General features: G+C 65.3%; 117 protein-coding genes and 1 pseudogene (1 of these 118 running past the window's edge). 63 read left to right on the forward strand and 55 right to left on the reverse strand.

What is annotated here, in order from left to right:
- Nucleotides 1–298: pseudogene (locus EGD98_RS00005) on the reverse strand (hypothetical protein); the annotation flags it as partial.
- Nucleotides 299–599: 301 nt separating this feature from the next.
- The gene (locus tag EGD98_RS00010) at nt 600–1,778 is read right to left on the reverse strand and encodes a glycosyltransferase family 4 protein (RefSeq protein WP_220586295.1); all 1,179 of its coding nucleotides are present in this window, start codon (nt 1,776–1,778) and stop codon (nt 600–602) included.
- A 26-nt stretch (nt 1,779–1,804) separates the two neighbouring features.
- On the opposite strand from EGD98_RS00010, the gene EGD98_RS00015 reads away from it, so the two are divergent.
- The 3 genes from EGD98_RS00015 (at nt 1,805) to EGD98_RS00025 (ending at nt 6,755) form a co-directional block, all read left to right on the forward strand.
- A complete protein-coding gene (locus tag EGD98_RS00015) occupies nt 1,805–4,072 on the forward strand; it encodes a DUF2206 domain-containing protein (protein ID WP_220586296.1) in 2,268 nt (755 codons plus the stop codon).
- A gap of 225 nt (nt 4,073–4,297) precedes the next feature.
- A complete protein-coding gene (locus EGD98_RS00020) occupies nt 4,298–5,728 on the forward strand; it encodes an oligosaccharide flippase family protein (RefSeq protein ID WP_220586297.1) in 1,431 nt (476 codons plus the stop codon).
- Nucleotides 5,729–5,942: 214 nt separating this feature from the next.
- Nucleotides 5,943–6,755, forward strand: a complete 813-nt coding sequence (locus tag EGD98_RS00025; protein ID WP_483867028.1) for a DUF7982 domain-containing protein — start codon at nt 5,943–5,945, stop codon at nt 6,753–6,755.
- Between the two features lie 16 nt (nt 6,756–6,771).
- Here the strand turns inward: EGD98_RS00025 and EGD98_RS21380 are convergent, their stop codons facing one another.
- On the reverse strand, nt 6,772–7,038 hold the full coding sequence (locus EGD98_RS21380) for a DUF8044 family membrane protein (protein WP_483867029.1): 267 nt from the start codon (nt 7,036–7,038) through the stop codon (nt 6,772–6,774).
- A 722-nt stretch (nt 7,039–7,760) separates the two neighbouring features.
- Between EGD98_RS21380 and EGD98_RS00030 the strand changes: the two genes are divergently transcribed.
- The 3 genes from EGD98_RS00030 to EGD98_RS00040 are packed head-to-tail and all read left to right on the forward strand — an operon-like array spanning nt 7,761 to nt 10,573.
- Complete coding sequence (locus tag EGD98_RS00030; protein WP_220586299.1) at nt 7,761–8,324, forward strand: hypothetical protein; 564 nt, start codon at nt 7,761–7,763, stop codon at nt 8,322–8,324.
- 46 nt (nt 8,325–8,370) lie between these two features.
- Nucleotides 8,371–8,892 carry a gluconate 2-dehydrogenase subunit 3 family protein gene (locus EGD98_RS00035; protein ID WP_220586300.1) on the forward strand — a complete coding sequence of 174 codons (522 nt, stop codon included), beginning with the start codon at nt 8,371–8,373 and terminating at the stop codon, nt 8,890–8,892.
- Nucleotides 8,885–10,573 (forward strand): GMC family oxidoreductase, encoded by a 1,689-nt coding sequence (locus EGD98_RS00040; RefSeq protein WP_220586301.1) that lies wholly within the window; start codon nt 8,885–8,887, stop codon nt 10,571–10,573. The genes EGD98_RS00035 and EGD98_RS00040 overlap by 8 nt, the downstream gene beginning before the upstream one ends.
- 1 nt (nt 10,574) lies before the next feature.
- Here the strand turns inward: EGD98_RS00040 and EGD98_RS00045 are convergent, their stop codons facing one another.
- On the reverse strand, nt 10,575–10,844 hold the full coding sequence (locus EGD98_RS00045) for a hypothetical protein (RefSeq protein WP_220586302.1): 270 nt from the start codon (nt 10,842–10,844) through the stop codon (nt 10,575–10,577).
- A gap of 211 nt (nt 10,845–11,055) precedes the next feature.
- Nucleotides 11,056–12,243 (reverse strand): glycosyltransferase family 4 protein, encoded by a 1,188-nt coding sequence (locus EGD98_RS00050; RefSeq protein ID WP_220586303.1) that lies wholly within the window; start codon nt 12,241–12,243, stop codon nt 11,056–11,058.
- A 129-nt stretch (nt 12,244–12,372) separates the two neighbouring features.
- Here EGD98_RS00050 and EGD98_RS00055 point away from each other — a divergent pair, with 129 nt between their 5' ends.
- The 5 genes from EGD98_RS00055 to EGD98_RS00075 all read left to right on the forward strand — a co-directional run bounded on the left by EGD98_RS00055 (nt 12,373) and on the right by EGD98_RS00075 (nt 18,953).
- Complete coding sequence (locus tag EGD98_RS00055) at nt 12,373–14,175, forward strand: ABC transporter ATP-binding protein (RefSeq protein WP_220586304.1); 1,803 nt, start codon at nt 12,373–12,375, stop codon at nt 14,173–14,175.
- Between the two features lie 515 nt (nt 14,176–14,690).
- A complete protein-coding gene (locus EGD98_RS00060) occupies nt 14,691–15,608 on the forward strand; it encodes a hypothetical protein (protein WP_220586305.1) in 918 nt (305 codons plus the stop codon).
- Nucleotides 15,609–15,694: 86 nt separating this feature from the next.
- Nucleotides 15,695–16,042: a DUF5658 family protein gene (locus EGD98_RS00065; protein ID WP_220586306.1), complete on the forward strand. Its 348-nt coding sequence runs from the start codon at nt 15,695–15,697 to the stop codon at nt 16,040–16,042.
- 1,050 nt (nt 16,043–17,092) lie between these two features.
- Nucleotides 17,093–18,577: a homing endonuclease associated repeat-containing protein gene (locus EGD98_RS00070; RefSeq protein WP_220586307.1), complete on the forward strand. Its 1,485-nt coding sequence runs from the start codon at nt 17,093–17,095 to the stop codon at nt 18,575–18,577.
- Nucleotides 18,578–18,764: 187 nt separating this feature from the next.
- Nucleotides 18,765–18,953, forward strand: a complete 189-nt coding sequence (locus EGD98_RS00075; RefSeq protein WP_220586308.1) for a hypothetical protein — start codon at nt 18,765–18,767, stop codon at nt 18,951–18,953.
- Between the two features lie 81 nt (nt 18,954–19,034).
- Here the strand turns inward: EGD98_RS00075 and EGD98_RS00080 are convergent, their stop codons facing one another.
- Nucleotides 19,035–19,574, reverse strand: a complete 540-nt coding sequence (locus EGD98_RS00080; protein WP_220586309.1) for a metal-dependent hydrolase — start codon at nt 19,572–19,574, stop codon at nt 19,035–19,037.
- Between the two features lie 211 nt (nt 19,575–19,785).
- On the opposite strand from EGD98_RS00080, the gene EGD98_RS00085 reads away from it, so the two are divergent.
- A complete protein-coding gene (locus tag EGD98_RS00085; protein ID WP_220586310.1) occupies nt 19,786–20,736 on the forward strand; it encodes an NAD-dependent epimerase/dehydratase family protein in 951 nt (316 codons plus the stop codon).
- Here EGD98_RS00085 and EGD98_RS00090 read toward each other — a convergent pair.
- Nucleotides 20,725–21,411 carry a class I SAM-dependent methyltransferase gene (locus EGD98_RS00090; RefSeq protein ID WP_220586311.1) on the reverse strand — a complete coding sequence of 229 codons (687 nt, stop codon included), beginning with the start codon at nt 21,409–21,411 and terminating at the stop codon, nt 20,725–20,727. The two genes, EGD98_RS00085 and EGD98_RS00090, sit on opposite strands and share 12 nt — an antisense overlap.
- Nucleotides 21,412–21,466: 55 nt before the next feature.
- Between EGD98_RS00090 and EGD98_RS00095 the strand changes: the two genes are divergently transcribed.
- On the forward strand, nt 21,467–22,051 hold the full coding sequence (locus EGD98_RS00095) for a cupin domain-containing protein (protein ID WP_220586312.1): 585 nt from the start codon (nt 21,467–21,469) through the stop codon (nt 22,049–22,051).
- A gap of 46 nt (nt 22,052–22,097) precedes the next feature.
- On the opposite strand, the gene EGD98_RS00100 is transcribed toward EGD98_RS00095, so the two are convergent.
- Together EGD98_RS00100 and EGD98_RS00105 are read right to left on the reverse strand one after the other, a co-directional pair.
- Nucleotides 22,098–23,339 carry an HAD family hydrolase gene (locus EGD98_RS00100; RefSeq protein ID WP_220586313.1) on the reverse strand — a complete coding sequence of 414 codons (1,242 nt, stop codon included), beginning with the start codon at nt 23,337–23,339 and terminating at the stop codon, nt 22,098–22,100.
- 57 nt (nt 23,340–23,396) lie between these two features.
- Nucleotides 23,397–23,555, reverse strand: a complete 159-nt coding sequence (locus tag EGD98_RS00105) for a hypothetical protein (protein ID WP_220588062.1) — start codon at nt 23,553–23,555, stop codon at nt 23,397–23,399.
- 108 nt (nt 23,556–23,663) lie between these two features.
- Between EGD98_RS00105 and mutL the strand changes: the two genes are divergently transcribed.
- The 5 genes from mutL to ygfZ all read left to right on the forward strand — a co-directional run bounded on the left by mutL (nt 23,664) and on the right by ygfZ (nt 30,567).
- Nucleotides 23,664–25,742: a DNA mismatch repair endonuclease MutL gene (gene mutL, locus EGD98_RS00110; protein WP_220588007.1), complete on the forward strand. Its 2,079-nt coding sequence runs from the start codon at nt 23,664–23,666 to the stop codon at nt 25,740–25,742.
- A 220-nt stretch (nt 25,743–25,962) separates the two neighbouring features.
- Complete coding sequence (locus EGD98_RS00115) at nt 25,963–27,153, forward strand: glycosyltransferase family 2 protein (protein WP_220586314.1); 1,191 nt, start codon at nt 25,963–25,965, stop codon at nt 27,151–27,153.
- Nucleotides 27,154–27,206: 53 nt separating this feature from the next.
- Nucleotides 27,207–28,148 carry a carbohydrate kinase family protein gene (locus tag EGD98_RS00120; RefSeq protein WP_220586315.1) on the forward strand — a complete coding sequence of 314 codons (942 nt, stop codon included), beginning with the start codon at nt 27,207–27,209 and terminating at the stop codon, nt 28,146–28,148.
- Between the two features lie 54 nt (nt 28,149–28,202).
- Nucleotides 28,203–29,435, forward strand: a complete 1,233-nt coding sequence (locus EGD98_RS00125; RefSeq protein WP_220586316.1) for a carboxypeptidase-like regulatory domain-containing protein — start codon at nt 28,203–28,205, stop codon at nt 29,433–29,435.
- Between the two features lie 46 nt (nt 29,436–29,481).
- The gene (ygfZ, locus tag EGD98_RS00130; protein ID WP_220586317.1) at nt 29,482–30,567 is read left to right on the forward strand and encodes a CAF17-like 4Fe-4S cluster assembly/insertion protein YgfZ; all 1,086 of its coding nucleotides are present in this window, start codon (nt 29,482–29,484) and stop codon (nt 30,565–30,567) included.
- Here ygfZ and EGD98_RS00135 read toward each other — a convergent pair.
- Together EGD98_RS00135 and EGD98_RS00140 are read right to left on the reverse strand one after the other, a co-directional pair.
- Nucleotides 30,558–30,965, reverse strand: coding sequence for a hypothetical protein (locus EGD98_RS00135; RefSeq protein ID WP_220586318.1), 408 nt, complete (start codon nt 30,963–30,965; stop codon nt 30,558–30,560). The genes ygfZ and EGD98_RS00135 overlap by 10 nt on opposite strands.
- A gap of 44 nt (nt 30,966–31,009) precedes the next feature.
- Nucleotides 31,010–31,237, reverse strand: a complete 228-nt coding sequence (locus EGD98_RS00140) for a DUF7860 family protein (protein WP_220586319.1) — start codon at nt 31,235–31,237, stop codon at nt 31,010–31,012.
- Nucleotides 31,238–31,318: 81 nt separating this feature from the next.
- On the opposite strand from EGD98_RS00140, the gene EGD98_RS00145 reads away from it, so the two are divergent.
- Both EGD98_RS00145 and EGD98_RS00150 read left to right on the forward strand, forming a co-directional pair.
- On the forward strand, nt 31,319–31,552 hold the full coding sequence (locus EGD98_RS00145; protein WP_220586320.1) for a DUF8151 family protein: 234 nt from the start codon (nt 31,319–31,321) through the stop codon (nt 31,550–31,552).
- Between the two features lie 68 nt (nt 31,553–31,620).
- The gene (locus EGD98_RS00150) at nt 31,621–32,898 is read left to right on the forward strand and encodes an outer membrane protein assembly factor BamB family protein (RefSeq protein ID WP_220586321.1); all 1,278 of its coding nucleotides are present in this window, start codon (nt 31,621–31,623) and stop codon (nt 32,896–32,898) included.
- 30 nt (nt 32,899–32,928) lie between these two features.
- Here EGD98_RS00150 and EGD98_RS00155 read toward each other — a convergent pair whose 3' ends face one another.
- The 4 genes from EGD98_RS00155 to EGD98_RS00170 are packed head-to-tail and all read right to left on the reverse strand — an operon-like array spanning nt 32,929 to nt 35,348.
- Nucleotides 32,929–34,014 (reverse strand): geranylgeranyl reductase family protein, encoded by a 1,086-nt coding sequence (locus EGD98_RS00155; RefSeq protein WP_220586322.1) that lies wholly within the window; start codon nt 34,012–34,014, stop codon nt 32,929–32,931.
- Between the two features lie 50 nt (nt 34,015–34,064).
- Complete coding sequence (locus tag EGD98_RS00160) at nt 34,065–34,481, reverse strand: DUF5518 domain-containing protein (protein ID WP_220586323.1); 417 nt, start codon at nt 34,479–34,481, stop codon at nt 34,065–34,067.
- Between the two features lie 3 nt (nt 34,482–34,484).
- A complete protein-coding gene (locus EGD98_RS00165) occupies nt 34,485–34,919 on the reverse strand; it encodes a DUF5518 domain-containing protein (protein ID WP_220586324.1) in 435 nt (144 codons plus the stop codon).
- 3 nt (nt 34,920–34,922) lie between these two features.
- Entirely contained in the window at nt 34,923–35,348 is a 426-nt protein-coding gene (locus tag EGD98_RS00170) for a DUF5518 domain-containing protein (protein ID WP_220586325.1), read from the reverse strand.
- 83 nt (nt 35,349–35,431) lie between these two features.
- Between EGD98_RS00170 and EGD98_RS00175 the strand changes: the two genes are divergently transcribed.
- On the forward strand, nt 35,432–35,818 hold the full coding sequence (locus EGD98_RS00175) for a hypothetical protein (RefSeq protein WP_220586326.1): 387 nt from the start codon (nt 35,432–35,434) through the stop codon (nt 35,816–35,818).
- On the opposite strand, the gene EGD98_RS00180 is transcribed toward EGD98_RS00175, so the two are convergent.
- From EGD98_RS00180 to uvrA, 7 genes are all read right to left on the reverse strand, one after another.
- A complete protein-coding gene (locus EGD98_RS00180; RefSeq protein ID WP_220586327.1) occupies nt 35,815–36,306 on the reverse strand; it encodes a DUF7519 family protein in 492 nt (163 codons plus the stop codon). The two genes, EGD98_RS00175 and EGD98_RS00180, sit on opposite strands and share 4 nt — an antisense overlap.
- Nucleotides 36,293–38,191 (reverse strand): DUF58 domain-containing protein, encoded by a 1,899-nt coding sequence (locus tag EGD98_RS00185; protein WP_220586328.1) that lies wholly within the window; start codon nt 38,189–38,191, stop codon nt 36,293–36,295. Before EGD98_RS00185 ends, EGD98_RS00180 begins: the two co-directional genes overlap by 14 nt.
- Nucleotides 38,188–38,841, reverse strand: a complete 654-nt coding sequence (locus EGD98_RS00190; protein WP_220586329.1) for a DUF4129 domain-containing protein — start codon at nt 38,839–38,841, stop codon at nt 38,188–38,190. The genes EGD98_RS00185 and EGD98_RS00190 overlap by 4 nt, the downstream gene beginning before the upstream one ends.
- 57 nt (nt 38,842–38,898) lie before the next feature.
- Nucleotides 38,899–39,879, reverse strand: a complete 981-nt coding sequence (locus tag EGD98_RS00195) for an AAA family ATPase (RefSeq protein ID WP_220586330.1) — start codon at nt 39,877–39,879, stop codon at nt 38,899–38,901.
- A 72-nt stretch (nt 39,880–39,951) separates the two neighbouring features.
- Nucleotides 39,952–40,974: a WD40/YVTN/BNR-like repeat-containing protein gene (locus EGD98_RS00200; RefSeq protein ID WP_220586331.1), complete on the reverse strand. Its 1,023-nt coding sequence runs from the start codon at nt 40,972–40,974 to the stop codon at nt 39,952–39,954.
- Nucleotides 40,975–41,062: 88 nt separating this feature from the next.
- A complete protein-coding gene (locus EGD98_RS00205) occupies nt 41,063–41,854 on the reverse strand; it encodes a hypothetical protein (RefSeq protein ID WP_220586332.1) in 792 nt (263 codons plus the stop codon).
- Between the two features lie 131 nt (nt 41,855–41,985).
- Nucleotides 41,986–44,952 (reverse strand): excinuclease ABC subunit UvrA, encoded by a 2,967-nt coding sequence (gene uvrA, locus EGD98_RS00210; RefSeq protein WP_220586333.1) that lies wholly within the window; start codon nt 44,950–44,952, stop codon nt 41,986–41,988.
- A gap of 141 nt (nt 44,953–45,093) precedes the next feature.
- Between uvrA and EGD98_RS00215 the strand changes: the two genes are divergently transcribed.
- A complete protein-coding gene (locus tag EGD98_RS00215) occupies nt 45,094–45,678 on the forward strand; it encodes an LURP-one-related/scramblase family protein (RefSeq protein ID WP_220586334.1) in 585 nt (194 codons plus the stop codon).
- Here the strand turns inward: EGD98_RS00215 and EGD98_RS00220 are convergent.
- Nucleotides 45,675–46,565 carry a hypothetical protein gene (locus tag EGD98_RS00220; protein WP_220586335.1) on the reverse strand — a complete coding sequence of 297 codons (891 nt, stop codon included), beginning with the start codon at nt 46,563–46,565 and terminating at the stop codon, nt 45,675–45,677. The genes EGD98_RS00215 and EGD98_RS00220 overlap by 4 nt on opposite strands.
- Before the next feature lie 116 nt (nt 46,566–46,681).
- On the opposite strand from EGD98_RS00220, the gene EGD98_RS00225 reads away from it, so the two are divergent.
- Nucleotides 46,682–48,043: an LVIVD repeat-containing protein gene (locus EGD98_RS00225; protein ID WP_220586336.1), complete on the forward strand. Its 1,362-nt coding sequence runs from the start codon at nt 46,682–46,684 to the stop codon at nt 48,041–48,043.
- Here EGD98_RS00225 and EGD98_RS00230 read toward each other — a convergent pair whose 3' ends face one another.
- The 3 genes from EGD98_RS00230 to EGD98_RS00240 all read right to left on the reverse strand — a co-directional run bounded on the left by EGD98_RS00230 (nt 48,044) and on the right by EGD98_RS00240 (nt 50,152).
- Complete coding sequence (locus tag EGD98_RS00230) at nt 48,044–49,444, reverse strand: ribonuclease FAU-1 family protein (protein WP_220586337.1); 1,401 nt, start codon at nt 49,442–49,444, stop codon at nt 48,044–48,046.
- A complete protein-coding gene (locus tag EGD98_RS00235; protein ID WP_220586338.1) occupies nt 49,441–49,815 on the reverse strand; it encodes a DUF7532 family protein in 375 nt (124 codons plus the stop codon). Before EGD98_RS00235 ends, EGD98_RS00230 begins: the two co-directional genes overlap by 4 nt.
- A gap of 181 nt (nt 49,816–49,996) precedes the next feature.
- Complete coding sequence (locus EGD98_RS00240) at nt 49,997–50,152, reverse strand: preprotein translocase subunit Sec61beta (RefSeq protein WP_220586339.1); 156 nt, start codon at nt 50,150–50,152, stop codon at nt 49,997–49,999.
- Nucleotides 50,153–50,256: 104 nt separating this feature from the next.
- Here EGD98_RS00240 and EGD98_RS00245 point away from each other — a divergent pair, with 104 nt between their 5' ends.
- Nucleotides 50,257–50,523 carry a thioredoxin family protein gene (locus EGD98_RS00245; RefSeq protein ID WP_220586340.1) on the forward strand — a complete coding sequence of 89 codons (267 nt, stop codon included), beginning with the start codon at nt 50,257–50,259 and terminating at the stop codon, nt 50,521–50,523.
- Between the two features lie 308 nt (nt 50,524–50,831).
- Here EGD98_RS00245 and fer read toward each other — a convergent pair whose 3' ends face one another.
- From fer to EGD98_RS00265, 4 genes are all read right to left on the reverse strand, one after another.
- The gene (gene fer, locus EGD98_RS00250) at nt 50,832–51,515 is read right to left on the reverse strand and encodes a ferredoxin Fer (RefSeq protein WP_220586341.1); all 684 of its coding nucleotides are present in this window, start codon (nt 51,513–51,515) and stop codon (nt 50,832–50,834) included.
- Nucleotides 51,516–51,927: 412 nt separating this feature from the next.
- Nucleotides 51,928–52,593 (reverse strand): NADPH-dependent F420 reductase, encoded by a 666-nt coding sequence (npdG, locus tag EGD98_RS00255; RefSeq protein ID WP_220586342.1) that lies wholly within the window; start codon nt 52,591–52,593, stop codon nt 51,928–51,930.
- 332 nt (nt 52,594–52,925) lie between these two features.
- Nucleotides 52,926–53,786, reverse strand: coding sequence for a TIGR01548 family HAD-type hydrolase (locus EGD98_RS00260; protein ID WP_220586343.1), 861 nt, complete (start codon nt 53,784–53,786; stop codon nt 52,926–52,928).
- 34 nt (nt 53,787–53,820) lie between these two features.
- On the reverse strand, nt 53,821–54,213 hold the full coding sequence (locus tag EGD98_RS00265) for a UPF0146 family protein (RefSeq protein WP_328761449.1): 393 nt from the start codon (nt 54,211–54,213) through the stop codon (nt 53,821–53,823).
- A 51-nt stretch (nt 54,214–54,264) separates the two neighbouring features.
- On the opposite strand from EGD98_RS00265, the gene EGD98_RS00270 reads away from it, so the two are divergent.
- On the forward strand, nt 54,265–54,786 hold the full coding sequence (locus EGD98_RS00270) for an archaemetzincin family Zn-dependent metalloprotease (RefSeq protein ID WP_220586345.1): 522 nt from the start codon (nt 54,265–54,267) through the stop codon (nt 54,784–54,786).
- Between the two features lie 72 nt (nt 54,787–54,858).
- Entirely contained in the window at nt 54,859–55,074 is a 216-nt protein-coding gene (locus EGD98_RS00275; RefSeq protein ID WP_220586346.1) for a hypothetical protein, read from the forward strand.
- Between the two features lie 58 nt (nt 55,075–55,132).
- Here the strand turns inward: EGD98_RS00275 and EGD98_RS00280 are convergent, their stop codons facing one another.
- From EGD98_RS00280 to EGD98_RS00290, 3 genes are all read right to left on the reverse strand, one after another.
- Nucleotides 55,133–55,510, reverse strand: coding sequence for a hypothetical protein (locus tag EGD98_RS00280; protein ID WP_220586347.1), 378 nt, complete (start codon nt 55,508–55,510; stop codon nt 55,133–55,135).
- A gap of 253 nt (nt 55,511–55,763) precedes the next feature.
- The gene (locus EGD98_RS00285) at nt 55,764–57,602 is read right to left on the reverse strand and encodes a ribosome biogenesis/translation initiation ATPase RLI (protein ID WP_220586348.1); all 1,839 of its coding nucleotides are present in this window, start codon (nt 57,600–57,602) and stop codon (nt 55,764–55,766) included.
- Nucleotide 57,603: 1 nt separating this feature from the next.
- Nucleotides 57,604–57,900, reverse strand: a complete 297-nt coding sequence (locus EGD98_RS00290) for an EMC6-like membrane protein (protein ID WP_220586349.1) — start codon at nt 57,898–57,900, stop codon at nt 57,604–57,606.
- A gap of 118 nt (nt 57,901–58,018) precedes the next feature.
- On the opposite strand from EGD98_RS00290, the gene EGD98_RS00295 reads away from it, so the two are divergent.
- Nucleotides 58,019–58,285, forward strand: a complete 267-nt coding sequence (locus tag EGD98_RS00295) for a MarR family transcriptional regulator (protein ID WP_220586350.1) — start codon at nt 58,019–58,021, stop codon at nt 58,283–58,285.
- 124 nt (nt 58,286–58,409) lie between these two features.
- Here EGD98_RS00295 and EGD98_RS00300 read toward each other — a convergent pair whose 3' ends face one another.
- The 6 genes from EGD98_RS00300 to EGD98_RS00325 all read right to left on the reverse strand — a co-directional run bounded on the left by EGD98_RS00300 (nt 58,410) and on the right by EGD98_RS00325 (nt 63,969).
- Nucleotides 58,410–58,577, reverse strand: a complete 168-nt coding sequence (locus EGD98_RS00300; RefSeq protein ID WP_220586351.1) for a hypothetical protein — start codon at nt 58,575–58,577, stop codon at nt 58,410–58,412.
- A 138-nt stretch (nt 58,578–58,715) separates the two neighbouring features.
- Complete coding sequence (locus EGD98_RS00305) at nt 58,716–59,042, reverse strand: DUF7521 family protein (protein ID WP_220586352.1); 327 nt, start codon at nt 59,040–59,042, stop codon at nt 58,716–58,718.
- On the reverse strand, nt 59,042–59,407 hold the full coding sequence (locus EGD98_RS00310; RefSeq protein WP_236039209.1) for a winged helix-turn-helix domain-containing protein: 366 nt from the start codon (nt 59,405–59,407) through the stop codon (nt 59,042–59,044). Before EGD98_RS00310 ends, EGD98_RS00305 begins: the two co-directional genes overlap by 1 nt.
- 94 nt (nt 59,408–59,501) lie before the next feature.
- On the reverse strand, nt 59,502–60,785 hold the full coding sequence (locus tag EGD98_RS00315) for a hypothetical protein (protein ID WP_220586354.1): 1,284 nt from the start codon (nt 60,783–60,785) through the stop codon (nt 59,502–59,504).
- A 676-nt stretch (nt 60,786–61,461) separates the two neighbouring features.
- Entirely contained in the window at nt 61,462–63,339 is a 1,878-nt protein-coding gene (locus EGD98_RS00320; protein ID WP_220586355.1) for a PINc/VapC family ATPase, read from the reverse strand.
- Between the two features lie 138 nt (nt 63,340–63,477).
- Nucleotides 63,478–63,969 (reverse strand): hypothetical protein, encoded by a 492-nt coding sequence (locus EGD98_RS00325; RefSeq protein WP_220586356.1) that lies wholly within the window; start codon nt 63,967–63,969, stop codon nt 63,478–63,480.
- A gap of 230 nt (nt 63,970–64,199) precedes the next feature.
- Here EGD98_RS00325 and EGD98_RS00330 point away from each other — a divergent pair, with 230 nt between their 5' ends.
- The 5 genes from EGD98_RS00330 to EGD98_RS00350 all read left to right on the forward strand — a co-directional run bounded on the left by EGD98_RS00330 (nt 64,200) and on the right by EGD98_RS00350 (nt 69,749).
- Nucleotides 64,200–64,658 carry a histidine kinase gene (locus tag EGD98_RS00330; protein ID WP_220586357.1) on the forward strand — a complete coding sequence of 153 codons (459 nt, stop codon included), beginning with the start codon at nt 64,200–64,202 and terminating at the stop codon, nt 64,656–64,658.
- Nucleotides 64,659–64,694: 36 nt separating this feature from the next.
- Nucleotides 64,695–65,786 (forward strand): M20 family metallopeptidase, encoded by a 1,092-nt coding sequence (locus EGD98_RS00335; protein WP_220586358.1) that lies wholly within the window; start codon nt 64,695–64,697, stop codon nt 65,784–65,786.
- 63 nt (nt 65,787–65,849) lie between these two features.
- The gene (locus EGD98_RS00340) at nt 65,850–67,124 is read left to right on the forward strand and encodes an endonuclease/exonuclease/phosphatase family protein (RefSeq protein WP_220586359.1); all 1,275 of its coding nucleotides are present in this window, start codon (nt 65,850–65,852) and stop codon (nt 67,122–67,124) included.
- Nucleotides 67,125–67,180: 56 nt separating this feature from the next.
- Complete coding sequence (locus EGD98_RS00345; RefSeq protein WP_220586360.1) at nt 67,181–68,680, forward strand: carboxypeptidase M32; 1,500 nt, start codon at nt 67,181–67,183, stop codon at nt 68,678–68,680.
- 82 nt (nt 68,681–68,762) lie between these two features.
- Entirely contained in the window at nt 68,763–69,749 is a 987-nt protein-coding gene (locus EGD98_RS00350; RefSeq protein WP_220586361.1) for a methyl-accepting chemotaxis protein, read from the forward strand.
- 33 nt (nt 69,750–69,782) lie between these two features.
- Here the strand turns inward: EGD98_RS00350 and EGD98_RS00355 are convergent, their stop codons facing one another.
- Nucleotides 69,783–70,334, reverse strand: coding sequence for a DUF3592 domain-containing protein (locus tag EGD98_RS00355; RefSeq protein ID WP_220586362.1), 552 nt, complete (start codon nt 70,332–70,334; stop codon nt 69,783–69,785).
- 150 nt (nt 70,335–70,484) lie between these two features.
- On the opposite strand from EGD98_RS00355, the gene ubaA reads away from it, so the two are divergent.
- Complete coding sequence (ubaA, locus tag EGD98_RS00360; protein ID WP_220586363.1) at nt 70,485–71,291, forward strand: SAMP-activating enzyme E1; 807 nt, start codon at nt 70,485–70,487, stop codon at nt 71,289–71,291.
- 75 nt (nt 71,292–71,366) lie between these two features.
- Nucleotides 71,367–71,732 carry a DUF5658 family protein gene (locus tag EGD98_RS00365; RefSeq protein ID WP_220586364.1) on the forward strand — a complete coding sequence of 122 codons (366 nt, stop codon included), beginning with the start codon at nt 71,367–71,369 and terminating at the stop codon, nt 71,730–71,732.
- Nucleotides 71,733–71,741: 9 nt separating this feature from the next.
- Here the strand turns inward: EGD98_RS00365 and EGD98_RS00370 are convergent, their stop codons facing one another.
- On the reverse strand, nt 71,742–72,653 hold the full coding sequence (locus EGD98_RS00370) for a cobalamin-binding protein (protein WP_220586365.1): 912 nt from the start codon (nt 72,651–72,653) through the stop codon (nt 71,742–71,744).
- Between the two features lie 90 nt (nt 72,654–72,743).
- Here EGD98_RS00370 and EGD98_RS00375 point away from each other — a divergent pair, with 90 nt between their 5' ends.
- The 4 genes from EGD98_RS00375 (at nt 72,744) to EGD98_RS00390 (ending at nt 75,466) form a co-directional block, all read left to right on the forward strand.
- Complete coding sequence (locus tag EGD98_RS00375) at nt 72,744–73,226, forward strand: RNA-binding protein (protein ID WP_220586366.1); 483 nt, start codon at nt 72,744–72,746, stop codon at nt 73,224–73,226.
- Between the two features lie 90 nt (nt 73,227–73,316).
- The gene (locus EGD98_RS00380; RefSeq protein WP_220586367.1) at nt 73,317–73,676 is read left to right on the forward strand and encodes a cell division protein SepF; all 360 of its coding nucleotides are present in this window, start codon (nt 73,317–73,319) and stop codon (nt 73,674–73,676) included.
- Between the two features lie 81 nt (nt 73,677–73,757).
- Nucleotides 73,758–74,702 (forward strand): ABC transporter ATP-binding protein, encoded by a 945-nt coding sequence (locus tag EGD98_RS00385; RefSeq protein ID WP_220586368.1) that lies wholly within the window; start codon nt 73,758–73,760, stop codon nt 74,700–74,702.
- Nucleotides 74,699–75,466, forward strand: a complete 768-nt coding sequence (locus EGD98_RS00390; protein WP_220586369.1) for an ABC transporter permease — start codon at nt 74,699–74,701, stop codon at nt 75,464–75,466. Before EGD98_RS00385 ends, EGD98_RS00390 begins: the two co-directional genes overlap by 4 nt.
- Before the next feature lie 356 nt (nt 75,467–75,822).
- Here the strand turns inward: EGD98_RS00390 and EGD98_RS00395 are convergent, their stop codons facing one another.
- Both EGD98_RS00395 and EGD98_RS00400 read right to left on the reverse strand, forming a co-directional pair.
- Nucleotides 75,823–76,215 (reverse strand): DUF5611 family protein, encoded by a 393-nt coding sequence (locus EGD98_RS00395; protein ID WP_220586370.1) that lies wholly within the window; start codon nt 76,213–76,215, stop codon nt 75,823–75,825.
- Nucleotides 76,216–76,253: 38 nt separating this feature from the next.
- Entirely contained in the window at nt 76,254–77,102 is an 849-nt protein-coding gene (locus tag EGD98_RS00400; RefSeq protein ID WP_220586371.1) for a DUF7093 family protein, read from the reverse strand.
- 143 nt (nt 77,103–77,245) lie between these two features.
- Between EGD98_RS00400 and EGD98_RS00405 the strand changes: the two genes are divergently transcribed.
- The 3 genes from EGD98_RS00405 to EGD98_RS00415 all read left to right on the forward strand — a co-directional run bounded on the left by EGD98_RS00405 (nt 77,246) and on the right by EGD98_RS00415 (nt 80,020).
- Entirely contained in the window at nt 77,246–78,364 is a 1,119-nt protein-coding gene (locus EGD98_RS00405; RefSeq protein ID WP_220586372.1) for a PKD domain-containing protein, read from the forward strand.
- A 95-nt stretch (nt 78,365–78,459) separates the two neighbouring features.
- Complete coding sequence (locus EGD98_RS00410) at nt 78,460–79,587, forward strand: hypothetical protein (protein ID WP_220586373.1); 1,128 nt, start codon at nt 78,460–78,462, stop codon at nt 79,585–79,587.
- 139 nt (nt 79,588–79,726) lie between these two features.
- The gene (locus tag EGD98_RS00415; RefSeq protein ID WP_220586374.1) at nt 79,727–80,020 is read left to right on the forward strand and encodes a DUF6432 family protein; all 294 of its coding nucleotides are present in this window, start codon (nt 79,727–79,729) and stop codon (nt 80,018–80,020) included.
- On the opposite strand, the gene EGD98_RS00420 is transcribed toward EGD98_RS00415, so the two are convergent.
- Nucleotides 80,017–81,186 carry an MBL fold metallo-hydrolase gene (locus EGD98_RS00420; RefSeq protein WP_220586375.1) on the reverse strand — a complete coding sequence of 390 codons (1,170 nt, stop codon included), beginning with the start codon at nt 81,184–81,186 and terminating at the stop codon, nt 80,017–80,019. The two genes, EGD98_RS00415 and EGD98_RS00420, sit on opposite strands and share 4 nt — an antisense overlap.
- Before the next feature lie 71 nt (nt 81,187–81,257).
- On the opposite strand from EGD98_RS00420, the gene EGD98_RS00425 reads away from it, so the two are divergent.
- Nucleotides 81,258–81,866: a transcription antitermination protein gene (locus EGD98_RS00425; protein WP_220586376.1), complete on the forward strand. Its 609-nt coding sequence runs from the start codon at nt 81,258–81,260 to the stop codon at nt 81,864–81,866.
- Nucleotides 81,867–81,950: 84 nt separating this feature from the next.
- On the opposite strand, the gene EGD98_RS00430 is transcribed toward EGD98_RS00425, so the two are convergent.
- Together EGD98_RS00430 and EGD98_RS00435 are read right to left on the reverse strand one after the other, a co-directional pair.
- Nucleotides 81,951–83,555, reverse strand: a complete 1,605-nt coding sequence (locus EGD98_RS00430) for a hypothetical protein (protein WP_220586377.1) — start codon at nt 83,553–83,555, stop codon at nt 81,951–81,953.
- Nucleotides 83,552–84,292 (reverse strand): ABC transporter ATP-binding protein, encoded by a 741-nt coding sequence (locus tag EGD98_RS00435; protein ID WP_220586378.1) that lies wholly within the window; start codon nt 84,290–84,292, stop codon nt 83,552–83,554. Before EGD98_RS00435 ends, EGD98_RS00430 begins: the two co-directional genes overlap by 4 nt.
- Nucleotides 84,293–84,372: 80 nt before the next feature.
- Here EGD98_RS00435 and EGD98_RS00440 point away from each other — a divergent pair, with 80 nt between their 5' ends.
- Nucleotides 84,373–84,717: a winged helix-turn-helix transcriptional regulator gene (locus EGD98_RS00440; protein ID WP_220586379.1), complete on the forward strand. Its 345-nt coding sequence runs from the start codon at nt 84,373–84,375 to the stop codon at nt 84,715–84,717.
- An 87-nt stretch (nt 84,718–84,804) separates the two neighbouring features.
- Here EGD98_RS00440 and EGD98_RS00445 read toward each other — a convergent pair whose 3' ends face one another.
- The gene (locus EGD98_RS00445; protein WP_220586380.1) at nt 84,805–86,118 is read right to left on the reverse strand and encodes an RNB domain-containing ribonuclease; all 1,314 of its coding nucleotides are present in this window, start codon (nt 86,116–86,118) and stop codon (nt 84,805–84,807) included.
- A 153-nt stretch (nt 86,119–86,271) separates the two neighbouring features.
- On the opposite strand from EGD98_RS00445, the gene EGD98_RS00450 reads away from it, so the two are divergent.
- Nucleotides 86,272–86,850, forward strand: coding sequence for a hypothetical protein (locus EGD98_RS00450; RefSeq protein WP_220586381.1), 579 nt, complete (start codon nt 86,272–86,274; stop codon nt 86,848–86,850).
- An 85-nt stretch (nt 86,851–86,935) separates the two neighbouring features.
- Here the strand turns inward: EGD98_RS00450 and EGD98_RS00455 are convergent, their stop codons facing one another.
- Entirely contained in the window at nt 86,936–87,241 is a 306-nt protein-coding gene (locus EGD98_RS00455; protein ID WP_220586382.1) for a CGCGG family putative rSAM-modified RiPP protein, read from the reverse strand.
- A 52-nt stretch (nt 87,242–87,293) separates the two neighbouring features.
- The gene (locus EGD98_RS00460) at nt 87,294–87,704 is read right to left on the reverse strand and encodes an SRPBCC family protein (protein WP_220586383.1); all 411 of its coding nucleotides are present in this window, start codon (nt 87,702–87,704) and stop codon (nt 87,294–87,296) included.
- A 107-nt stretch (nt 87,705–87,811) separates the two neighbouring features.
- On the opposite strand from EGD98_RS00460, the gene EGD98_RS00465 reads away from it, so the two are divergent.
- Nucleotides 87,812–88,462, forward strand: a complete 651-nt coding sequence (locus EGD98_RS00465) for a helix-turn-helix domain-containing protein (RefSeq protein WP_220586384.1) — start codon at nt 87,812–87,814, stop codon at nt 88,460–88,462.
- A 52-nt stretch (nt 88,463–88,514) separates the two neighbouring features.
- Entirely contained in the window at nt 88,515–88,736 is a 222-nt protein-coding gene (locus EGD98_RS00470) for a DUF2249 domain-containing protein (RefSeq protein ID WP_220586385.1), read from the forward strand.
- Here the strand turns inward: EGD98_RS00470 and EGD98_RS00475 are convergent.
- Nucleotides 88,733–89,263: a DUF7998 family protein gene (locus EGD98_RS00475; RefSeq protein WP_220586386.1), complete on the reverse strand. Its 531-nt coding sequence runs from the start codon at nt 89,261–89,263 to the stop codon at nt 88,733–88,735. The two genes, EGD98_RS00470 and EGD98_RS00475, sit on opposite strands and share 4 nt — an antisense overlap.
- Nucleotides 89,264–89,340: 77 nt before the next feature.
- Between EGD98_RS00475 and EGD98_RS00480 the strand changes: the two genes are divergently transcribed.
- The 3 genes from EGD98_RS00480 to EGD98_RS00490 are packed head-to-tail and all read left to right on the forward strand — an operon-like array spanning nt 89,341 to nt 90,293.
- Nucleotides 89,341–89,715 (forward strand): cupin domain-containing protein, encoded by a 375-nt coding sequence (locus EGD98_RS00480; protein ID WP_220586387.1) that lies wholly within the window; start codon nt 89,341–89,343, stop codon nt 89,713–89,715.
- 54 nt (nt 89,716–89,769) lie between these two features.
- A complete protein-coding gene (locus EGD98_RS00485; RefSeq protein WP_220586388.1) occupies nt 89,770–90,003 on the forward strand; it encodes a DUF2249 domain-containing protein in 234 nt (77 codons plus the stop codon).
- A gap of 2 nt (nt 90,004–90,005) precedes the next feature.
- A complete protein-coding gene (locus EGD98_RS00490; protein WP_220586389.1) occupies nt 90,006–90,293 on the forward strand; it encodes a cupin domain-containing protein in 288 nt (95 codons plus the stop codon).
- Here EGD98_RS00490 and EGD98_RS00495 read toward each other — a convergent pair.
- The 3 genes from EGD98_RS00495 to EGD98_RS00505 form a co-directional block, all read right to left on the reverse strand.
- Nucleotides 90,290–90,544: a hypothetical protein gene (locus EGD98_RS00495; RefSeq protein WP_220586390.1), complete on the reverse strand. Its 255-nt coding sequence runs from the start codon at nt 90,542–90,544 to the stop codon at nt 90,290–90,292. The genes EGD98_RS00490 and EGD98_RS00495 overlap by 4 nt on opposite strands.
- Entirely contained in the window at nt 90,541–90,810 is a 270-nt protein-coding gene (locus EGD98_RS00500) for a DUF2249 domain-containing protein (RefSeq protein ID WP_220586391.1), read from the reverse strand. Before EGD98_RS00500 ends, EGD98_RS00495 begins: the two co-directional genes overlap by 4 nt.
- A gap of 90 nt (nt 90,811–90,900) precedes the next feature.
- Entirely contained in the window at nt 90,901–91,557 is a 657-nt protein-coding gene (locus EGD98_RS00505) for a helix-turn-helix domain-containing protein (RefSeq protein WP_220586392.1), read from the reverse strand.
- 339 nt (nt 91,558–91,896) lie between these two features.
- Here EGD98_RS00505 and EGD98_RS00510 point away from each other — a divergent pair, with 339 nt between their 5' ends.
- The 11 genes from EGD98_RS00510 to EGD98_RS00560 are packed head-to-tail and all read left to right on the forward strand — an operon-like array spanning nt 91,897 to nt 103,125.
- Entirely contained in the window at nt 91,897–92,481 is a 585-nt protein-coding gene (locus EGD98_RS00510; RefSeq protein WP_220586393.1) for a hypothetical protein, read from the forward strand.
- A gap of 2 nt (nt 92,482–92,483) precedes the next feature.
- Entirely contained in the window at nt 92,484–93,128 is a 645-nt protein-coding gene (locus EGD98_RS00515; RefSeq protein WP_220586394.1) for a QcrA and Rieske domain-containing protein, read from the forward strand.
- Complete coding sequence (locus tag EGD98_RS00520) at nt 93,128–94,504, forward strand: cytochrome b (protein WP_220586395.1); 1,377 nt, start codon at nt 93,128–93,130, stop codon at nt 94,502–94,504. The genes EGD98_RS00515 and EGD98_RS00520 overlap by 1 nt, the downstream gene beginning before the upstream one ends.
- On the forward strand, nt 94,497–94,679 hold the full coding sequence (locus EGD98_RS00525; RefSeq protein ID WP_220586396.1) for a DUF8120 family protein: 183 nt from the start codon (nt 94,497–94,499) through the stop codon (nt 94,677–94,679). Before EGD98_RS00520 ends, EGD98_RS00525 begins: the two co-directional genes overlap by 8 nt.
- On the forward strand, nt 94,672–97,590 hold the full coding sequence (gene narG, locus EGD98_RS00530) for a nitrate reductase subunit alpha (protein WP_220586397.1): 2,919 nt from the start codon (nt 94,672–94,674) through the stop codon (nt 97,588–97,590). The genes EGD98_RS00525 and narG overlap by 8 nt, the downstream gene beginning before the upstream one ends.
- A complete protein-coding gene (narH, locus tag EGD98_RS00535) occupies nt 97,587–98,663 on the forward strand; it encodes a nitrate reductase subunit beta (protein WP_220586398.1) in 1,077 nt (358 codons plus the stop codon). The genes narG and narH overlap by 4 nt, the downstream gene beginning before the upstream one ends.
- Nucleotides 98,664–98,704: 41 nt before the next feature.
- On the forward strand, nt 98,705–99,544 hold the full coding sequence (locus tag EGD98_RS00540) for an ethylbenzene dehydrogenase-related protein (protein ID WP_220586399.1): 840 nt from the start codon (nt 98,705–98,707) through the stop codon (nt 99,542–99,544).
- Nucleotides 99,544–100,218: a molecular chaperone TorD family protein gene (locus EGD98_RS00545; protein WP_220586400.1), complete on the forward strand. Its 675-nt coding sequence runs from the start codon at nt 99,544–99,546 to the stop codon at nt 100,216–100,218. The genes EGD98_RS00540 and EGD98_RS00545 overlap by 1 nt, the downstream gene beginning before the upstream one ends.
- Nucleotides 100,215–101,039, forward strand: coding sequence for a DUF8068 family protein (locus EGD98_RS00550; protein WP_220586401.1), 825 nt, complete (start codon nt 100,215–100,217; stop codon nt 101,037–101,039). Before EGD98_RS00545 ends, EGD98_RS00550 begins: the two co-directional genes overlap by 4 nt.
- Complete coding sequence (locus EGD98_RS00555; RefSeq protein WP_220586402.1) at nt 101,036–101,887, forward strand: HEAT repeat domain-containing protein; 852 nt, start codon at nt 101,036–101,038, stop codon at nt 101,885–101,887. The genes EGD98_RS00550 and EGD98_RS00555 overlap by 4 nt, the downstream gene beginning before the upstream one ends.
- A 2-nt stretch (nt 101,888–101,889) precedes the next feature.
- Complete coding sequence (locus EGD98_RS00560) at nt 101,890–103,125, forward strand: P-loop NTPase (RefSeq protein ID WP_236039210.1); 1,236 nt, start codon at nt 101,890–101,892, stop codon at nt 103,123–103,125.
- Nucleotides 103,126–103,135: 10 nt separating this feature from the next.
- On the opposite strand, the gene EGD98_RS00565 is transcribed toward EGD98_RS00560, so the two are convergent.
- Nucleotides 103,136–104,218 (reverse strand): radical SAM protein, encoded by a 1,083-nt coding sequence (locus EGD98_RS00565; RefSeq protein ID WP_220586404.1) that lies wholly within the window; start codon nt 104,216–104,218, stop codon nt 103,136–103,138.
- Between the two features lie 181 nt (nt 104,219–104,399).
- On the opposite strand from EGD98_RS00565, the gene EGD98_RS00570 reads away from it, so the two are divergent.
- Complete coding sequence (locus tag EGD98_RS00570; RefSeq protein WP_220586405.1) at nt 104,400–105,767, forward strand: hypothetical protein; 1,368 nt, start codon at nt 104,400–104,402, stop codon at nt 105,765–105,767.
- Between the two features lie 120 nt (nt 105,768–105,887).
- The gene (gene nirK, locus EGD98_RS00575) at nt 105,888–106,976 is read left to right on the forward strand and encodes a copper-containing nitrite reductase (RefSeq protein WP_220586406.1); all 1,089 of its coding nucleotides are present in this window, start codon (nt 105,888–105,890) and stop codon (nt 106,974–106,976) included.
- Between the two features lie 282 nt (nt 106,977–107,258).
- On the opposite strand, the gene EGD98_RS00580 is transcribed toward nirK, so the two are convergent.
- Nucleotides 107,259–107,531, reverse strand: a complete 273-nt coding sequence (locus tag EGD98_RS00580; RefSeq protein WP_220586407.1) for a DUF7562 family protein — start codon at nt 107,529–107,531, stop codon at nt 107,259–107,261.
- 257 nt (nt 107,532–107,788) lie between these two features.
- Between EGD98_RS00580 and EGD98_RS00585 the strand changes: the two genes are divergently transcribed.
- A protein-coding gene (locus EGD98_RS00585) for a bacterio-opsin activator domain-containing protein (protein WP_220586408.1) crosses the window boundary here: on the forward strand, nt 107,789–109,049 show its 5' portion. It continues 317 nt past the right edge of the window; 1,261 of the gene's 1,578 nt are visible here — the first part of the coding sequence; the start codon lies at nt 107,789–107,791; its stop codon lies off the right edge, out of view.

A 109,049-nucleotide genomic window follows, 5' to 3' on the forward strand; every position in this document is an offset into this window, starting at 1 on the left:
CGGCGTAGCTGCCGTCAGCGTCTTGGAAACAGACGATACTCGGAGTCTTTGCGCCGGCCGGTAGCGAGAGGGGTTGCCAGTTGCTGCCGTCACCGATGTATGTCCGGCCAGTGTCGGTCGCCAAGAACTTCGCGTTCGTCTCGGGGGTGTACGCCGTTCGGTTCGCTTCGGTGTCCCTGACCTCGACGTCGTTGTCGATCTGTCTGAAGTTGTCGTTCAGGGGCTTGTGCCAATCTGTCGACCCCTCTTGGGGGATACTGTAGCCGTGATTCGAGTCAGTGTTGTCGTTTGTTGCCATAATTACACGCTCTTTGTCTGCTAACCGTCACAGTTCACCGGGAACCAATATCGGATTTGATTTTTTGAGACTCGCCTTCCGGCAGAAGTCGCTAGTTAGTCTATCTGCCGGACGACCGATATGCTGAAATATCGCACAGGGAAGCGTTTTGAGTTCAATTCTGTGGGTCACTGGATTGCATATTGGATAATATCTCCAGCCGTATTGAATGCACAGCTCTAGTTATCAATATTGGTATTTGGAACTGATATATCAGGCTGTATCATGGACTACTCTGCTATCTCACTGGGCTACTATCTCGTTACGATTGCATCGTCAGAGTCTCCGCGAACGTCGCGCGAAGCTGGGCCGAGAGAGATTCCCAGGTGTAGTTTTCAGCAGCCGATCGTTGGCCGTTTGTCCCTAGCCGTCGTCGGAGCGACTCGTCCGAACCCAAGCGGTCAATTGCGCCGAAAAAGTCGGCTTTCTCCGCAAGCAGCAGATCTTCGCCGGCCTCCAACTCGAATCCCCGTGACCCGAACGGTGTCGAAACCACCGGTAGTTCCGCGGCAAAGTAATCCAGGAGTTTCACGTTCGAGCCGCCGCCGCTGAATATCGGATTCAGTGCAATATCAGCCATCGCTAGCGCTGCCTGGAGATCTTCGACGTAGCCCGTCGTGTGCACGTTCTCCTGCTCGGTTTCGATGCTGTCGCCGGAGTCACCGAGAATCAGGAGGTGGTATTCCTCGTCCAGCTTCGACCAGTTCTCGGCGAGCCAGTCGGCGGCTTCGACGTTGGGACCGTAATCTGAGCCCAGGAAGGTCGCGACGACTCCATCGTCTGGGATATCGTACTTGGCTCGTGGGGCTGGTGTAGTCGTCCCCGTAATGCGCTCACCAGCAATACCGTTCGGGATGACCGCCGTCGCGGACGCGTCTTTCGAAAACTGATCACAGTCGCGCTCGGTCGTACAGACAACGAGATCCGACTTTCGGGCTGCTGCTTCCTCTACGCGCCGATACCGGTTCCCGAAGGACTTACTGAGCCAGCCGTCGTTAGTTGAGAGGTACCGTTCGTACTCGATGTTGTGGCTGGAGTACACCGTCGGTGTCGACGTGTTCTCCGCCAGGAAAACCGCGATGTGTGGACTGTCAGCCATCACGACGTCGGCCTCGTTCACCTGTTCGACAATCCTGTCGCCCACCCACGACTTGAGCGTTGCTGGCCACGCGAAAACGGGACAGCCCAAGTGTCCCACTATTTTCGGGATGTCGTGCAAGATACTGTAATGCCGCTTCTCGACTAAAGCAGGGGTTAGCTCCACCTCCTCTTCTAGCAGCTCCCCCTCCTCGTGATACGTCGCCAGTATCCCTGAACAGCAGTAGCGGTGGACGAAGTCGTCGCTCTCAGTAAACGACAGCATCAACCCGTGCGTTCGCTGATACCCCCCCGTATCCGGTGGATAAGCCCGATTTCCGGCCGTCACCTGGAGAACATTCATTACCGACGTATACACCGAGAATTTATATGGCTCTTCCGGAAGGGGGAGAAGCGAAAACAATATACTTTGAAGCCGATATTAATCAAAAAGTGTTAGCACAGCTTTCGAAAGTTTCGCGGCCCCGAACGGTTCTTTACTACTCTTTCGGAGTGATCGCTCTCGCTACTATCGGCTCGCTGAGTGACGTCCCAATCGGCGCTCCGCTCGTCGCTCTCTGTGTGCTCGCAACGGGAAGTTTTCTGCTCGAACATATGGATCTCTCGCCGGTCGAACGGTTGATTCTCGTTCCAGCGGTCGGGATTTCGTTACTGGCTGCCTCGTCGTTGTTGATTCCGCTCCTTTCGGGCCTGGGACTTCTTGCAGCACCGATCCATCAACCGCTGGTCGTTGCGACTGCGGTATCCCTTCCGACGATCGCCGCAATAATGTATTGGGCCTCGCAACCGAATCCGACAGTACCAACTGTCGACATCTCATCCCGGCTGCTAATTCCGTCGCTGCCAGTCCTCCTCGGTGGCGGGGGCGCACTGATTCAACAACAGTACGGACTGGTATCACAGAACTTCGTCGTCATGGGGCTGCTGGTCGTCTGTGGACCCCTGCTGGTCTATTGGGCCCAGACAGATTTCGAAACGGCTGTGGCGCTTTTTGGCCTGGCGACGGGTGTCCTGCTCTCGCACACACTGGTGACCGGGTACGCCGTGGGCATCGACGTGCAGATGAGCTTGAACACTATCGATTACGTTACCGATGTCGGGAGTTGGTCAGTGCAGGACGTGTTCTTCAAACGGGGTGCCAGCGCCGTCGGTCTGAGTGAGCTGGTTGGGTACATAGGATCGGAGCGGGCCCACACCGGGCTGCCAGTGATCGTCGGCATACCCATTCTTTTCGAGACGGTCGGAAACGTCGCCCCCGATGCTGTCTTCGATATCGTCTACGTGGCCGTGTTCGGACTGACTCCAGCGGCAGTGTTCCGTATCGGACGCCAGCGACTCTCGAGAAAAGAAGCGTTCGCCGCAGGCGTGCTCGTCATCGCGTACTACAGGTTCTTCCACACGTCCCCGGCGAAACAGCACATGGCGCAGTTCTTCATGGCAGCCCTGCTGGTCGGATGGGTGGCAAACATCAGGTCGTCACACCGGAACGCCATTGCGGCAATCGTTGCCATCGGGATTGTCTTTTCACATTACACAGTTACGTTCCTGTTCCTCGGGTTCATCATCTTGACATATGTATTAAAGAAGTGGTACGCGGAGCCCGACTCGCTCTCGGCAGTGTCGGCTCTCTTCGTATCGTACTTCTATGCTGTCGTCATCATCTGGTACGGGATTTTCACCGGCGGGAAAAAGCCTCTCGCGGCGTTATCGGCTATCCTCGCTTCAATCGAGTCAGTACTGACCAGTGGGTCTGCCCAGTCCCGGACGGGCGCGAGTGTTGCGGCCCAGCAGACGGTCATCGTCGATCAGATTAATCTGGGCCTGCACGGCATGCTCTTTGGCGCTATCTTCCTGGGCGTACTAGTACTCCTGTTTCATGGGGTGACGACACGGGAGCCGATGTTCTCTGTGGATATCGACCCGCTCGCGCTGTGCTTTTTCAGCATTCTCGGACTCTCGATGGTTGTCAGCGGGTACCTCGGTATCGACAGAGCACTCGATATCAGCCTCATCGTCCTCGCCCCTGTAGCTGTACTCGGGGTTCGCTATACCCTCGATAGTGTCGGGTCACGGCTCTCGATGCCTGGGCTCCCCTCTCACACGCACAAAATAGCTATCGTGTTCGTGATGCTGTTTTTCTTGTTTTCATCAGGGCTGGCGTACGAGGCAGCCGGAGACCCGGCCTCGAGCGCCATAAATCTCCACGAGAACCCCAATTCGGTCGTCTACACCGACGAAGAGTATCGGGCTGCACAGTGGGTTGTCGACAACAGGAACAACTCGACGATCTATACGGGGACCTTCGGGAGTACTGCGTTCCATCGAGTTAGCGGGGCGTCGCTGCCGTATCTCCAGCACTATAAGAACTTTAGCGGCCAGGTCGAGATTCCGTGGAACGAGAGCGGCTATATCTTCGTCCGTAAGGCCGCCATCGTACCGCAGACTTCTGAGCCCGTACCGCGCTACGAGCTGGGTTCAGAGGAGTACCAGTATCTGCGAGAACGGTCCGTTCCGGCGTATGAGAACTCGGCAGTCATCATCCTTCGAATCCCGGCGGGGAACACCGAACGCGTATCGAACACCTCACGGGCCCGGGTGACACCCACCGATGGCGCAACCTCGACTGAACCATCGTGAATATGTGGCTCTCAGCAACGCCGCTGTCCCGATACTGGTCGAACGGCTCGTAATCGCCGTTAGTGTCGCTGGCTGGTGAGTCAGCTCGGGTGACAAGGGGTGCTCATCCTCGAATGCTGTATTTTTATCTCGAACACCGGACTCAAATTCCAATCATTATTTGTACAGACATTTCCTTGTTATTATAACGCAGAAGATTGTACGAAGCATCGAGAAGTCCTTAGAATGGGCGACCAAGATAGTTCAATTTCGTCCGATTCTGTCAAATTAGCCGGTGCAAAGGGGCTCAACGCGGCCCTGGTTTTTGGGGGGACTGCGCTGTTTACGCGTCTCATCGGGGCCGATGAGCTGGGGATTTACTTCCTCTTCGAACGGCTACTTGCCCTCTTCGTTATCTTCAGTAATTTCGGGCTTTCGGGCGCTCTGGAGAAACGTCTCTCCGAGGGTACCGACCGGGGCGAGTACCTCGCGACGACTGCGGTACTGAAACTCGGATTGCTCGTCGTCCTGGGAGTCATCATCCTCGCATCGCAGGCACAAATCAACAGCTATCTCGGGGCGGATATCGCGATACTTCTACTAGTAGCACTGACCGTCCGTGAAGCCGGACAGTTGTTCCTCCGTACCCTCCGGGGAGAGCAACGGGTAGGAGAGACATCGTACCTACTTGCAATACGCCAGATAGGGTGGGTCGGTATCGGAGCGTCGTTATCGTTGGTCGGGCTGGGACACCTCGCTCCGTTGTATGGGTTCTTGGCAGGCCTGACCGGGATCCTCGTCCTCGGGTACGTGATGGTCGACACGGAGTTCGGCCGCCCGTCGATGAGCCACGCGAAATCGCTATTCAGTTTCTCGAAATATGATTTCGTGTCCTCGTCTATCGGGTGGGAGGTGTACAATAGTCTGGACACGCTACTGATTGGGCTCTTTTTGACGAAGACTGCGGTGACGCACTACGAGATTGCATGGCGGGTCTCTACTGTTGTGATGATCGTCACCGCCTCCATCTCGAAGGTGGTTTTCCCCTCGTTTAGCAAGTTCGTGGCCAACGGTGAACACCAGCGTGTCGCCGACATCACTCAGTGGTCGATCAGTGCCGGGCTTCTGGTGAGCATCCCCGCTCTGGCGGGGGTCGCCGTCGTGGGTGAGTCGCTGTTACGGTTCGGTTTCGGTCCGGAGACCACCGCGGCATCGTTCGTGCTGTTGATCCTCGTTGCCGACAAAATAAGCCACGCCGTCCAGGAGGTACTCGCACAGGTCGTCCGCGCCTTCGACCGCCCGGACATCTGTGCGGGTGTCACCGGGGCCTCAATACTGGTAAATGCAGGGGCGAATTACTATCTCATTCCGAGATACGGCATTCTCGGTGCTGGAATCGGAACGACGGGAAGCTTCGCTGCGGGGACGCTCCTGTATGTGGTGGCGGCGCGTCGATTCGTAACTATCAGGTTCCCGTGGCGGACGATAGGATGGCAAGTGTTCTCTGCGACCGTCATGTGGGGCACTTTGGTGGGCCTGAAAGGCATCTACGGGATTAACTCACTGCTCGATACGGCACTGTACATTCTCCTGGGAGTTATCGTATACGGCGGACTTGCCGTGGCTCACAAGGACACACGAGCTCTCGTCAGAAACCCGTCGCCGGGAGGGACCTGACGGTCACTTTGCATGGATATCGTCTCCCATATTCGGGCGTCTCTGGATACTCTCCTGTGGATACCAGCTTCAGCGGTCATAGACCAGTAATTTCAATGTGGGGAGGCAGGAGATAACATTCAATGCTCGATAAGATACTGGCTGGGGGTCTGACTGTCTCTGCTCTTACGGTATCACTAGCCATCACCGAGCGTTCCTGTGGGGGAAACAGTTGATGACCTCCAAAGAGGGAGCGCCGGATACTGAGCGGGATGGCGAATCGTCTACAGCTAGCGGATCGACGGCCGCTACGAACAGTTATTCCAAACACCGGTCACAGAAATACACAGGGATGGGGCTCCTGCTCATCCTCGCAGCAGTTCTATTTGCCATGGCGACGAGTCTTCCGACCTTTCGTCAGACCCTGGTAACTCTGGGTGTGGTGGGGATTTTCGGCTCGATACTGCTTTACGTCGTCACACCAGAGCGGTTTCTGCCGGCAGACGTCACCCGTGCTGTTGAGTCAGTCAGGAATCAGAACGTCGGTTGGATAGTGGAGAAGCTCAGCACCAGTCAGCAGCCGAGATACGTCCCCACAGCAGACGGTATCAAGTTGTTCTTCCCCGAGTTTGCAGGGGACGAGACGCCCGACATAGCGGAAGTCGAGACCGGTACCGAGCCCAGTGACTCCGTCTCGGGCATCGTCCTCAAGCCGTCTGGTGACCCCTTCTTGCAGCTAGTGCTGGCCGAGGCCGGTAGGCTGCCCCGAAGCAACGCGGAGGCCGTAGACTCGCTATCGACCGCGTTAGTCGACCGGTTCGGCCTAGCCGAGGCGGCCACAGTTGAGAGCATCGACGACGACCACGTGACTATCGAGGTTAGCGGCAGCATCTTCGATCAAAAAGATAACCTCGACCATCCAATTGTGTCACTGTTCGCGACGGGGCTTGCACACAGCTCCGGAACTGAGGTACGCCCTACAGTGACTACAACCGATACCGACGATCTCCTTATCACGCTCCGAATAGGTGCATTTCGGGACCCGTAGTCGGGTGCCGGCTAACTTAGACCGGGACAGTCAAAAATAGGTACCAGCCCGTGATGCCGGTGAGCACCATCAGTCCGAAAATGGCCAATCGACGAACCCGTCTAATCCAAACCGCGCCAGGCAAGTCTGGTGTGGTAAGTATCACCAACAGGAGGAATTCGAAGACAGCAGCTGCGGTAAACAACCCGTAAGAAAACGAGTTCAGCTCCGAGATTACGGCGGCTGGGAGAGCGAGAGCGCCGACGACAAGCGCGACGAATCGGATACGAGCATTGAATGTCATGTGGTGTTGGAGAAAAGTTCTACCTGCGACACTGGTCGAAAACCGAACCCTAGGTAATAAATTTATCTCGATGCAATCATAAATGCACTTCAATTGGACTTATTCGGCAGACGACTGGTTCTGGAAACAACACTGGGTGCGATGTTCTAGTAGCTGAGTTTGGCCAACGGGGTCTCAGCAGGTGTGACCGCAGCCCGGTCCAAAGATGGGGTGGCTCTGCTGAATCGGAGCGGACGCGCACAAACTCGACCGAGTATGATTTCCACTTGCTCTGGACGAACCCGGACCCCTGCGATTGTCACGCTGTGGCGGGGTTTTATACCGGTTCCGAACCAACCCGTGGCTGAGACCACCAATGCTATCGCCGGCATGACATTCGGGCTCCTTGAGGTCCTTCTGTATCGTGGGACACTGGGGAGGATTATAACGATATAATACGGGCTATACTTGTAACCGGGCGAGCGACAGGTTAATTAACCTCCCCAAATATACTTAAATGACCTTGAATGTGCAGCAATTTTTCACTTAAACGATGTACCGACCCGCCCCACAGGCAGGACATAGCGATAGGTGGGATCACTGCGGGGGTCATCGTTGCCGAGACACTCTTTCGGTGGTTACTGGCCCCGTTTACGTGGGGGGCTAGCTTTCTGGGGCTTGCGATACTTTTCGCTACAATCTTGGTAGGCATACGCGCTCGGTGGGGTGTGGCAGTGGGTGGCATGGCCAGTGGCACGATTTTCAGCAGTTTCGACATGGGTGTCGTTCTGGCACTGGCCGGGTTTACCGCGACGTCCGTCTGTGCATGGGTCTGGGTGGATCCGAAGCGGCGCTCGCTGGCCTGGCTGGGACATTCCCTGGGAGTTGCACTGCTCACTGTTATGGCGCTTGCAGCGATGGGGGGACTGGTCGCCGATGTTCTCTCACTCGCACCGTTCGATGTCGCATACGCTCAGTTCCTCACGGCGCTTCTCGTGCCGACCCTCGCCGGCGTTCCGTTCGCCTGGGCTGTCTTTGAGTGTTTTTCGAGCGTTCGAAAACGAGTAACCCTGCCAAAGCGTATGCGTCGACGTGTGGCCGCTATCGTCGTGGTATGGGGCGGTGTCGGTTACGTGACCAGCTTCATTTTCGAATCGTTCGCACTGATACCGAACTACATTGTTGACCAGAAGTTGGGCGGAACTGCCGCGACGCTTATCCAGACGCTGTCTTGGGGCAAAATCGCAACGATAATGGTGGGAATGACCGCTATAACTGCACTCGCAGTTGTCGGGAAGCGAGCATGATATTCACAAACAGTTGTATACGAGAAACGGTGACGGGGGAAAATCGATGGAACTGACGAGACGTGACGCGCTGATCGCATTGGGGGGTCTCGGACTTCCTTTGACTGCGTGGCTCGAAGATTCTGAGCCGACTGCGACCGAACTAACTTCCGAGGATATCGAGACCCTCCTCGCGCTCAGCGAGACACTGTACCCGTCAGATGTGACGGTGAATTCCGACTTTATCGAGACGTTTGTCGCTGGGCAACATCAACTCGATTCCGACCACACCTCCGGCATCGTCTCGGCGCTCACTGGCGTGCGGCGTGCGAGCAGTCGCCAGACGGGCCGTCGCCCGACCGAGCTCGACCCGTCGGAACGCGGTGATCTGCTCCGCTCGATGGGGGCTGCCAGGGCGTATCCGGACCCAGACGGGACGTCAGTTCAGCAGATACGGTATTACGTCATCAACAATCTCCTCTATGCCCTCTACACGACGCCGAAAGGTGGAGAGCTGGTCGGGAACCCGAATCCCCCAGGGTATCCGGGCGGAACGACGGCCTATCAGGCGGTGTCGACTGATGAGTGAGTCGGACAGAACACCGGCCGCAGAACCGGATGTCTGTATCGTCGGCTCGGGTCCGGCGGGCTCGCTGATCGCGTACAAACTGGCCGAGCACGGTCACGATGTCGTCGTCCTCGAGGCCGGAGAGACGTTCGAGTTCGCGACACGGACGGAACGAATGGAGCGGGCCCTCCGACCGACACATCACCGGACGACGGTATGGGATCTCGACCAGGCGCGAGACGCCTACACTGTCAGCGGCCCCGTCAGCTACCCGGCCAACAGACTGCGTGCGAAGGGCGTTGGCGGGTCGACGCTCCACTGGGGTGGTCGGGTCGCTCGGTTCACCGAGAAAGACTTCGAGATGCAGACACGCTACGGGTACGGCAGAGACTGGCCGGTCGATTACGAGGATATCAGACCGTACTACGCGGCAGCCGAGGCGGCATTCGGTGTCGCCGGTGCCGAAGACAACCCCTTCGGCCCACCACGTGAGCAGGAGTATCCGATGGACGCGTTCCCGAGAAGCCACTCCGATTCGCTGTTCGCCGAGGCCTGTTCGACTCTTGATATCGAAGTGCATTCGGTCCCGAACGCGCGCAACTCGGAAAGCTACGATGGACGGAGCCAATGTGTCGGGTACGGTACCTGCTCGCCGGTATGTCCATCGGGTGCGAAGTACGACGCCAGCGTCCACGCAAAGAAAGCCATCGAACAGGGTGCGACCCTCATCGATCGGGCGGTGGTCCAGCGGCTCGAACACGATGCCAGCGGCGACCGAATTACCGGAGCCGTGTACGAGACACCAGATGGCACGACATATACCCAGTCAGCCGACGAGTTCGTGCTTGCTGCAGGTGGAATCGAGAACCCACGGCTCCTTCTCCTCTCGGAGTCACCGCAACATCCCGGGGGGCTGGCAAACTCCAGTGGTGCTGTGGGAAAGTATCTGATGGAGCATCCGTACGTCGGTGTTGCGGGCAGGCTCGACCGGAAGACGGCGCAGAACCGCATCGGCTTCGGGACGATGGAATCGTACCAGTTCTACGAACCGGGGACGGTCGGCCCGGGTTCGTTCAAGATCGAGTTCAGTAACCAAGGGGGGCCGAAACCTGTCGAACTGGCCCTCAAGCAGCGCGAACCGCTCGTAAACCTGCAGAAAACAGCGCAGAACATCGGCATAGACCCGCTCGTGGAACTCGGGAAAGACACCGAGCCCATAGTCTGGGGCGACGAACTTCGCGACCTGATCGCCGATGCGACCGGGGACCGGTTCACGGTCGTCGCCGAAATCGAAGTGCTACCGAACGAACGCAACCAGGTCACGCTGGACACCAGTGAAACTGATGCGTTCGGAAACCCCGTGCCGAACATCGAGTGGGGTCATTTCACCGACTACGCCGAAGAGACGATGGACGCCGCCAAAGACATCCTGGGGAACATCGTGGACGAATTACCGGGAACGGTCCGCGATCGAGAGGTGTTCGAGCTGCGTCAGGGGGCCGGACACAGCGCCGGGACGACGCGAATGGGCACTGATCCGTCCGCGAGCGTGGTTGACGAGAACCTCAGAGCACACGACGTAGAAAATCTCTCTATTGCCGGTTCGAGTCCGTTCGTGACAATGGGGGCCTCCCAGCCGACGCTGACTATCGGCGCGACCTCGTTGCGCCTCGCCGAGTATCTCCACGACTCGGTACTCTGAGTCACCTGTATCCCAGGGCCTGCAGCTGGCCTTCGAAGAGTCGACAGGTATCGGGGTGACGCTCTCTTTTCCAGTCGGTAGGTAACACGGCGCGCAGGACGTCGATGTCCATATCCAGACCGAACTCTTCGCCCGAATCGGCGATGTGAGCGGGTAGTGTGACGTCGTCCTGTTCCGGCCGTATCAGCTTCCCGTCGTCGAGGGAGCCGCCTTTCCTTCGGCGCCGTAGCGCGCCCCCTCCAGCGGACCGGCCGGCTGACAAGCACCTCATAGCGCGTCCGTACGTGGGCCCCGAGCGGATAGCTCGACCGGTCACCCGCGCAGAGCCACATCGGTTTGAAACAATGGAGTCCCAACAGCACTGCGACTCGCCGAAGACCTATACACTCCAGATGTGTTACTACTCCGACAGGTAACGGTGCGGTCGGAAAACTGTCGCCACCCGGTTGCCGCCACGACGCGGCCTGTCTCTCGAAGGGCTCTCAGCTCACGGCGGCGTGAAGTTGTGATTCAAGCACCGGTCCAAGTGCCTCGTAACTGTAATTACGGCAGACCCACTCCTGCGCTCTCTTTCCGAGATCGCCCGCGAGCTCCGGATCAGTGTGGAGTTTGCGTATCTGTGCCGCCAACATCGACGAATCTGTGGCGGGATACACCAGGCCGGTACTTCCGTCCTGTACGAGTTCGCCGATACCGCCTCTGTCACTACCTATCACTGGAGTCCCACATTGCATGGCTTCGAGCACGACCATTCCGAACGCTTCCATCCAGATTGACGGGACGATCACTGCCCGTGCGTGAGTGAAAAGTTCGTGCTTTTTCTCTTCTGACACGTATCCGAGAAACTCGACCGATTCTGGACACTGTTGTTCGGCCTGTTCGATTAGCTGCTCTTCGAGCGGCCCCGTCCCCGCGATGCGTATATCGATGTCGTTGCTGTCTGCGGCTATCTCTACAGCTGCTTGTATCAGTTTTTCGACTCCTTTTTCCTCCGCCAGTCGACCGAGAAACACAAAGTAACCGTCGTCTGCAGTATTTCCATCGGTATTCTCGGACGGTTGTGGGTTGGGGACCCGCGATGCATCATATCCGAAGTCATTCAGGTAATCGGTCAGAGTCTGGCCCGGTGCGATGTGTTTGTCGATCAGCCGCCGCTCCATCGACCGCTGTACCCTTTGTTGGGGAAGATAGTAGCCCACGACGACGGGGAGTGTGCGACAGCCGTGTTGCCAGCATTTCGCGCCCACACCGCACTCACAGACCTCGAGCGTATCCTGCTTGACACCCCACGCTGACGGACACACGGTAGAGTAATCGTGGTGGGTCTTTATGCTTGGATACCCACGTGTGGCGAGTGCAATAGTAGCCGGGTACTTCTGGGATTTGTGTATGTGTACGACATCGGGGTCAAAATCACCTATTTCTGTTCGTAATCGACTGTAAATTTTCGGCTCGATCGTGAGGCCGGCAACTTCCCGTACCACCCGCGAATCTGACTCGGGGATCGTCGTATCGGTAAACGAGTCCCCGGATTCGACTGTCCCGAGTCCGATCGATCTGACGGTATACCCCTGGTTGGAAAGGTACGTCATCTCCTCTTGCATCACATACTCGACACCCCCGACAATCTCCGCCGAATCGTTTATCAATAGAACGTTGAGCCCCCTCACGCTTGTATATTCATGACTGTATTTTTATAATGGTATTCCTTTTACCCCGGATCCATCGGTTCTATCTATTCGAGTGGTTTTATATTACTGTACGACTTGGGGGAAAATACTCGGCCCCGGTGAGATACCGTGGTAGACAAGGCCAACGACATTCCGATCAGAACCCAACTTCGGTCGTTGCTCCCGGTAGCGACGTACCGACCGGTACTGACAGTTGCCGTGGTAGCAACAAGTCTGCTCGCCGCGCTGTTGGAGGGAGTCGGTATTGGATTCCTTCTCCCGATTATCGAAATAACGCAATCGAACGGTGACCCGTCCGGCCCAGTCAGGGCGCTGGCAACAGCCTACGCCGTGCTTGGAGTCCCGTTCGAGTTGGGTTACATCGTCGCCGGAGTCGCCCTGGTAATCGGGGTTCGCTATCTGATGTCGTTTCTTTCCGGGTGGCTCACAGCTATCCTCCGGATGACGTATATTCGCTCACTCCGGACGGAGGCCTTCGAATACTCACTCTCTGCCCGCCTCGAATACATCGACCAGACTGGGTCAGACGAGATACTCAACGCCCTCATCACGCAGACTACACACGCTAGCGAGGCGATTCATCGTATCGTGCTCCTGGTCAAGGGTCTGCTTATTAGTGCCGCCTACCTGTCGATTGCGCTGTACGTGGCTCCGTATCTCATGATTGGCACTGGACTCGTACTTGGGGCGTTCATGCTGTGTGTCAGGTATCTCTTCGAGTCCGGATACAGTGTCGGGAGCCGCGTCGCCGATGCCAACGAGCGCCTGCAGGAGAGCATCCAATCCAGCATCCAGGGCATCAGAGAGGTGAGAATATTGGGGAGTGAGGGCCAGCAGCTGTCGAGATACAGGGCCGGCGTGAACAAGTATACCGCCGCGATGATAGACAGGAGGCGAAACCAGGAGGCAATTCGAAGTCTGAACTACTTCGTGACGGCGGTATTCGTGTTTCTGCTACTCTACGTGGGCATCGAATTTCGAGATATCTCTCTCGGTGGGCTGGGGGTCTTCCTGTTCGCGATGTTCCGGCTTGGGCCGAAGTTGAGTCACATGAACACGCTGCTCTACGAACTCGAAACCGACCTACCGCACCTGGTCAGAACACAGGAGTTTGTCGCAGAGCTCGCCGCGAATCAGGAATCGAACGAGGGGACTAAACCGGTTTCGGCCGTCGACACTGTTACTTTCGAGAACGTGAGCTTCCAGTACCACGACGACGAACCGCCGGTGCTTGAGGACATCTCATTTTCGTTTGAACGAGGCGATGTCGTTGCTTTTGCCGGCCCGTCGGGTGCGGGCAAGTCGACGATAATCTCGCTGGTAGCCCGTCTGTATGAGCCGACAGAAGGCAGAATAGCCGCAGATGGCACGTCTATTTCTGCTTTCAGCCTGGATGAATGGCGGGACCGAGTCGCTATCGTCCAACAGGACCCGTATATATTCAACGATACACTGCACTACAACGTCGCTGTGGGTAACCTCTATGCGAGCCCGGAAACCGTTGCGCGCGCCTGCGAAATCGCACAGGTCACGGAGTTTGTCGACGACTTACAGGACGGGTACGAGACAGTCCTTGGCGACGATGGTGTCCGACTGTCCGGGGGACAACAACAGCGGGTCGCGATCGCCCGAGCTCTCGTCGAAGACGCCGATATCCTGTTGTTCGACGAGGCGACGAGCGATCTCGACAGTGCGCTCGAACAGCGAATTTACCAGAACCTCACTCGGGTCGAGGACGAGTACGCCGTCGTTACCGTCACTCACCGACTGTCGACGGTGACCGATGTGGCCCAGATCAATATCCTCGACGATGGAACCATCGTCGAATCCGGAACTCACGAAGAGTTACTCGATGAAGCCGGCAAGTACGCCGGTCTGCTCGACGCTCAGCGTGCTCCGACCGCGAGGTAGATATGCAGGGGTACTCCACGGAGCTCGATGAGTTCCATACGCGGTTCCTCGAGTTGGAGAATGACTTACATCTGTTCGAGCTCACGGTCGACGGGATACCAGTATGGGAACGTCTCCGTGAGGGGATTAAAATACAACTCCTGGCCGAAACTAATCTGACCGGAGAAGTCCATCCGGACACAGTCTCCCTGAACGACTCGCTTCGGGCGAGTTACTTATTATGTCGCAATTTCGCCCGGCGGAACCCGTTTTTGGCTCCCTCAGGGAAACTACTCTTCTTCGGTCACCCTCGCCGGCAGCAGCGAGCGGGACAGTGGTGGGATATATACTGTGACCCGCTCAATCAGGCGGTCGGGCTTGAGACGATACATCTCGAACCAGCTTGGAAGAAAACACATTTCACTCCGACCCCAACGCCGAATCTACGGTATACTGACCTCTTCGAGTTCTCCGGGGAGTTGAACGATCACCTGAAGCTGAGTCGGCCGAACGTACCGTCGGAAACCAAGCAACGAATGGAAACAGCCCAAGAGCGTTTCGAAGCGACGTTCGATGTCACGGTTTCCCTGACAGAACGGCTGTTCTCGATGCTGCGGAGTCGCATTGTCAAGAAACCGCTATACGACCGCCTCCTGGCTCGCCTTGACCCACAGTTAGTCGCCATCGTCGCCCACTCCGGCCGAGAGACGTTTATCGAGGCCTGCCACGACGCGGATATCCCGGTCGCTGAACTGCAACACGGACAGATCAGCCCGTACTCGTACCAGCACGCGTTCCCCGGCGACCGGACGAAAGAAGCCTATCCGGACTATCTACTCACGTTCGGTGAGTTCTGGGAGACGGCAGCCTCGCTTCCGCTCGAATCGGACCGAATTCAAGCCGTCGGATACCCGTACCTCGAACAGGAACTCCTAGAGCGCCGACCGCTCGAACAGGGCCAGCAGGTGGTGTTCATCTCGACACCGGAAGCCGGGCCAGTGCTCTCCGAGATAGCCGCCGACCTGAGCGCCCGACCGGACATCCCGTACCAGTTCGTATACAAGCTCCATCCGGACGAGTTCGGCAGCTGGGAAACTGACTATCAATGGCTCGCGGACGCGCCGTTGTCCGTCGTCGGGCAGGATGGTCCCTCGCTGTACGATCTCTTCGCCGAATCGTCCGTTCAGGTCGGTGTCGGATCGACCGCACTCTACGAGGGGCTCGCGTTCGAGCTAGCGACCTATCTGGTCCGGGAACCGACCATCGAGTGGCTGGCTCCTGTCATCGAGGCGGGCGAGGCCACAGTCGTCGAGAGCGCGGACGACCTCGCCGAGCAACTCGCCGCCCCGGACCATCGCCCGGTCGAGCGCGAGAAGTACTTCCGACCCGGCGCGGTCGAGACCGCCGTCTCGGTCCTCGAGGAACTCGCCGAGACCGGAACAGTTCGTGAGTGAGAGGGCCCTATCAGTCCACACCAGACCGGTTACAGGTCAGACATATCGGCCTAAAACTACTTGCATCTCTCCGCCTCCCTGATGGTATGACTGACTCGCCAGTCGCCAGTGCCCTGGACGGATTCGTCGAGATGACGGAGTGGCTCTGGTGGCTCGCCCTCGGGTTCTACGGCATCGGCGACCTGCTGACTACATCCGTGACTGTATTCGTCACACCGCTGGCAGAGGGCAACCCAGCCGTCGACGCGATTATCTCGAGCTACGGATTCGGTGGTTTCGTCGCGCTCAAGATTCTGACCCTGGTCGTTGGCTACGTTACCTTCCGTCTCGTCGACACCCCGCACGGCGTGGGCGTTCCACTTGCCTTTGCAGTTGTCGGTGTGGGCCTCACGACCTGGAATCTGGCCGTCATCAGTTACACGATGACCGCCTGAGGGGCCCCATTGCACAACTACCACTGAGAGACGATATACTGCTGATTTACCACTCTCTTCAATTATCACTGCTGATATCTGGGCCGTAATATTTTGGCTCGCTTACCGGAACTTTCCATTGTTGACCGCTAACGTAACTGTCTCACTGTGGGGCCAAACCAGCCAGCGTCCAGGGCAATCGCCCGGCGGTGGTGGAGACAGTGGAGACGATGCAGGGCGTCACTCGGGTCGGCACAGTCTGTGTCACGTGATCCGACCACCGGTCTTCGAACTATGACAGATGAGAATCCCGACTCCGACGGCGCGGAGACGACGGCCGAGACACCACTCGATCGCCGGACAGTACTCAAAATAGGAGCTGTGTTCGGTGGCTGGGTCGCTGTCGCGGCCGGGACGGGCGGATTTCTCTTCGGGCGGGACGAGCCGGACCCACCATCACAACAGTTCGGATACGGTGGAACACCGGTCTCTACTGGGACCGAAAGCACGCCGACAGCGACAGATACCACGCCCACCGGAACCGAATTCACGCCCTCGACACCCACTCTCGACCAGCCCAGACAGACACCGTCAGCGCCGGACGAATCGACTTCTACACAGTCCTCTGGGACGGAAGGGACGACGTCTGGTAGTGGCGGTGGTGGAAGCGAACCCGGAGAGACTGAGCGAGGCACTGATACGGAGACAACTGAGAGCGAAAATGACCCCGAAACGACCACGTCATCTGAAACCACCGGCGAGACCGGTACGGTGACGCCAACACCGACTGATACGGAAACGGCGACATCCACGGAGATGTCGACAGATTCCGGTTCTGGACTCGGGACGCAGGGGTACGGGGAGCACGGCTACGGTGGCGTCGTTAAGGAAGGCCAAACATGAATTGTAAACTACTTCTCTGAAATAGTTGGATAATAGTACCCGCTCAATAAAATAAGTTAAATGGACGGACACAATTTAACAGGATAGTTGGGCGCAGAACGGCGTTCGACACTCGTTTGTCACATGAGTAACAGGGATACAAAAGCCGGTGAGGATTCGAGTGGAGAGATGACACTCGAGGAGTGGATGCGACAGAAAGAGTCCCTGGAAAGCGACCGTACCGCAAGCGAGAAGCAGAGGCAGTCGGAGGATAGACCGGCTGTCTATACCGTCTCTGAAGCACTCATGTCCTCGTTCGACCGCATCTGCGAGGGTCTACCGCTGACCGTCGGCCAGACGAGCCACTCCGGCCTCCAGGCAGAGTATATCGGTGTCATCAGGCGGGTCGACGAGTCCCTCGACAGGGTCATTACGGCGGCAGATATCGAGCGGGAGACGCAGTACAACATCGCGCACATCACCGAGACGTTCGGGGGCTGGCACGCGGCGCTCGAGGCGGCCGGTATCGAGATTGAGTCACAGGTCCGCCTGGAGATTGCCCGTCTCTATCGGGAACTCGGTCATCCGCCATCACCAGCTGAGATGAACGAACACGGCTATCTCAGTTCGACGATGGTTGCGAACACGTTCGATTCCTACGACCAGGCGGTCGAACAGGTCGTCTCCACGTCGGACCCGACCCCGTACCGGGACGGTCTCGCGAGTCACACCGCTCGAATCGTTCCGGCCGGGACGCTACTTGCTGACTACACCGACCGGCTCCCGGCCCCTGCCGCCGTCACCGAACGTACCGGGACCGCACTACGACGGACACGTGATTCGAGTACACGGGTGATAGAGACGGTCGCGACCCGTGTCAGCGAGATCGACTCTCCGTCAGCACTCTCCGGCGCCGCGTTGCTACCGGATGCACCGACGCGGTCGGTCCAGACCGTGCTCCCGGATACGGGCGAGTCGTTCGGCCGCCTCCGTGAGACGGCAACGGACGTCAGTCAGGAGCGACGGGACTTCCTCAAATATGCGGGGCTCTCGGTCACCATCGCGGCGGGCACCAGTTCCAGTGACGTGCTGTTCGGTTCGGACAGCGACCCGGAGTACGCCCTGTCGTTTGGCTACGGTGGTATCCCGCTCGGGTCGAGCGGCCAATCCGACGGTGACAGTCAAGCGGGCGCCCCGGCGCCACAGCCGACCACGACCGCGGAACAGACCCAGACCCCGGCCGACACGCAGACGCCGGTCACGGAACGGACTCCGACGCCGACTGCAACGACGACTCCCACGCCCGACGATTCGACCGCCGGCGATAACTCTACGGGCTCAGACAGCGGGACAACCTCCGGTACGAGCGACACAGATACCACAACTGATTCGGACACTTCGACATCGTCCGGGTCAACTGACTCGGGTTCAGGAAGCGGGGGCGACACGGGTGACTCGGATTCAGGAAGCGGGGGCGACACGGGTGACTCGGGTTCAGGAAGCGGGGGCGACACGGGTGACTCTGATTCAGGAAGCGGTGACGACACGGGCGACTCTGATTCAGGAAGCGGTGACGACACGACCAGCACCGAACCGAACCGATATAACGCGGATTTCAACACTGCCGAACAGGGGTACGGTGAGCAGGGATACGGCGGTGCCACGTCGGCCTGAGTGGTGTCGTTCGTCCGACGGTCCCGAGTCGACCGCTACGGAATCATAAAACTCTCACTTACCAGTCAGTCCGCTGCTCAGAAGATGGCCATATCAGTCACTGCCCAGCGCGGAATCGGCCCGTGTAAAATCTCACTTCTGATAATTCACGAGATAGATATTTATGATGACAGTGGGTATATATGATATGAACTCCGATGACTCGCTGCTCGTGGCTCTCGGAAATATCGCTGTCATCCTTGTCCTCGGTGTTATCTACGTGATTTTGCTCGCCCTCGGAACTGCCTTCGAGCATGCTAAATCTCTGCTGTCTCGGTCGGCGACGACGGCGTCCAACGCCGTGAGTCGGGTGTTCGCACGGAACCGCTCCGCATAACGCCGTTCCGGCGGTACAGGAACTGTATCGTAGCGTCCATACATAGCGTACCTCGGTCGTCGCCAGTGACAGGTCACTGACTCACAGCGGTGGCGACGGCAAATCAGCTCGCTTCGTTCCGGACCGCCACAGAATATCCCCGACAATATAGCACATCACCAGCGAGAACATTACAAGTGGCACGAGCAACGAGGACAGGTCACCCGAGAAGTGGGCGGCGAAAGACGGGGTATGGTCTGGATTCGCTTCCAGCAGGGGCCAGAACAAATTGGGAAAGAAATAGTAGTCCGTTCCCTGCGTGAGAATCGGATAGAAATCACCGACCAGATGGGAGAGATAGGCGAGGCTGAACACCGCCGCTGGGCGACCCCTGCCACGACGTAGTGCCAGCAGATACCCGAGACAGAGGAGTGGCCCGCTCAGCACGATCGAGTGTGCCAGCATCCGCCCGCTTGGGATGATGCCGAACGTCCACGCCAGCGGCTTGTCGATGAGGTCGGGTAACTGCGTCGCCAACACCACGTACAGCATCGCGTATCCCGTCGGTGGCCGCCGATACCGAACGAGCGTGTAGCCAATGAGTGGAATGAGGGCAAAGGCCAGATGTTCTGGGGGCCGCATCTATATTCGCTTCGGGAAGGCAGAATAAAAGCGTACGCAAGTCGAGCGCAGCTGTTCGGGTTCGAGATTGAAAACCGCATGAACGGAAACGGATACAGCGAACTGGCTTTCGGTTCGATACCAAAACGGGACAGTCTACTCACGTGGTCAGGGCCCCGCACAGACGGCGTATATCAGCATCCTTTTTACACAACCGTTCCCGACGTATTATATGGACCTGCAGAACAAGCGACTCCTCATCACCGGCGGTGCCGGCCTCATCGGGTCGGCCCTCGCATCGCAGCTGGCCGGGGACAACGAGATACGCATCGTAGACGACCTTTCGAACGGAATCCCCGACTCGGTTCCGGAGAGCGTCGACCTCGTCGAGGGCGACATCACCGACGAAGCGGTCGTCGCCGATGTCGTGACCGAGGATCTGGACGCCGTCTTCCATCTCGCCGCGGACAAGTACGTCAACACCGACCGCCCGCGCGAACAGATGGAGGTCAACGAGACGATGACGTACAACCTCCTCGAACGGATGGACGAGGTCGGCGTCGACAACATCCTCTTTACCTCCTCCTCGACGGTGTACGGTGAAGCGCCGCGGCCGACGCCGGAGGACTACGCTCCGCTCGAGCCAATTAGCGTCTACGGCGTCACCAAACTCGCCGAAGAGGGGCTGCTATCGGTGTACGCGCACAGTCACGATTTCACGGTGTGGAACTTCCGGTTTGCCAATATCGTCGGCCCACGATACGGGGCCGGTGTCATCCCGGATTTCGTCTACAAGCTCCAGGAGGACCCGGAATCACTGACGATTCTCGGCGACGGCCGCCAGGAGAAGTCGTACATGCACGTCGACGAGTGCGTCGACGCGATGTGTCACGTGATAGAGCACGCCCAGGGCAGCATGAACACGTTCAACCTCGGGACGCGGACGACGACGTCGGTGACGCGAATCGCCGACATCGTCGCCGACGAGATGGGTATCGACCCCGAGTACGAGTACACCGGTGGTGACAGGGGCTGGACCGGCGACGTCCCGAAGATGCGTCTCTCCATCGAGAAACTGGCCGGACTCGGGTGGGAACCGTCGCTGTCGAGCGACGAAGCGGTCCGACAGGGTGTTCGCGACGTGCTCGACGAACCGCAGAACGAACCGCACCTATCTGTCTGAAACCGCGGCAGTCGTCGACGGGGCGGTCCGGCCGGCGACCGGTTCTGGGCTCGCCCGACCGCGGGCGAACTCCCGTATCGGATAGTGGCCCGCGGTGTGGGTCTCTGCCTCTGTGAGTGCCAGCGCGGGATGGTCGCTCACCCGGGGCAGGAACTCCCGATTCAGATGGCAGTTGCCGCCGGCACGGCGCCACAGCGGGGTCAGGAGGTCCTGTGACCGGCCGACGAGGCCGGGCGAGCGGACGTGCTCGAAGAACCGGAACTCCCCGTCGGGAGCCAGGACGCGAGCTATTTCCGCGAGCGCGCCGTCGATATCGTGAATCGAACAGAACACGCAACTGGCGAGCACCGCGTCAGCGCTGTCGTCCGCGAACGGGAGCTGCTCGGCCCGCGCCGCGACCACGTCGCCGTCGAACGCGACGTCGCGTAGTCGCCGGGCCAGCTGCTCGCGCATCCCGGGGTCCGGCTCCACTGCGCAGTACTCCGCCACGCCTGCGGACTCCCGCTCCAGATACGGGAGCATCGTCCCGGTTCCGGCGCCGATTTCGACCACCGTCCCCGAGACCTCCCTCGCCAGGTACTCCCGGTGGGCCGGCGCCTGCCGGTGCTCGAAGTAGACGTTGATGTAGTCGTATAGCCTGGCTATCCAGGGGTGGAACCGGGCTGAGTTCCCCATTCGTGACCACGTGGCCGTGCCAGCCACTAAATACTGCGCGGCTCACCGTCCGCCTATGACATCGTGGTCCGCCGTGGCCCGTTCGGGCGACAGCGTCGAGTGTCGGCCAGCCGGACAGACGATCCGGTTTCTGGAGACAGGCGAGGAGACGGACGGTGAGTACGTCCGCGTCGAGATAACCTTAGAGCCCCGCTCGACGCGGAGCCACGCGGTCAAACACGTCCATCCGAAACAGACCGAGACCATCGCCGTCCAGTCGGGGGCGATGGCAATCGAGAAGAACGGCAACCGCGCGACGCTGTACCCCGGCGAGGACGTGACGTTCGAACCCGGCGACGCGCACGCGTTCTGGAACGCCGGCGACGAGGCACTCACTATCGAGGTCACGCTATCGCCGGCGATGCAGACCGACCTGTTCATGCGCTTTGCCTTCGGCCTCTCGCAGGTCGGGAAGACCACGCGCTCGGGGATTCCGCTCAACCCGCTCCGCCTGGGCCTCCTCATGGACGCCTTCGAGGGACATCTCTACCTCGCCGGCCTCCCGATTCCGATACAGCGCTTCGGCGCTACGGTGCTTGCGCCGCTGGCTCGGGCCGCGGGCTACTCGCTCGACCTCGACGAGGGGTACTCGCGAGGGTGACACGGGGCGAGGGTCTGACGACTCCCCCGCGATGATGTCGTGTCAGTTACGCTGCCTCGACCCCTGCCAGGAGCTCCATCCCGTAGACTATCTTGAGGACGGAGCTGGCCTCGCCGGCCGTATACACCAGCTCGTCACGGTCGTTGACGTGGTCGAGCACGCCCTGGGAGGCGTGTTCCGGAGCCGCGGCGATGCCGCTGTCGGTGTCGGCGAGCCACTCCATCACTCGCAGGTCGCTCTTGGAGTCGCCCATCGAAAGCGCGAAGGGGTCCTCGATGCCAAGCACGTCCAGTGCCGCCCTGACACCGGTTGGTTTGTCCAGTTCGAGACTGACCAGTTCGGCGGCGTCGCCCTCGTAGTACCCCACGTCGATGCGTTCTAAGGCGTCGGTGTACCGGGAGGGCGCCCCGTCGAGGTCGGCGTCGTACGCGAGGTCGCCGTCGTCGAACACCGCCGCGATTTCGGGGTCTTTCGCGAAATAGGTGCGAGCGAGCAGTTCGGGCTCGGCCACGTCGGTGTCGACGGCGCCGGCCAGCGCCTCGCCGACGAGTCCACAGAAGTAGCGGACGGCCTCGTCGATGACCGTGACGGCGTCGTCGCTGCCGACCTCGGCGTTGGGTTTGATGGTGACGTTGAACTCGTTGCCCTGCAGGTGACAGCCCCGCCGGACGCTGTCCGGGGCGTCCGAGAGAACGCGGCCCCGAACGTCGTCGAACGTCTCGACGATGACCGGATCCAGCCCCTCGTACAGCAGCCGCTTGGTGTCGGCGCCGTGGTTCGGCGTGAACGCGGCGTTGCCCGTCTCGTAGACGACGCTCAGCGCGCCTGAGGAGACCACGTCGTTGCCCAGCCCCTGTATCATGAACCCCTTGACGTTCTCTAAGGTCTGGCCGGTACAGACGACGATAGGAACCCCGCGCTCGTGGAACTCCGTCAGCAGGTGGAGCGTCGACCGGGGAATCTCGTTGTCGGTGTCGCCGGCCGACCGAAGCGTCTCGTCGACGTCCAGCACGAGGACGTTCACCGTCCGGTCGTACTTCGCGTAGAGGTCCAGCGCGGTAAAGGCCTCCTCACGTGTCAGGTGGGCGGCGATTTCGGCGTAGGGGTCGGGGAACTGCTCGGCGATGGCCGCCTTCCGCTCGTCTAACTCCGTCCGGGCGCGCTCCCACTGTTCCAGTCCGACAGTCGACCGCAGCGCCGGAAAGAGGTCGACGAGTTCCTGATAGGCCCGTACCGTCTCCGTGTCCACCGTCTCGTACAGTCGGTAGAGGCGGTCGTACTGTTCCATTGGTCAGACGACCGCGCGCCGGTACTTCAGTGTACGGTTGGAAAAAAGGATGCGGCGTCAGTCACCGCCCGAGCCGTCGGTCAACACCGAAACCTCCTCACCCTCTTCGTTGAGGAACTCCGGCAGTTCTTCCTCGTCGTCGGCTTCGGCTGTCTCCTCGCGCTCCATCGTCCATTCGGGAATCTCACCGGGGATGTCGCCTCTGTGGTGACACATATTGGCTCACCGTTCTCCCCTACGGCCCTCAGTATGTTAACTGTTGACACTACCGGGCCGCGCTGGGACAGTCTCAAGTCGACCGGCCCGCTAACCGGGCACAAGAGCATGGGGGAGACGCCAGGAGATATCCAGCAACTCGACGAGCGAACCGTCGAGCGTATCGCCGCCGGCGAGGTCGTCGAGCGGCCGGCCTCTGTCGTGAAGGAACTGGTCGAGAACGCCATCGACGCCGACGCCGGGAGGGTCACGGTCAGCGTCGCGGACGGCGGCCGCGAGGGGATTCGCGTCACCGACGACGGCGTCGGGATGGACCGCGAGGCCGTCGAGCGCGCCGTCGAGCAACACACCACCTCCAAGATTCGTGATATCGAGGACCTGGAGGGCGGCGTCGGGACGCTTGGCTTTCGCGGTGAGGCGCTGCACGCCATCGGCGCGGTGTCCAGACTGACTATCACCACGCGCCCGCGCGGGGGCGAGGCGGGGACCGAACTCGTCGTCGAGGGCGGCGAGGTCACCGCCGTGAGTCCGGCCGGCTGTCCCGAAGGGACGACCATCGAAATCGAGGACCTGTTCTACAACGTCCCCGCCCGCCGGAAGTACCTCAAGCAGGCCTCGACGGAGTTCGCCCACGTCAACACCATCGTCACGAGCTACGCGCTGGCGAACCCAGGCGTCGCCGTCTCGCTCGAACACGACGGTCGGGAGACGTTCGCCACGACTGGTCAGGGGGACCTGCGCGAGACCGTGATGTCCGTCTATGGGCGGGAAGTCGCTGAGAGCATGATACGAGTAGACGGCGAGGACCTCCCGGACGGCCCGCTTTCCGGCGTCACCGGGCTGGTCTCTCACCCTGAAACCACTCGGGCGGGGCGAGAGTACCTCTCGACGTACGTCAACGGCCGCTACGTCCGGGCCAAGACCGCCCACGACGCCGTCGTCGACGCCTACGGCACCCAGATTGCGCCGGACCGCTACCCCTTCGCCGTCCTGTTCATGGACGTGCCCGCCGGCGACGTCGACGTGAACGTCCACCCCCGGAAGATGGAGGTCCGCTTTGTCGACGACGAGGGCGTCCACGAGCAGGTCCGCACCGCCGTCGAGGACGCACTCATGGAGGAGGGGCTGCTCCGTTCGACGGCCCCGCGGGGCCGGTCCCAGCCCGAGCAGACCGAGATTACGCCCGAGCGGACGACCGATTCGAGTACGAGTAACGACGAGCGCGACCACGCGACCGGACGCGACGCGCCGGTGGACGGGATGCCGTCCGAGTCCACGCCCGACGAGCGCCCGGCAGAAGCCGCTGAGACGGCGTCGACGTCCGCGGCGTCTGCCGACTCGACCGTGACCGCCGACACCACGGTTTCGAGTCGAACTGCCGACGAGTCGACCGGGGCCTCCGAGACGAATTTCGGCGGCCAGTCCACGTCGACGGATTCGACGGCGAGTGAGACAGCGTCATCCGCGTCGGCGTCGCCCGCGAGCGAATCTACCGCGCCGACCGACCCGGACCGCAAGTTTGCCGGCGGCCACGACCAGACCCACCTGGGCGATGCTCCCGAGACGCGCCACGACACGCTGCCCGCGATGCGGATACTCGGCCAGCTACACGACACCTACGTCGTCGCCGAAACCGACGACGGGCTCGTCCTGATAGACCAGCACGCAGCCGACGAGCGGGTCAACTACGAGCGCCTCAAGGCGGAGTTCGAAGGCGAGACGACGACCCAGGCGCTGGCCGAGCCGGTCGAACTGGAGCTTACAGCCAGAGAAGCTGCCGTCTTCGCCGACCGCAGCGACGCGCTTGCGAGCCTGGGCTTTCACACCGCCCGGACCGGCGAGCGAACCGTCGAGGTGCGAACGCTGCCGGGCGTCATCGCCGACGCCGCCGGTCCGGACATCGTCCGCGACGTGTTGAGTGCCTTCGTCGGCGGGGAGAGCGAGGCCGCCACGACGGTCGAAGCGGCCGCCGACGAACTGCTGGGTGACCTGGCCTGCTACCCCTCGGTCACCGGCAACACCTCGCTGACGGAGGGGTCGGTCCGGGACTTGCTCGCGGCGCTTGACGACTGTGACAACCCCTACGCCTGTCCCCACGGCCGGCCGACCGTCATCGAGGTCGATTTCGACGAACTGGAGGACCGGTTCGAGCGGGACTACCCTGGACATTCGGGCCGGCGGGACTGAGCGGCGTCGGAGACGCCACGAAAGCAAGCTTTCTGTCGCGCGACCGGTCGACCCGGCCCCGAAGCCGGATTGCTCCCCCACCGCGGTAGCGGACCTGCGTTCGCTCCGTTAAGTCGATTCAAACGGCGTTAAATGGGCCGAAAACGGGCCCAAACCGGGCCCAAGACGGTGTGAGCGTCGGCCCGCATGAAGTGGGTGGACACCCCGGGTACCAGGTACGATGAAGACCGAACGACTGAGTCTGACCGGGGTCGGCGCGGTGTTCCTGCTCACAGCGGTGGCGACAGTGCTTCCGTCGCTGGCTCCCGCGGGCGTCGACTGGGGACAGCTGTTCGACTACCTGCTGTGGGGAACCACGGTGCTGTTCACCGGGACCGCACTCGTCTGGGTCGTCCTGACCTACGTCGTCGGGCGGGGCTACGAGGAACCAGCGCCGGTCCACGGCGGCGACGACATCCAGGTCCGTATCCTGACCGTCGACGCCGCCGCGGTCGTCCAGCAGACCGTCGACTCGCTGCCCACCGAACTCGACGACGTCCACGTTATCGCGGAGGCAGATATCGACGTGGCCGGCGCGACGGTCCACGTCGTCCCCGATGGGTTCGACTGCGACGCGGTCCGGAAGGGCCGAGCCATCGAGTGGGCCCGACAGACGCTCGGGTGTGACCGCGAGTACGTGCTCTACCTGGACGAGGACAGCATCGTCGATTCCTTCGACGGGCTGCCCGACGCCGATATCGTCCAGTTGCGCGAACAGCCCCGCCGAACCGGGTCGGTGTGGACCTATCTGGCCGACGTCTATCGGATGGGTGTCCAGGTCGAACAGCGCGCCTTTGCCCGCCTCTCTATCCCGCTGTTCGCGTGGGGTGGCGGTATCGCCGTCCGAAGCGACCTCGAGGACGAGGTCACCTGGGACCGTGAGACCCTCGTCGAGGACACTGCCTTCGTCTGGGCAGCCGCAAAGCAGTTCGACATCGACTTCGAACTGGCGACGGCGACCTGCCGGAACGAGGCCCCGCCGTCGCTGACCGAGATTCTCCAGCAGCGCCGCCGCTGGGCGGCCGGCAACGTCGAAGCGTCGACGGACCTCCCGCTGGGGTACCAGCTGTTGACCCGCGTGCGAAACTACGCGTGGGCGCTCTCGCCGGTGGTGACGCTGGTGGTTGTCCCGCTGTCGGTGCTGGGCGTCGGCGTCGGTGGCAGCGGCCTCTTTGCGCTCACCTCACTGCTGCTCGGGGCGCTGACGCTGTTCTGGTATCTCCGCGGCGTGTGCTACTACGGCCGCGAGAAGCGTCTGTGGGCCGTTGCGGTGCCGCTGGCCCCGCTCATCACCGTCGTCCATTCGATGGGGACCGTCGTCGGCATCCTCGCGCCGCCCACGGAGTTTCGCGTCACCGAGAAGGTCGGCTGAACGAGTCCCACACAGCCGGATGAACTAAACCCCTGTCTGTCAATGGGTGGAATATGTCTATCGTTTCGTTCGGTGATACGGCGCTTCGCTTCGCAACGCGGGAGGGCGAACGGTTCGAGACTGCCCGCGAGGTGGGGCTCCACGTCGACGGGATATCCAGCAACGCGGCGGCCGTCGCCAGCCGGCTGGGCGCCGAGGCTGTCTGGCTCTCGAAGCTCGCCGACACGCCGCTGGGGCGCCGTGCCGTCGCCGAGCTCCACGAACACGGACTCGAGACAGAGGTGACCTGGACTGGCCCCGAGGACGGCCGGCACGGGCTGAAGTTCCACGAGAGCGGCACCCCGCCCCGCGAGCCGCGCCTCTTCCAGGACCGGGCCGACACCGCACTGGCGACCGTGTCACCGGGCGACTTCCCGGTCGGTCGCGTCCAGGAGGCCGACGCGGTCTTCACGACGGGGTCGATGGCGGCGCTGTCCGACGGGGCCGCCGAGACCGCCGGCGCCCTGCTGCGTTCGGCCCCCGGACTGCGGGCGATGGACCTGGATTTCTATCCCGGTATCTGGGGCGCAGAGACGGCCCACGACACCCTCGCGGACCTCTTCGACCCGGTCGAACTGCTGTTCGCCAGGGAGGAGGGGGCCCAGGCTGTCTTCGACCGGACGGGGTCACCCCGCGAACTGGTCCACACCATCGCCAGCGACTACGATTTCTCTCACGTCATCCTCACCCGGAGCGAGTACGGCGTCGTCGGCTACCACGACGGCGTCCTCCACGAACAGGACGCCTTCGAGACCGAGGGGGCCAACAGCGCCGGCCAGCACGCCGCGCTGGTCGGTGCCGTCCTCCAGCAGCTCACCGACGGGGCCTCTACCGACACTGCGCTGTCCCACGGGGCAGCGGCCGCGGCACTGGCACGGACGATGACCGGGCCACTCCCCCCCATCGAACCGGCCGACGTCGAGGCGCTCGTCCAGTCGGCGTCGGGCGGTCGGTAACCCTTCGGCTAGAAGGACCATACTGTTAAGGGTGTTCGTTGTTACCACTCGAATATGGGTTCGACACGTCTTTCAGTCGGTCTCTGTATCGTGATGCTCGCCGGGGTGGTCGCTGTGCTCCCGGCGGCCGTCACTGCACAGCAGGGCCCGGTGGTCATCACCGCGACCATCGTCGACCAGGATGGCCAGTCAGTCGGTGGCGGCGTCGAGGTGACGGCAACCTGGGACGGCGGCTCGACAAACGAGACGACGCTGTCCGACGGGCGGATTCGATTCGAAGCTCCCCGCGGTGCAGACGTCTCGGTGCGCGTCAACGACGACCAGTATATACGAAACAACGCGTATGTCATCAGCAACGCGACCGAGCAGTCGGTCGAAGTGCCCGTTTCCGAGTCGGGCACCGCGACGGTAACGGTGCGTAACACGGCCAACGAGACCGTCGAGGACGCCCGCGTCCTGCTGTATCGGGGCTCGGACGGGTTCGTCACCGACCAGCGGACCGGCGCCGACGGGACCGTCACGACGCCGGCTGTCGAGCAAGGGGACTACCGCCTCGACATCTACAAGGACGGCTACTTCAACAACCGGACGCGCGTCACTGTCGGGGACCAGACCGACATCGACCGCACCATCGAACAGGGTGAGGTGTTGCTCACCGTCGAGGTGGTCGACGACTACTTCGAACCCCCCGAATCGCTCAACAGTTCCGTTCGAATCTCGAACGTCGCCACGCTCCAGACCACTGGCGGTGACGCGGCGACCACGGTCCCGGTCAACACCGACTACGATATCGTCGTGACCAAGGACGGATACGACCGGACCACACAGACCATCAGCGTCAAGCAAAGCGACATCACCGAGACTATCTCCATCAACCGCACGGATACCCTCTCCATCTCGACGCGGGACCGGGTACTCCTGGGTAATCCGATAACCCTGGCGGTCACCGACGAGTACGGCGACGCCGTCTCCGGCGCGACGGTGTCACAGGACGGCCAGCAGGTCGGCACGACCGACGACGACGGCGAGTTCGAAACCGACACCGAGTCGGCCGGGCCGGTGAACTTCACCGTCGACGACGGTGAGGCCCAGGAGGAGGTCACCGTCGAGGTCGTCGAAGCCCCGGAGGAACTGACCGGGACGCCGATTTCCACGTCCACCCCGACACCTACTGCCACCGGCAGTGAACCGACCGAGACCTCCGGCGGACTCGGTCCCGGCTTCACGCCCGTGACGGTCGCTGCCGCGCTCGCCCTGCTCTCGCTGGTCGCCTACCGGCGCCGCTAGCTGCGAGAGCGGGACGTTTTTTGCCGCGAGGCTCCCATCCGTTCGCATGACTGTTATCGAGGGCGTCCACGCCGACCACGGCGCGACCTTCCGCGAGGTCGGCGGTCGCCGCGTCGTCGCCCACTACGGTCGGCCCGAGCGGACCCACCGGGCGGTCCGCAACGTCGTCGGCGTCTGCGAGTTCGGCTACGGCGTCCTCGTCGTGACGGGCGAGGACCGCGTCGACTACGTCGACAACGCCGTCTCGAACCGCGTGCCTGACACCGACGGCGAGGGAACCTACGCGCTCTTGCTCGACCCGCAGGGCCGCGTCGAGACGGACATGTACGTCTACAACGCCGGCGAGCGACTGCTCGTCTTCACCCCGCCACAGGAGGCCGCGGCTCTGGCCGAGGACTGGCAGGAAAAGACCTTCATCCAGGACGTCGACATTCGCCTCGCGACGGACGAGTTCGCGGTCTTCGGCGTCCACGGGCCGAAGGCGACCGAGAAAATCGCGAGTGTGCTCCACCAGGCGTCCTCGCCCGAGCCCGCCCTCTCCTTTAACCGGGGCGAACTCGGTGACGCCGGCGTCTCGGTCATCCGGACCGACAACCTCGCCGGCGAGGAGAGCTACGACGTGGTGTGTGGCGCCGACGACGCCGAGCGCGTCTTCGACACCCTCGTCAACCGCGGGCTCAACGCCGTCCCCTTCGGCTATCGCACGTGGGAAACGCTCACGCTGGAAGCCGGCTCGCCGCTCTTTGAGACGGAAATCGACGGCGCGCTGCCGAACGACCTCGGCCTGCGGACGGCCCTGGACTTCGAGAAAGGCTGTTACGTCGGCCAGGAGGTCGTCTCCCGCGTCGAGAACCAGGGGTATCCCGGCTCGCGGCTCGTCGGGCTGACCGTCGACGCCGTGCCCGACCCCGGGGCGGCCGTCTCCGTTGGCGACGAGCACGTCGGCGAGGTCACCCGCGCCGTCGAGAGCCCAACCGTCTCCGGTCCCATCGCGATGGCGAAACTGGACTGGGACTACCCCGACGGCGACCTCACGGTCAGTGTCGACGGCGAGGACGTCCCGGCCGAGCGCCGCGAGCTTCCGTTCGTCGACGGGTCGGCCGTCTCGGCGCGGTTGCCTACCTACGAATAGCCGATACTGTCGCCCTCTTCACCGTCCGTCGTCTCTCTTGCACCGAAGAACCCCTCGACGGCCACGAGTGCGGTGTACGCGGAGAAAGCCGCGAGACACATCCCGCCGAACTGCGTGAGCGCGGTCAGCGGGGCGCCGACGATGTCGTACTGCAGCGGCGCGACGATGAGCCACAGTCCCAGGACGGTTGCCATCATGCCCGCCGCGAAGCTCGGGACACCGCGCTCGCGGATGGTCAGGAAGTTCTTGCCGGCGAAGACGGCTCCGACCACGGCCGAGAGCGTCACGCTCCCGCGGATACCCGGTTGCGCGTTCAGCGCGAGGGGGGCGACGAAGGCGACCACACAGCCAAGCAGTGCGACGACGGCCGAGGCGACGGTGAAACGGGAGGCGTCCATACACTTCGGTAGCACTGCACACGGTAAACACGTTCGGCGGCCGCTCACTCGACGAGCGGGAGGACGATGCCGAAGACGAGCGGCGAGAACAGCGCCAGCAGGATGCCGATTGCCTCCATATCGACCAGCAGTGTGTTCACCAGTGCAGGGAGTGACCCGAGGAGCGCGTGGCCGCCGACCTCACCGACGACGCCGACCGCAAAGAGCGCGACGCCGAGCAGAAAGCCGCGTTTCGCGAGCGCTGCGTGGTCCATGCCGCGGTACTGACTCATGTGCGTGCCCAGACGGGGGTCGATGAAACCGGTTACGCTTCGAGCGGAAGGCCTATATCGACCGTTCAGCTATGGTCTCCGATGAACGGCTTTGGCTCACTCGCTGAACTGCTTTCGGTACTGCTCAGAGCGCTCGCGGCCGGCCTCCTGACGGCCGTCGGCGTCCTCACGGAGACCGCTGGCATCGGGAACCTGCTCGCCGGTCCGTCGGTGTTCGGTCTCTGGGAAGTCGCCATGGGCGCACTGCTGCTGTACGTCGGCATCTATATGCTGGGCTACAGAGAGGTGTGGCTCGGGCTGCGAAGCGCAGCCTGAGACCTTCTAAACGGCATTTCTCACCATCCAACCAGCAGCTTTTTTGTCTACCAATAGTAGCTTAACTCATGTCAGATGTACGGAGAAGAGAGCTCCTGGGAATTCTAGCGACGGGCGCGGCGGGCGCTATCGCAGGCTGTGGCGGTGGGACAGGGGGCGAAAACACCCCGACGGCCGACGTCACTGAGGAGGCGTCACCCAGCTCGGAGGCGGAAAGCAGTGGGGCCCTCGACGTAGATACCGACGTGGGGCTAGATTCGTGGCCGATGCTCGGCGCGAACAGCGCACATACCGGCACGGGGCCCGACCAGATGGGGCCGACGGAGGCAGTCACCAAGCGCTGGTCGGCTACCGCCGAGGGGTACAGTTCCTCGGCGCCTGCGGTGGTCAATGGTGTGCTGTATATGGGCAGTGGCGGGACGGATAATGAAGGCGGCACGGCCTCCGCGTTTTCAGCGACAGATGGGAGGAAGCTCTGGCAGTTCGAGACCGAACGGCCGATATATTCGTCGCCAGTCGTCGACGACGGGACCGTCTATATCGGCACGGGATGGGCCGACAAACCGGGGAAGGTGTACGCGCTCTCGGCCACTGCTGGCACCGAAGCGTGGTCCTCAGCGGTCGAGGGGGTATTCTACGGTTCACTGGCCGTTCAAGACGGCACCGTCTACGCAAGGAGCAACGATGACACACTCTACGCGCTCAACGCCGCCGAAGGGAGCGAACAGTGGACATTCGACGGCATCGTTTCCTCGCCGACAGTCGCCGACGGGACGGTATATGCCAGCAGTGCCAGCGGGGGCGTCGTCGCAGTCGGCGCCGCCGATGGGAGCGAGCAGTGGCGATTCGATAGCGGTGGCAATGTCGCTGCGTCACCGGCTGTCGCCGACGGAACGGTTTACTGCGGAAATGGTGAAGGGGTCTACGCTATCGATGCGGACGAAGGGACGCGACAGTGGCGCTTCGAGGACCTAACCATGGTCACTGGGACACCAACAGTTCGGAGCGGGCGGGTGCTCGTTGGTGCACGGGTGGCTAGCAGTTCGGATGAGAGTGGCGACACCTATCTGTTCTCGCTCGATGCTGCCGATGGCAGCGAGCAGTGGCGGTTCGAGGGAAGTGACACATTCGTCGCGTCCGCCACAGTAACTGAAGACACCGTTTACGCCCCAGCTTACTCCAGAGATGTCTACGGTATCGCTGTCGACGACGGGAGCCAACGCTGGAGCACGACGGTCGCAAACGAGTATGCCAATATAGCCGCCTCGCCAGCGGTCGCCGACGGCACTGTCTACGTCGGAACAGAGAAAGGAGGTATCTATGCACTCTGGGAGTCCTCGGAGTAAGCTGGCCTGCCCACGAACTGTCCCGTCGAGTCAGGACCGCCCGAGTAGCGCTTTCAGCTGCTCACGCGAAAAGAGCGTCGAGGGGCGGTCCATGTGGACGCCGATTTCACCTTCGAACGCCTTCATCCCGGCTTTTTGCACCGTTTTCGGCACCGAGTAGCCCGCCCGCACGGCGTGGCCCAGGCGGATGTCGCCACGGAGGTCGTCGCGCCAGGCCCGCTCGTAATCGCCCAGCGTCGCGGGGTCGTCGGGGTCGATCTCGCGAGCGGCGTGGTCCGCCGCGGTCATGCCATAGAGGATGCCGCCGCCGGTGAACGGTTTGGTCTGGGCGGCGGCGTCACCGATGAGAAAGGACCGGGAGCCAGTGACACGTTTCGGCGGGCCGATGGGGATGAGGCCCGAACAGCGCCGGGTCACGTCGGCGTCGTAGCCGGAGACGAAGTCCTCGAAGCGCTCGCGGGCGTCGTCGCCCGGCGGCACGGCCAGCCCGTACTCGACCCCGGCCTCGCCCCGCGGGATGCGCCAGGCGAAGAATTTCGGGACGGTCAGATGGACGTCGACGAAGTCCTGGTGGTCGGGCGTCTCGTCGAAGCCAAGCACACCGTGGAGCAGTTCGTCGGGTTCGGGCAGGCCGAGTTCCCGGCGGACGCGGCTCTTGGGGCCGTCACAGCCCGCGACCAGCTTCCCGCGGTGGGTCTCGACCGCGCCGTCGGGGCCGCGGGCGTCGACGGTGACGTGGTCTCGGTGTTCCGCGACCGAGACCACGGTGTGGTGTTCCCGAAGGTCGGCGCCGGCGTCGCGGGCCAGCTCCGCGAGGTGTCTGTCCAGCCCGACCCGGTCGATGACGTTCGAGATGACCTCGTCCTTGTAGAAGGGGTGGTCGTCGCTGCCGGGGCCGCCGGTGTGAAAGCGCGCCCCGGATATCTCGTTCTGGAACAGCTCCTCGCGGGCGTCCTCGGTGTACTCCCAGAGGTCGGTGCTGACGTGGCCCGAACACGCCAGTGGCTCGCCCACCTCGCCCTGCTCGAAGACGAGCACGTCCAGTCCGGACTCGGCGGCCCGGCGGGCGTACCGCGAGCCGGCCGGGCCGGCCCCGACGACGACGACATCGTGCATATCCAGTGCGTGGATGTCTGAGGCCAAATACCTTCTCGATTCGAGTGGGTTCAGTCCGCGGGGTAGCCCCCGCGCTCGGCCAGCCAGCCGCCGAGTCGCGCGGCGAAGGCGCCGATGAACCCGCCGACGGCCAGCAGCACTGCCGTCGTCACCGCTGCGACGCCCAGCGCAATCACCCGTCCCCCGGCGTCCGCTCCGTTGGCGGTCCTGAGCGGTTCGGTCGCGACCAGCAGTGCCGGGAGCCAGCCGATGAGCCCGGCACGGAATCCCACGGGACCGCTCGGCGAGCCGATGCGTCCGGCGAGGTAGCCGGCCACCAGCCCGCCGAGGGCGGCGCCCGTGACCGAGAGCACACCCCCCGATAGCCAGGCGCTGACGGCGGCGACGGCCAGCGCACAGACCCCGCCGAGGACGCTGTACGGTCCCGTTTCGGGGTCCGGTCTCAGGATGGCGACAGCCCGGGACATGGATTAGCTCGCCTCGACGGGTTGTTCCGGGTGTCCGTTCACTTCGGCCAGCCAGCCACCGAGCCGACCACCGACTGCCCCGCTCAGGCCCCCGAGCAAGATGATGATAGGCGTCAGAAGCGCAACGAGCGCCCCGACGCCGAGCGGGTCCGCGCGGAGGTCGCCGCTGAACACGAACACGTCGAGCAGCGTCCACAGGCCCGGGACGGCACCGACCTCGCCGGCGTCGAAGCCGGCCCCACTGCCGGACTCGCCGCGGCACATGGCGACGTAGCCGGCCACCAGCCCGGCGCCAAACACCGGCCAGAACGGCAGCCACGTGAGTTCGCCGGGCTGGACGTAGCTGTAGACGACGAGCGGTATCGAGGCCAGGCCGACGAGGCGGGCCTGTCGCCGCGTCACGGGGTCGCTGCTACGCCGCGGGAGTATCGAGCCCATGGGTCAGGAGCCCACGGCAGACTGGGGGTGGTCGCCCCGCTCGGCCAGCCAGCCGCCGATGCGGGCCCCAATCATCCCGGAAAGCGCGCCGCCGACGAGGCTCACCCCCGCCAAAACGAGGAGGACGAACACCTGGGCGACCGTCATCCAGCCCGGCTGGTGGAACCCGCTGATAGACCGTCCGGCGTCGGCGAGGACCCACAGCGTCACCGGGACGGCCGCGACGATACCGGCGCGGAGTCCGACCGGCGTGGCGTCCAGTCCGCTCGTCTTCGCCAGGTAGCCCGCGAGAACTGTGAACACGACGATACCGGAGAACTCGATGTCGCTCCCTGACTGGACGTAGTGCCAGATGGCTCCGGGGGCGGCGGGGAGCCCGGCCAGCAGGGCGTATCGCCAGGTTGGGGAGGGCTTCGTGTGGAGGGACATACCGGCTGATTGTGACTGCCGGTTGATAATATTTCTCGACGGGAGCCCGCATCGCTTTGACCGCTCGCGTCCAACGGCCGGCCATGCCAGAGTACCAGCCCGGCGTCTGCAACATCGGCGCCGAGCAGCGCCGCGCCCGGCGGCTGTCGGGCATCGGGTCGTTCGGTCTCGCCGCCGCAATCGTCCTCGCGGTCGCACTCGACGTGCTCCCGGCGACGACGCTGTGGGCGACCGCCCCGTTCGTCTTCGGCGGCTGGGTCGGGCTCGTCCAGGACTACTACGGCTTCTGCGTGGCCTTCGGCGCGTTAGCCCGCTACGACCTCTCGGGGTCGGGCGGAACGACGGGCGCGGTGGCCGAGGCCGAGGCCGTCGCCGCGGACCGCAAGCGGGCGCTGCAGATTCTGGGCGTGGCGGCGGTCCTGGCGGTCGTGACGACCGCCCCTATCGTCCTGCTCGGCGGGGCGGTCTAGCGCCACAGCGCGACCGTGAAGGCGACGACGGCGACCAGCAGCAGGGCGAGCGCGAGCGGCGACTCCCCGCCGGTCACCGTCCGCTGGAGGAGGTAGCCGACGGCGCCGCCGGCGACCAGTGCGGTCACCGTCGAGACGGTTCGCACGAGCTCGACCCGTAGCGTCGCCCCGCCGCCCATCTGGCGAGCCAGTTCGACGGCGTGGCGCGAACTCGTCCACGCCAGTAGCGCCGGGACCGACGCGGCCAGCAGCCACCCCGTCGAGCGGCCGTCGATGCCCGCCAGGACGACCGCGGTGAACAGGGTCCCGGCGCCAAGCGCAAGCGCGCCCTCCCGTCGCCACGCCAGCCCGACCGCGAGCAGAGCCCCGCCCAGCAGCGCCACACCCAGGGGTATCGGCGCGGTGACCAGCAGGGCCGCGACCGTCGCGGCCGAGACGCCGGTGACACCGAGGCTGAACCGGGGCAGGGACCGCTCAGTGCTTGACACGGCGGACCACCCCCTCGATGCCGTCGGCCGGGTCCCAGTCGGTCACCGGAACGCCGGCCCCCTGGAGCGTCGACAGGCGCCGCCAGCGGTCGAGGCGGCCGAACGCCCCCGCGACCGTCTCGGCGTCCGTACAGTCCGGACTCACGACGGTGACGCTGTGGCCTGCCGCGTCGAGCCGGCGGGCGATGGCGGCGCTCTCGTCGTCACACAGCGGCGAGACGAACAGGACCTGCACGTCGGGCTCTAGACGGGCGGTCAGCGCCCTGACGGCGTCCGACGCCGTCGCGCCATTGGCGGGTGCCAGCCACGGGACGGTCTCGTCGCCGGCGAGGACCTCCCGAACCGCCTCCCGCTGGGCCGGGCCGGTCCCGATTGGGGTCCAGCCCTCGCCGGGCGGAACGGTGCCGACGCCGACCGGGACGCCCTCGGCGAGCAACCCGCTCGCGAGGGTGAACGCGGCGACGGCGCCGTAGCGGGGCGCGGGCACGCCACCGGGTTTCGCGACGTAGGCCGCCGGCCGGGTGTCGACGACGACGGCCACCTTCGAGAGCCGGGGCTCCCGGAACTCGACGGTGGCGAGCTCGCCGGTCTTTGCCCGATGGTGCCAGTCGATGCGGGCCGGTGGGTCGCCCGTGCGGTACTCCCGCAGGGCGTCGAACTCGACGCCGGAGCCGCTCTCCGTCCCGACCTGCTGGCCGGGATTCACCGTGACCTGTGGCCGGGGCGGCTCGGTCGCCGTCGTCGGCGGACCGAAGCCACAGACGAGCTCGGTCGGCCCGTCGGCCCCCTCGACGGTCGTCACCGTCTCCGTCGCACCGACGGGGTCGCCGACGACGACCACGCCGGGCTCGAAGGTGTGGCGGCCGTCGACTGCTTCGACGGTGTACTCGGCCGTCGTCGCTTTGCCGGGTCGGAGTGCCGTCGCCACTCTGGGGCTCCCCTCGACGACGGTGAGACCCGGCGGGACGCCGTCGACGAGCCGGATGTCGGGCAGCGTCCGGTCGCCGGTGTTTCTGACCGTGACGGTGACCGTCACCGCGTCGCCGGGTGAGGCCCGCTCGGTCGACAGCGACCGGGTGAGCGCCACGTCCGCCGTCGGCGACCAGACGCGCGCGACGCCGACGAGAGCGATGCCCAGCGCCGCCGTCAGGACGACGGCGGGCTCCCCGAAGCCGACGCCGACCGCGCTGACGGCCAGCGCCCCCGCAGTTATCGCCGCCGTCAGTCCCGTCGACCGCCGCCGTGGAAACTCGCCACTCGGCCAGTAGTCGTCGATGGGCGTGACCGCTCGCTCCGGCCGCTCTTCCGGGTCCGGCACCGGGCCGCCGACACGGGCGGAAAGCGCGGCCACGACGTGCCGGCCCCGCCGGGCGAAGGGGAGGTCGGGGCGACCCCAGGGGAGATACGCCCGCCGCGGGACGGGCGGGCGATACCCCTCGGTGAAGAAGGCGGCCGCCGCCACATCGTCGGTCCACGTCCCGTCGGACAGCTGCTGACGGGCCGTTTCGGGGTCCCAACCGTCGGTCCGCCCGAGCGCGTCGACCGCCACGCCTTCGAGCACTGCCCGGAGCCGCTCCCGGCCGGTCTCCTCGTCCGCGTCGAGTTTGCGACGGCCGGCCAGTCCCACGTCGTCGAGCAGTCCGTCGAACGCCGCGCCCGCACTACGGTAGGTCGGGCGTCGTTCGGGTGTCGGCAGGTCGCGCGGTTCCCCGTCGGCAAGCAGCGCCCGCACGGCCAGACCGACGGCGACGAGCCCGACGGCGACGGTCAGCACGACGGCCGCAATCGTCGGGACCGCCGCCCCGGCGAGGCCCGGGACGGCGATAAGCAGGATACCACCAGCGCCGGCGAGCAGGCCAACCGCGACGACGCGACGGTCGGTCACGGCTCACCCTCCAGGGGCAGGGACAGCTCGGTCGCGAGCGCTCTGGCGCGGCGTTCGCGCTCACCCGTCGGCGCGGCGTCACCGTACCGTATCGCACAGAAGCTGTCGGTCAGCTCCGCGACGGTCTCGGCCCCGTAGCCGGTCGCGACCGCCGCCTCGGCCACCTCGGCGGGCGTCTGGCCGGCCGGGTCGAGCGGGACCGCCCGACAGAGCGCCGCCCAGGCGCGATACACGTCGTTGGTGGCCGGCACGTCCGCGCCCAGCGTGGCACGGTCGGCGGCGGGAGCCGTCGGCTCCGGTGTCGCCGGTTCGTCGTCGGTGTCGTCGTCCTCGCCCCGTGTCAGGCCGTAGAGGGCGGCGACGCTCCCGACCAGAAACAGCGCGAGCCCGGCGACGACCTGCCAGAGCGGCGGGCCGGTCGCCGCGCCGCTCGCCGGCGTCGCTGTCAGTTCCGTGGGTGTCCGCGTGTCACCGATCTCGGTTCCGGTACGGTTACCACTGGGGACGCCGGGCGACCCGTTTGTATCCGCCGTCGGCGTCGTGTCGGACTCGATAGCCGGCTCCGTGGAGACGGTATCCAGCGACGAGGCCACGGTCGCGAGCGCGAACACCGCGAGGACGGCCAGCGCGAGCGGGATGACTCGCTCCACGGTCACACCTCCAGCCGGCGGTCCCTGGCCGGCGGGCACAGCGTCGTCATCGTCCGCTCACCCCTCGGCCGGTGCCTCGTGCTCCTCGGCCGACACCGTGGGGACCGGGACGGCGTCGAGCACGTCGGCGAGGATGTCCTCGCTGGCGGCGCCGTCGACGGTCGCGTCCGTCGTCCGGACGAGCCGGTGGGCCAGGACTGGCTCGGCCACTGTCGTCACGTCGACCGGCCGGACGTACGCCCGGCCCTCGACGACCGCCCGGGCGCGGGCCGCCTCCAGCAGCCGCTGGCTCCCGCGGGGGGAGACGCCAACCTCGACGCGGGCGTCGTCGCGGGTCCGCCCGACGATGTCGACGATGTAGCCCAGGACGTCGTCGTCGACGGTGACGGTCTCGGGGACGGCCTGCAGGGCGCGGACGCCCTCGGGGTCGAGCGCGGTGTCGGCCGACGGCGTGGCGCTCTTCCGCTCGGTCCGGGACCGCAACAGGCCCTGCTCGTCGGCGGCGTCGGGGTACCCCATCGCGGTCTTGACCAGGAAGCGGTCTTTCTGGGCCGCCGGTAGCGGGAACACGCCCTCGCTCTCGACGGGATTCTGGGTCGCCACGACGACGAACGGCTCGGGCAGGTCGTGGGTCTCGCCGTCGACGGTGACCTGCCCCTCGGCCATCGCCTCCAGCAGCGCGGCCTGGGTCTTCGGCGGCGCCCGGTTTATCTCGTCGGCCAGCACGAAGTTGGCGAAGACGGGGCCCTCGGTGAACTCGAAGCGCTCCTCGGCCTCCCGGTAGATGTGGGTGCCGGTGATATCGGCCGGCAGCAGGTCCGGCGTGAACTGGATACGGGAAAAGGAGAGGCCGAGCGCGTCGGCGAAACTCCGGGCCGTGAGTGTCTTGCCGGTGCCGGGGACGTCCTCGATGAGGACGTGTCCCTCGGCGAGGACGGCTGTCAGTACTGTCTCGAGGAAGGTATCGTCGGCGACGACGGCGTCGGCGACGGTCTGGAGGACCGCGTCGCACTCAGCGCGCGCTTGGGGGACGTCCATAGCATCGCTTTCTGCATGGCCATGTGTGAAATAAATGACGACTATTCGCAATCCCTGCGAACGACCGAAGCGCTAGACGACCGCCAGCCCGCGGGGAACCTGGTCGTGGGCCTCGGCCCAGGACCCGACCTGGTGCCACGTCGCCCCGTCGGCCGAGCGAAAGAGCCCGTGGTTCGAAAGCGCCGCGACCCCGTCGCCGTCGGTCGCGAGTACGGCTCGCGCGAGTCCGTCCGGCTCGGGCAGCCCGTCCATCGCCCGCTCCCACTGCTGGCCCGTCGTCCGGTAGACGTAGCTCTCGCCGCTCGTCGAGTGGGCCGACCGCGCGCCCCGGGCCGCCGAGACGACGACGATGTCGGGGTCCTCGGGGTGGACCGCCACGCTCCAGACGTATCGGTGGTCCAGCCCGTCTTGCGGGGCTCGCGGCTGGCCGCCGCTCGCGTCGTTCGTCGAGCGGGGCTCGACGCTATTCCACGTCTCGCCGCGGTCCGTCGACAGCGCGTAGCCGTCGCCCGCGGCGGCGTAGACGCGGTCGGGGGCGTCGGGGTGCGTGGCGATGGTGTGGGTGTCGTAGCGGCCCCCCTCGGGGTGGTCTATCCAGGTCTCGCCGCCGTCCGGGCTCCGGACGAAGGCACCGGCCTCGATGGCGACGTACAGCTGGTCGGGGTCGTCCGGTGCGACCGCTATCCACCGGACGTGATGCGTGTGGGGCCGGGGCGGGAACGACCAGCGCGAGGCCGAGTCGAGCTCGGTGAGCCCCTCGCGCTCGCTCCAGTTGGACCCGCCGTCGGTCGAGCGGTAGACGGCGCTCGGTTCGGTACCGGCCCAGACGACGTCGGGGTCGTGTGGGCTGACGGTGACGCTGGTGACGCGGTCGGCACTTTGCCCGCCGTTCGCGCTCGGGTCCAGCACGCGTTCCCAGCTCTCGCCCCCGTCGATGCTGCGCTGGAGCCCCGTCTCGGCGGTGCCGACGAGGACGCGAGAGGGGGCGCGCCCGTCGGCCGCGACACACTCGATGTCGTGTCCGCGGAGCCGTTCGGACCACTCGCCGTCACCGACGAGCAGGCGGTCCGAGAGGGCGGCGTAGTAGGTGGGCATGGTCCAGGGTAGGGGCTCGCAGAACAGAAGTGTGTCGTCGCGTGCACGGGAATCACTTGTTCCCGGCGGATAGCTGGCGCGTCTTCGCTCACTCGTCCGGCAGCCGTTCCAGTGCAGCCACCATCGTCTCCTCGGCGTCTGGGAACGACCAGCGCGCGCCGGTGAGCGGCTCCCGGGCGCGCTCGTCGGGATACTCGGCGAGGACTTCGGCGGTCGGACGTGCGAGTTCCGCTTCGTACAACAGCAGACTCCTGTAACACTCCGACGCGAGGTCGTCGTCGTCGCGCGTCGTCAGGTCACGGACGAACGGTTTCAGCGCGCCGGTCTGCAGGACGTACTCGCCAAGCGGGTCGTGGAAACACTGGTCTGCGTGGCGAGCGAACGTCTCGATCTGCTCTGCATCCACCGCCGGTTCGTAGCGGTCCTGGCTTCCGTCCTCGCGGTGGAGTCGCAACCGCTGTGTCGCGTCGTCAATGCCGACCGACAGTCCGAGGCAGTGACTGACGTTCGCCGTCTCGTCGTCCTTACAGGCCCAGTCCCGGTACGACCGCGCCGCCGAGAGCAGTTCCGCACAGACCGTCTCTTTGCTGACGATGGTGGTGGCTTTCATTTTCGGCTTGAACGTGCCGACGAGTTCTACGTGAACGGAACTCCGGTCGCGCGGTCGGGTCTCCATCCGGACCTGCCAGGCCCCGACTCTGAGCCACCACGCCGGCTCGTCGGCGAACAACGCGGGCAGTTCGAAGAGGGCTCTGACGATATCCCCGTGTGGCGGTGAGACCGTCTGGCAGTAGGTGACCGGGTCGCTCTCCGACCCGTCGCTCTCGACAGTGACGGTTAACTCCCGCTCCTCGTCGAACGTTACCGATAGCCCACTCACGGCAGACTCTATGGACGAGTGTCGCTGCTGGACTAAACCGATACTGCATCGGTGGTGACGGTCGACTGGCGCTCGCAACGCGATAGCCGAAGGCGGTCTCGGCGCCAGTGCCCGACTCTCGACGACGCCGACTAGTCGTCGTCGGCAGCGGGCTTGGCCAGGTCCCGTTCCGAGCGGGGCCCCTCCATCTCCACGTCGGGTAGGTGGTCGCGCAGGTATCGCCCGGTGTAGGACTCCTCGGTCCGGGCCACGTCCTCCGGCGTGCCCTCGGCGACGAGGTCGCCGCCGCCCTCGCCGCCCTCCGGCCCGAGGTCGACAACGTGGTCGGCGTTTTTCACCAGGTCGAGTTCGTGCTCGATGACGACCACGGTGTTGCCGTCGTCGGTCAGCCGATGCAACACGTCGATGAGCTTGCGCTCGTCTTCGGGGTGGAGCCCGGTCGTGGGCTCGTCCAGCAGATACAGCGTCTCACCGGAGTCTTTCTTGCCCAGCTCCTCGGCGAGTTTCACCCGCTGGGCCTCGCCACCGGAGAGGGTGGTCGAGGGCTGGCCCAGCCGCATGTAGTCCAGGCCGACGTCCTTGAGTAACTGTAGCCGTCGGCGAATCCCCGAGTGGCTCTCGAAGAAGTCGTAGGCCTCCTCGACGCTCATCTCCAGCACGTCGGCGATGGTCTTGCCCTTGTAGGTCACGTCGAGGGTCTCGTCGTTGTAGCGGGCCCCGTCACACTCCTCGCAGGGGACCTGCACGTCCGAGAGGAAGTTCATGTCTATCGTTACCGTGCCCTGCCCGCCACAGGCCTCACACCGGCCGCCCTTGACGTTGAAGGAGAACCGCCCCTTCTCGTAGCCCCGTTGCTTCGAGAGGCTGGTCTCGGCGAACAGCTCGCGGATGTGGTCGAAGACGTTGGTGTAGGTCGCCGGGTTCGAGCGGGGCGTGCGGCCGATGGGCGACTGGTCGATGAGTCGCACCGTCTCGATGTTCTCGATACCGTCGATGTCGTCGTGTTCGCCGGGGTTGACGTCCGTGTCGTTCATCCGTCGCACGAGCCCCTTGTAGAGGATGTCGTGCATCAGGGTGGACTTCCCGGAGCCCGAGACGCCGGTGATGGCGGTGAACGTGCCAAGCGGGAACTCGACGTCGAGGTCGCGCAGGTTGTGCTGGCGGGCGCCCCGCACGGTGAGGTGGTCGCCGTCGCCGTCGCGGCGCTTCTTGGGGACCGGAATCGAGCGCTCGCCCGAGAGATACTTGCCCGTCACCGACTCCTCGGTCTCCATCAGCGCCTCCTGTGGGCCGTTGACGACGACCTCGCCGCCTCGCTTGCCTGGGCCGGGACCCATGTCGATGACCTGGTCGGCCCGCCGCATCGTCTCGGTGTCGTGCTCGACGACGATGAGCGTGTTCCCGAGGTCACGAAGCTCTTCGAGGGTGTTCAGTAGTTTGTCGTTGTCCCGCTGGTGGAGCCCGATGGAGGGCTCGTCCAGCACGTACAGCACGCCGACGAGCCCGGAGCCGATTTGCGTCGCCAGCCGGATGCGCTGACTCTCCCCGCCCGAAAGGGTGGCGGCCTCCCTGTCGAGGGTCAGATACTCCAGGCCGACCTCCTCCATGAAGCCCAGGCGCGCGCGTATCTCTTTGAGAATCTCCTCGGCGATCTTCTTGTCGCGGGCCGAGAGGTCCGCCTCCAGCCCCTCGAAGTGTGCCAGCGCGTCGCCGATAGACAGTTCGTTGACCGCGGTGATGGCGGTGCCATCGACCAGCACGGCGCGGGACTCGGCTTTCAGCCGGGTGCCCTCACAGGCCGGACACTCCGTGGTGGCCATGAACTCCTCGATGTGCTCGCGGGCGCGGTCGGAGTCCGTCTCGACGTGGCGGCGTTCGAGATTGGGGATAACCCCCTCGAACCGCTCGGTCTTCTCGCGGGTGCCGTTCTTGGTCCGCCACTCGAAGTGGACCAGGTCGTCAGTCCCGTAGAGGAACTGCCGCTGGATGGACTCGTCGAGGTCTTCGAACGGCGTCGACAGCGAGACGCCGAAGTGGTCGGCGACGTTGTCCAGCTGGCGGGAGTAGTAGGTCCGGTCGTAGCTCCAGGGCTCGAAGACGTGTTTGAGTGGCTTGCTGGGGTCCCGAATCACCAGCTCCTCGCTGACCTCCTTGGTCTCGCCTAAACCCTCGCACTCCGGACAGGCACCGTGGGGCGAATTGAACGAGAAGGAGCGGGTCTCGACCTCACTGATGTCGATACCACAGTGCGTACACGCGAGGTCCTCGGAGAGTTCGACGACGAGGCGGTCCGCGGTGGACTCGTCGCTTTCGGCGAGGTCGCCAGTGGCCCGGGCCGTCGCGCCGCCCAGCGCGTCCGCGGCGCCCTCGGGCGGGTCCGGCAGGACCACTTTCAGGGTGCCGTCGGCCTCGCCGAGGGCGGTCTCGACGGAGTCGTTGATTCGTGAGCGCGCCTCGGTCGATATCTTCACGCGGTCGACCACCACGTCGACGGTGTGGTCGTAGTTCTCGTCTAAGTCGGGCTTCTCCATCGCCAGGTCGTACGGTTCGCCGTCGACCTCGACTCGGGAGTACCCCTCGCCGACGAGGTCGTCGAAGAGGTCCTCGAAGGCGCCTTTCTGGTCCCGGACGACGGGGGCACACAGCTTCGCGCGGGTGCCCTCGGGCAGTTCCAGCAGCCGTGTGACCATGTTCTGGGCCGACTGCTCGCCGACCTCGCGGCCACACTCCGGACAGTGCGGGACGCCGACCCGCGCGTAAAGCAGTCGGAGGTAGTCGTGGAGCTCGGTGACGGTACCCACCGTCGAGCGGGGGTTGTTCGCGGCGTTCTTCTGGTCGATACTGATGGCCGGCGAGAGCCCCTCGACGTTCTCGACCTGCGGTTTGTCCATCTGGCCCAGGAAGTTCCGGGCGTACGCGGACAGGGACTCGATGTACCGGCGCTGGCCCTCGGCGTAGACCGTCTCGAAGGCCAGCGACGACTTGCCCGACCCCGACAGCCCCGTGACGACGGTGAGTTCCTCCCGGGGAATCTCCACGTCGACGTCCTTGAGGTTGTGTTCCTCTGCGCCGGTGACCTCGATGACGTCTTTACTCATCTATGCCGTCTCCAAGGAATGGAGGCGTGAAACCCTGTCGGTTGGTGGTGCCCGTCGGCCCCCGGGACCGTCGGCCCCACCGCTCCCGGGGGCGTCTCGGTAGCACCTACTTTCAACATACGTTCGGGTCGATTGTCCACTATGAGCCGCCACCGGTCCTACGATATCACGGGCATCGACCTCACCGACGACAGCTACACCGTCGAACAGAGCCTGATTCGGAACAAGTACAAAGCGCTCGATGCGGCCGGGAACGTCGTCCTCCGCGGGAAACAGCAGCTGTTCAAGCTCAAGGAGAAGTTCCCGTTCGTCGACGGAAACGGCGACGAGGTCTTCGAGGTCAACGCCACCGGCATCGTCGATATCGCGGGCGACTACGTACTGAGCGATAGCCGGACCGGTGAGGAAATCGTCGTTCTCGACAACGACTTCTCGCTCTTTCAGGACACCTGGCGGATTCGCGACGCCGACACCGGCGAGGTGCTCGCCCGTATCGATTCTCGGGGGACAGCCACGACGCTCGCCCGGAACTTCCTGCCTCTCGGCTGGCTGATTCCCCACAGGTACGAGATAACCGACGGAAACGGTGGCCACGTCGGCCGCATCGACGGCCAGCTGTTCTCCATCCGGGACCGCTACGAGATTACCATCGACGACGCCAGCTCCGTCCCAAAAGAACCCATCGTCGCCGCGGCGATGGTAATCGACGCCATCCAGGGGAACTAGGGGAAGTCTTCGGTGTCCATCGTCCCGGTGATGCGGGCGACGCGACCGGACTGGCTGTACTCGATATCGTCGACGTCAGTGAACTCCCCGTACTTCCCGCCGCCCGCCTCGACCCACGTCTCCAGGTCGTCGGTGTCGACGTCGGTCTCGTCCTCGTAGACGAGGACCCACTCCCGGCTCGTGGTATCGCCGTCGAACGCGTACGTGTCGCCCCAGGCGACCATTCCGTCTAATAACCAATCATCTAAGCTCTCGAATGTCATACCGATCACACCGGATTTCGTCCCTATCGCGTCCACGAGCTTCGAACACGCGTCGCTCTCGTCGACGTACCGGCCCGCTTGCCCGGCTTTCGCGTCGATGATAGCTTCCAGTGCCTCCTGTGGGTCCTGCTCGCGGGAGTCGAACGTGGGCGTAAGCAGCACCCTCGACCCGTCGAGCGCAAACGCGCGGCGGGTGTCCTCGTTTACGTATATCGTGTACCCCTCCCTGTCCGTCTCCTCCTCGTAGTCTTCGGCTTCCAGGTCGTCGACCAACGCTTGCTTCTCGAAGTCGGCCTGGTGGACCTGTACGCGGTCGATATACACCGACTCGGAGATGTCCTCCAGCGACAGAGTGACCGGCTCCAACGTGTCCTCGATGTCGTCGTAGACCCAGTCGTCGGAGAACTTGTCGTTGACGGCCCTCAAGTCGTCGTTGTTCCAGCGGCTGAACCGGTAGTGCTCCTGGTCCAACTCGTCCGGCGCCGGCAGCCACGCGGTGTAGGCATCGCTAAACGGGTTCGGAATCCGGTCCAGACAGCCTGCCGTGCTCGCCAGCGCGCCGGCGCCCACCATCGCCCCACTACGGCGGAGCAGTGTCCGCCGACTATACCTGCGGTCTGGCATACTTTTCAGTGGATATACTACGATATTAAATCTTCGATGGCTACTGTGGCCCGTTTAGCGTCGCTGGGTCCCGACAGGACCACAACCCTTCTTGCCGTCGCTCCCCTCCGACCGGTATGCGCCGCCGAACGCTCCTCCAGTCGCTCGCGGGTGCGAGCGCCACCGGCGCCGTCGGCTCGGCCGCTGCCCACCCCCTCCCCACCGACGACGGCGATTCGACCCCTGCAAGCACCCCCACGGGCGGCGAGCCGCTGGGTTCCCTCGACCTCTCGGGCGCCCGCGAACTCGTCACCAGCCCGGACGGCCACACCGCCTACGTCGCGACCGGCGACGGCATCGCGCTGGTCGACATCGTCTCGCCCGCTTCCCCCCGACTGCTCGCCGAGCGCACCGACCTGCTCGCCGACAGCCCCGACGGGCCGATGGAAATCGTCCAGGACCTCGCCCTCGTCGACGATAGACTGCTCGTCGCCGGCCCGGCAAACCCCACCGAGACCGGTGCCCACGGCGTCGTCGTCTTCGACGTCAGCGACCGCGAGAACCCAGCGCAGGTCGCCGCCGTCGAACTCGACACGCGCATCCACAACTGCGATTTCGACGGCCGCTACGCCTACGTCACCGCCAACGGTCGCGCGGCCAGCCCCCTCGCCGTCGTCGACACCGACACCGGCGACGAGGTCGGCTCGTGGTCGCTCCTCGACGCCGACGAGCGGTGGGACGCGGTCCATCCCGCGCTCCGGCCGCTCCACGACGTGTGGGTGCAGGGCGAGTACGCCTATCTCGCCTACTGGGACGCTGGCACGTGGATTCTCGACGTGAGCGACCCGGCCGATATCTCGCTGGTCTCCCGCGTTCGGGGCCGCAGTCGCGACGACCTCGCCGGCATCGAGGACCCGGGCGTCGAGCGCAGCGAACCGCCCGGCAACGACCACTTCGTCACCGTCGACGAGGACGCGTCGCTGCTGGGCGTCGGCGGGGAGTCCTGGGACGCCGGCGACGACGGCAGCGGCGGTCCCAGCGGTATCGAACTGTTCGACATCAGCGACCCCGAATCCCCGACGTCGCTGGCCACCATCGACCCGCCGTCGTCGAGTGACCAGACCTACGGCGGCGTGATGACGACGGCTCATAACTTCGAACTCACCGACGACCGGCTGTACTCGGCGTGGTACAAGGGCGGCGTTCGAGTCCACGACGTGCGCGACCCGAGCCAGCCGCGCCAGATATTCCGGTGGCGCGACGCTGGGACGACCTCGTTCTGGACCGCACAGCGGGCGGCCGGCTGTTTCGTGGCCTCGAGTGCGGCCATCCCGGACGACGACATCTCCCCGGGCGTCTACACGTTCCCCGACCCCGCCGCGGACGCGCCGACCTCGACCGATGGCGCGACTGGCGACGGGTTCGGCGTCGCCGCGGCGCTGGCAGCTATTGGACTGGGGGCGTGGCGGCTGGGGCGGCGGCGAGAACGCGAACAGTAGCTACGACAGCGCGCTCGCCACCGCGGCGGCCACGCTCCGGGCGCGTTCGGCAAGTTCCTCGGGGACGTCCCCCGCCTCGACGGCGGCGTCGAGTTCGTCGTCGTCGACGCGTTCGACTCGGCCGTCGGCGTGTTTCAGCACGTCGACGTGGAGGTCGACGTAGCGGGCCGTGTCCGGGAATATCTCGACCGGCGTGCAGACGTTGACGTAGGTGCCCTTCTTCTCGCCGTCGCTGTCGCGGTACACCGTCGGATACCACCACCGCCCCTCCTTCAGTTTGGTCTCGGCCACGTCGCCGGCCTCCTTCGGTACGCCCAGGCCGTCGTACTCGCCCCCGGCACGCATCTCCCGTTCGACGGTGACGGTGCCGTCGGCGTCGACCTGCTGGACGGCCGCTCGCCCGAGGCTGATGAGCCGCCCGTCCGGTTTCCCGTGGCCCAGCCCTAGCGTGTCGCCGGCCTGTGGCCCGAACTGCCGGGCAGTGACGGCGAAGGGGAAGTCAGTCTCGCCGTCGGCACCGGGCTCGTCACACAGCGCCTCGACGTAGTCGACCGCCGCGCTGGCGCTGTTGGACCCTGCCTTCACGCGGTGGTGGCCCGCCATCGTCGTCGTCACGTCACGGCGCCGCTCGTCGAGCGCGAAGCGACTCTCCCGACCGAACCACACCCACGTCGTCGCGCCGCCGTCGAACTGCCGAGCGGGCGCAGCGTCGGCCGGGTCGTCGGCGCCCGCCAGCGCCTCGTCGATGGCCGCCGCCCGTTCGTTGGCCGCTTCGAGGGCCTCGGCGATGGCGTCGAAACCCGCCTCGTCGCTTGCTCGCTCCCAGGAGACGCCCCACCCATCGCGTGGGTCGGCCGAAATCACGTCGAGCATCGCCGGGCCCGATGCCGTCGTACTCGTCGACCCACCCCGAACCAGGGTCAGGAGGTCGCCCCGAACGCCGACGGTCGTATCGAGCACCGCGCGGCCGTCCGTCCAGGGCGCGGCCCCTTCGATGACCTGCACCCGCAGGCGGTCGCCGGTCTCGACGCGCTCGTCGCTGTTCGAGTACGGCAAGAATCCCTCGCCGTCGCCACAGTCGACGACGGCACCGCTGGAAAGCGTCTCCGTGACTTCGCCGGCGTAGACCGCTCGGACCGGAAGCGGGTCGGCCCACGACAGCGTGTCCCGGCCCAGCCCCCGGAGTTCCGCGACGACCCGCTCGACCGTCTCGCGGTCGCCGCTGACACCCACGCCCTGTCGGTCGTCGGTCGTTGCGACGGCAGCCCCGGCCCGTTCTACTGAAAAGTCGTCCTCGAAGCGGTCCTCGATGGGGCCGGAGGCCTGCACCACGTCGATACCGGCGTCGGAAAGCAGCCGGGTCAGCGCCGTCGTGTAGATGCCCCTGACCCGCACAGTCATAGGGCGTCCTCGTCGGCGGCAAAGCGGACCCGACCGTCCACTGTGGGCCCGAGCGTCAACTCCACTTTCTCGTCGGTGAGCACGCGCCCGCCCTCGACGGGGACGCCCCACGTGTCGAAGCGGACGTACCCCCGGATGTCGTCGGCGTGGGTGTAGAGGTCCACGTAGTCGAGGGTGTGTTCCTGAATCTCGCTACTGGAGTGGGCGATGTCCATATCGGAGTAGACGGTCTCTCTCCCGGCGAAGAACGCTTCGAGCTCTGTGGCGGCTTCTTTGGTCGCTTCGACCACGGCGTCGGATGCGGCTTCGATGGCGTCCTGGTCGAGTCCGACATCCCGGAGCGCGGCCTGTTCGCGCTGCGTGAAGTGCATACGCGCTCAAATGTATCGTGGTAAATTAAGACACGCGGAGTTTGTGCGGTCAGAACGGGGTCCGGTGTTGCCCTAGAGACTACAAACAGCCAGAAAGCCCCCGCGCTCTGTACTCCGCACTGACCCACCAGTAAAACAGCTCGTATCGACGAAAAATCGATTCGTTCTACAGGCCGCCGGTCTAGATCATCGCGTTCAGGACCAACACGAGTGCGCCAAAGAGGACGCCGAAGGCGACGATAGTTCGCGGGTCGATGCGGATGGTGTTCTGGTCTTCGGCGTCGAAGTACCGGACGAGGCCGGCACTGGACATCAGTCCGCCGCTGTCGCTGCTCATACCCGTCTCTGGTCACTCATCCGGAGTAAGCCTTTCGGCTTCGCTCGCGCCGTACCCACATGGACAATCCTTATCTGACCCCACAATCTAGGCTGAGAGGAACCATGGCTGTCAGGCTCAAAGACTTCTATGCCGATTGGTGCGGCCCCTGCAAGACCCAGGACCCCATCCTCGAGGACTTAGAGGAGGAGTGGACCGACGTCGAGTTCGAGAAAATAAACGTCGACGAGGAACAGGACGTGGCCAACGAGTACCAGGTCCGTTCGCTCCCGACACTCGTCGTCGAGAACGACGACGGCATCGTCGAGCGCTTCGTCGGCGTCACGCAGGCCGACGACATCGAGGACGCGCTGACGCAGGCCTCGGCGTAGACCCACTTTTTGCACGCTCCGGCGGTCGAGCGCACGGCGCTCGACACGCCTCCGCGGCAAAAACTTGGGGAAAAATCGCGGCGTACTCCTTTCGCGGGCCTTCGGCCCGCGGCAGTCCGTGCGCCGCGGTCGAACCGGCGCCTCCGGCGCCGGATGCTACTTGCTGACTATATTTGCGTCTCTACAGCGGACAGCCTGCCCTTCCCCGTCCTCGTGAGCAAGCGAACGAGTGGCTCGTCAGAGCTTGCTCTGACGGTGTCTTCGCGCGATAAAACGCGCTCACGGCCACCGCCTGGCCAGTCGGCCGCTCAATCTGTCGACGACGACGCCTCGAACCGGCTCGCCGGAAGGAGGAGGTCCTGCACCGCGGGCAGGTTCTTGACGTTGTAGACGATTTTCGCGTCCGTCTCGGGTGCGACGATACAGGAGAGGCGAATCCCGCGGTCGTGGAGCTCCTTGGGCAGTATGTGACTCGACGGCGATGGCATCTCCCCCTCGACGACGGCGACGGCGCAGTTCGTACAGGCGCCCCCGCGACAGGCGAAGGGCCAGGCGTACCCCTGGCGCTCGGCCGCTTCCAGCAGCGACTCGCTGTCTCTGACGTAGAACTCCCCGTAATCCTCGGGCGAGAGGCCGCCGTCGGCCGCCTTCTCGAAGAGGTCGTCGTCGGTCAGCTCCCACAGCCGGTCGGCCATCACCTCGTAGTTCAGATACTCCACCTTGACGCCCTCTGGTTCGGGCGGCTGCTCGGGCGGCTCGTCGGTGTCTGCGGTCCCCACGTCCGGGTCGGCGGCGATGTCCTCGTCCGGAACTGCGTCGCCGGGCTCCCAGCCGTTCTCGATGCGCTCGAAGGCGGTTTTCACCGCCAGGAACGCCTCCGTCGACCCTCCCTGGTCGGGGTGGGTCTCCTTGACGCGCTCCCGGTAGGCATCGACTATCTCGGCCTCCTCGGCGTCCGGGTCGACGCCGAGTATCTCGTATGGGGACGCCACAGTCGCACGTAGGCTTGGGTCGCCAAAAGCAGTGTGCAATCCCCTCGAAATTGCGGCTAGGAAAATTTGTGGTTGGTGTTGTGGGTGCTACTGAAGCGATTGCGTACAGCCAGAAAGCCCCGGCTGGCTGAACTCGGGGGGCTCGCTGCGCGCTTCCTTCGCTACGCTCAGTCCAGTGCTTGCGTCGCCCGCCGTCGTTCAGCCAGCCGCCCCTTTCAGTCCCACCCAGCGCTGTTTGGCCAACCGGCTACGGGCGGGACTGAAAGGGGCCGCGCTATCGGGGAACCCCGACGAAGCAAGCACTGGACCGAGTGAAACGAGGGAAGCGCGCAGCGAGTCGCGGGACCCGATAGCGCGGGGGCTTTCTGGCTGTTAATAAGCGCGCTAAATCCAGAAAAGACGGTTTTCGTTGCTAGCGGAACTGCACACCGAGGTCGTGCAGGCCGTCGTTGTGGCGGGCGACGTTGATGAGCAGGGGGGTGAGCCCCTCCACTTCGGCGGCGTTGGCGAGCGGGCCGCCGTCCAGTGCTCGCAGCCCCTCGATACCCTCGGCGAGTTCCGACACGGTGGCTTTCGCGTCACGGTCGTCGCCGACGACGATGGTGTCCCAGTCCAGGTCCGCTTCGAGGTCGGCCAGCCGGCCGGCCGCGAGGTTGTGGAAGGCGCCGACGACTGGCGTCCCCTCGGGGGCGGCCTTCGCGGCGAGCTGGGTGACGCTGCCGACGCCGGGGCGATTATAATGAAAACCGTCTTCGTCGCGTTTCATGCCGACAGCGGGGGAGACGAGGATGGCGTCGCCCAGCTCGTCGGCGACGGCCTCGACGGTGTCCGTGAGGTGGTAGGCCGGGACGGCCGTCACGACGACGTCCGCCTGCGCGGCGGCCTCGGCGTTTGCCAGCCCCGCGATATCGACCTCCTGTCCGCGGCTGTCGAGTTCGGCCTCGTACTCCTCGGCTTTCGCCGCGGCCTTGTCGGCCTCTCGCGAGCCGACGATGACCGTGTGGTTCGTATCGTCCGCCCACCGCAGGGCGAGCCCTTCACCGATGTCGCCGGTGCCGCCGAGTAACGCGATGTCCATATGCAGGCGTAGGGCGAACTGCGAATAAGCGTTGTGCGACCGGACGTGCTTGCCACGGTCTGTGTCGCGGACGTCCAGCTTCGCGCCTGCCAGACGACGCCATCGTCGTCCAGCACGCACTGATACCCGACAGCCCGGTACCGGAGGTGTCTTACGTGCCGACCCGAGATAGTCAGGTAGGCGGCACGGTCAGACGGCACCTTTCAGCCCGGACGTGGCTACATGTCCGGGTACGCGGTCTGTCCTAAACCGTCTCTATAACGTTCCTGAGCGGCCGCGCTGCGCACTGCGAGACGACCCCTCTGCGAGTGGCGTCGCTGCTACCGGTACCTTCACTCAAGCAGGTCTGGCAGGTCCTCGACGCTCTCGACGACGGCGCTGGCACCCGCGCTCGCGTAGGTCGCCCGGCCGTCCTCGCCGGTGAGTCCACCAGTGAGGACGCCGACGCCGTAGTACACCCGGTCGGGGTCCTCGTCGTCGGCGTTGACAGCGGTCTGGATGTCGTCCAGCGTGTCGCCGGCGAAGGCGACCTGTCGTGCGTCGAACCGCTCGGCCAGTGTCAGCAGGGCGTGGGGGTGGGGTTTCCCCTGCTCCCAGTCGTCCATGGTAAAGCGGTGCTCTTCAGGGATAGCCAGTCCCACCCGGTCCATCGCGATGTCGGCCTCTGCGGCGGGCCGGCCGGTGACGACGCCGACCGCGTAGCGCTCCTGGAGGGCATCGAGCGTCGCCTCGCTGACCAGCTTCGGCTCGTCGTTGATGTAGCCCGGCGCGTCGAAGGCGGGTTCGCCGCCCTCCAGGTCCCGATACAGCTCGCTCCCGAGATACAGCGTCTGGAACACCTCGCGGAGGCCCCTGGGGTCCCAGGCGTCGAGAACCTGCTCGGCGTTCTCCTCCAGCAACTCCCGGACGACGGCTTTCGCCGCGTCGAGGCCGCCGCCGGTCTCGGCGATGGCGTCGGTGAAGGCGGCCACGTTCACGTCGGTCTCTCGCGAGGTCAGCACGAACAGCGCCGCCGCGTCGGTCAGCTCCCAGTCGTTGTTGAACCCGCCGGCGTTCTTGAACCGCTGGATATCGGCTTTCGCGATGGTGTCGCCGTACACCCGGTCGACGGACTCGACGATGGCCCGTCGGTACGAGTCGGCCACGTCCACCAGCACTCCGTCGATGTCCAGCACGACAGCGTCGACTTGCATACTCGGACCTCCACACGCTCGTTGAAGCGCCTTGCTATCTCTGCCCCGGACCGTCGACCGCCCGGTACAGCACCACACCGCCGGGCAGTTGTTCGGCCTCGGCCGGCACGACGACCGGGTCGCCGCCTAGCGTGGTGAACCAGCAGGCCGCGCCGACCCGCCGTGCCACGTCCCGGACGGGCCGCTGGAGTTCGGGCGGCAGGTTGCGAGCGAAGAGGACGTCTGCCCCCTCGTAGACCGACAGTGTCGGCTCGGTCACGTCGTCACTGACGAAGGCAACGGGGTCGGGGACCGACCGCTCGCGGATATCGGTCGCGGTCACGTCGACGCCTCGCTCGGCCAGGTCGACGGCGACGTCGTGCCGGTTGCCGACGCCGACTTCGACGACGGAATCGACGTCCGAGAGTCGGGTAACGAGTGCGGTCACGGGCGCTGCCACGGCGGGAAACTTATGGCCCGGTGGCGTTTATGGGTTCGCATGCACGTCGACATCGTACCGGTGGGCGAGGTCTCCAGCCTCGTAAAGCGGGAGGCCTCGGAGGGCCTCCGTGAGACATACGACTGCGAGGTCTCCATGCACGAACCGCAGTCGGTCCCCGCCGGTGCGTACCACAGCGACCGCGACCAGTACCGGGCCGAGGAGTTCATCGACCTCGCGCGACGGGTCGGCTCGGGCGACAAGAACATCGCCATCACCCCGAAGGACCTCTTCTACCGCCGTCGGAACTACGTCTTCGGTCTCGCATATCTCAGTGGCTCCGGCAGCGTGATATCCACCTATCGGCTCCAGACCTCCTCGGACGGCGGCTTCTCGAACCAGTCGGCCAGCGACATCTTCTCCGCCCGTGTCCGCAAGGAGGTCGTCCACGAGATCGGCCACACGCTCGGGCTCGAACACTGCGACAACAAGCGCTGTGTGATGAACTTCTCCCCGACGGTGCGACAGGTCGACGTCAAGGAGCCCTCGCTGTGTGGCTCTTGCCAGCGAACCGTCCTCTGATCGCCCGACTGCGATGCGCCTAACTTGTTAGGTGCCGAAGCTACGCCCTCGCAGTGTATAGCTACAGTCGCGATGAGCACGAGTCAGTCAAGCGACCGAATTGCAGAGCTCGGTGACATCTTCGTCGCAGTCACTGGCGACGAATCGGTCACCGAAACACAGTCGGGGGACTCTCCTGACCGGGAGCTCCGGCCCGACGAGGAGTTCGACCCCGACGAGGTCGCGGACGGACTCGACGATGCCGTCGCCGGTTCCGAGACCGGCGACACGAGTGACCCTGCCGCGTAGGCCTGCCACCCCCCACCGTGTGTTCTCCCCACACCCTTTCGAAATACGTCCAGAGTGGTTACGCGACGTGTTCGCGTTCGCGACGCGCCTCGGGCAGCGGATAGACGACGCCGAACAGCAGCCGATTCAGTGCTGTTCCGACGCCGAGCCCGAACACCAGCGGCGGTAACACCCCCTCCGGTGTGCCGGGCACAAGCCACCACAGCACCGCAGCCAACACGAGGATGCTACCCAACAGCCCGGCTGTGAGTTCCCAGACGCCCGCGGCGCTCCGGTCGACCGCCGCACAGAGGACGACACCGAATACGGCAGCGAAAACGCCGAGCGGCCATATCGTCGGCTCACCGAGCGAATACGCTATCAACAGTGCCGTCACGACGCTCGACGCTCCGACGAACAGGTCCCGGGCGACGACCGTTCGTTTGCTCCGTCCCATACGATTGCTCTACGTAGGTGGTACCTCAGTTCTCGTCGGGCGCGTAGTCGTCCCCGCGAACCTTTTTCATCGTTGGGTGCGCTCACTCCGTTCGCGCACCACGCCTCGAAAAACGTTCATGAAAAAGGCCGAATCCTCATGGTTCGAGAGAGCGAAGCTCTCTCGTCATCACGAAAGGCGCGAAGCGCCTTTCGAACGACTCCGTTCGGGTTCGGGGAAACGGCTCGCTGCGCTCGCCGTATGTTTTGCCAGTTCAGTTCTCGTCGGGCGCGTAGTAGTACTCGCCGGCCTTCTTCTGTTTCCGGTCGAGCTGTGAGTCGGGCTTGTTGATGCGCGGTCGGGAGGTTCGCTCGTCGCGGCGGAAGGTGATGTCGAGGTTCGCGAGGAACTCGTTCATCCCTTCGCGCATCCCCTGTGGCGGCGCGGCGTGGCCCGACTTCGCCGGTTCGCCGTCGAAGACGAGCAGCCGGTCGGCGAGCAGGTCTATCATGTAGATGTCGTGGTCGATGACCAGCGCCGTCGCGTCGTGGTTCTCGGCGTACCTGCGGATGGCGGAGGTGGCAAGCACACGCTGCTCGACGTCGAGGTGTGCCGAGGGCTCGTCCAGCAGGTAGAGGTCGGCGTCCTTCGAGAGACAGGCCGCGATAGCCACGCGCTGGCGCTCCCCGCCCGAGAGGTCCGTCAGTTGTTGCTCCATCACCGCGTCGAGCTGGAGCGGGTCGGCGATTTCGGTCGTCCAGTAGGAACTGCCGAAGTCGTCGGTAATCGAGGAGAGGAAGGCGTCGACCCGCATCGGCTGGTCTATCTCGATGTACTGTGGCTTGTATGCGATGTCGAGCCGGCTGTCGACCTCGCCGGTCGTGGGTTCGAGCCGACCAGCGAGCATCTTCGCGAACGTCGACTTCCCGATACCGTTGGGTCCCACGACGCCCAGCACTTCGCTCTCGCGGATAGTGCCCGCGTCGACGTCGAGCGTGAACTCGCCGTCGCCGTAGGACTTGGTGAGTTCGGGGTATTCGATAACGACGTCGCCGGTCGACCCCGGACGGGGCGCGTGTTCCTCGAACTCGATTTCCGTCTGTCGAATCCGCATGTTCTCGTTCTCGAGATAGCCCGAGAGGTACTCGTTGATACCCTTCTTCGTCGATTTCGGCGGTGTGATGATACCGAACGCCCCTGGCGAACCGTACGCCATGTTGATGTTGTCCGCCAGCAGGTCGAGGATGGCGAGGTCGTGCTCGACGACGAGCATCGACCGGTCGCCCTCCTCGGCGAGTTCCCGAATCAGGCGGGCGGCGGTCATCCGCTGGCCGATGTCCAGATACGGCGTGATCTCGTCGAGGAAGTAGAAGTCCGCATCTCTTGCGAGCGTCGCGACCAGGGCGACCCGCTGGAGTTCACCGCCCGAGAGGTCGTCGATGTGGTTGTCGACGACCGGGCGGATACCGGTGCGGTCGATGAGCTCGTCCAGCGCCCCGCGCTCGTCGGTCTGTTCCAATAACTCGCGGGCCGGCCCGTCGAACTGGTCGGGGATGCGGTCGACGTACTGGGGTTTCCGGGCGACGGTCACGTCGCCGTCCCGCATCTGTTCGAGGTAGTCCTGCAGGGCGGTGCCCCGATACTCGTCGAGAATCTCGTCCCAGCTGGGCTCGGCGCCGTACTGGCCCAGATTCGGGGCCATCTCGTCGGCGAGGATGCGGACGGCGGTGGTCTTCCCGATACCGTTGGGCCCGAGAATGCCGGTTACCTGTCCCTCCGCCGGCGACGGGAGCCCGTACAGCGCGAAGGCGTTCTCGCCGTAGCGGTGGACTGGCTCGTCGTCCAGTTCCTGTGGGAGGTTGATAATCTCGATGGCGTCGAACGGGCACTTGTTGACACAGATACCGCAGCTCTCGCCCAGACATATCTCCTCGGAGATACGGACCTGGTCGGGCTTGCCCTCGAACTCCTCGTCTTCCTCGTAGGTGTCGCTACGCTTGGTGATGCACTCTTTCCCGCTCCGGTTGGGCGGGCAGTAGTTCATACACTCGTAGTTACAGCGGTCGGGCTGGCACCGCTCCAGGTCGACCACTGCGATGCTGTCGTCGGCCATCTCAGGCCCCCGCAGTCAGCAGGATTCCCCACGACACGAACCAGAGCGCGAAGGTCATGAAGGAGATATAGAGGTAGTCTTTCCCCGAGAAGTCGTCGTCAAGGATACCGATACCCCGCAACAGCGGGAGCTGCACGAAGATGGCGGCGAGGACGACGACCAGCGCGAGCGTGTCGGTCGCGCCGCTCGCCACGGCGTTCGACACGAACGCCGCGGCGATGCCGGCGATCGCCGTTATCGTCGTGACAGTGAGCCCCCGCATGTGGGAACTCATTCCGTCCGCCGATTCCGTAGCCATATTCACAGTTTCCCGACCCGCCACCAAAAGGGGCGCGGTTCCGGGACAGAACCTGTCCAACGCGTCTGACGCAACCACTCCTCAATCTTTATGCATCCGGCGACATTCGTAGGAGCTAATGACGGAAACCGATGGCGAGGGTATCTCGGATCTCCCACCCAGCGCGAAGCTCGTCTACAAGGTACTGGAGTACGACGGGCCGCTGACACAGAAAGGCATCGTCGAAGAGTCGATGCTCTCGGCACGCACGGTCCGCTATGCGCTCGAACGACTCGACGAGGTCGGCGTTGTCGAGGAAGACGTCTACTTCGCGGACGCCCGACAGAACCTCTACGAACTGAACGAGCCGCCGGCCGAACAGGCCGACCCCGCCATCTCGGACTGACTCTTCTATCGCTTTCCGTCCGTACAGGCCGGACAGCTTCGCCGGTCGCCGTACCGCTGCCCGCAGAACCCACAGCCACGCTCCGAATCGCTCCCGAGCGTCGCCCGTTTTCGTCTCCGGCTACTCATGCCAGCTCACCGCAGGAGCGACAGCGGGCTCGGTTGGCGGCCGGGTCGTACGCCAGCGCGATTTCGGAACAGTGGCGACAGTAGCGGTCGCTCGTCATCGTCGGGGTATCCGGCGCAGTCGGGGGGACGGTCGATTCGACGGTATGTGATTCGTTGACTGCCATGTCAATACCAACCACGGAGTAGTACAAAAGTTCTGTGGACATACGTCGGGGAATGTCCTTATATTCTATTGCTATCTATGGATGTGGAGTTACTTACGCTATTTTGACGGGGTTTTAACGCGAAAAACGAAACAAAACTCAATCTCGCCGGTGGAGCGCGTAAGCGATACACACCAGCCCGGCGAACTGCGTGACGTGGCTCACCGTCAGGAAGTAGTCCTGCTGTGGGAGCGAGAGCACCCGAAACTGCAGCAGCATCGACCCGACGAAGGTGAGCGTGTAGGTGACGGCGGTCAGCAACAGCAGGCCGACCGCGAGATACCGCATCGACGGGTCACCGTGTCGGTAGAAGCTCTGCAGCGAGCGGTAGCCGATGTACAACCCGACCGCCACGGAGCCGGTGGCGAAGGCGCTGGCGATGAGCTCGATGACGCGAAAGCCGTACACAGTTGTCTCGAACACCATCAGAAATCACTCCAGAGCCGCTGTAGTCTGTCTGCCGGGTCCTCCTCAGTACCGGTCTCGACCTCGAACTCGAAGCGTCCGTCCTCGAGTGTGATGTTGAACTCAGCCAGAACCGTGCTGTAGACGGAATCGTGGTGACCGTCCGGGCGCACCCGGGTCTGTTCGTCCAGGAAGCCGACCGCAACGAGCCGCTCGACGCGCCGATACAGCGTCGACGGTGAGGCGCCGGTCATGTCGCTCAGTTCCTGCACGGTCAGTGGCTCGTCGCTCGCCGCGGTGAGGATGGCTCTCGCGTACTCGTCTCCGAAGAGGCTGACTACCGTTCCGAAGTCGCGCTCCTCGCTCACCGTTTCTTCCGTTGTCATCTCCGGCGTATAATCGGCATCGGTTCGCAGACGGTTCGTTCGCGGGACGCTTCCGCGGTCGCGTCGTGGCGTCGGAACGCACAGGGACATGACGTCATCCATCCAGATTGTCCCGCAGACTCGGCGGGAAGTAGCCGAATTCGCCCCACGTGTACTCCGTGCCGGCCGGCTCCCCGCGCACGCTTATCTGCCACGTCTCGATGTCGCTCACGTCGACCGACAGCGAGTCGCCCGGCCCGAGTCGGTCGAAACTGTCGCTGAACTGGTCGTCGGCGGGGTCGGGCGGCCGTGGGCCGTCCGTCCCGTCCTCGTCCGCCGCCGAGATGTCCTTCAGATACACTCTGAACGTCTCGGCATCGACCGAATCGCCGGCCTCGTGGGTGAGCACGGCCGCCTCGTCGCCAGGGTCCCACTCGAGTCCCCACGTGATGATGGGCTGGTCGTAGAGCGCGATGCTATCCATATTCCGAAAGGTGTCCGGCGGCATCGTCGCGACGGCAGTTGCCAGGTTGTCATCGACGGTCAACTCGACGCGGTTGGCCTCTAACGCCTCGGGGTACTCGCTGATGCGGGCTCTGATGTCCTGTTTCGACACGTCGGCGTCGTCCGCGAACAGGAAGCTCCGACTGGGGTACACCGTGGACTCGCCGAAGTCGACGCTGCGGGCCTCCAGAAGGGCTCTGGACCCGTCGACGGTGAACGTCCCGGGTCGGATGTGTGTCCACGGCGGCGCACGGACGCTGTCGGTCATCCGCTCGAACTGGGGCTCGGCTTCGTGGAAGCGAGTGTGGCGCCCTTCCCCGGCGTCTATCATCGGGCCGACGAACTGCATCGGCTCGTCGAAATAGCCCGAGAAGAGCACGTAGTCGTCCCCGTGGGCGACGACCTGCTGGAGGTCGCCACGCTCGTAGACCGTGTATCCCTCGTAGCTGTCGTACTGTTCGTATCCGGTTCCCTCTAACGCCGCCTGGACGGTGTCCGTGGCCACCGACCCCTTCGCCACGACGCTGCCCCGGGCTTCGACTGCCCACTCGAACGCCGAGAGGCCCACGCCGACGTAGTCCATCCCCGGTTTGACCCCCTTCCCGCCGTAGGGCGTGCCAAGCAGGTCTTCGCCTCGGGAACCGGGGACGACGTACTCCATGCTCGTTCGAACGCCGTCCAGGTCGCCGGGCCTGGCACTCTCGTCGGGCTCCGGTATCCAGTCGCGGTAACGTGGCGGCCCCGTTTCGGGTTCCTCGACCGACCCGAAGCGGACTTGTTGTCCAAACGCCGGCAGCGTCGTACAGCCTCCCACGGAAGCGACACCGCCCGCGGCCAGTCCCGCCAGAAACCGCCGGCGGGTACTGCCCGGCCGGTCGTCAGTCTCGTCTGCCATACGCCACCCGATGACGCCCCGTCAAAAAGAACCGTCCCCCGGCTGGCGCACCTGACAAGCCGTCGAAATTTTTATATACTCGAACGGCGCTTCCGCGGGCGAACTCCTGCTCGTTCCTCGCTCGCGACCGCAGTACTCTTGTCTTCCTACGACGGCACGACGGTAATCGTACTGCCCCGGTCGATAGCCCGCTCCGGCTCCTCCACCTTTTTCATCGTCGCCCTTCTTCGTTCGCTTCGCTCACTGCGGGGAGGGCTCCTCGAAAAACGTGGGCGAAAAAGGCCGGAAGCGCGCCGTCGGCGCGCTTCCGGTATCCTGCGGGAGCACCGCGACCGCAGGGCTCGTCAGAGCTTCGCTCTGACGGTGAAACGGCTCGCTGACTCACGGTGCTTCGCACCGTTCGTCTCTCGCGGTCACACGGGACCGCGCACCGCTCGCCGTATGCTTACGATGGGACGACGGTAATCGTACTGCCGCGGTCGATGGCCCGCTCCAGTTCCTCGGCGATGCCGGAGCCACGTGAGACCTGTACCTCGCCGACCTTTTTCATCGTCGTCCTTCCTCGCTCGCTTCGCTCGCTGTGGGAGGACTCCTCGAAAAACGTCGATGAAAAAGGCCGACTCCTCCCTACGGTCGGAGTCGGTGAAACGGCGGCAAAGCCGCCGTACCCATCCCGCTACGACGGCACGACGGTAATCGTACTGCCCCGGTCGATGGCCCGCTCCAGTTCCTCGGCGATGCCGGAGCCACGCGAGACCTGAATCTCGCCGCCACGGGAGACCGTCGCGGTAAAGAGGTATTCACCGTCGGCCTGCACCTCGACGGTGTCGCCGGCGTGGCCGTTGAGCGGAATCATCACGTGCCGGGAGGTGACCTCCGGCTGGACGATTTCGCCCTGCTGGCCGCCGCTGTCTTTCTGCGGGCCGCCGGAGGGGCCCGTCGGCTTCTCGTCTAACGTACGCACGTCGATGTCGATACCGAGCCGGTTCTCGACGTCGGTGATGCGGCCCCCGCCCTTCCCGATGACCTGTGGGATGTCGTCCTCTTCGACCCAGACGACCGCGTTGTTGGGACCGCGCAGTTCCACGTCCACGTGCCCGCGGGCGATGGAGCGAATCTCGCGTTCGACCTCCTGTTTGGCGAGGCGGTCGACGCCCGAATCCTGTTCGTCCTCGTCCTCGTTGAGCGGGACGGTGACGACCTGGCGGTTGAACGTGTAAATCTCGTACTCGGGCTGGCCGGTCTCGAAGTCCCGGACGACGATGACCGGGCGGGCGAGGTCCTCTTCCATCAGGCCGTGGGGGACCTTGACCTCGGTCTTGACGTCGTAGACGGTGTGGACCTGTCCGGCCTCGATGTAGACGACGGTGTCGACGATCTGGGGGATGAGTCCCAGTTCCACGCGGCCGATGAGCCGCTGGAGGGCGTCGACGGCCCGGGTCGCGTGGACGACCCCGACCATTCCGACGCCCGCCAGACGCATGTCGGCGAAGACCTCGAAGTCGTCGGTCTTTCTGACCTCGTCGTAGATGGTGTAGTCGGGCCGGACCATCAGCAGCGAGTCGGCGGTCTTCTCCATCGAGCCGCCCAGTGCGGTGTACTGCGTAATCTCCGGGCCGACCTGGAGGTCCCGCGGTTTCTCCATCGTCTTGACCGAGTAGTCCGAATCGACGAGGAACTCCCCGACGGCCTGGGCGAACGTGGACTTCCCGGCGCCGGGCGACCCCGAGATGAGGACGCCGCGCTGGTGTTCCGTGAACCGATCCCGGAGCTCGTCGGCGTGTTCGTAGTCGTCGAGGTCGGTCTTGACGATGGGCCGGACGGCGGTAATCTCACGGGCGTCGGAGAAGGGCGGTCGGGCGATGGCGATTCGCATGTCGCGGAACTGGACGATGCTCATCCCCGGCTCGTCGAGTTCGAGGAAGCCCTCGGCCGAATCGCGGGCCGCATCGAGGATATCCTCGGCGTACTCGCGGAGTTCCTCCTCCGTGGCGGTCTTGTCGCGGATGGGCTGGTAGTGCATGTCGCCGATAGAGCCCTTCTTCGCGTACGGTTTGACCCCGACTTTCAGGTGGACACTCATCGTCCCCTCGTCGAAGAAGTTCTCTATCTCCAGTCGGTCGACGGTCCGACCGCGTGGCTCGATGTACTCCACGTCGAGCCCCTTCGCGCGGGCGACCTCCGCCTGCACGTCGTCGCTCGTCACCAGCGTCGCCGACCGGTCGTCGGCGATATCGCGGATGAGCGCGTCGATTTCGCCCTCGCCGGCGTCGCGCTTCTCGACGGCGTCGGGCCGTCGGCCCACGTACTCCACGTCGATGGTGCCGTCGTCGGCCAGTTCAACCAGCGCCTGCAGTTCTTCGAGGCCCTCCCAGCCGGTCTCTCGGCCGTCGTTGGCCTGTGCTTCGAGCTCGCCGACGACCGCCTCGGGGACGACGACCGTCGCGCCCGCAAAGCCCATGCCGTCGACCTCGCTGTCGGCATCGGCGTCTGCGGCTACCTGTGTGGACACGCGGCCGTCGATGACCACGCTCGTGTCCGGGACGATTTCCATACCTGGGGTTTGTCGCAGGCGTTGAAAAGGGTGTGGAGTCGGTACGGCAGCGCTATAGTAACAATTGAAACGATTTACACACCGATCGCACTGTCTTCGTGCGATCGGGTGTGCATTGATTTTCAATGGCTACTATAGTCAACTCGTGGCTCGTACTGGTGGCTGTAACGAACTGAGGTAATCTTCGTGGCGGCGAAAACGGTCCCCGGCCCCGATGGCACTCATCGTCGCGGTGATGGCTACACCGTAGGTGCAGACGGCCAGCGCGACGACGACGCCCCCGAAATCGGGGAACAGGGTCGCCGCGAAGACCATCATCGACACCGGCGGCGAGAGGGTAAACAGTGCGCCGACGAGGCCGGTCTTGAGGTAGGCGACGGTGCCGTGGTCGTGTTCGCCGGTCCGAATCACTGTTCGCAGGCCGCCGACCGCCATCGCGGTTCCGAGCAGGCCCAGCACGACGCCGACGGTTCCGACGGCGTCGAAGACCGGCGGGAACGACGTCTGCCCGAGCACGAGCCAGGCCAGCCCGAGCCACGCGAGGACCAGGGCGACGTGGTCGGGTTCGACGGCGTGGGTCACGCCGAGCAACCCCGCGTTGGTCACCGCGGCGACGACGGTAGCGGTCATGACCCGCAGGTCGGTGGTGACGGAGCTGAAGCTTTCCGTTCCGGCGACCCGACCGAGGCCGGATAGCCATCAGCGACACAGCACTTGAGCGGCAATACCTGCCTCTCGAATCAAGAGCCCATGAATAGGCAGGCGTCGTGCGGTTCTGTACTTGAAGCTACCGTGCTCGTGCGGTCCGCTCGCGGTTTCAGGTCGTCTATTTGATACTACCTGGCGCATCTCCGAGTGCAATGGCAACCGACACTTCTACGTCGACCGACACCGGCGTCCGCCTCGCAGACTGGCAGGCGGGCGTCGTCGGAGGTATCGCAGGGGCCGCCGTGATGGGCGTCCTCGTATCGATTATGAACGCGGCAGTGCTTGCGGGCGCGATTCCCGCGCTGTACGGCCTTTCGGGCGGCATCGCCGGCTGGGTCGTCCACCTCTCCCACGGCGCCGTCCTGGGGGTCGTCTTCGCCGCTATCGTCCGGGCGGTCGGCGAGGACCGCTCTGCCGGCACCGTCGTCGGGCTGGGGCTCCTCTGGGGCGTCGTCACGTGGGTCGGCCTCGCGGCGCTCGTGATGCCGCTGTGGCTCTCGACCATCGGCTTCCCGATGGCCCCGCCGTTCCCGAACTTCGCCCCGCCGAGCCTGCTGTGGCACGCCGCCTACGGCAGCGTCCTCGGTGTCGCGTACGCCGGACTGCGGTAGAAAAAGAACCAAACCCGTCGCGGCCGTCGCCCGGGTATGGACGTCGTCGCTCTCACCGAGGACCTCGTCGCGATTCCCAGCCACCGCGGCCCCGACAGCGACGAATCGGCCGCCGGCGCTTTCGTCGCCGACTGGCTCCGTGAACACACCGAAGCCGCCGTCGAACACGACCACCACGGCAACGTCATCGCCCGCAAGGGGGCGGGCGGGCAGTCGCTCGCGCTAGTGGGTCACCACGACGTCGTGCCGCCGGACGAGTCGCAGGTCGAGGACACGGGGGCGTATCTCTTCGACCGTCGGGACGGTCGTCTCTACGGCCGCGGCACCGCCGACATGAAGGGGTCGCTCGCGGCGGCGATGCTGACGTTCGCCACCGCAGACCCCGCCGATGGCGAACTCGTCTTCGCCTCCTTCGCCGGCGAGGAACAGGGCGGCGAGGGGTGTCGGGCCGCCATCGAGGACGGGTTCGAGACCGACTACGCCGTCGTGGTCGAGGGGTCGACGGGCTACTCTGCCCCGGGGGTCACGGACGTGGCTGTCGCGCACAAGGGCCGGCGGGGGTCGACCATCGTCGCCGAAGGCGAGGCGGCCCACGCCAGCGAGGTCGACGCCGGCGAGAACGCCATCTACCGGGCGACCGACGCGGTCGACGTGGTCCGGGCCCTCGAATTTCCCACTGCCGAGGTGCTGGGCCACGAGCTACAGGGAAGCGTGGCAGTCACCGAAATCGACGGCGGCTCGGCCTGGAACGTCGTCCCCGAACACTGCGATGCCACCGTCGACGAGCGGACGGTGCCGGGCGAGCGCGCCCCCCTGGAACGCGTCGAAGATATCGCGGGCGTCTCCTGGCGCGTCGACCAGGACCTCCCGCCGATGGCCTGTGGCGACGCCGACTTTGCCGACGCGGTGCTTGCCGCCGCCGCTGGGGCCCAGGACGCCGACCCCGAACACGTCGTCAAGCCACACGCGACCGACGCCGGCTGGCTCGCCGCCGCTGGCACCGACTGCGTCGTCGTCGGGGCCGCCGAACCCGGAGAGGCCCACACTGCGACCGAAAGCGTCTCGCTCGACGTGCTGGAACGCTGCCGGCGCATCTACGACGGCGTCGTCACCGAGTGGCTGGGCTGAGCCGGGCCGCTCTCGCTATCGGAACCGATATTATTTCCGTCGGCTCTACGCAGTCTTCCGTGTATGCGTTCGCCGGACACCACGCGCTCGCCAGTCACTCGTCGGGCCGTCCTCGGTAGTACGGTCGCCACCGCCGTCGGACTCGTCGGCGCGACCGGGACAGCCGCCGGACAGTCCCCCGTCGCGACGGTCATGACCCAGAACGCGTATCTCGGCTTCGACATCGCCGAGCTGCTGCGGGCGGACTCACTGGCCGATGTACGGGAGATTACCGGCGGGTTTCTCGCGGGTATCGAACCCGAGGTGTACGCGGCCCGCGCCGACAGCATCGCCGCGGCGGTCGAGACCGTCGACGCGGACGTGGTGGCCCTGCAGGAAGCGGTGCTGCTCCGACGACAGGACCCGGGTGATTACGGCACAGATTCGAGCGCGGTGATAGTCGACCTGCTCGACCGGATTCGGACGGCACTGGCCCAGCGGGGGCTCGACTACACCGTCGCCGCCGAGTCGGTGGCCAACGACTTCGAACTGCCCGCCGAGACCGACGACGGCCCGGTCGACCTCCGTATCACCGACCGCGACGTGCTCCTCGTCCGGAGCGACCTCGACACGACCGACCCGACATCGGCGACCTACGACGCCACGCTGGAACTCCCGATACCCGAGAGCGACCGGACGCTGCCCATCACTCGGGGCTACTGCGCGGCCGACGTGACCGTCGACGACGTCGACGTCCGGGTCGTCTCGACGCATCTGTCGTCGGCCTCGCCACAGTACCGGCGCCGGCAGGCGACCGAACTGCTCGACGCGCTCCCCGCGACGGGGCCGGTGGTCGTCTGTGGCGACCTCAACAGCGCGCCGGGCGAGGCGGCCTACGACCTGCTGACCGGGTCGCTGACCGACCCCTACCCCGACCTTTGGCCCGACGCGAACGGCGCCACCTGCTGTCAGGCCAAGGACCTGCGCAACGACGAGTCACTGCTTTCCCGACGCATCGACACGCTGCTGTACCGCGGGGCGGTCGCGCCGACGGCTATTCGCCACGTCGGCGACCAGCCGGGGGACCGCACCGAGGTCGAGGTCGACGGCGAGACAGTCCAGGTCTGGCCCTCGGACCACGCGGGCGTGGTCGGGACGTTCGAATTCGGTGCTACGGCATCCACTTCGAGGGCGACACCGTCTCCGGCCACGCCGTCGACTGGAGGGACACCCGCTACTGGTGCGAAGTCGCCCGAGCCGACCGCAACGGGCGTTTCGGCTCCAGGATTCGGGGCTCCATCGGCACTCCTCGGTCTCCTGCTGGGCGCTGGGGCGTGGCTGCGCCGTCGGACTCAGTGACGGCCAGTCGTTCCGCCGGCAACGCGTCTATAGGCCAGCCAGTCTAACCCCCTGCCATGGCAACGACGACCGAGACGAGCGAGACCTACGAGCAGTTCCTAGAGCACGTCCGGCAGCTCCACTACGTCGGCGACGCCGGGAGCGTCCTCCAGTGGGACCAGCAGGTGATGATGCCCGAGGGCGGCACGCCCGCCCGCGCAAAGCAGTCCTCCGCGCTCTCGACGCTGCACCACGACCTGCTGACCGACGACCAGCTGGGCGAGTGGCTGGACGAACTCGAGGCGGCGGACCTCGACGCCGAGCAGGCGGCCGTCGTCCGCGAGGTCCGCCGGGACCACGAGCGCGCGGTGCGGGTCCCCTCGGACCTCGTCGAACGCATCTCCGAAGCGTCCTCGAACGCCTTGCCGGTCTGGGAGGAGGCAAAGGCCGAGGACGACTTCGAGATGTTCGCCGACACGCTCGAAGAGATGGTCGAGCTCCGCCGGGAGTACGCCGCCGCCATCGACCCCGACCGGGACCCCTACGAGGTCCTCTTCGAGGAGTACGAGCCGTATCTCGGTATCGACACTGCTGAAGAAGTCCTGACGACGCTGCGGGACGAACTGGTCGGGCTCATCGACGACATCGCCGACAGCGGCGTCACGCTCGCTGACCCCTTCGAGGGCACCTACGACGACGACACCCAGCACGCGCTCGTCGAGGAGGCCCTCTCCACGCTGGGGTACGACTGGGACCACGGCCGACTGGACACCGCGCCCCACCCGTTCTCGACGGGGACGCAGTTCGACGCCCGCGTCACCACCCGCTTCAAGCCCGACGACCCGATGGACGCCGTCGGCTCGACCGTCCACGAGTTCGGCCACGCCACCTACACGCTCGGCCTCCCACAGGAGCAGTACGGCACGCCGCTGGGCGACAACCGGGACCTCTCGGTCCACGAGTCCCAGTCGCGGTTCTGGGAGAACCACGTCGGCCGCTCCCAGCCGTTCTGGGAGCTGTTTGCCGACACTGCGAACGACCACCTCGGCACCGACGCCGCCCCCCGCGAGTTCTACGAGGCCGCCAACACGGTCCACCCGGACAACCTGATTCGGGTCGAAGCCGACGAACTCACCTATCACATGCACATCGTCCTCCGCTCCGAGATAGAGCGGGACCTGATTCGGGGCGACCTGGCCGTCGAGGACGTGCCACAGGTCTGGAACGAGAAGATGGACGAGTACCTCGGTGTGCGGCCCGACACCGACGCCGAGGGCTGTCTGCAGGACATCCACTGGACCAACGGCGCTATCGGCTACTTCCCGACGTACACGCTCGGGTCGGTGCTCGCCGCCCAGCTGGACCACCACCTCAGGGCCGACGTGGGCGACGTGGACGCGCTAGTTCGGGACGGCGACTTCGACGACATCCACGACTGGCTCACCGAGAACGTCCATCGTCACGGCGCCCGCTACGAGACCGACGACCTCGTCCGGGAGGCCACCGGGGAGTCCTTCACCGCCGACTACTTCCTCGACTACGCCGACGCGAAGTACCGGGACCTCTACGACTGCTGATAGTCTCGCGGCGGCTCGATTTTCAGTTTTGATTCCATTAGGCATGTCGCTTTTTATGACGTGCTCCTTTGCAGGTCATGTTATGGCCGAATCGGAACTCGGGAGTACGGACGTCTCAGCAAGCGCCGATATCGACGACGATATCGACGCCGATATCCAGGACGATATCGCCGAGAACATCGACAAACAGGCAGGCTACGACCACGAGACCGCCAGCGAGATTCAGACGCTCCTGGCGAAACTGGAGAACTCCTCGGTCGACATCGCCCAGGAGACATCCGACATCCGCGAGCGGACCGCCGAGCAGTACGAAGGGATGGCCGAAATCGCCGGCGAGGTCTCGAACCTCTCGGCCTCCGTCGAGGAGATTGCCTCCTCCTCGGAGGAGGTCTCGGCGGCCTCTCGCGAGGCCACCCAGCTCGCCGAACGGGGCCAGGACAACGCCGAAGACGTCCACGAGGCGATGGAGGCCATCCAGCAGGCCGCCGACAGCGTCGCCCAGGACGTTCGCACGATTCAGCAGAGCGTCCAGGAGATAGACGAGATCGTCGAGGTGATCAACGACATCGCCGACCAGACCAATATGCTGGCGCTGAACGCCTCCATCGAGGCCGCACGCGCCGGCGAGGCCGGCGAGGGCTTTGCCGTCGTCGCCGACGAGGTCAAATCACTGGCCGAGGAGTCCCAGCAACAGGCGACCGCCATCGAGCAGATGATAGACGGCATCCAGGACGACACCGAGAACGCCGTCGACAGCCTCGAATCGAGCAACGCGGAGATAGACGACGGTATCGAGACCGTCGAGGAATCGACGGAGATTCTCTCGGATATCGACGACGCCGTCCGGGAGGTCAACCACGGTATCGAAGAGGTCGCGACCGCCACGGACCAGCAGGCCGCCTCCACCGAGGAGGTGGCGAGTATGGTCGACCAGGCGACCGACGCCGCCGAGGTCATCGCCGATGCGACGGCCGACATCGCCGACGAGGCGGAGGGTCAGACCGACCAGATAGCTGGTATCAACCGGAAGATGGACGACCTCGTCGAGGACCTCCAGCGGAACAACTAACGGTCAGACGCCGACGCTGGCACCTGTTTTCAGTCACGACAGCAGGTCACGAACGCGCGCTTGCGCCCGCGCCTGATACAGTCCGATGCCCCCGACCAGCGCGACGACTACCCCCACCAGGACGGCCCCGGTTGGAAGCCCGGACCGGGAGTCTTCGAGGAACGCCTGGCCCGGCATGTCGGGGTCGACGTACGCCGTCACGCGCTGGCCGACCGAGAACTCGGACAGTTTCGACTGTGCCGTGGCCCTGTCCTCGTACTGCGGTTGTGACCGCCCCGGATAGAGTCTGTCCGACGTGTAGCTCGTGCCCTCGTACTGGTACTGGAACGTCACGACCGGGACGTAGGCGTCCCTGCCCCGTGACGCCTCTACCTCTTCGACACCGAGTTCGGTGACCTCGGCGGTCACCTGGGCCCTGTCCGCCAGTGCCGCCGAGTCCGAGACGTACGAGTAGGCCCCGACGCCGACGATAGCGAACCCGACGAGCAGGACGAAGATACTCATCGCTGTCCCCGGCTTCGGCGGCTGGACGGGCAGGCCCATGCCGCTACGTCTCCCCTTCTCGGGCTCCTCGCCACTACTCATATTCTGAATTGGTGGGCAAAGAAAATAAGCGTCGGGTCAACATCTTGCACAGTCGGTCTCGTCCCGCCCCCGAAACGGCGGGAGCTGGCCGGTGTCGGTCGAACCGCCCGCATCCCGTCGTTTATATCCGACGGTGGCCAACACGCCGCTATGCGACCGGACCTCGACCCCGAACAGCTCGACCGCTACTCCCGGCACATCATCATGGACGACGTGGGGCCGACGGGGCAGGCGGCGCTGCTCGACACCGCCGTGCTGGTGGTCGGCGCGGGCGGGCTGGGGTCGCCGGTCCTGCAGTATCTCGCCGCCGCCGGTATCGGCCGGCTCGGCATCGTCGACGACGACCGCGTCGAGCGGTCGAACCTCCAGCGCCAGATTATTCACGCCGACAGCGACGTGGGTCGGCCGAAGGTCGACAGCGCCCACGACTTCGTGGCCGACCTGAACCCCGACGTGACCGTCGACACACACGAGCTGCGGCTGGCGGCCGACAACGCCGCTGCCCTCGTCGACGACTACGACATCGTCGTCGACGCCTCCGACAACTTCGCCACTCGCTTTCTGGTCAACGACGCCTGCACACTCGCTGGGGTTCCCTTCTCTCACGGCGCCGTCTTCCGCTTCGAGGGGCAGGTGACGACGTTCACCGGCGAGGGGCCCTGCTACCGGTGTCTGTTCCCGAAAGCGCCGCCAGCGGGCACCGTCCCCGACTGTTCGACGGCCGGCGTGCTGGGGGTACTCCCGGGGACCATCGGCTGTCTGCAGGCCACCGAAGTCTGCAAACTCGCGATGGACTACGGCGAGCCTCTCGAAGGCCGCCTGCTGGCGTTCGATGCCGGCTCGATGTCGGTCGACGAGGTGCCTATCGCGACGAACCCTGACTGTCCCGTCTGTGGCGACGACCCGGCTATCGACGACGTCGCCGAGGCGAGCTACGACGGCCGCTGTGAGCTGTAGCCAGTTCTCACAGCCGATAACTGGGAGCGGGACTTTACAGTTCAGAATTTGCAACGTAGTCCCAGAGCGTTCTCAATGTCCACCTCGTCGCCTCGCTCCCTCACCGCACGGCTCCAACGCCCCGACTACGTCGAACTCGTCTTCGGTATCGTGTTCGTCTGGGGGACCGGCGACCTGCTTTCGACGTTTGCCGCGCTGCACTTTACCGGCCTCTGGGCGGAGGCGAATCCGCTGGTGCGGACACTGCTGGCCCACGACCCGCTCCTGGTCGTCGCGCTGAAAGGCGCCGTCATGCTGGTCGTGGGGCTCGTCCTCTTCAGATACCAGGACGCCGTCGAACAACTGCCGCAGTGGCGGGTCCTGCTCGGCGGGCTCCTCGGCGTTGGCTCCGGCGTCGTCGCGATAAATCTCTACGTGGCGGTCTCGGCTGCAGCCGTCTGAACGCCGTTGTCAGGCCCGAAGCGGCGCCAGCTCGACTACGGCGTCCCGCGGCGGCGCGTCGAACAGGTCGGGGTGACACAGCGACGCCAGATACTCCAGCGTATCGACCAGCCGCGGGCCCGACCGGTTCACGTAATGGTGGCCGTCCATCACGTAGGCGCGCTCCTCGCGTACCGCCCGGAAGTCGTCGAAACCGGTTCGCTCGGTCAGGTCGGCGAGGTTCTCGCGGGTCTGGTCGATGTCGAACCCGCAGGGTGCGGCCACCAGCACGTCGGGGTCGTATTCCGTGACCTCGGTCCACTCGCGGGGCCGAGAGTGCGCCCCGTGCTCGGCCATCCCGTACTGGCCACCGGCCAGCTCGACCATCTCGGGAATCCAGTGGCCCGCGACCATCACCGGGTCCAGCCAGTCCAGCACGGCGACACTGGGGGTTTCGCTCGCCCGCGCGGCGGTCGTCTCGACGGCGGCCACTCGCTCGCGAAGGTTCGCCACGAGTTCGGTCGCCCGCTCGTCGCGGTCGATGGCCGCGCCGACGCGGTGGATACTCTCGAAGAGGCCATCGAGGCTGTGGATGTCCAGCGTCAGCACCTCGGCGTCCAGCCCCAGCTCCCTGACGGCGTCCTCGACCAGCACGTGGTCGACGGCACAGACGTCACAGACGCCCTGCGTGATGACGACGTCGGGGTCGACCGCCGCGAGCGCCTCGCGGTCGACGGCGTAGACCCCCTCGCCCGCCTCGGCCTCGGCGACCTGCTCGTTTATCTCGCTGCTCGAGGCCTCCGGGTCTACCCGGGAGCGGTTGACCGAGGGCTGCTCGCGGGCCGCCGGCGGGTAGTCACACTCGTGTGAGACCCCGACCGGCTCGACCCCGAGCGCGTAGACGATCTCCGTGGCGGACGGCAGCAGGGTGACGACGCGCATGGGATGGCTACGACCGCCCGGACCTAAAGACTCGCGTCCGGCCAGCCATCGTTCGTTACGCTTACCCCCGACGACCGCGCAGTCGCTCGTATGAACGTCAAATCGCGCCACCACCTCCGCTCGGACGCGGTCGACGACATCGCCGACGCGCTCGCGGACAACCTCGGCGTCGAACTGGACGCCGATAGCTTCGAGAAAGTCGAGTTCGAGGACAGCGACTGGGACGTCGTCCTCGTCGACGGGGAGCCCTACGTCCTGTATGTCGAAGAGGACGAACCGTTCCTCACGGTCCAGGGCGCCAACGCCCATCCGCCGGAGAAACATATCGTCACCGTCGATACGGGCGCAATCTCGTTCGTCTCCGACGGTGCCGACATCATGCGCCCCGGCATCACCGAGGCCGACGAGGACATCAGCGATGGCGACCTCGTCGCCATCAACGAGGAGGCCCACGGGAAGTTCCTCGCTATCGGCCGGGCGATGGCCGACGGGTCGGATATGGTCGGCGAGTCGGGGAAGGTCGTCGAGTCCATCCACCACGTGGGCGACGACCTCTTCGAGTTCTCGGTTTAGGGCCGGAAACGCGAGGGTTCGGTTCAAATCTCCCGCTCGGCCATCATGTCTGACGTAAAGTTGAAACGGGTAGCGCCCGCTCTCCGTGATATGGGACTAATGAGCAAGATTCTCGGCGAGTCGGGGCCGTCCCGGAAGACGGACGACTACGTCGAACTGAACGCCGACAACTTCGACACCGGGGCCGTCGAGTCCGAGCGACAGGTACGTATCGCCCGCATCAGCGGGTCGAAAGACGTCATCGACATCAAGGACGCCGTCTACGACGGCGACATCGTCGTGGCCGACATCACGCGCCACTCCACACAGGACACCACGATGGAACGTATCAGTGACGAGCTCAAGCAGGTCGCCGAGGAGGTCGGCGGCGACATCGTCCAGAAGGACGACGACCAGCTCATCATCACGCCCGCCGGGGTCACCGTCTCTCGCGAGCGACTGGGGCAGTAACACCCGCGTCACCGGCTGACACGGGTGTCACGGGCGGTACAGTTCAATGTGCTTTTCGGTGTCGGACGGCTACCAGTGGTAATGACCGAACCGGCGATTCGAACACGGGAGCTACGCAAGAACTACGGCGACGTGCAGGCCCTTTCCGGGCTGGACCTGACCGTCGACCGCGGCGAGTTCTTCGGCCTGCTGGGCCCCAACGGTGCGGGCAAGACTACCTTCATCAACACGCTCGTCGGCCTCGTCAAGAAGAACAGCGGCACCGCCGAGGTCTTCGGCTACGACGTCGAGGACGACTACCGCGAGGCACGGGACCGCATCGGCCTGGCGCCACAGGAGTTCAACGTCGACCGCTTCTTCCCCATCATCGAAGTTCTGGAGCACAAGGCCGGCTACCACGGTATCGGTAGCGAGGAGGCCAGTCGCCGGGCCGAGGAGGCCCTCAAGACGGTGGGTATCTGGGAGAAACGCGACACCCGCTTCGACTGGCTCTCGGGCGGGATGAAACGCCGGTTCGTCCTCGCGCGCGCACTGGTCTCGGACCCCGACCTGCTGATTCTCGACGAGCCCACGGCCGGCGTCGACGTCCAGCTGCGCCACGACCTCTGGGAGATTATCAACCGGATGAACGATGAGGGCACCACTATCCTGCTGACGACCCACTACATCGAGGAGGCCGAGCGCCTCTGTGACCGCGTCGCTATCATGGACTCCGGGCGAAAGGTCGAGGTCGCCGCCCCCGACGAGCTGATGGCCCGGGGCACCGACACCATCGACATCGGGCTGGCCGACCCGCCACGGACCGCGCCGCGACTCGACGTCGAGGGTGTCACCGAGGTGGCCGTCACCGACGACGGCCTCAGCGTCACCGCTGCCGGCGGGAGTCAGACCGCACCCGCACTCATGCGCGACCTCGAACGCCAGGGCCACACCGTCACCTCGCTGGACATCCGCCGGGCCTCGCTCGAAGAGGTGTTCGTGAACCTGACCCGTGACGACCGCGAGTTCGCGGAGGTGTCGGCGTGAACACGAACACGGTCCAGTTCGTTACGCTAGTCCGTCGGGAAATCCTCCGATTCGTGCGACGCCCGTACAACACGTTCCTCCCCCCAATCATCACGAACACGCTGTACTTCGCGGTGTTCGGTGTGATACTCGGCAGCCGAATCGGTGAGATTGCGGGCGTGAGCTACCTCCAGTTCGTCTTACCGGGGCTCGTGGTTCTGGGAGCTATCTCGGACAGCTTCGAGAACGCCTCCTTTACCATCTTCCACGGGCGATGGAACGACTACATCCAGGCGGTGCTGACCTCGCCGATGTCGAACCGCAGTATGGTGACGGCCTACGTCTCGGCGAGCGCGCTCAGAGGTATCGTCACCTCCCTGCTGATCGTCGGTGTGGGGCTGGTGTTCACGTCCGTCCCCGTCGCCAATCCGCTGTATCTGGTCGCGTTCCTGGTGATTATCACCACACTATTTGGCGGCCTCGGTGTTATCGGGGGCCTCTGGGCGAGTGACTTCGACTACCTCACCGTGATGAACCAGTTCATCCTCCGACCGCTGGTGTTCTTCGGCGCTGTGTTCTACTCGCTCGATGTCCTGCCGCCCCTCTGGCGGAACGTCTCCTTGCTCAACCCGATGGTGTACATGGTCAACGGCGTCCGCTACGGGATGATTGGCGTCACGGAAATCGACCCGAACACCTCGCTACTCGTCCTGACTGGCGTGACCGTGGTCGTGCTGGCGATCGACCTCCTGCTGTTCAAGCGCGGCTACGGGCTGGCCGAGTAGGGCGCGCCAACTGGACCGACCGTTCTCTCACCAGTGCGACGTCCCACGGCCTGCCGACTGGCGACGGTCGAGCCAGCGGAAAAACGGACGTGCCAAAGTGGCCGGATTGGGGCCGCTTCCGGCGGAGCGGACAAACTATGACAGGGGAAACGCACCCGCATGACTGCGGGTCCGTCGGTGGTCCGGATACTTCAGTTCGCCTCCGGCGGGGCGTATGTGAACGTATGGCACGGAGCTATTTAGGCATATCGGCACTGTATCATCGTCGATAGCGACGAGCGGCGTCCATACAGTCGTCTCGTCCCGGTATCCCCAGTCCCGGGAGACGGTCACCCACAGACAGCTACACTGCCCTATCAGACGTTGTCGGGCGCGTCGGCGTCGTCCTCGACGTCGCGTTTCAGCGAGTCCCGCCGGGCCTTGGCGTCGCGGCCGGTCGCCTCTTCGAGGAAGTTGTTCTTCTTGCTGACGGCGTCTTCGGCGGCGTCGACGTGGCCCTCGGCGATGACCTCCTCGGCCGGGCGCTCGTCGATGTGCAGCGCCAGCTTGTCCTTCTTGCTCCCGTAGGAGACGGTGCCGGCGACGACGCGCTCGAAGACCGGATTGTCGGGTTCGTCGACGACCAGGAGGTCACTGCCGTTGTGTTCCTCCGTATCGGTTACTGGACCGAAATACTCCTCGACGAACGCTTCCATGTCCGGGACGCGGTCTTCGAGGTGCTCGCCGCGCCGCATCTTGTACTCTCGCATGGGCATCGTTTTGCAAGGCGCCGTCTTACTCTTTGCGTTCACTCTGCGGTGTTGACGAGCGCCCCTTTGTGACACTCGGGACAGAAATCGCCCGCCCGCAGCGAGCTCGAGGCCACGTCGGTGGTAAAGTCACACTCGGGGCAGCTGAACTGCCCGTTCGGGACCGTCACGCCCGCCCCACCGAACGGCTCGACCTCCGACGACTCCTCGTCGTCTTCGTCCGCCTCGGTAGCCACCGTCTCGGGCGTCCAGTCGTCGCCGTCGTCGTCGGGTTCGTCGGGCCACTCGCCCGGCTCCCGGTCGTCGACCGCCGACTCGTCTTCGTCGTCACCGTCGATTATCATGCCGTCGTCTTCCTCCGGGTCGCTCGCGACCGCCGACTCCTCGGCATCCAGCTCCTCGGCCTCGGCCACCGACACCTCGGTCGACGGGTTCTCGAGTTCGCTGTCCCCACCAGCGACCGACTCGTCGTCGCCGTCGTCGAGAATCTCCGCATCGTCGGCGTCGGGGTCCACGGCGTCGACAGTGCTATCCTCGGGGGCGTCGCTCTCGCCCGACACCGCTGGCTGCTGTTCGTCCGCCGCCGGAGTTGTTTCGTCCTCCGCCGTCGTGTCGGCGGACGAATCGTCCTCGACCGACGCGTCGTCAGCGTCCGCCGTCTCGTCGCCCTCCGGCTCGGCGTCGTCTATCATGTCCCCCGCGATGTCCGACGGCGTCTCGATGGCGGTCACTTCCTTGTTCTCCGAGACGATACGCGTCTTCCCGCAGCGCTTGCAGGTCTCACGTTCCTGAATCGTGATAACGACCTCGCTGCCCTGTTCCTCCCGTTCGCGTTCGACTTCCGCCTCACCGTACTTGTGCCCGATGACGGAGCATTTGAGACCCATTGTCAGTCAATGTTGCCGTGGCATACTTAAACCCTGCCCGTCGGTTGCCGGGGGTGACACCGCCGCTGCTGTCGAATCTCCCACGTTCGTTTCACGTCAGGCATCCGTAATTTTATAAGGGATTCGGCTGCCAGTTACCGGCAATGCGCGTCGGAGCCCTCCTGTTGCTCGCAGCCGTTCTCCTGTTTTCCACGAGTGGTATCGCCGCCGCGGCGGACAACACCGCGCCGATGCCCGAAGCGGGCGTCGACCAGACGGTCCCGGTCAACTCGACGGTCTATCTGGACGGCACCGCCTCGACGGACCCCGACGGCGAAATCGTGAACGTCGCCTGGACCATCGAGACGCCCAGCGGCAAGACGATGTCGCCGGACTGTGGAGACTGCAACCGGACGCAGTTCGAGGCCACTGCCGTCGGCCAGTACACGGTGACGCTGACCGTCACCGACGACGACGGCGCGACCCGCTCGGATACGCTCTATGTCACCACCACCAACGAGAGCGGGCCCGACGTCTCGATTTCCGGTCCGACCTCGACGGTGTCCGGCAGCGACGTGACGTTCACCGCGAACGTCTCGGCCGAGGAAGCGTCACTCCAGACGCTCACCTGGCTGGTCAACGGCAGCGTCGTCCAGCGGGACTCGTTGAACGGCTCGTCGGCGACCAGCTCGTTCACGCACTCCTTCGACGAGACGGCGCCCGTGCGAGCGGTGGTGTACGACACGCTCGGGAATCGGGGCAGTGCGACCCATCGCGTTTCGGTTGGGAGCGGGAGTATGGGTACCATTGGCACTGGCAGCTACAACCCTGAATGTCCCAACCAGCGGTGCGGTGCCGACAAGCGATACTCGTACGAGAACGGGAAGAAGATAATCGTCGATGGAGACAACGACGGCAAGGTCAAGACCTATATCGATGGTCAGCTCACCGCTATCGACACCGACGCGCCGAGCGTGAAAGAGAGACTAGGTGGCGGATATACAATTGAAGGTGGACCGGAAAGCGTCCAGGACAAGCATAAGACAGATATGAGAATAAACGATGAGGGGATAGCAGTGGAGGAACCGGACGTTCCCGGCTTTGGCGGAGGCTCGGACCTCCCCGGTATGGGCGATATCTCGGACCTCCCCGGTCTGGGCGACAACTCTCCCCTCTTCGACATCGGCCCTAGCCCCTCCGATGGCAATAACGAGGACGGAAACACGGACACCACCAACAACGACGAAGGCATCGGTGGCGGTTTCGCCGGTGGGTTGCTCTAATCTGAGTCGAGGTTCTCAGGTGTCCGTTTCAGACCAATAGTTTCTCAAAATTTATATGCTAATACAAAAAAGATAGTAATAAAACAAAGTGGACAATGCAGGGACTCACTAATACTACGACTCGACAGGCGCTACTCAGCGTTCTCCTGGCAACTCTCATCGTCACCTCAGGGTGTGCCGGGCTTCTCTCGGGCGAGGGCAACACTACGGAGACAGAAACCGCGACAGAGACAAGCACATCGGGACCTGCTCAGGAAGACGGAGAGAAGCGCACCAACAGCACTGACCTCCGCAGTATGTCTATTCCCGAGAACGGCAGTGTCAGCGCCGCTGGGGAGCTCGACCACGGCGACCCCAGCGACGGGAATAAATACTACGAGCCGGTGCAGGTCGCTGCCGTAGAGGGGCAAATGGTAAACATCACGGTCGAAGCCGAAAGCGGGAATCCGGGTATTCGAGCCGTCAATCCAGATGGCAACATCACAGAAATTGTTAGCAATGAAGAGGGTAAGAAGACTGGATTCTATGAGGCAACCATCACCCAGACCGGGGGCTACACCTTCGAGGTTACTTCAGTTGATCAAAACGCCACGTTCAATTATACGATGAATATCGAGCGTGTTCAAATAGAGGATGAGGAGGGTCTGCTCGAAGGTGATGCCCGCACGTGGAACGAGACGGAGCAGTACCTCTTTGCCGCCCAGAGCTATGGCATAGTGGTGAATCAGTACACCGATAAGGGGGATGTCCCTTATAACGTGAGCAAGGGCAACATAGCCGCGAATGCGACAGGGGACTACGCTGTCATCACCTATGAAATGCCAGCTGACTACAATTTCACCCAGCGAAACGAGCTGGATGTGGCGTTTCAGCTGTCTTACGAGGCGTTGCTCAACCAGTCTCGGCAGGGAGGCAATTCAGTCACAAATGAATCGTGGGTGCCAGAAATAATCTTTTTCAAAGGCGTCGATAACGAGACTGGTGAGCTCGTACGAACTACGTTCTACACAAGAGAGTGGGCCCGACAGTATGTCGATGGTGAGATTGGGAACACTGAATCCGGTGGTAATTACTACTCCACGGAAAAGTGGGGGCCGGCGAGTACGCTCTACACTGTGAGCGGATTCGAGACAGTCACAGTCGACGAGTTCCCGCAGACGTACTACAACTACACGGAAAGATTGCCGGGCAACACGACGCTGGCGGAGCGATACGGGCTGTAGTAGTCGTTTTTTGCGTCGGTTGTGTTCTTCGACAACCAGCACACTCACGCCGTTCGATACCGAGCCGCAACCTCACTGGTGACCGACCGCCGGCCAAATGAGGGACAAAGCCAAGAGCCAGCCGGATTTAGAGGGGGGTATGAGAGCGAAGCCGGAGTACCGCAATCGGGACGAGACGGAGGTTGTGGTACTCGACGCGCTCGCGGACCGCCACCAGGAGGGGATGACGGTGTTCGAGATTCGCTCGCGAGCCGACGTGACCATCGACCAGATCGAGGACGCGTTGGCCGCGCTGAAAGACGACGACCTCATCGTCGTCGAGAAGGACGAGGAACGGACCCTGATTCTGCCCGACGAGGACGTGGTGGGGCCGGAGACAAACGATGAAGACGTGTCGCTACTCGACAAACTCCGCGGCAAGTTGCCGTTCTAGAGCGGCGCCGCCGCGCAGTTGTTCGGGCCCAGTTCCAGCTCGAACGCGGTGTCGTCGTCGGCCGTATCGGTGCCCAGATTGATCGCGACGATGCGCTCGAAGTTGGCGGGCCGTGGGGGGATGTCGCCACAGAGACGCTCGACGAAGCGCTCGCGGTCGAGTGCGAGCGCCGGAAGCCGGTCCCGTAGCTCGCCGAGCCGAGCGGTGTAGGTGCCGTCGTCGGCCGGCTCGGTCGTCTCGCTGTGGTGGCCCGGCGCGACGAGCGTCTCGTCTGGCAGTTCGGCCAGTCGCTCGGTCAGAGTCTCGTAGAGCGTGCGTGCGAGGTCCGGGGCGCCCTCGTCGCCGGCCTCGAGGTCCGGGCGGGCGACGCTCTCGAGGAAGATGCTGTCGCCGGACAGTAGCGTGTCGCCGACGCGGAAGCCGGTCATCCCGGTGGTGTGGCCCGGCAGCGGGAGCGCATCGAGGGTGGTCGCGCCGACCGACAGCGAGCCGTCGGCGGGGAGCGCAGTCACGTCGAAGGTAACCCCGCGGTCGACGGCGGGGGCAGGGACGACCGGTTCGACGCCGTGGTCGGCGAGCTGGCGGAGGCCGCTGACGTGGTCGGCGTGGATGTGGGTGTCGACGGCATACGTCAGCGTCGCGTCGTGGGCGGCGGCGTCGGCGACGTAGCGGTCGGTAAAGGCCCGGAGCGGGTCGATGACGACGGCCTCGCCGTCGCTGACGACCAGGTAGGAGAGACAGCCCGACGCTGGGCGCTCGTACTGCAGGATGGTCGCCGCGTCGGTGGGCAGCTCGTGGGCGTCGTAGAGTCGCGCCCACCCCTCCATGCCGTCGGCGAGGTTCCGGGCGTCGACGCCGTGGTCGACGAGCAGGCCGGCGACGAAGGCACTGGCCTCGCCGCGGGCGCAGACGGCGGTGATAGGGCCCTCGCCTGCGACGGCATCGAGCAGGCCGTCGACGTCGCCGGTCACTTTCGCCTGCAGGAACTTCGCGAAGGGGAGCTGCGTCGCCGTCACTGTCGGGCCGTCGATGTGCCACGGCTCGAACTCGTCGCGGTCGCGGACGTCGAGCAGCCGGACGGTGTCGCCCGCGTCGAGCCGTTCTTTCAGCGTCGCCGCCGAGAGCGAGGGGTGCTCGGCTGGCGGGTCGGGTGGGTTCTCGGTCATACTGCACAGCAGGTGCCACTGGCCGATAAATCGGGCGGAGGATGTATGTCCGGAGCGGCCGTGTGTGGTGTATGGACGCCGCCGACACTATCGCGGCTGTCGAGGAGGCGACGACGACCGAGCGAACCCGAATCGGCTCGGACAAGGCGCTCATCGCTGCGACGGGCGCGAATCTCGAGGCCGACGCCGTCTGGACTGCTGCGGCGACCCGGGAGTCCGGTGTCGCCGACGCACTTGAGGGCTGGGCGGCCGACGCGACGGGCGGTGACGCTATCGCCGACGCGTTCGACCGGGCCGGGCGGGCGGCGCGCGACCGGGCGGAACGAATCGACGCGACGCCGGGCGAGCCCGACGCGCTCTCGTCACACCTCGATACCCTCGACGGGACTCCGGAGCGAGTCGGGGCGGGACTCGTCGCGGTTCCGCTCGTGCTCGACCGGTTCTATCTGCAGGTGGTGAGTTTCTTCGTCAACGAGGCCGACGAGGGCAGCGCCGACGTGGCTCGGGACCTCCGAAGCGGCGCGAGCGACTTCGGCCCGGCCCGCGACGCCCTCGCCGAACTCGATGAGTCCGGGCGCGAGCAGGCCCGAGACGCGGCTGCCGAGGCGATTACGGTCGTCTACGAGGAGTACGCGTCGGGGCTCGAATCGATGGGGCTGGACCCGAAGCCGGTGTGCTGATACTGGTGGCTGTACCAAAGTGACGTAATTCGCCACCCCGGGGTGGCGAATATCGTTACAAACGTACAGCCACCAGTATGAACGTCATTCGAGTCGGTAGGCCCCGACGCGGGTGGCCGCGTACAGAAAGCCCATCGTCCCAGCGACGGCCGCGAGCAGGACGGTCGCCGCGACCCCGCCCGCGAGCAGGCGTGGCCCGCCGACCGGAGCGGTGCCGAGCAGCGACAGCGTGGCGACGGTCCCGGGGGCCGCGACGATGCCGAGAACAGCGAGATAGCTCCCGAAGGCCAGTGCACTCGGGATAACGACTTCTCTGTCCCCGACGGTCGTTCCCCCGAACTTCGGGAAGACGACGCCCGCTGCGGCGGCGATGGCCGGGGCCGCGACTGCTGCCGACAGCGCCGTCGCGAGCGTCGCGGCGAGCGTGACGGGGGCCATCCCGCCGGCGATACCGACACCGACGACAAGCAGTGCCGTCGCGGTCACACCTGGGAGCGCGCCGGCGAGGACGAGGCCGGAGACGAACGCCCGGCCCGAGAGCTTCGCGGTCAGCGTCAGCGGGAGGACCCGCTCTTCCCCGCCGAGCGGATTGAGCGTGAACGCCGCGCCGGTCCCCGCCGCGCCAGCCAGCCCGACGAGCAGCGGGAGATTCGGCGGGACAGTCCCCTCGAGGATGACGCTCTCGAGCCTGAACGCGATCAGGAAGAACGGAGCGAAGGCGAACTGGACCGTAAAGGGCGCTCGCTTCGCACGGAGCCACGACTTCTGTGCGACCACGCGGGTTTCGGTCATGACCCGGTCCGCGAGCAGGCGGTCCGACAGCGTTCGTCCGGTCGCGTCGAAGACGTGGTCGGGCTGGATGGGGTCGCCGTACCAGACCCGCTCGGCCAGCCAGCCACAGGCGACGCTGGCGACCGCCAGCGCGCCGAGCAGCGCGGCGGCCGCGACACCGGCGGCGACGGGGTCACCACCGAGAGCCGGGACCGAAAGGAGCAGGATATCGCCGGTCCAGGCCAGCGGCGACCCGGCTGCTTCCCGGAGGAGTACAAGCCGGGCGCTGTTTTCATCCGTGGCCACGACCCAGCCTGTGAGGACGAGGAGCGACGCCACCGCGCCAAGTGCGGTCCGGTGGCGTGCCACGAACGCCGAGCGAGCGACGAGCAGCTTCACCGCGAGCCCGGCCGTGTAGCTCCCGACCGTCGCGAGCGTCGCCACGACGAGTGTCGTCACGACCACCGCGGCCCCGAGCAGCGGGCGCCCGCTCCCGAGAGTCACGCCGACGACGAGTGCGCTCAGTGGGAGCGCCAGAAGCGTGAGGACGCGACCGAGCTCGGCACCGACCAGTCCGACCAGCACGTCCTCGTAGGGGACAGTCGTCAACAGCCCGTCGGCCGCGTCGGGGTCGCCGTTCGTCTTGACCGTCCGCTGGAGTACGACGAACGAGATCGTTCCGGCGAGTCCGCCCAGCACCACCGTCGTCACGAACCGGACTGCCTCGGGACTGGTGCCTGTCAGTTCCGTCCCGCCGACGAACGCTGCGAGACCGATGGCGAGGCTGTACAGCGCCAGGAGCACCAGCCCGCCGGCCAGCAGGAGCAGGCCGCGGGTGCTGTCGATGAGTGTGCGCCACGTGCGGCGCAGCTCCAGACGCGCGATGCGAGCGCTTCGCCCGGGGTCCAGGCGGGTCATCGCTGTGCGTGGTCTTCGCTGGTGACGTCGAGGAACACGTCTTCCAGCGTGGTCCCGGTCTCGGCCCGGTTGGTCAGTTCCGCAGGCGCGCCCTCGGCCACGAGTTCGCCGTCGTAGAGCACGCCGACGGTGTCGGCCAGCTCCTCGACGACCGGGAGGATGTGCGTCGAGAGGAACACGGTCGTCTCCGCGGCGGCGACCTCGTCGATGGTGTTGCGAACGGTGCGGGCCGCTCTGGGGTCGAGCCCGCTCGTCGGCTCGTCCAGAAAGAGCACGTCGGGGTCGTGGAGGAGCGCCTGGACCAGGCCGAGCTTCTGTTTCATCCCCTTCGAGTAGGTCCCGACCCGGCGGTCGGCGTCCGCGGCGAGGTCGAACCGGGAGAGCAGCGCCTCCACCCGGTCCCAGTCCTCGTGACCGCGCAGCCCGGCGATGTACTCCAGTTGCTCGCGGCCGGTGAGTTCGTCGTACAGCGGCGGTTCCTCGGGGAGAAAGCCGATGTGTTCGACCACGGTCGCCCGGTCGCTGACGGGGTGGCCGGCGACGTGAGCGCTGCCCGCGGTCGGTTCGGTCAGCGTCGTCAGGATGCGGATGGTTGAGGTCTTTCCGGCCCCGTTGGGGCCGAGAAAGCCGAAGACGCTCCCCGACTCGACGGTGAGGTCGATGCCGTCGACGGCGACGGCGTCACCGTACCGTTTCTGCAGGCCGTCTGTTCGAATCGCAAGCGTCGGCGAGCTCACGTCCCGACTGGTGGTCGAAGCGTCAAATCGTTTGTCAATCGGCCCGTAGCTATATTATCCACCCGTGGGAACGCGAGAACATGACAGGGCACGGGGGCCCGACAGGTGCCCACGCAGAGAGCGAGCCCCTCCGCCGGGCGACCGCCATACTGGGCAAAAAATGGCACCCGGTGTTGCTCTATACGCTTCTGACTGACGGACCGCTTGGCTTTAACGACATGAAGGGCCGCATCGACGGTATCTCCGATAAGGTACTGTCCGAGGCACTGGACGACTTACAGGAGGCCGGGCTGGTCGTCCGCGACGTGGTCGAGGACAAACCCGTCCGGGTGAACTACTCGCTGACTCCCGCCGGGCGGGACCTCGAGCCCATCATCGAGGAGCTGCTGGAGTGGAGCCACGAGCACCTCACCGAGAGTCGCTAGTCGGCGAACTGACGATTCGGCGCCGCTCCAGACTTACTCCTCGTCGTCTATAACACCGAGAGACACAGTCTCTCGAGCAGTCGAATCCTACTCGGATTCGACGACTTCGATGCCGCGGTTGTTCACCGCCGACGCGTCCAGCCCGACCTCCTCGAGGAACTTCTTGTACTCGCGTTCGCACTGCTCGGCGTCCTTCTGGCGGTCGCTGGCGCGGTCACACAGCGCGACGAGGTCTTCGGGCACGTCGTTGCTGTAGACGATCCAGTGGTTGATGAGGTCCGAGAGCCGCCGGATTGGCGAGGTGAAGTGGCCGTATATCTCGAAGTTCAGCGCGTGGTGGCCGCCGAAGGGGTCGTTCATGTACTTCGCGCGGGGCATCACTTTCATCACAGCCCACTGAATCTTGTCGAGCTGGCGGCCCGGCGCTTCTTCGAGCGTGGCGTTGACGGCCTTTCGCGGGTCGTCCCACGCCGACCCCGGGATGGAGATGCCGTCGAGTTCCTGAATCTCGACCAGGGCCTCGTCCCACTCGTCGGGGCTGGGCTGTGGGTGGACCCGGTACATCGCCTCGACGCCGCGATTCCACATCAGCTCGTGGGTAACCGCTTTGTTCGCCTTCAGCATGCACTCCTCGATGATGGTGTGGGCGCGGTCTCTGGCCGGGTTCAGGACGAGCGAGCCCTCCTCCTTGCGCTGTTCGTGCATCCGGTCGGCCAGCTCCCAGACCAGCTCGGTCTTCTCGGCGAGGTCGACGCTGGTATCTTCCAGCAGGTCGTCGGCGCTGTCCGGGTCGTCGAGAACGTTCTCGGCTTCGGTGTAGGTGAGGCGGGCGTCGCTCTCGATGACGGACTTGTAGATGTCTATCTCCTCGTAGCCGAGGTTCTCCTTGTCCAGATGCATCTCGACGGTGTGTGCGAGTCGCTCCTCGTTGGGCACGAGCGAGCAGACGGTCTCGGCGAGCACCGGCGGGAGCATGTGGATGGTGTAGTCCGGCAGATAGACCGTGTTGCCTCGCTCGACGGCCTCCTCCCACATCGCCGTCTCGGGGTTGACGTAGTGGGTCACGTCGGCGATGTGGACCCAGAGGACGTACTCCTCCTCGCGCTCCTCGACGGAGATGGCGTCGTCGAAGTCCTGGGCGTCGATGGGGTCGGTGGTCCACGTCGTCATCTCCCGGAGGTCACGGCGTTCGTCGATTTCTCCCTGGATTTCGGCGTAGACGTCCTCGGTTCGGGCCTCGGCCTCTTCGAGGACCTCGGGCGGGAACTCGTCGCGGATGCCGAACTTCTCGAACAGCTCCTCACGCTTGTTCGCGAGGTGGCGGGCCATCTCCTCGTCGATTTCGACGGGGCCTTGCCCTTCGGCGGTGCCGGCCGCCGACTGGGCGTCTTCGGTAGTCATGCCCCCGGCTACGCCCACGGTGTAGTTAGGACTGTCGGGGCACCCGACAGCCGCGGGTCGGTGTGTCAGAAACCGACACGCACCGGCGGCCACACGCGATGGTCGACCACCCCCAGATAGAAATGGCCACGACACATCTGTCAGACGAGAACAATGTCTGGCGGTCACCGAACGGCGTCCGAGCGTCGACAGGCCGATGAACGGACCCTCCGCGTCCCGTCATGGGCACGACTCCTCCGCTCGCTCGCGCGAGGCTCTGTCGGGGGCCTCGTCGCGACAGTCGTGATGACCGTCTACCGCATCCCCGTGTTCAAGGCGCTCCCGCCGACAGCGGAGTTCTGGGCGCGGTTCGTCGGCGGTGGCGACGTGGAAGAGTACTTCGTGCCGGGGCTGCTCTTGCATCTCCTCTACGGCGTCATTGGCGGTGCGGTCTACGGGATACTGGCGAGTTTCACCGACGTGGACGACCCCGTCGCGCGCGAACGGCTGAGCGTGCTGGGCGGGCTCGCGTACGGGCTCGGTCTCTCGGCGTTCGGTTCCCGAGTCGTCTTCGTGCGACTGCTCGGGCGCGAACTCCAGTCCGAAGACGCGCTCGTGTTCCACGTCGGCCACGCCATCTACGGGGTGACCCTCGGGACGTTCGTCGCCACCAGCGAGTCCGCCGGCGACGTCTACCGCGAGAGCAGACGGACGCGGCCGGACACCGAAAAGCAGCGGCGGGATTCGGACTAGGCTGGGGCCGCCTTCGAACACAGCGAGCAAGCGAGACAGCCACATCGCCGTCATCGAGAGCAGTGTACTGGCAGCCTGGTCTCCGTCACTTGACTTGGACACGAGTGACGTGGCCGCCACAGCCACACTGCTGGACGTACTCGACGTCGATGTCGTCGCCGTAGATGTCCCCGAGGTGCGAGAAAAGGTACGTCTCGGGGTGGCCGTGGTTCGCGTGCGTGACGAGGTTGACGTGGTTGCCCGCCACTGTGCGTTCGATGGCCGTCGCCGCTTGCGAGCGGACGAGTTCCTCGTCGTCGGCGTGGTGGGGCTGCTCTAGATTGGCCGACCAGGAGTTGTCGTGGTCGTGGTCGGTCACTGGTTCGACGGCGTCGTGGGAGGGTGCGGTCATGCGAGCTAGTTCCTGTCGCTCCGCCGTAACTACTGTGGCGAATATGTTCCCATCACGATAGCGTCGCGAGATAGTCGAACTGGGCCCGTAGCTCGCGCCGGCGCTGGCGGGAGACGACGGTCGCGTCGAGAACGGGGCCGATGAGCCGCGCCTGTAGCGCGAACTCAGTGGTGGCCTCGACTTCGACCCCGTCGTCAGTCTCCGTGAGCGTGTACCTGGTGACCATCTCCTCGAAGATGCCGTCCCGTTGCTCGTAGGTGAGGACCGCGTCGCTGTCCTCGACGACAACGAGTTCCAGTTCGATAGTCGCGAGCCCGACGTGGTTGGTGATATGAACGATATCGCCGTCGACGGTCACCTCGTCGAACTCGGCGGCGCGCATGAACGGGCCGACGTCGGTCATCGCCTCGCGGAGACGGTCGCGGTCGCCGTCGAGCGTCTCCGTCATTGTGACTGTCTCCATAGGTAAGCGTAGCTGCCTCACATAGGCCAACGTTCCGGACGTTTGGGCCAGTGTTGGCGAACATGTTCGGGAACACTCATGCTATCGAGGACTGATTACGGAACTATATGCCAAACGCGAAACTCAGACTCACTGTGCCCGAGGAGGTCTGGCTCGGTGGGATAACTCGGCGCTATCCCGAGACGCGACTCCGCGTGCTGGCGGCTATCCCTGACGGGCTGTCGGGCGTTGGACTGGTGGAGATCACCGGTCCGACAACCGACGGGGTCGTGACCGCGATGGGCCAACAGGACGACGTCACCGACATCGAGACGCTCCAGCAGCGAGACGACGAGGCGCTGGTTCAGTTCGAGACGTCGGACCCGCTCTTGCTCCTGCCGGCTCGTGGGTCGAACGTCCCGCTCGAAATGCCGTTCGATATCAGAGATGGCGAGGTGACGTGGGAAGTGACAGCCCCGACCGAACAGCTCTCGGAGCTGGGTGAACAACTCGACGAGTTCGGCATTTCTTTCTCCGTGGAATATATTCGCCAGGAGCCAGGTCGGGAACGGTTGCTCACCGACCGCCAGCGCGAGGTCGTCGAGGCAGCGGTCGAAGCAGGGTATTACGACACCCCCCGTCAGTGTTCGCTGACCGAGCTCGCAGCGGAGATAGACATCGCAAAGTCGACCTGCTCTAACACGCTCCATCGGGCCGAGGAAGCGATAATCAAGGAGTTCATTCGAAACGAGTCCCTCGGAGATATCTCGGTGTCGTAGCCCGAACGTGTTCGGGATAACCGCTACTCTGGCGCACCGCGAATCTCCGGACATGACGCCAGACACCGTACTAGATGTCCGTGATATCGAAGGCGAACCGTTCGGGGATATCATGGCCGCCCTGCAGGACCTCGACGAGGGCGCGACACTGGAACTGGTCAACAGCTTCGAGCCGAAGCCGCTGTACGACGTGCTGTCGACTCGCGGGTTCGAGTACGAGAGCGAGCAGGTCACCGCCGAGGAGTGGCACGTCCGGATACGACACGCGGACTAGAAGGGCGCGCTGTTCGAATCGGTCGCCGCACTGCTTGCCGAGTCCTCACCGTCCCGTAGTGCCGCTTCCAGCTGTTCGAGTTTCCCGTTGATTGCGGTCGCCTCCTGATGCATCGGTGCGACGCGGACGCGGACGAGGTCGTACTCGTGGCGGCTGCCCTCGCCGTTGAACGCCCGCATCGCACCGACGGTGAGCGTGTCGCTCTGTGGGCAAAACTCCGTCGTCGGCGTGAACTCCGCCCGGAGAACTGCGTCGTCGTCCGCCTCGCGCGCGTAGCGGAACCCAGCGTCGGGGTGCCGTCGGTCGACGTTGAGCCGGGCCAGGTTGTACCCGAAAGTCATGTCGTAGACGCCCCGGGTCTCGAACAGCGAGCGCGCGAGCCGGTGGACGGCGAGGTGGTCCGGCCCCGTCAGTACGCTGTGGTCGGCGAGGAAGAGACCCGGTTCCGGCAGCGAGTCGGGCACGAACTCGTCGTACGCGTCGAACGTGTCGTCGCCGCCGGTCGAGAACGGGTTCGGGACGTTCATACCGCCCTCTAGGGCGGGGAGAGGGCTATCCGTATCCCCGAACGTGTTCGGCGAAACAGGGAGTCCGTCGGCCCCCGATGGGACCGTATGGTCGCGACAGCGAACGCGAGTTCGACTCGGACCGGTTTCACGCCCACGTCCTCCACGAATCAGACGCCCAGAAGGTCGTGCTGGGGTACTTCGAGCCGGGACAGTTCATTCCGGTCCACGCGCCGGACAGCGACGTGGCCATCACCGTCCACGAGGGGTCCGGTATCGTCCGCGAGGGCGACCGAACCCACGCGGTCGAACCTGGCTCGGTCGTCGTGGTGCCGGCCGGAAAGTCCCGCGGGGTTCGCGCCGAGACGGCGCTCGAGGCCACGCTCGTCACTGCCCCACCGCCGGGGGAGGCGGCCCACGAGCCAGTCCGGCGGGGAATCGCCGAGGGAACGTTCGAACCGCAGCGAGACTGACCCGAACGTATTCGCACGAAGACCCTCGGCCGCGGGCGGCGTACGCTCGGTCGTATGCCAGCGACAACACTCGACCTGCGCGACGTACCGCCCCCGGAGCGACACCCCAAGATTCACTCGGCGTTCGAGGCGTTAGCGAGCGGCGAGAGCCTCGAAATCATCAACGACCACGAGCCCAAACCACTCTTCTACGAGTTCCAGGCCGAGGTCGACGCCTTCGACGCCGAGAACTACAGCTGTGAGCGCCAGGGCGTCGACGAGTTCGTGGCGACGCTGCCCAAACAGTGACCATGGAACGGGCCACAGCCGACGCGACCGACGCGGGCCGGCAGTCCCTCTTCGAGGGCGAGCCCAGAACAGTGCTGCTCTCACTGGCGGCCGACGAGCGCGTTCCCGCTCACTCGCACCCCGAGCGGGCGGTCGTGTTTCACGTGCTCGACGGCGAAATCGAACTGACGCTCGACGACGAAACGACGACACTGCAGGCCGGGGAGCTCGCCCGGTTCGACGGCGACTGCGATATCTCCCCCTACGCCCCGACGGCCTCGCGGGCGCTGGTGACACTCGCAAAGCGCTAGTCCGAAAACAGTGCGATTCCGTCGTCCCAGTCGCCAGCGTCTCCGACCTCGATAGTCTCGGGGTCGGCGTCGAACATCCGGAGGAGCTGTGCGATGAGGCGGTCGGCAAGTCGCTCCACCGTGGCCCGCTGCTGGGGCGTGAGGTCCCCGCGCTCGTCCAGCTGTCTGAGCGCTCGTCTCACCTGCTCGTCGCGAACGTCTGTGGCGTCCGCTGGCAGTTCCAGTCCGTCGCTCCCGGGGTTCTCCGTCATCTCTCGTTCCAGATGACCGTCGCGGTCACGTCCGCCTGTGTGACGGTCTCGTACCTGTACCCCCGGTCGCCGAGCCTGGGGTAGAGGTGCTGTGGTGCCCGGTCGTTGTACTGTATCAAAACGGTCTCGTCGTCCAGTTCGGGCAGCAGTTCGAGCGTCTCCCGGAGCGGCTTGGGCGGGCCCAGCTGGCGCACGTCGAGCGTTTCGACTGGCGCGTCGGTCGGCGCGTCAGTGCGGTTCAGTACGGAACCGTCTGGCTCTCCCATGAGTCACTGGACGATTCGGTAGGGGCAGAGGGTTTCCCCGAATATGTTCGTCTGGACGGCCCCGCCAGCGCGCCCTCTCAGCGGGCGTTATCAGGCCTCGAGCAGGTCATCGAGCAGCTTTCGCTGTGCCGCGGCCAGATGCTCGGTGAACGTCGACGTGGTGATATCGAGCCGGTCGGCGACCTCGCCGGCGCTCACCTCCCGGGGATGCTCGAAGTATCCCATCTCGTAGGCACACTCCAGGGCCTCCCGCTGGCGACCCGTCAGGACGTCGCGGTCGAGCACCGTCGGCCGCCCGGAAGACTCCCCCCGGGGGTTCTCCACGAGTCGCCTGAGCCTGACTGACTCGCCGGTCTCCTCCAGCGTGTCGATGACCGCCCGAAGCGTCTCGGTGTCCTCGACGAGGAAGGTTACGGCGAGAGAGTCCTCGTCGGCAGTGACGTTCTGGACCACACACCCCTCCCGTTCGACCCGCTCACAGACACACCCCTGGTCCGCCGGGCGGGAGAACCGATAGACGTGCTCGCTGTCGTAGGAGAACACCCGCTCGGCGGTGTCGGTCTCCCTCGGCGGGGGGTCCACGTCGCTGCCCCCGGAGAGCGTGAACTCCTCGACGACTTCCCCGTCGGACCCCCCGAGACCGCTCCGGGAGACCGTGGACACACTCCAGTCCTCGGTGGCGTTTGGCTGGACGTAACAGGCCTGCGGATTGAATACGGCCACCTCGGCGAGGATATCGTCGACCATGGTAGACAGTTGCGTGTGGGGACGGAACGGTTCTGAGCCGAACATATTCGCGTTCGGTCCGTCCGGCGCGATCGGTCGTCCTGCCCACAGTATAGACATCTCCGCGCCTGACCGTTCTGCCCCCATCGCCGTTTCCCAGGCACTGTCTCCCCGGAAAGACGGACCTGGCTGTCCGTTCGCCAGTGCAATTTCCGTCTCGTCCGTCGGTCAGTCGGCTACCAGACTATCCAGAGATGGCGCTCGATCGCTTATAAAACACCCAACATCTGAGGGTAGCAGTTCAGCATATTCTCAGCGGAATACCCAGACGTACGGACTGTCTCGGACACTCTCAAAGCTATGCACCGAAACACGATCCTCATCGGGCTGCTGATATCGACGGTGCTGCTCCCGATGTGGTACGTCTCACTCCACGGCGAACCGCCCTCTGAAGAGATTGCGATCGACGAGAGCGTGACCGACTTCCGCCCGCTTGAGGGCGTCGTCGACACGCCAAACAAGCTCTCCCCGAGTCAGGTCGGCGTCGTCGTCTGGGTCGCGCTGTTCGCGCTCGTCGGCGTGCTGGCAGCTGTCCACCAGTTCATGAACGAGGCCGTCAGACCGCCCGACGACGCCGTGACCGACGGCGGCGTGACCGCGGAGAGCGGGGACGTCTCGCTCCCGTGGCTCTCGACGGATACCAGGTGGGTAGTCGAGTACCACGACGCCTCCGATGCAATCGAGGGACTGGTCGCGATGGCCGGGCTCACGGTGCTTGCCATCATCTTCGCGGCGCTGTTCATCGGCGAGTACCTCACGCTTGCCCGCACCCAGTACTTCGGGCTGTACGCGACGGGAATGTTCCTCTCGCTGGCGCTCTCGACTGTCGCCTACTACGCGTGGTTCATGCCACACGTCGAAGTCGCGGAACTCAGGGGGCACTAACAGTGGACTATCCGAAACCCGACGACGACGGCGACTCCGAATCGTGTTCGTGTTCCGGACAGGCGGTGTCCCCGTCCCTGTACGGCGACGCCCGCGCGGAGATACGACGGCGAGACTTCGCGAAGTTCCTCGCGACTGTCGGCGGGCTCACGGCCGTCGCCAGCCTCAGCGCGCCACTCGCAAGCACCACGCAGGTGTTCGAGCGGAGCTACGAGGGGCCGATATACTCCGACGGGGTGGCCCTCATCGACGAGAACGGCGACCGCGTCACGGAGACCACACTCGCCGAGGGCGAACACATGACGGTGTTCCCGGAGCCGCGACCGGGTATCGAGGACGCCCCGACCCTGCTCGTCCGCTTTGCCGAGTCGGACTACTCCGACGCGATCGACGAGGGGTTCGTCGTCAGCGGCTACGCCGCCTTCTCGAAGATATGTACCCACGCCGGCTGTCTGGTGGCCGAGCGGGAGGGCAACGAAATCGTCTGTCCCTGTCACTTCGGGAAGTTCGACATGACCGACGGCGCGGCGGTGACCGGCGGCCCGCCGGGCCGGCCGCTGCCCCAGCTCCCGATAACGCTTACCAGCGCCGGCGAGCTGGTCGCGACGGGCGACTTCGACGGGGCCATCGGCCCGGGGGGTGAGTGATGTCCCGCGCGAAACAGCTCTACGACTGGGCCGACTCCCGGCTCGACGTCGAGAACGCCCAGAAATTCCTCGGCAAGGCGTTCCCCGCGGAGGACTCGTTCCTTCTGGGCGAGGTCGCCATCTTCTGTTTCATCCTCCTCGTGCTGTCGGGAATCTTCCTCGGGCTGTTCTTCGAGCCCTCGACCTCCGACGTCGAGTACGACGGCAGCGTCCAGGAGTTCCAGGGCGAGGAGATGCCCGAGGCCTTCGTCTCGGTGTTGCACATCACCTACGACGTCCCCTTCGGGATGTTCATCCGCCGGCTCCACCACTGGGCGGCCCACCTCTTTGTCGCCTCGATAGGGTTGCATATGCTCAGAGTGTTCTTCACCGGCTCCTACCGCAATCCCCGCGAGCCAAACTGGGTCGTCGGCACCGGGCTCGCGGCCCTCTCGATGGGGGCGGCCTACACCGGCTATGCCCTGCCCTTTGACGAGTTCGCCGCGACGGCGACCAGCATCGGCTACAACCTCACGATATCAGTGCCCCTGGTCGGGGATTTCTTCGGGCAGGTGATATTCGGCGGTGAGTTCCCGTCGAGCGCGACGATACCGAGACTGTACTTCCTCCACGTGTTCGTCATCCCGGCGGCCATCGCCGTCGGTATCGCCGTCCACATGGCTATCTTGATACGCCAGAAACACACGGAGGCGCCCCGCGAGGCCGACGTCGAGACCGGCGACCGCACCGTCGACGCCGACGACGGGAGCGTCATCGTCGGGCTGCCGGCCTTCCCGAACCAGGCGGCTGTCTCGGCGGTGGTGTTCTTCCTCACTGCGGCGACACTGTCGCTGCTCGCTGGACTTCTGCCGGTCCACAACATCGCCGAGTACGGGCCCAACAACCCCGCCGCGACGCCGTCGCTCATCATGCCCGACTGGTTCCTCATGTGGGTGTATGGCTTCCTGAAGCTCCTGCCAAAGTGGGCGAGTTTCACCGTGGGGCCGGTCCACGTCAGCGGGGAGTTCATCGGCGGCGTCGTGTTGCCCGGGCTGGTGTTTGCGGCCATCGCCGTGTGGCCCTTCGTCGACCGGGCCCCGGGGCAGGAACACTTCACGGCCGACCCGCTCAAGCGACCCTGGCAGACCGGCGTCGGCGTCGCGGCCGTCGCCTTCGTCATGATAGCCTCCATCGCGGGGATGAACAACATCCTCGCCGACCAGGTGCTGGGGACGACGACCTCGGTCGTCAACCCCTATCTCTCCGCGGCGCTGTTGCTCGTCCCACCGCTGTACGGCGGGCTGACGTATCTACTCCTGCGCCGGGACCTGCCGGCCGAGCGCACCGAGCAGGGGCCCGCGCCGGGCGAGGCGGCCGGAGGTGACGCGGATGACTGACCGGTTCGTCCTCTCGGGGCGCCGCTATCGCGTCGTGGATACGACGAGCAAACTGCTCGGCCTCGCGCTGGTGGCCGGCGGGCTGGACGTGGGCGGGTCGACCCCGCTCGGCCTCCTGCTCGCCGTCGTTGGCACCGCGTGTGCGACTATGACCGTCTTTGTCGACCATGAGTGAACAGAACGCAGACGACGACCGCTGGATGGACAGTGCGAGAATCAGCCGCCGGGACTTCGTGCGCGGTATCGGGACGGCCGCCGCCATGGGCGCCGTCGGCCTCTCCTTTGCCGACGACGGGATGGAGGGGCTCGAGGCAGTCGAGGACCCCATCGGGTCCTATCCCTACCGCGAGTGGGAGGACCTCTACCGCGATGAGTGGGACTGGGACTCCATCGCCCGTTCGACCCACAGCGTCAACTGCACCGGCTCCTGTTCCTGGAACGTCTTCGTCAAGGACGGCCAGGTCTGGCGCGAGGAACAGGCCGGCGACTATCCGGTGTTCGACGACAGCGTCCCCGACCCCAACCCACGGGGCTGTCAGAAGGGGGCCTGTTACACCGACTACGTCAACGCCGACCAGCGGGTGCTCCACCCCCAGCGCCGCACCGGCGAGCGCGGCGAGGGCCAGTGGGAGCGCATCTCCTGGGACGAGGCGCTGACCGAAATCGCCGACCACGTCATCGACGAGGTCCAGGCCGGCCGCTACGACGCCATCTCGGCGTTCACCCCGATTCCGGCGATGTCGCCGGCCTCCTTTGCCAGTGGCTCCCGGCTCATCAACCTGCTCGGCGGCGTCTCCCACAGCTTCTACGAGTGGTACTCGGACCTCCCGCCGGGCCAGCCCATCACCTGGGGCACCCAGACCGACAACGCCGAATCGGCCGACTGGTACAACGCCGACTACCTCATCGCCTGGGGGTCGAACGTCAACGTCACCCGCATCCCCGACGCGAAGTACTTCCTCGACGCCGGCTACAACGGCACCAAACGCGTCGGTATCTTCACGGACTACTCCCAGACGGCCATCCACACCGACGAGTGGCTCTCGCCGAAGGGCGGTACCGACGGGGCGCTCGCGCTGGGCATGGCCCAGACAATCGTCGACGAGGGGCTCTACGACGAGGCCCACCTGAAAGAGCAGACCGATATGCCGCTGCTGGTTCGGGAAGATACGGACAAGTTCCTCCGGGCCAGCGAGGTCGGCCTGGCCGCCGGGGCCCGCGACCCGGAGAAGGTGTTTGTCACCGTCGACGCCGACGGGCAGCTACGGGCGGCGCCGGGGTCGCTGGGGAACCGCGACGGCCAGCACGACCCCGAGGCCAGCATCGAACTGGAGTTCGACCCACAGCTGTCCGTCAACCGGACCGTCGACACGAGCGATGGCCCGGTCGCGGTCCGGTCGGTCTGGGATCGGCTCACCGAGGAACTGGCCCAGTACACCCCGGAGTTCGTCCACGAGGAGACGAGCGTCGGGCCCAATACCTACCAGCGAATCGCCCGCGAGTTCGCCGAGGCCGACGCGGCCAAGATAATCCACGGCAAGGGCGTCAACGACTACTACCACAACGACCTGGGCAACCGGGCGATTCAGTTGCTGGTCACCCTGACGGGCAACCTCGGCGAACCCGGCACGGGACTGGACCACTACGTCGGCCAGGAGAAGATATGGACCTACAACGGCTGGAAGGAACTCTCCTTCCCCCGGGAGAACCAGCGGGCGGTCCCGACGACGCTGTGGACCTACTACCACTGCAACGTGCTGGACAACGCCGACCCCGAGATGCGACAGCGCGTCGAGACCGCCATCGACGAGGACTGGATGCCGGTCTATCCCGCAGAGCGCGAGGACGGCTCCCGTCCGGACCCGTCGACGATGTTCGTCTGGCGCGGGAACTACTTCAACCAGGCCAAGGGCAACGTCGCCGTCGAGGAGCAGCTCTGGCCCAAGCTGGACCTCGTGGTCGACATCAACTTCCGGATGGACTCGACGGCGATGTTCTCGGACATCGTGTTGCCGGCCGCGAGCCACTACGAGAAGTACGACCTCTCGGAGACGGACATGCACACCTACGTCCACCCCTTCACGCCGGCAGTCGAGCCGCTGGGAGAGGCCAAGACCGACTGGGAGATATTCCGATTGCTCGCCGAGAAGATACAGGAGCGGGCGGTCGAGCGGGGCGTCGAACCGGTCTCGGACCGGGAGTTCGACCGCCGGATAGACCTGACGACGATACACGACGACTACGTCCGTGACTGGCTGACCGGCGAGGCCGAGGCCCTGACCGACGGGAAGGCGGCCTCGGAGTTCATCCTCGAACACTCCGAGGAGACCAATCCAAGCGACTCCGACGAGCGGATTACCTTCGAGGACATCGAGGACCAGCCCCAGCGACTGCTCGCGGCGGGGGACCACTGGAGCTCCGATATCGAGGAGGGTGAACCGTACGTCCCGTGGCAGGACTACGTCCAGGAGAAAGAGCCCTGGCCGACCTTCACCGGCCGCCAGCAGTACTACATCGACCACGACTGGTTCCTCGAACTGGACGAGGAACTGCCGACCTACAAGTCCGTCCCGCCGGAGAAGGGCGGGGACCTCCCGATGACGTACAACACCCCCCACGGCCGGTGGTCCATCCACTCGACCTGGCGGGACAACGAACACATGCTCCGGCTCCAGCGGGGCGAACCGGTCGTCTATCTCAACCCCGAGGACGCCAAAGAGCGGGGCATCGAGGACGGTGACACCGTCGAGGTGTACAACGACCTCGCCTCGGTGGAGGTCCAGGCCAAAATCTACCCCTCCAGCGAGCCCGGCACCGCGCGGATGTACTTCGCGTGGGAGCGGTTCCAGTTCCCCGGGGCGAACAACTTCAACTCGCTGGTGCCGCTGTACATGAAACCGACCCAGATGGTCCAGTATCCGGAAGACGAGGAGGGCCATCTCTATTTCTCGCCGAACTACTGGGGGCCGACCGGGGTGAACAGCGACGTGAACGTAGATGTCCGACTGGCCGAAGACCAGTCGGGTTCGGACGACGAGCAGCGCGATGTTTCCGGTGTGCGGCTCGCGGAGGACGATTCACAATGAGCACTGACCAGAACGGTACGGACGCACAGGAGGACACCCACATCAACGTCGCCGACGGCATCGACCATCAGGTGGCGATGGTGATGGACCTGAACAAGTGTATCGGCTGTCAGACCTGTACCATCGCCTGCAAGACCCTCTGGACGGAGGACGGCGGCAGCGAGTACATGTACTGGAACAACGTCGAGACCAAGCCCGGTGAGGGGTATCCCCGCGGCTGGGAGGAGTCGGGCGGGGGATGGCAGTCCGAGGAACACAAGGAGCGCAAGACCGGCGAGATTCCCGACCAGGAGGACTACGGCCGGGCCTGGGAGTTCAACCACTCCGAAATCATGTACGAGGGCAGCGACGAACCGCTGCGGCCACGGGACGGCGCCGAGTGGGGCCCCAACTGGGACGAGGACAGGGGCGCCGGGGAGTACCCCAACAGCTACTACTTCTATCTCCCGCGTATCTGTAACCACTGTACCCACCCCTCCTGTGTCGAGGCCTGTCCGCGGTCGGCACTGTACAAACGCGAGGAGGACGGCATCGTTCTGGTCGACCAGGACCGCTGTCGGGGGTACCGATACTGCGTCGAGGGGTGTCCCTACAAGAAGGTGTACTACAACACCGTCTCGAAAAAGTCCGAGAAGTGCATCTTCTGTTACCCGCGTCTGGAGGGAGAAGGCCCCGACGGGGAGACGTACGCCCCTGCCTGTGCCGAGGAGTGTCCGCCACAGCTCCGGCTCGTCGGCTTCGCGGACGACGAGGAGGGCCCCATCTACAAGCTCATCGAGGAGTACGAGGTGGCCTTGCCCCTGCATCCGGAGTTTCACACCCAGCCCAACGTCTACTACATCCCGCCCTACGCCCCGCCACAGCACACCGACGACGGCGAGACCGTCGACGTCGACCGCATCCCGCGTGACTACCTCCGGAAGCTGTTCGGCGACAGGGTCGACGAGGCCCTAGACACCATCGAACGGGAGCGCCAGATCGTCCGCCAGGGCGGCGAGAGCGAGCTGATGGAGATTCTCCAGGACAAGAACCCGGCCGACCAGTACCGGCTGGAGGTGTTCGAGGATGGGTGAGCCCTTCGAAGACCCCCAGCGCGACCGCGGGGTGAGCGGCGATGGCTGACCGCCGACAGCTCCGCCCCGTCGTCGTGGGTATCGGCCTGACCGCCCTCGTCGTGCTCGCGGCGCTGTCGGTCCCCCAGGCGGCGGCCCGCCCGGCCCACGAGATTCCGGTCGAGCCGGCGACGGGCGATTTCAGCGGGCCGACCGCCGACGGCTGGTCGGACGTGCCCCAGTCGACGGTGCCACTTTCCAGTGCGCCAAGCAGCGTGCCCAACGCCAACGACACGACGATAGAGCGCGTCCACGTGCAGGCCGCCCGCGGGGAGGAGCAGCTCTATCTCAGGCTCCAGTGGCACGACGCGACGCGTGACACGACGACCGACGGCCCCCGGACGTTCGCGGACTCGGTCGCGGTGCAGTTCCCCGTCAACGAGAGCGCCCGACCGCCCATCGCGATGGGTGGGCCGACCAACCGGGTCAACGTCTGGTACTGGAGCGGCGGAACCGGGAGCGAGGAGCTGCTGGCCGGCGGTGCCGGCTCGACGACCCGGATGGCTAACTCGACGATAACCACCAACGCGACCTACCAGGGCAGCGGCGAGAACGCGACGTGGACGGTCCAGTACACTCGCGACCTGGACGTAGCCGGCGAGAACCGGACGACCATCCCCGAGGACGAGGACATCGACGTGGCCTTCGCGGTCTGGAACGGCTCGAACGACGAGCGCGCCGGCCAGAAGGCCGTCAGCGAGTGGCACTACTTCCCCTTTAGCGGCGGTCCGCAGGGACCGCCCTACGCGGCCCTGCTGTGGACCATTGCCGGGGTCGCCATCGTGAGCGTTATCGCCGTGACCGCCTACGGCATCCGCCGTACCGGGGAGGGGATGTCCTGATGGCGACGGCGCGTGACGGCGACGCCCTCGACCGCGACGCGGCGACGCGGGGACTGGTCTACCGGGCGCTGGCGTCGGCGTTCCGGTATCCGGACGAATCGTTCCACGCGTCGGCCGCCGACGGCGACCTCGACGCGGAGCTTACGCGTGCGGTCGACCGGACGACGCTCGGTGTCTCCGTACCCGAGCTGGTGACAGGGGACGATTACGAGACACTCGCGGCCCGGTACAACGATATCTTCGAGCTGGGCTACAGCGAGTACACCGACCGGACCGACGGCTCCCTGGAGTCGACCGGGCCGCCGGTGCCGCTGTACGAGTCGAAGTACCGACCGGAGAAATCCTGGAACGACGTGAACCTGGACCTCTCGCGGGCCTATCGGCATTACGGCCTCGAAATCGACCAGGGCGAACGGGACAACCACGACGCGCTGGCCTACGAGCTGGAGTTTGCCGGCTATCTGGCCCGCCGCGAGGCGACCGTCGGTTCGGGCGCGGCCGCCGCCAGGCTCGACTTCCACGACCGGCACCTGGGCCACGCCGCGACGGGCGTCGCCGACCGCCTCGCCGACGAGCCCGGGACCGACATCTACGGCCCGCTGGGCCAGTTCATGGCGTCGTTCGTCCGGGCCGACCGGAACGACCTCGCGGCCCGGCTGGAGGGAACGCGATGAGCTTCGGCCGCTCCATCGACGCCGTTCCGGCGTCGACCGACGCCCGTCTCCGGACCGCGGTCGTCGGGCTCACCGGCGCCGCGGCGGTCGCGCTGGCGGGGCGGCTGCTGGCGACGGTGCTGGTCAACGCCCCGAACGGCACCAGTCGGGCGCCCGTGACCGGGCTGGCGACCGCTGGGACCGTCCTCGCGGCGCTCGCACTCGTGGCCGCCGGCGCGACCGACGGGTCGCCGGTGGCCGGTGTCGGGCTGCTATTTGCCGGCGTCTTCGGGCTGCTCTCGGTCGTCGCCCCGGCCGCTACGCTCCCCGCGGCCGTCGCCGTGACAGCCGGCACTGCGCTCTCCGTCGGCGGCCGCCGGTCCGTGCTGGACGGGCCGACGGGCGTCGTCGCCGGACTGTTCGTCGTCGCGCTGGGTGTGGGACTCGCAAGCGGGGTCGTCGGCATCGCCGCGACTCGCGGGCTCGCGTCCTCGCTCGCACTCGTCGCCGTCGGACTGACGCCGGCGTTCGCGGCGGCGGGCCCCGGCGACCTGCTGGGCGGCGCGGGCGCGTTCACCGTCGTCGTGGCGGTCGGGCTCGCCGTCCCCTTCGTCACCGGTGCTGTCACACTGGTCTCGCTCGGTGCGGTCGGCACCGCCATGCCGGTGGTCGCGCTGGCCGTCGCCGGGGCGGTGACGACCGCGAGCGCGGCCGTCCGTGAGCGCCGCTGGCTCCTTCTGGCCGGGCTCGTGCTGGTCGCCGTCGCCGGCATCCCGGCGACGCTCGACCGCGCGCTCCCGTTCGCGCTCGGGCTCGCCACGCTCCTGGAGGGCCAGCGATGACCGACGACCTCCCCGACGAGTTCGAGGAACACATGCGGGAGGAGCCGGACCCGCAGCTCGACCCCGAACGGAGCCCGGGGATGCACAGCGACATCGAGGCGCTCGAAGATATCGAGGTCGACCGGGACGACGTCGACATCGGCGAGGCGACGCCGGCGGAACTGGCGGCGGCCGACACCGAACCCGTCGAGAACGAGGACGCCGCCGAGCTGCTGGGTCGGCTCGCGGAGGGCGACCACGTCGAGCGTCGCCGGGCCGCCCTCGCGCTGGCCGAGGTCCCCACCGAGGACGCCGTCGTCGTCGGCCTGGCGCGGGCCGCCACCGGCGACGAGGACAGCGACGTCCGGCAGTTCGCCGTCGAGGCGCTGACCGGCCACGGCGGCGAGCGGGCCGCGGCCGTCGCGGTCGAACTGCTCGAGGACCCGGACCCGTGGGTCCGGGCCGAGGCCGTCGTGGCGCTGGATAACGTCGACCGGACGGCCCACGAGGCGGACCTCGTCGAGACCCTGGAGACCGACGACCACCACGCCGTCAAACGCAACGCCGCCATCTCGCTGTTCAAGATACGCGGGGCGGCGATGGCCGACCAGCTACTGGAACTGAGCCGGGCGGACAGCGAACGGCTCCGGGAGTGGGCGGCCCACATGCTCGGCGGCGTCGACGAGGACCGTGCCCGCGACCGGCTCGCGGAGCTGACCGACGACCCCGCGACCGTCGTGGCCCAGACCGCCGAGCGGTCCCTGGCGGCCGACCCCCGGAAATTCCGCCGTGAGTTCGGCGGCGCGCTGGAAAACGAGAGCCGACTCCTCCCCGGCGAGGACCGATTGAACCGGATGCCAGACCTGTGACAATGGACAGCAAATCCACTCTCTCAGACCGCGTCGAGGAACAGCTCCGTAACGTCCGTGACCCCCAGGCCGACCTCTCGGTGTTCGAGGCCGGCTTCATCGAGAACATCCACGTCGACGACCGCGAGGTGACCATCGAGACGGATATGGCGTCGCTCGACGGCGACGCGAGCGCCGGTGTCGTGGAGGCGATGTTGCGGGCCGTCGACGACGTCGAGGCCGTCGAGTCGGTCCACGTCGAGCGGACGACGCCGTCGAGCGAGGGCCGCTCGTCGGTCGAGTCGTTCGACAGTATCGTCGCCGTCGCCAGCGCGAAAGGCGGCGTCGGGAAATCGACCGTCGCCAGCTCGCTGGCCTGTGCGCTGGCCGCTGACGGCGACGTGGCACTCTTCGACGCCGACATCCACGGGCCGAACGTCCCGAATCTGCTGGACGTCTCGGGGCCGATTCACTCCTCCGACGAGGGCGACCCGCTCCCGGTCCGAACCGGCGGGCTAGAGGTGATGAGCGTCGGCCTGATGGAGGACGGCGCGCCCCTGGCCTGGCGGGGCGCGATGGCCCACGACGCCGTCGACGACCTCTTTGCCAACACGGCCTGGGAGAACGACGGGACCCTCGTCGTCGACCTGCCGCCGGGGACCGGCGACGTGGTGCTGACGACGCTGCAGGAGGTGCCCGTCGACGGTGTCGTCGTGGTGACGACGCCGTTTCACGCCAGCGTCAGCGACACGGCCCGGACTGTCGAGCTCTTCCGGGACAACGACGTGCCGGTGCTTGGCACCGTCGTGAACATGGCCGAGTACGTCTGTGACTGCTGTGGCGAGCCCAACGAGCTGTTCGCGGGCGACGCTCTGACGGAGCTCGACGCCGACGTGCTGGCCGAGCTGCCGTTCGCAAAGGAGCTCCAGGGGACGCCGAGTCCGGGCGCGGTCCCGGAGCCAGTGACCGAACTGGGCGAGGCCGTCACCGGGGCCATCGAGACGGCCGGGGAGCTGTCGGTGCCCGAGGACGCCGTCGACATCCGTGGCCTCCCCCCACAGGACCGGAAAGACGCCGTCCGGGACCGGTTCGAGTCCCTCGACAGCGGCGACCCGTTCGTGCTGGTGAGCGACCGCGACCCGACGCCGGTCGGGGCGTTTCTGGGCCGGCTCGCCGAGGCCCCTCGCGACGCGTTCGACCGGTTCGAGGTGCGGCGAGCGACCCCGGACGACTGGGTACTCGAGACCGTCAGACCGTGACAGCGGTCGGTCAATCGCCGGCGATATCTGCCCCCTCTGTCTCCCACTCCTCCGGAACGTACGCACAGAGCGGGTCACTCGCCAGGGGGTCGCCGGTCGTGGCGAAGGCCCGGGACCGACTGCCGCCACAGACGTGTCGGTACTCACAGACGCCGCATTTCCCCGTGAGCCGGCTGCGGTCCCGAAGCGCCTCGAACAGGTCGGCGTCGCGATACACGCCGACGATGTCGTCCGTCCGAACGTCGCCGGCGGGTTTCGGCAAGAATCCGGAGGGGTAGATGTCGCCGGTGTGGCTGACGAACGCGAACCCGTCGCCGGCGATGATACCGGCACGGCGTTTCGCGCCCGGTGGCCGTTCGTCCGTGTCGTCCTCGCGCAGCTGGAGGCCGACCCGTCGGTAGTGTGGGGCCTCGGTGGTCTTGATGCCGAAGGGAACGTCCGTCCGGACGTCGTGGAGCCACGACAGCACCGCTTCGGCCCGTCGGGGCGAGACAGGGTCGAGTATCCGCCCGCGGCCGACGGGAACGAGGAAGAAGACACTCCAGAGGACGGCGCCGAGGTCCGCGACCAGCTCGGCGATAGCGGGCAGGTCGTCGACGGTCCCCGCACACACTGTGGTGTTGACCTGCAGCGGGAGTCCCGCCTCCGTCGCCGCTCGGGCCGCCCGCAGCGTCTCCTCGAAACTCCCTGTCTCGCCGCGGAACGCGTCGTGTGCGCTGGCCGTCGCCCCGTCGAGACTCACGGCCAAGCGGGTGAGTCCGGCCGCCGCCAGCGCCTCGATGCTGTCGCCGGTCAGCGAACTCGTTCCGCTCGGTGTCAGCGTCATCGTGAGCCCGATATCGGTGCCATACTCGAGGAGTTCGACGAGGTCCGGTCGCTGCATCGGGTCCCCGCCCGAGAGCACGACGAGCTGGTCCTCGGCGAACTGCCGGACGTCGTCGAGCAACGCCTTCCCCTCCGCTGTCGTGAGTTCGTCCGGATGGCGCCCCGGTTTCGCGTCGGCCCGGCAGTGGTCACACGCCAGTTCGCAGGCCTGTGTGACCTCCCAGATGAGGACCATCGGTCGCTGGGCCGTGTCCGTCGGCGGTCTCATGTGTGGGCCATAGTCCGCTGTGGAACATATCGGTGCGACCCCGTTCCCGTCCGGTGGGAACCCCGGCCGAAGATGTTCGGAGGGAGTTACTGGGGACTCCGAGGGGTACCGACCAGTATGATACAGCCGACCACCGCGTCGGGTCGACGCCGACCGACCCACGAACGGAGTGTGATGTAGTATGGGTGCCGTTCCCGGCGGTCTCGATACGGACATCGACCTCCCGATGGCGGTCCCGTTGCGACACTTCGTCGTCGGACTGGGTTTCCTCGTCGCGGGTACGCTCGTCGGGGTCAGCGCCGTCGCGAACGCCGTCCCGGGGCTGGCCTCGCTGGCACACGTCCACCTGCTGCTCGTCGGCTGGGTCTGTGTGACCATCATGGGCGCGATGACGCAGTTCGTTCCGGTGTGGTCGGGTACGTCGCTGTACTCACAGCGGCTCGCGACGGTTCAGCTGGCGCTCGTCGCCGCCGGCGTGAGCGGCTTCGTCGTCGCGCTCACGCTCGACGCCGTGGCGTGGCTGGCTCCCTTCGGTGCGCTGATGCTGGCCGGGTTCTGGACGTTCGCGTACAACATCCTGCGGACGCTCGCTGCTCTCGATGAGTACGACGTGACCGAACGGCACTTCGGCTACGCGCTCGGATTCTTCTGCCTCCTTTCGCTGTTCGGGCTCGTACTGGCCGTCGATTTCACCGCTCCGGTCACGCCCTCGCTACCGGTCGAGCACGGGAACCTCAGGCACGCACACGCGACGATAGCCGTCTTCGGAGCCGTGCTGACGACCGTCTACGGCGCGCTCTACCAGCTCGGGACGATGTTCACACAGACCGAACTCCACGGCGTGGACCAGTATCTGCAGTCGCTCGAAGCGGTCGCCCACCCGCTCGGTGTCGTCCTGTTGGCCGGCGGGCGGCTCGTCGATTCGGTGCTCGTCGCGCAACTGGGTGGCCTGCTCGTGGTGGCGGCTGCGTTCGCAATGAGCACCGTCCTCGGGCGGCGGCTGTACGAGATGCGCGTCGAGTGGGAACCGATGCACACCCGATACGCCGTCGTCGCCGTTGCACTCGCGGCGTGGGCGGTGTCGACCGCTCCGGCGTGGCTAGGGGCCCCGACGACCGAGCGGCATCTGTTCGGTGCCAGCGGGTCGGCCCACCTGCTCGCACTCGGTGTCATCGGCCTGGTGCTCGTCGGGACGCTGTACCACATCGTCCCGTTTATCATCTGGGTCGACCGGTACAGCGACCGACTCGGGTTCGAAGCGGTGCCGATGATAGACGACCTGTACGACGACCGCCTCGCTGCCATCGACGGGACCCTCTGGGTCGGTGGGACTGTCGTAATCGTCGGCGCGGAGCTGGCCGACCTCTCGCCGGGTATACTGGGTGCTGGCGGTCTCATCGTGACGCTGAGTGTCGCTGCCTTCGCGGCCAATATGCTGCTGGTCGTCCACGAGCACGGTCCGGACCCGTTCGACCGGGTGTTACTGGGCTCGCTCAGCCCGCGACCGGAGCCAGGCCCCGATGAAGACGCCCCCACCTCTGAGGTATAAACCGCCGGTAGAACATCTTCGCGTGGCCTTCTCGGGGGCTGAGAACCTCCGTCTGCCCCTATGTCATTGTGACTCGAACTCACAGATGCACGACGGAGACCGCTCCGTTGTGAGCCAACCATGTCAACCATACCCGAACCAACTCGGCGACGTGTCCTGCAAGCACTCGGTGCCGGAAGCGTGCTGCTGGCCGGGTGTAGCAGTGCAGGGCCGGTGGACCAAACCGAACAACGAACGACGTCGACGCCACAGTCCCCGAGCGCGAACGGCACACAGAGCACCGACGTCGAGCGTGTCGCCGCTGACCCGACCGATATCCCCGACCCGATAGACCGGTCGACCTCGAAGACCATCGACGTCGAGATGACGACCCGCGAGCAGGTCGCGGAGATAGAGCCGGGCGTCACCTACGAGTACATGACCTTCGACGGGCAGATTCCGGGGCCGATGGTCCGCGTCCGACGCGGGGATACGGTCGAGCTGACCGTCACGAACGACGAGCGCAACACGATGCCCCACAACATCGACCTCCACGCCGTTCGGGGGCCCGGCGGTGGGGCCGAGGACACGATGGTCGCGCCGGGCGAGACCGACACCATCCGCTTCCAGGCCACCTACCCCGGCGCGTTCATCTACCACTGTGCCGTCCCCAACATGGACTACCACATCTCCTCGGGGATGTTCGGGATGATACTCGTCGAGCCCGAAGACGGCCTGCCCGAGGTCGACCACGAGTTCTACTTCGGCCAGCAGGAGCTGTACACGACCGGCGAGACCGGCGAGGAGGGCCACCACGACTTCGACATGGACGCGATGACCACCGAGGAGCCCACCTACGTACTGATAAACGGTGAAAAGTACGCCATTACGCCCGACCGCTACGGCGTGCCCAGTATGGCTGTCGGGGACACCGCACGGGTGTTCTTCGTCGCTGGCGGGCCCAACCAGACGTCCAGCTTCCACCCCATCGGCTCCGTCTGGGACGAAGTCTGGCAACAGGGTGCCATCGCGAGCCAGCCCAATCGGTTCGTGCAGACGACGCCCGTCCAGCCCGGTTCCTGTGCCATCGCGACGCTCCACGCCGAGGTGCCCGGCCCGATAAAACTCGTCGACCACGCCCTCTCGCGGGTCGCTCGAAAGGGCGCGATGGCGGTCATCTCGCGTGAGGGCGAGGCAAACACCGACGTCTTCGACCCCGACCCGGCCTGAGATACTACGAGCGGACGTCACTCCGTGGCTCGTCAGCGGACCCCTCATTTTGCTGTATCCGTCGAGCCTGTGATGACAGCGAGCATTTCATATCGCGGTATTCACTTTACGCCGGCGCTGCGCACTTGACACAGGAACTGGCCCACACTGAGCGTAGACCCTTTCAAACTCTCGTTTCGACGGACAGCACCGTGGCTACAGGCTCGAACCAGACAGCGACGGAATCGTGCGATATCGCTGGGCGTCTCCCGGTCGTCGAAACCCCGACTCGCCCGGTCGGCGCTACGTCTGGTCGTCCGCCAGCTCGTGGTACTGCCGCAAGAAGGTCTCGCGGTCGGTTTCACCCGCCTCGGCCGCCGCGAGCGTCGCCTCCAGCCCGTCGCGTGGCTGGCGGCAGGTCTCCGTGAAACACGTTTTGCAGAGATACTCGAAGGACTTGTCCTGTCGGTCCCAGCGGTCGCCGTGTTTGTCGTACTCGCGGGCGTCCGCCCGGGGACACTCCTCCCCACAGGCGATGCAGGTCACCGTCTCCCCGTCGCGCCGGGACCCGAACATACCGGGGAGTAGCGGCCGGCGAGATAAATTGTTTTCCGAGCGGGCAAGCGGTTCGGTGGAGTGGTCGCAGTAACAGAAGCCGACTCAGAGAGGCAGAAAGTCCCACCCGTAGCCGGTTAGCCAGCCGGCATGAGTGGGGATTTCTGGTTCTCGATACTAGTCGATGCCAAATCACACACTGCCGCTGGAGCCAGCCATACGTTTATCAAACTGCCACGAGTAGTCTATACATCGGCTGTGAGGCCGCTGGCCCGACCATGCAACCACCCCAGACGCTCGTCCACTCGACGCTCGACACGCTCCCCATCAACATCGCTGTCCTCGACGACGAGGGGACGATTCTGTTCACGAACCGCGCCTGGCAGGAGTTTGCCAGCGCCGACGAAGGGGAGTTGCAGGGGGTGAACTACTTCGGTACCACCGACGTCGACGCCGACGAGTACGCCGGGCAGGCTGTCGAGGGTATCGAATCGGTCATCGACGGCGAGCAGGACCTCTTTACGCTCGAATACCCCTGTCACTCCCCGGACGAGAAACAGTGGTTCCTGATGCGAGTCGCGCCGCTGCCACCCGAGGACGACGGCAGCGCCGTCGTCGCACACATCGATATCACACAACGGAAATTAGCCGAGCTGGCCGCCGAACGGCGCAGCGAACAGCTCAAAGCGGAACGGTCGAACCTCCAGCATCTCGTCGACCGCGTCGAGGGGCTCATCACCGCCGTCATGGACGACGTGATGAGCGCGGACTCGCGGGCCGACATCCAGCAGACGGTCGTCGACCGGCTCGCGACCGTCGACTCCTATCGGTTCGCCTGGGTCGGGGAGTTCGACCTGCGGGACGAGACGCTGCGACCGGCGGCGCTGTCGGCCGACCGCCAGACGGACCTGGCTATCTCGCTGTCCGCCGAAGACCCCGTCGCGCTGGCGGCCCGGACCGAGGAGATACAGTTCACCGACGACATCGGGCCGGCCCACGCCGAGCTGGCCGACGCCGACGTCGCGAGCCTCGCCGCGGTGCCGCTGGTCGCCGGCGAGTCCCTCTACGGCGTGCTGACGGTCTATGCCGACAGCGCGGACGTCTTCGACCCCCGCGAGCGGGCCGTGCTCGGGGCGGTGGGCCAGGCCGTCGCCACCGCCATCGACGCCACCGAGACGAGCCGGCTGCTCACGGCGGACAACGTCACCGAACTCGAACTCCAGATACGGGACGACGACATCTTCTTCGTCTCGCTTTCCCGCGAACTGGGCTGCCGGCTGGAGTACGGCGGGAGCGTCGCCGGTGGCGAGGAGACGGTGATGTTCTTCCTGGTCGAGAGCGACGACCCGTCGACGGTGTGTGCCGTGGCCGGCGACCACCCGCAGGTCAGCGCCGCCACCCACGTCTCGACCGCGGAGTCGACGGCGCTGTTCGAGTTCACCGTGGCCGACCCGCCGGTCGTCTCGCTGCTGGCCGACCGCGGCGCCGAGACGCGCGATATCGTCGTCACGCCCGAACACGCCCGCTTTACCGTCACGC

This window comes from Haloarcula salinisoli, assembly GCF_019599405.1.
In the GTDB taxonomy this organism is placed as follows: domain Archaea; phylum Halobacteriota; class Halobacteria; order Halobacteriales; family Haloarculaceae; genus Haloarcula; species Haloarcula salinisoli.

What these genes read in the sequence shown, in the direction of transcription:
- EGD98_RS00395 (WP_220586370.1), bottom strand. Translation starts at nt 76,215, where the DNA reads ATGCGAGAGTACAAGATGCGGCGCGGCGAGCACCTCGAAGACCGCGTC.
- EGD98_RS00025 (WP_483867028.1), top strand. Translation starts at nt 5,943, where the DNA reads ATGACCTCCAAAGAGGGAGCGCCGGATACTGAGCGGGATGGCGAATCG.
- EGD98_RS00520 (WP_220586395.1), top strand. Translation starts at nt 93,128, where the DNA reads ATGTCCCGCGCGAAACAGCTCTACGACTGGGCCGACTCCCGGCTCGAC.
- EGD98_RS00220 (WP_220586335.1), bottom strand. Translation starts at nt 46,565, where the DNA reads ATGCCAGACCGCAGGTATAGTCGGCGGACACTGCTCCGCCGTAGTGGG.
- EGD98_RS21380 (WP_483867029.1), bottom strand. Translation starts at nt 7,038, where the DNA reads ATGACATTCAATGCTCGTATCCGATTCGTCGCGCTTGTCGTCGGCGCT.
- EGD98_RS00370 (WP_220586365.1), bottom strand. Translation starts at nt 72,653, where the DNA reads ATGCGCGTCGTCACCCTGCTGCCGTCCGCCACGGAGATCGTCTACGCG.
- EGD98_RS00340 (WP_220586359.1), top strand. Translation starts at nt 65,850, where the DNA reads ATGCGTTCGCCGGACACCACGCGCTCGCCAGTCACTCGTCGGGCCGTC.
- EGD98_RS00495 (WP_220586390.1), bottom strand. Translation starts at nt 90,544, where the DNA reads ATGACGGAGAACCCCGGGAGCGACGGACTGGAACTGCCAGCGGACGCC.
- EGD98_RS00475 (WP_220586386.1), bottom strand. Translation starts at nt 89,263, where the DNA reads ATGAACGTCCCGAACCCGTTCTCGACCGGCGGCGACGACACGTTCGAC.
- EGD98_RS00065 (WP_220586306.1), top strand. Translation starts at nt 15,695, where the DNA reads ATGACTGACTCGCCAGTCGCCAGTGCCCTGGACGGATTCGTCGAGATG.
- EGD98_RS00550 (WP_220586401.1), top strand. Translation starts at nt 100,215, where the DNA reads ATGAGCTTCGGCCGCTCCATCGACGCCGTTCCGGCGTCGACCGACGCC.
- EGD98_RS00385 (WP_220586368.1), top strand. Translation starts at nt 73,758, where the DNA reads ATGACCGAACCGGCGATTCGAACACGGGAGCTACGCAAGAACTACGGC.
- EGD98_RS00085 (WP_220586310.1), top strand. Translation starts at nt 19,786, where the DNA reads ATGGACCTGCAGAACAAGCGACTCCTCATCACCGGCGGTGCCGGCCTC.
- EGD98_RS00330 (WP_220586357.1), top strand. Translation starts at nt 64,200, where the DNA reads ATGGCAACCGACACTTCTACGTCGACCGACACCGGCGTCCGCCTCGCA.
- EGD98_RS00505 (WP_220586392.1), bottom strand. Translation starts at nt 91,557, where the DNA reads ATGGTCGACGATATCCTCGCCGAGGTGGCCGTATTCAATCCGCAGGCC.
- EGD98_RS00420 (WP_220586375.1), bottom strand. Translation starts at nt 81,186, where the DNA reads ATGACCGAGAACCCACCCGACCCGCCAGCCGAGCACCCCTCGCTCTCG.
- EGD98_RS00200 (WP_220586331.1), bottom strand. Translation starts at nt 40,974, where the DNA reads ATGCCCACCTACTACGCCGCCCTCTCGGACCGCCTGCTCGTCGGTGAC.
- EGD98_RS00260 (WP_220586343.1), bottom strand. Translation starts at nt 53,786, where the DNA reads ATGCAAGTCGACGCTGTCGTGCTGGACATCGACGGAGTGCTGGTGGAC.
- narH (WP_220586398.1), top strand. Translation starts at nt 97,587, where the DNA reads ATGAGCACTGACCAGAACGGTACGGACGCACAGGAGGACACCCACATC.
- EGD98_RS00455 (WP_220586382.1), bottom strand. Translation starts at nt 87,241, where the DNA reads ATGACCGCACCCTCCCACGACGCCGTCGAACCAGTGACCGACCACGAC.
- EGD98_RS00300 (WP_220586351.1), bottom strand. Translation starts at nt 58,577, where the DNA reads ATGGCAGTCAACGAATCACATACCGTCGAATCGACCGTCCCCCCGACT.
- EGD98_RS00125 (WP_220586316.1), top strand. Translation starts at nt 28,203, where the DNA reads ATGGGTTCGACACGTCTTTCAGTCGGTCTCTGTATCGTGATGCTCGCC.
- EGD98_RS00100 (WP_220586313.1), bottom strand. Translation starts at nt 23,339, where the DNA reads ATGGAACAGTACGACCGCCTCTACCGACTGTACGAGACGGTGGACACG.
- EGD98_RS00175 (WP_220586326.1), top strand. Translation starts at nt 35,432, where the DNA reads ATGCCAGAGTACCAGCCCGGCGTCTGCAACATCGGCGCCGAGCAGCGC.
- EGD98_RS00155 (WP_220586322.1), bottom strand. Translation starts at nt 34,014, where the DNA reads ATGCACGATGTCGTCGTCGTCGGGGCCGGCCCGGCCGGCTCGCGGTAC.
- EGD98_RS00430 (WP_220586377.1), bottom strand. Translation starts at nt 83,555, where the DNA reads ATGACCCGCCTGGACCCCGGGCGAAGCGCTCGCATCGCGCGTCTGGAG.
- EGD98_RS00030 (WP_220586299.1), top strand. Translation starts at nt 7,761, where the DNA reads ATGGCCAGTGGCACGATTTTCAGCAGTTTCGACATGGGTGTCGTTCTG.
- EGD98_RS00105 (WP_220588062.1), bottom strand. Translation starts at nt 23,555, where the DNA reads ATGTGTCACCACAGAGGCGACATCCCCGGTGAGATTCCCGAATGGACG.
- EGD98_RS00310 (WP_236039209.1), bottom strand. Translation starts at nt 59,407, where the DNA reads ATGACAACGGAAGAAACGGTGAGCGAGGAGCGCGACTTCGGAACGGTA.
- EGD98_RS00480 (WP_220586387.1), top strand. Translation starts at nt 89,341, where the DNA reads ATGGGACCGTATGGTCGCGACAGCGAACGCGAGTTCGACTCGGACCGG.
- EGD98_RS00215 (WP_220586334.1), top strand. Translation starts at nt 45,094, where the DNA reads ATGAGCCGCCACCGGTCCTACGATATCACGGGCATCGACCTCACCGAC.
- EGD98_RS00090 (WP_220586311.1), bottom strand. Translation starts at nt 21,411, where the DNA reads ATGGGGAACTCAGCCCGGTTCCACCCCTGGATAGCCAGGCTATACGAC.
- EGD98_RS00290 (WP_220586349.1), bottom strand. Translation starts at nt 57,900, where the DNA reads ATGGCTACGGAATCGGCGGACGGAATGAGTTCCCACATGCGGGGGCTC.
- EGD98_RS00320 (WP_220586355.1), bottom strand. Translation starts at nt 63,339, where the DNA reads ATGGAAATCGTCCCGGACACGAGCGTGGTCATCGACGGCCGCGTGTCC.
- EGD98_RS00565 (WP_220586404.1), bottom strand. Translation starts at nt 104,218, where the DNA reads ATGAGACCGCCGACGGACACGGCCCAGCGACCGATGGTCCTCATCTGG.
- EGD98_RS00490 (WP_220586389.1), top strand. Translation starts at nt 90,006, where the DNA reads ATGGAACGGGCCACAGCCGACGCGACCGACGCGGGCCGGCAGTCCCTC.
- EGD98_RS00500 (WP_220586391.1), bottom strand. Translation starts at nt 90,810, where the DNA reads ATGGGAGAGCCAGACGGTTCCGTACTGAACCGCACTGACGCGCCGACC.
- EGD98_RS00040 (WP_220586301.1), top strand. Translation starts at nt 8,885, where the DNA reads ATGAGTGAGTCGGACAGAACACCGGCCGCAGAACCGGATGTCTGTATC.
- EGD98_RS00275 (WP_220586346.1), top strand. Translation starts at nt 54,859, where the DNA reads ATGAGCACGAGTCAGTCAAGCGACCGAATTGCAGAGCTCGGTGACATC.
- EGD98_RS00410 (WP_220586373.1), top strand. Translation starts at nt 78,460, where the DNA reads ATGCAGGGACTCACTAATACTACGACTCGACAGGCGCTACTCAGCGTT.
- EGD98_RS00115 (WP_220586314.1), top strand. Translation starts at nt 25,963, where the DNA reads ATGAAGACCGAACGACTGAGTCTGACCGGGGTCGGCGCGGTGTTCCTG.
- EGD98_RS00170 (WP_220586325.1), bottom strand. Translation starts at nt 35,348, where the DNA reads ATGTCCCTCCACACGAAGCCCTCCCCAACCTGGCGATACGCCCTGCTG.
- EGD98_RS00465 (WP_220586384.1), top strand. Translation starts at nt 87,812, where the DNA reads ATGCCAAACGCGAAACTCAGACTCACTGTGCCCGAGGAGGTCTGGCTC.
- EGD98_RS00580 (WP_220586407.1), bottom strand. Translation starts at nt 107,531, where the DNA reads ATGTTCGGGTCCCGGCGCGACGGGGAGACGGTGACCTGCATCGCCTGT.
- EGD98_RS00150 (WP_220586321.1), top strand. Translation starts at nt 31,621, where the DNA reads ATGTCAGATGTACGGAGAAGAGAGCTCCTGGGAATTCTAGCGACGGGC.
- EGD98_RS00285 (WP_220586348.1), bottom strand. Translation starts at nt 57,602, where the DNA reads ATGGCCGACGACAGCATCGCAGTGGTCGACCTGGAGCGGTGCCAGCCC.
- EGD98_RS00445 (WP_220586380.1), bottom strand. Translation starts at nt 86,118, where the DNA reads ATGACTACCGAAGACGCCCAGTCGGCGGCCGGCACCGCCGAAGGGCAA.
- EGD98_RS00160 (WP_220586323.1), bottom strand. Translation starts at nt 34,481, where the DNA reads ATGTCCCGGGCTGTCGCCATCCTGAGACCGGACCCCGAAACGGGACCG.
- EGD98_RS00235 (WP_220586338.1), bottom strand. Translation starts at nt 49,815, where the DNA reads ATGCACTTCACGCAGCGCGAACAGGCCGCGCTCCGGGATGTCGGACTC.
- mutL (WP_220588007.1), top strand. Translation starts at nt 23,664, where the DNA reads ATGGGGGAGACGCCAGGAGATATCCAGCAACTCGACGAGCGAACCGTC.
- ygfZ (WP_220586317.1), top strand. Translation starts at nt 29,482, where the DNA reads ATGACTGTTATCGAGGGCGTCCACGCCGACCACGGCGCGACCTTCCGC.
- EGD98_RS00450 (WP_220586381.1), top strand. Translation starts at nt 86,272, where the DNA reads ATGTCTGGCGGTCACCGAACGGCGTCCGAGCGTCGACAGGCCGATGAA.
- narG (WP_220586397.1), top strand. Translation starts at nt 94,672, where the DNA reads ATGAGTGAACAGAACGCAGACGACGACCGCTGGATGGACAGTGCGAGA.
- EGD98_RS00165 (WP_220586324.1), bottom strand. Translation starts at nt 34,919, where the DNA reads ATGGGCTCGATACTCCCGCGGCGTAGCAGCGACCCCGTGACGCGGCGA.
- EGD98_RS00425 (WP_220586376.1), top strand. Translation starts at nt 81,258, where the DNA reads ATGGACGCCGCCGACACTATCGCGGCTGTCGAGGAGGCGACGACGACC.
- EGD98_RS00335 (WP_220586358.1), top strand. Translation starts at nt 64,695, where the DNA reads ATGGACGTCGTCGCTCTCACCGAGGACCTCGTCGCGATTCCCAGCCAC.
- EGD98_RS00035 (WP_220586300.1), top strand. Translation starts at nt 8,371, where the DNA reads ATGGAACTGACGAGACGTGACGCGCTGATCGCATTGGGGGGTCTCGGA.
- EGD98_RS00315 (WP_220586354.1), bottom strand. Translation starts at nt 60,785, where the DNA reads ATGGCAGACGAGACTGACGACCGGCCGGGCAGTACCCGCCGGCGGTTT.
- EGD98_RS00540 (WP_220586399.1), top strand. Translation starts at nt 98,705, where the DNA reads ATGGCTGACCGCCGACAGCTCCGCCCCGTCGTCGTGGGTATCGGCCTG.
- EGD98_RS00015 (WP_220586296.1), top strand. Translation starts at nt 1,805, where the DNA reads ATGGCTCTTCCGGAAGGGGGAGAAGCGAAAACAATATACTTTGAAGCC.
- EGD98_RS00570 (WP_220586405.1), top strand. Translation starts at nt 104,400, where the DNA reads ATGGGTGCCGTTCCCGGCGGTCTCGATACGGACATCGACCTCCCGATG.
- ubaA (WP_220586363.1), top strand. Translation starts at nt 70,485, where the DNA reads ATGCGACCGGACCTCGACCCCGAACAGCTCGACCGCTACTCCCGGCAC.
- nirK (WP_220586406.1), top strand. Translation starts at nt 105,888, where the DNA reads ATGTCAACCATACCCGAACCAACTCGGCGACGTGTCCTGCAAGCACTC.
- EGD98_RS00510 (WP_220586393.1), top strand. Translation starts at nt 91,897, where the DNA reads ATGCACCGAAACACGATCCTCATCGGGCTGCTGATATCGACGGTGCTG.
- npdG (WP_220586342.1), bottom strand. Translation starts at nt 52,593, where the DNA reads ATGGACATCGCGTTACTCGGCGGCACCGGCGACATCGGTGAAGGGCTC.
- EGD98_RS00095 (WP_220586312.1), top strand. Translation starts at nt 21,467, where the DNA reads ATGACATCGTGGTCCGCCGTGGCCCGTTCGGGCGACAGCGTCGAGTGT.
- EGD98_RS00560 (WP_236039210.1), top strand. Translation starts at nt 101,890, where the DNA reads ATGGACAGCAAATCCACTCTCTCAGACCGCGTCGAGGAACAGCTCCGT.
- EGD98_RS00525 (WP_220586396.1), top strand. Translation starts at nt 94,497, where the DNA reads ATGACTGACCGGTTCGTCCTCTCGGGGCGCCGCTATCGCGTCGTGGAT.
- EGD98_RS00280 (WP_220586347.1), bottom strand. Translation starts at nt 55,510, where the DNA reads ATGGGACGGAGCAAACGAACGGTCGTCGCCCGGGACCTGTTCGTCGGA.
- EGD98_RS00225 (WP_220586336.1), top strand. Translation starts at nt 46,682, where the DNA reads ATGCGCCGCCGAACGCTCCTCCAGTCGCTCGCGGGTGCGAGCGCCACC.
- EGD98_RS00120 (WP_220586315.1), top strand. Translation starts at nt 27,207, where the DNA reads ATGTCTATCGTTTCGTTCGGTGATACGGCGCTTCGCTTCGCAACGCGG.
- EGD98_RS00325 (WP_220586356.1), bottom strand. Translation starts at nt 63,969, where the DNA reads ATGACCGCTACCGTCGTCGCCGCGGTGACCAACGCGGGGTTGCTCGGC.
- EGD98_RS00270 (WP_220586345.1), top strand. Translation starts at nt 54,265, where the DNA reads ATGCACGTCGACATCGTACCGGTGGGCGAGGTCTCCAGCCTCGTAAAG.
- EGD98_RS00020 (WP_220586297.1), top strand. Translation starts at nt 4,298, where the DNA reads ATGGGCGACCAAGATAGTTCAATTTCGTCCGATTCTGTCAAATTAGCC.
- EGD98_RS00195 (WP_220586330.1), bottom strand. Translation starts at nt 39,879, where the DNA reads ATGGACGTCCCCCAAGCGCGCGCTGAGTGCGACGCGGTCCTCCAGACC.
- EGD98_RS00485 (WP_220586388.1), top strand. Translation starts at nt 89,770, where the DNA reads ATGCCAGCGACAACACTCGACCTGCGCGACGTACCGCCCCCGGAGCGA.
- EGD98_RS00230 (WP_220586337.1), bottom strand. Translation starts at nt 49,444, where the DNA reads ATGACTGTGCGGGTCAGGGGCATCTACACGACGGCGCTGACCCGGCTG.
- EGD98_RS00380 (WP_220586367.1), top strand. Translation starts at nt 73,317, where the DNA reads ATGGGACTAATGAGCAAGATTCTCGGCGAGTCGGGGCCGTCCCGGAAG.
- EGD98_RS00440 (WP_220586379.1), top strand. Translation starts at nt 84,373, where the DNA reads ATGACAGGGCACGGGGGCCCGACAGGTGCCCACGCAGAGAGCGAGCCC.
- EGD98_RS00415 (WP_220586374.1), top strand. Translation starts at nt 79,727, where the DNA reads ATGAGAGCGAAGCCGGAGTACCGCAATCGGGACGAGACGGAGGTTGTG.
- EGD98_RS00375 (WP_220586366.1), top strand. Translation starts at nt 72,744, where the DNA reads ATGAACGTCAAATCGCGCCACCACCTCCGCTCGGACGCGGTCGACGAC.
- EGD98_RS00555 (WP_220586402.1), top strand. Translation starts at nt 101,036, where the DNA reads ATGACCGACGACCTCCCCGACGAGTTCGAGGAACACATGCGGGAGGAG.
- EGD98_RS00365 (WP_220586364.1), top strand. Translation starts at nt 71,367, where the DNA reads ATGTCCACCTCGTCGCCTCGCTCCCTCACCGCACGGCTCCAACGCCCC.
- EGD98_RS00240 (WP_220586339.1), bottom strand. Translation starts at nt 50,152, where the DNA reads ATGAGCAGCGACAGCGGCGGACTGATGTCCAGTGCCGGCCTCGTCCGG.
- EGD98_RS00355 (WP_220586362.1), bottom strand. Translation starts at nt 70,334, where the DNA reads ATGAGTAGTGGCGAGGAGCCCGAGAAGGGGAGACGTAGCGGCATGGGC.
- EGD98_RS00350 (WP_220586361.1), top strand. Translation starts at nt 68,763, where the DNA reads ATGGCCGAATCGGAACTCGGGAGTACGGACGTCTCAGCAAGCGCCGAT.
- EGD98_RS00305 (WP_220586352.1), bottom strand. Translation starts at nt 59,042, where the DNA reads ATGGTGTTCGAGACAACTGTGTACGGCTTTCGCGTCATCGAGCTCATC.
- EGD98_RS00405 (WP_220586372.1), top strand. Translation starts at nt 77,246, where the DNA reads ATGCGCGTCGGAGCCCTCCTGTTGCTCGCAGCCGTTCTCCTGTTTTCC.
- EGD98_RS00060 (WP_220586305.1), top strand. Translation starts at nt 14,691, where the DNA reads ATGGAAACAGCCCAAGAGCGTTTCGAAGCGACGTTCGATGTCACGGTT.
- EGD98_RS00245 (WP_220586340.1), top strand. Translation starts at nt 50,257, where the DNA reads ATGGCTGTCAGGCTCAAAGACTTCTATGCCGATTGGTGCGGCCCCTGC.
- EGD98_RS00345 (WP_220586360.1), top strand. Translation starts at nt 67,181, where the DNA reads ATGGCAACGACGACCGAGACGAGCGAGACCTACGAGCAGTTCCTAGAG.
- EGD98_RS00045 (WP_220586302.1), bottom strand. Translation starts at nt 10,844, where the DNA reads ATGAGGTGCTTGTCAGCCGGCCGGTCCGCTGGAGGGGGCGCGCTACGG.
- EGD98_RS00135 (WP_220586318.1), bottom strand. Translation starts at nt 30,965, where the DNA reads ATGGACGCCTCCCGTTTCACCGTCGCCTCGGCCGTCGTCGCACTGCTT.
- EGD98_RS00545 (WP_220586400.1), top strand. Translation starts at nt 99,544, where the DNA reads ATGGCGACGGCGCGTGACGGCGACGCCCTCGACCGCGACGCGGCGACG.
- EGD98_RS00295 (WP_220586350.1), top strand. Translation starts at nt 58,019, where the DNA reads ATGACGGAAACCGATGGCGAGGGTATCTCGGATCTCCCACCCAGCGCG.
- EGD98_RS00145 (WP_220586320.1), top strand. Translation starts at nt 31,319, where the DNA reads ATGAACGGCTTTGGCTCACTCGCTGAACTGCTTTCGGTACTGCTCAGA.
- EGD98_RS00070 (WP_220586307.1), top strand. Translation starts at nt 17,093, where the DNA reads ATGACACTCGAGGAGTGGATGCGACAGAAAGAGTCCCTGGAAAGCGAC.
- EGD98_RS00075 (WP_220586308.1), top strand. Translation starts at nt 18,765, where the DNA reads ATGAACTCCGATGACTCGCTGCTCGTGGCTCTCGGAAATATCGCTGTC.
- EGD98_RS00140 (WP_220586319.1), bottom strand. Translation starts at nt 31,237, where the DNA reads ATGAGTCAGTACCGCGGCATGGACCACGCAGCGCTCGCGAAACGCGGC.
- EGD98_RS00010 (WP_220586295.1), bottom strand. Translation starts at nt 1,778, where the DNA reads ATGAATGTTCTCCAGGTGACGGCCGGAAATCGGGCTTATCCACCGGAT.
- EGD98_RS00400 (WP_220586371.1), bottom strand. Translation starts at nt 77,102, where the DNA reads ATGGGTCTCAAATGCTCCGTCATCGGGCACAAGTACGGTGAGGCGGAA.
- EGD98_RS00470 (WP_220586385.1), top strand. Translation starts at nt 88,515, where the DNA reads ATGACGCCAGACACCGTACTAGATGTCCGTGATATCGAAGGCGAACCG.
- EGD98_RS00460 (WP_220586383.1), bottom strand. Translation starts at nt 87,704, where the DNA reads ATGGAGACAGTCACAATGACGGAGACGCTCGACGGCGACCGCGACCGT.
- uvrA (WP_220586333.1), bottom strand. Translation starts at nt 44,952, where the DNA reads ATGAGTAAAGACGTCATCGAGGTCACCGGCGCAGAGGAACACAACCTC.
- EGD98_RS00080 (WP_220586309.1), bottom strand. Translation starts at nt 19,574, where the DNA reads ATGCGGCCCCCAGAACATCTGGCCTTTGCCCTCATTCCACTCATTGGC.